Raw genomic sequence first — 111,717 nt, forward strand, 5'->3', positions numbered from 1 at the left:
AAGGGAGTGATGACCGCCGGGCGGTTGGCGCTGGTCGGCCTGCTCTATCTCGGCTTCTGCGGCTGGCTGTTGGTGAGCTGAAACGGGAAGCGCGGATATGAAAAAGCCCCCTTGGGTCAGGGGGCTTTGTTGTAGCGGTTGGTCGCGGCGCTTACAGGGCGGCGATCTCGGCCTGCTGGGCTTCCAGCTTGGTCAGTTGGAGACGGTAATCTTCCAGTTTCTCGCGCTCTTTGGCGATGACCGCTTCCGGCGCCTTGGCAACGAAAGCTTCGTTGCCGAGTTTGCCTTCGATGCGACCGCATTCACCGACCAGACGGGCAACCTCTTTGGCCAGACGGGCCAGTTCGGCGTCCTTGTCGATGAGACCGGCCATCGGGATCATCAGCTCGGTGGCACCGATCAGCTTCTTCACTGACAGCGGGGCGGTTTCACCGTCCGCCAGAACGCGGATGGACTCCAGACGGGCCAGGGACTTGAGGAAGGCCTCGTTGTCAGCGGCGCGCTTGGCATCCTTGGCATCGCACTGGAGCAGCACGTTGAGGGGCACGCTCGGTGCCACGTTCATCTCGGCGCGGATGTTGCGGATGCTGACGATGAACTCCTTCACCCACTCCTGATCCGCCATCGCTGCTTCGTCCACCTTGGCGGCGTCGAACTCCGGGAAAGCCTGAATCATGATGGTGTCGGCGTGTACGCCAGCCAGCGGGGCGACCGATTTCCAGATGGTCTCGGTGATGAACGGGATGATCGGGTGCGCCAGACGCAGCAGGGTTTCCAGCACGGTCACCAGGGTGTGGCGGGCAGCGCGCTGCTCGGCCTCGGAGCCCTTGGTCAGCACCGGCTTGGTCAGCTCCAGATACCAGTCACAGAACTGGTTCCAGATAAATTCGTACAGCACGCCAGCCGCGATATCGAAGCGGTAGGTATCGAGGGCGGTACGGAAGTCACGGATGGCCACCTGCAGCTGGGACTGGATCCAGCGATCCGCCAGACTGAACTGCATCTCGCCGCCGTTGAAGCCACAATCCTGATCTTCGGTGTTCATCAGCACATAGCGGGAGGCGTTCCACAACTTGTTGCAGAAGTTGTTGTAGCCATCCAGGCGCTTCATGTCCCAGTTGATGTCACGACCGGTAGAGGCCAGCGCTGCCAGAGTGAAGCGCAGGGCGTCGGTACCGTGGGCATCGATCCCTTCCGGGAACTGCTTGGCGGTACGCTTGGCGATCTTCTCGGCCATCTGCGGCTGCATCATGTTGCCGGTGCGCTTCTCCAGCAGATCTTCCAGCGAGATACCGTCGATCATGTCGAGCGGGTCCAGTACGTTGCCCTTGGACTTGGACATCTTCTGGCCCTCTTCGTCACGGATGAGGCCGGTGATGTAGACGGTCTTGAACGGGACTTGCGGCTGGCCGTTTTCGTCCTTGATGAAGTGCATGGTCATCATGATCATCCGGGCAATCCAGAAGAAGATGATGTCGAAGCCGCTCATCAGCACGTCGGTCGGGTGGAAGGTCTTGAGTGCCTCGGTGTTGTTCGGCCAGCCCAAGGTGGAGAAGGTCCACAGGGCGGAGCTGAACCAGGTGTCGAGCACGTCTTCGTCCTGACGCAGGGTGGTCACGGACGGAATGCTGTGCTTGGCGCGCACTTCCGCCTCGTCACGGCCCACGTAGACATTGCCGGCATCGTCATACCATGCCGGGATGCGGTGACCCCACCACAGCTGACGGGAGACGCACCAGTCTTGAATGTCGCGCATCCAGGAGAAGTACATGTTTTCGTACTGTTTCGGCACGAACTGGATACGGCCATCTTCCACCGCCTCAATGGCGGTCTTGGCCATCGGCGCCACGCGCACGTACCACTGGTCGGTCAGCATCGGCTCGATGGGCACGCCACCGCGATCACCGTACGGCTGTTGCAGTACGTGATCCTTGATCTCGTCCAGCAGACCCAGCTCTTCCAGCTTGGCCAGAATCGCTTTACGGGCAGCGAAGCGCTCCAGACCGGCGAACTCGGCCGGCAGGGCTGCGTCATAGGCGGTGCTCGGGTTGCCGTTGGTATCGACCACTTCGGCCTCGGCACGCACGTGGGCGTCCAGGGTGAAGATGTTGATCATCGGCAGGCTGTGGCGCTTGCCCACTTCGTTATCGTTGAAGTCGTGGGCCGGGGTGATCTTCACGCAACCGGTGCCCTTCTCCATGTCGGCGTGTTCGTCGGCAACGATGGGGATCAGACGGTTCACCAGCGGCAGCAGGATGTGCTGGCCGATCAGCGCCTTGTAGCGCGGATCTTCCGGGTTCACGGCCACGGCGGTATCGCCCAGCATGGTCTCCGGACGGGTGGTGGCGACGATCAGGTAATCCTTGCCTTCGGCAGTCTTGGCGCCGTTGGCCAGCGGATAGCGCAGGTGCCACATGTGGCCCTTGATCTCGCGGTTTTCCACTTCCAGATCGGAGATGGCGGTGTTGAGTTTCGGATCCCAGTTCACCAGACGCTTGCCGCGGTACATCAGGCCATCTTCGTAGAGACGGACAAACACTTCCTGCACGGCGGCGGAGAGACCCTCATCCATGGTGAAGCGCTCGCGCTCCCAATCCACGGAGTCGCCCAGACGGCGCATCTGGCGGGTGATGGTGCCACCGGACTCTTCCTTCCACTGCCAAATCTTGTCGATGAAGGCATCACGGCCGTAATCGTGGCGAGTTTTGCCCTCTTCTGCGGCGATCTTGCGCTCAACCACCATCTGGGTGGCGATACCGGCGTGGTCGGTACCTGCCTGCCACAGGGTGTTTTTGCCCTGCATGCGGTTGTAGCGGATCAGGGTATCCATCAGGGTTTGCTGGAAGGCGTGACCCATGTGCAGGCTGCCAGTGACGTTCGGCGGCGGGATCATGATGCAGAAGGAGTCTTTGCTGGTGTCGCCGTGGGGCTTGAAGTAACCCTGGGCTTCCCAGTGCTGATAGAGCGCCTGTTCGATGGCGTTGTGATTAAAAGTCTTTTCCATGGTCTCGCCGTAATCTGGATGGATGGAGTCTGGTGTTGATTCTTTATGGATCAATTGGTTGCAGTCAGGGCTGCGCCGGATCCGGTGCGGCAAGGACGGGCTGATCCCTCATTTCGAGGGTATGGCCTGCCTGGCGATAGTGCTTGTAGCGCTCGCGGGCTTGCTGCTTTTGTGTTTCGTCAGTGGGGACAAAATCTACCACTTGAGCGAAGTGTCCTGCAAACAAAGGTGTCGCAGTGGCCAGATTGATGAGGCGGGCGTAGCGCCGTTTCGGTGGCTGATAGCCGATCTCCACCGGGGCCATGCCGCTTTCGCCTTGCAGCTGGTGCGGCACGAAGCGCTCCGGCGGCAGTTGCCACAACAGCTCGTCCAGACGCAGGGCCTGGGCCTCATCGTTGCAGAACAGGTAGATATGGCCCGCCCCCCACGACTCGGCCGCGATAGTGCAGGCCAGTCGCTCGACCGCAGCGGCCTGCGCGTCATCCTGTTCGCTCATCAGGTAAAAGGTCACTTGGCTCATCAGGTTGATCCCGTTTTGCGGTGACGGACTGTTGACCGCCTCATGAGGCTGACGGGGTGTTTCCCGTCCGCAGCTCACTGATTCAAGAATGAAACAAGGAAGAGGCGGGCCTCTTCCTTGTGGTTCAGGGTAACGCCAACCCTTCCGATGCAGCCATCGGCAGGGGCCGGAGAGTTACTCTTTCTCTTCGATATCCACGCCAGCCCGGTTCAGCAGGAACTGGGTCAGCAGGGGCACCGGACGACCGGTGGAGCCTTTATCCTTGCCACTCTTCCAGGCGGTCCCGGCGATATCCAGGTGAGCCCAGTTGTACTTCTTGGTGAAGCGTGACAGGAAGGCGGCTGCGGTGATGGTGCCAGCCGGACGACCGCCGATGTTGGCCATGTCGGCGAACGGGCTGTCGATCTGCTCCTGATACTCGTCGAACAACGGCAGACGCCAGGCGCGATCACCCGCCTGCTCGGAGGCGTTGAGCAGCTCGTGGGCTAGCGGGTTGTGGTTGGCCAGCAGACCCGAGGTGTGGTGACCCAGCGCGATAACGCAGGCACCGGTCAGGGTCGCCACGTCGATCACGGTTTCCGGATCGAAGCGGTCCACATAGGTCAGCGCATCACACAGCACCAGACGACCTTCCGCATCGGTGTTGAGCACTTCGATGGTCTGGCCGGACATGGAGGTGAGGATGTCACCCGGACGATAGGCGTTGCCACCCGGCATGTTCTCGCAGCCTGCCAGCACGCCGATGACGTTGATCGGCAGTTGCAGCTGGGCCAGCGCATGCATGGTACCGAGCACGGAGGCGGCGCCACCCATGTCGTACTTCATCTCGTCCATGCCGTCGGCCGGCTTGATGGAGATGCCGCCGGAGTCGAAGGTCAGACCCTTGCCGACCAGCACGATGGGCTTGGCATCCGGATGACCCTTGTATTCGATGATGGCCATCATGGCTTCGTTGTCGGAGCCGCGCGCCACTGCCAGATAGGAGTTCATGCCGAGTTCGGCCATCTCCTGCTCGCCCACCACCTTGGTGGTGATGTTGTCGTAGGCATCGGCCAGACGACGGGCCTGGGAGGCCAGATAGGCCGGGTTGCAGACGTTGGGCGGCATGTTCGCTACGTCGCGGCAGACCCGTACACCCTTGGCCACGGCCAGACCGTGAGCGATGGCTTTTTCACCAATGGTCAGTTCCCGACGCGTCGGCACGTTGAATACCAGCTTGCGCAGCGGGCGACGTGGCTCGGCCTTGTTGGTCTTGAACTGATCGAAGCTGTAGAGGCCCGCCTTGGTGGTTTCTACCGCCTGGCGCACCTTCCAATAGGTATCCCGACCCTTGACGTGCAGCTCGGTGAGGAAGCAGACCGCTTCCATGGAGCCGGTTTCGTTCAGGGTGGTGATGGTCTTGTTGATGATCTGCTTGTACTGGCGTTCGTCGAGTTCCCGCTCCTTGCCGCATCCGACCAGCAGTACGCGCTCGCTGAGCACGCCCGGTACTTGATGCAGCAGCAGCATCTGGCCTGGTTTCCCTTCCAGGTCGCCACGGCGCAGCAGCGAACTGATATAGCCATCGCTGATCTTGTCCAGTTGTTCGGCAACCGGAGAGAGGCGACGAGGCTCAAATACGCCGACTACGACGCAGGCGCTCCGTTGCTTCTCTGGACTGCCACTCTTTACACTGAACTCCATGGAATCTCCTACATCCTAAAGACAAAAGGCACCTTTTATTGAATAATGCGGTGCTTGTTGGGGTATCAGAGGCGGAGCGAACAGCCACAGGCTCCGCAGTTCAAACTGGTAAAAATCCAATATACGGCCCTATTTTTCAGGCATTCGACTAAAAACACAAGTTTACTTGGGAATGACTGTGATCGTTTTCCGATATTTGTTCAGGGAAACCCTGAAAACCCAGCTGGCAGTGTTATTCGTATTGCTGCTTATCTTTGTCAGCCAACAATTTATCAAGATCATCGGTGACGCCGCCGATGGCGAGGTGCCGACACGTCTAGTCTCCACCCTGCTGCTGCTCAACTTGCCCAATATGGCGCTGTTGATGCTGCCTATCAGTCTCTTTTTAGCCATTTTGTTTGCCCATGGTCGCCTCTACGCCGAAAGCGAGATGACGGTGATGCATGCGGTCGGCTTCAGCCACCGTTTCGTGATGCGCAGCGCCATGTTGCTGGCCTTGCTGACGGCGGTGGTTGCGGCGTTCAACACCGGCTGGATCGCCCCACAGGCCAAGGAGCGCGAGTATCAGGTGATCGACGAGTTCAAGGCGGATCCGGGTATCTCCTTCCTGCAGGCGGGCCGCTTTATGGAGCTCGACAAGGGGCGTCTGGTTGCCTATATCCAGGATTTGAACGACAACGGCTCAAAACTGCAAAAGATCTTCGTGCTGCAGCGGGCGGAGGGGAACAATCCTCCCTCGGTGGTGGTGGCGAGCGAAGGGGTGGTGACGGTCGATGAGAACGGCCTGCAGTGGCTGACCCTGATGGATGGCTCCCGCTACGAGGGGAACTTCTCCGGCAAGCAGTTCCAGATCTCCGATTTTCGCGAATATGGTCTGGTGATCCGCCAGCAGGAGATGGAGCGTTCCAACCGCAAGGCGGTGGCCAAGCCGACCATGGAACTGTTCGGTACCCAGGACAATGCCATGATGGCGGAATTGCAGTGGCGTATCTCGCTGCCCCTCTCCATTCCGGTGCTCACCCTGCTGGTGGTACCGCTGGCGCGGGTCAACCCCCGTCAGGGTCGCTACGCCAAGCTGTTGCCGGCCATCATGCTCTATCTCTCCTACTTCCTGCTGCTCAGTGCCGCCCGTTCGGCCATCGACAGCGGTCGGCTGCCCTACTGGCCGGGGATGTTCCTGGTGCCGCTCGGTTACCTGCTGTTTATCGGCCTGCCCCTCAATCTGCAGGGCACCAGCTGGTGGAACGGGGTGAAAGGGCGCTATTTCAACAGAAAATCAGCATGATGCTGCAACATAGGAACTTCTGCTGATGTTTGGCATTCTCGATAGATATATCGGTAGGGTCATCTTTATGTCGATCCTGCTGTGTGAAATCACGCTCGTTGGTCTGGCGGGGCTCATCAAGTATGTGGAGCAGCTCAAGTCGGTCGGTGACGGCAACTACGACATGATCAACGCCCTCTACTATGTGCTGCTCTCCATGCCCAAGGAGGCGGTGCTCTTCTTCCCGCTAGCCGCGCTGCTGGGTGGCCTGATTGGTCTGGGTCAACTGGCGACCAGCTCCGAGCTGGTGGTGATGCAGGCGGCGGGTCGCTCCAAGATCAGTATCGTGATGGCGGCGCTCAAGACGGCGATCCCGCTGATGATCATGGTGGGGCTGATGGGGGAGTATGTGGCCCCCATCGCCAAGCGGATGGCAGATGACATCAAGGCGGGCGCGCTGTCCGAAGGTCGTTTGACGGTCTCCGCCTACGGGGTGTGGGCTCGCGATGGCAATAACTTCGTCAATATCAACGGGGTGCGTAACGATGGCGCCCTCACCGGCATCACCCTCTATCGCTTCACCCCCGAGCGCAAGCTGATCGACGTGGTGCAGGCGCAGGAGGGTGTGTTCGAGCGCCACCACTGGCTGCTCAAGCAGACTCAGGTTACCCGCTTCGACGACCCGGCGCAGATCCGTAGCGAACAGCATGACAAGATGGAGTGGAGCTCGGAGCTGACGCCCAAGCAGCTGGGGGTGGTGAGTATCGACCCCGAGAACCTCTCGGTCTCCGGTCTGCTCGACTATATCGGCTATCTCGATGCCAACAAGCAGGATGCCGGTCGCTACAAGCTGGAGATGTGGCGCAAGCTGCTGTCACCGCTCTCGGTGGTGGCGATGATCCTGCTGGCCTCCTCCTTCATCTTCGGCCCACTGCGCTCGGTGAGCATGGGGGCGCGGATGCTGATGGGGATCATGACCGGCTTCGCCGTCTATGTGAGTGATCGGGTGTTTGGCCCCATCAGTCTGGTCTATGCGGTACCGCCCATTCTGGCGGCTGTCGCACCCAGCCTGCTGTTTGGCGGTATCTCCTTCTACATCCTCAGTCGCAAGCAGTAATCCGCACGAGGTTATGAGGCAATGCAAAGAGGGCACCTGTTGGTGCCCTCTTTCGTTGCTGCATTAAACCGGTATTACTTGTTCAGCAGCTCCAGATTTTCCTGCTTGCTCAGCACAATCACTTCGCATTCGGCCCAGATATCCTGAAACGCCCGCGGACGCTGGCGGTTGAACAGGCACATCAGGTTGCCCAGACCAAAGGCGGCGGTGGCGAGACGGATCAGCGCCTGGGTAACGCGGATGTGGCTGCCATCCTCGTTCTGAATGCGCAGCCGCCAGGCGCGCATGCCGACGGTCTGGCCAGCGCGGGTCCAGAACCAAGTGTAGAAACCACAGATGACGAAGGCGAGCCACAGGGTGTAGATCAGACTCAGGTGGTGGCGGGTCAGCAACCAGACGGTATCTTCACCCGCCGGTACGCTGGCCATGCCGGTGACCAGCAACAGCTTGGCGACACCCATGCCGATGAAGCCAGCGATGATCAGCAGCGAAGTCACCACCAGCGCATCATAGATCAGGGCGCCGAGGCGACGCAGCAGACCCGCTGACGGGTATGGCTGAGTGGCGGTAGAGGGGGATTTTTGTTGGACTTTTTTAGGCTTGGCCATCGTTTTTATTCCATTAAGATGATGGCGGCATTCTATGTAACTGGCCCCGCATCGGCAAGGCGTTGAATAAATGAACAAACGGGAGTGTTCAATCGAAAAACACCTTGCATGGCATCGCGCCATTCGTATAATCCCTCGCAGTTGCCCGGGTGGCGAAATCGGTAGACGCAGCGGATTCAAAATCCGCCGGTGAATAACCGTGTCGGTTCGAGTCCGACCCCGGGCACCATTATTAAACCCTGTTTGGTCAACAGGTTAACGTAGCTGATGCGGCGTTATGTCTCCTGAGTACTGCGGTTGAAAACCAAAACTTCGTGCAATTTCGTGCAAAGGGTTTCAACCATGGCAAACATTCAAAAAATCACCGGTAAGCGTGGCACTAGCTATCGCGTCCAGTTCATGAAAAATGGCCGCCGTATCGGCCAAACCTTCAAAACCAAAAAAGCAGCCGAAGCCTTTATGGCACAGCTCATTGTTTACGATGACATGGCCGATGCTTTGACGCACTCCAGCCTTTCCACAATCCTAATTGATTCCGCAATAACGGCATTTCTCGATCAGTACAAAGGTCGTGATCGTTCGCTCATCCAACGTCTTGGCTGGTGGGCTGAACGCCTCAAGGGGAAGCCCGTCGGTAAGGTTTCTCGGCAGCACATCAAATTCGCTCTCGAGGCTCTCCAAAAAGATGAGAAAAGCCCCAGCACGCTCAATCGCTACAAAGCGGCCATTTCTTCTTTATTCGAATGGTTCAACGACAAGCACGACGTTAAGCACAACCCCGCCCGTGAAGTTCGCCAGAAGACTGAGGACAATCAATACACCCGCTTCTTATCTGATGATGAGCTGTCCCGCCTGCTGAAAGCCGCAAGTACCAGTAAGTGGGAACGCTTGCATCTGCTTATCCACATGGCTATCGCCACTGGTGCTCGTAGGAGCGAGCTGATCAATCTGAAATGGTCAGACCTCGATTTTCAGCGTAAGACGGCGAACCTAGAACACACGAAGAATAGTTCGAAGCGTGTTTTGACGCTGACAACAGCTGTTATCCAAGAGCTAATGCCGTTTCGCCAGGTGGGAGATGCCTATCTGTTCCCCCACACTTCGGAGCTGCATGGTCCGTTTGAACATTTCGATCATCACTGGAAAGCATGCCTTATCGAGGCCGCAATCACCGACTTCCGATTCCACGATTTGCGCCATACCTGCGCCTCTTTACTTGCCATGAATGGTGCCACCCTGTTGGAGATTGCCAACCACTTGGGACACAAGACGTTGGCGATGGTTATGCGGTATGCCCACTTGTGTGTGGCCCATAAATCAGCCCTGACAGAACGTGTTTTTGGTGACATAACGAGCATTCAAAAATGAAAAAATACGAATACAACGATGAAAATGAGGACGAATTTCTACCGACCAAAAGATTCTTGGAGGACTGGCATAAGCAGGACCCGCGGCAACAAAATCCTTTTTTGTATGAGCCCCATAGAGCGGACATACGCAGGATTAAAGGCGTGCTTACAAACTTCCGCAGCTTGTGGGCGGAAAAGATTGTACCACCCGATTGGATGATGGATTTCATGGCCGATGGTGCTGGCAAATTTTGTGCTAATGGTGTGCCATGGCCGACAAATGCAAAGCGATCTCTGTGCCCGCGAGTGGTCGGCATGGTGCAGGTCATCTATGAACGCTTCGGAATGAGCGATGGGGTCAGCGACCAAAAACTCCGAAGCGAAATAGCAGCCGAACTGGATTGCCATCCTCGTACGGTAGGTAACTATCTAACCATCACTGGGAATGATGTCGAGTATCACGTCGACTTCTTTCGGTGGGTGTATCCAGCACAAGATACGCCGGATATGCGCAAAGCTGAACGGTATGAAATGCTCAGCACCCTCACGGAGTTGGCCAAGTATCACTATGATCACGATGAACTTGACCTGATGAAGCTTTGGGTCCCCTTTACGCAGCTTCCGAATGACTTAGTGGAGCGAATTCCTCGGTTTCGCGATGCGAGGCGGCTCATGCGTCGTAAAGAAGAGGATCGCAACACGATACAATTGCTGAACCAAGTTAATGGCCTTCAGGAACAATTACTCGAGCACATGCGTGAAATCCTACGGGAAGAAACGCAGGAACTCTTGGACTTTGATTCTGGTTCTACGAAATTGCAGGATCTTTTGAACCGATGGGATTACCTTGAGAACCGATGGTTGGGCCTTCAGCGGCTATGGCATGACCTTTTGCACCAATGGCAGAACCTTGAGAACCAATGGCAGGAACCTGAGAACCGATTGTTGTATCTTTTGAACAGATGGCAGCTCATTGTGAAGCAATGGAATGGCCTTCAAGGCCAAATGCGGGGAGTGACTAAAAGCGGTCAGTCTGAGCCTGTAAATAATATTGTGTAACTGCCTACGCCATTACAGGTGACCGTTCAAGCGGTCACCGAATTCGACAATAAAGGGATTCTGGGTAAGCTTCTCAGGGTGTACAGATCTAAATAACTGTTCCGAATAGTAGATCACAGGAGGAAGGGAACTCAGTCCAGTTTGTGCGATCTGATTAGTCGCCAAACAAAACCAATCACACCTAAAGGACTGAGTTGATGGCTATCTTACCACCCATACCGCGGCCACAACGTCGCGCATTCATAAAATTATCCACTCCACCCGTGACCACTTTAGTAACACAGCCTAGGCCAAATTTTTGCTTAGCGGCTGAAACGGCCTTTTCAAACTCACGGCCTGACATACCGCAGTAAATAAGAGAATCTCCTTCCCATACCGCATATACCCCGGCAGCAACTGGCGGCAGGTCCGGATTGGACCATGCCGAAAACTTTTGCCTCGAAGAGAAATTTGCCATAAGCCTGCTAACGTTTGAATTCAGACCGCGGCCCGTCAGGGGCGTCGGCCTGCAGCGAATGGTTGGGCGCCGACGCCAGCGCCCCTCGCTATTCCTTCAAACCGTCGCTTTCAACCGCGCTGGCGTCGACGCAAGTGCATTCAACTTAGCCTTCACACCCTGAAGCTTGGCCTGATTGGCTTTGATAAAAGCCGAACGCTCCTCCACCGTTTCCACGATCTTCTCGAACGCCTTGAGCTGTGGTGCAAAGAAATCCAGCAGCTTTTCGTCGTCGCCGATGATGTTGTAGATATCCTTGAAAGCACTTTTGATCACCTCGGCAATCGACTCCTTGGCGCTCTTCAACTCTTGTTCCAGTTCATGCGCTTTGTATGCGCTGAGCAGGTCCGAGGTAAGAGTGATGGCTGCACCTGCAGGGCCTGCCCATTTCGAAATGGCTCCGGCGATTTTGGTCGCCTGCCAGGGCTTGAACTTGATCGCGACACCGGTCACCGCGCTGAGCGCATCGCGGGCCGCGAAGACCGCGCCCTTGATTATGTCTGGGCTCAGATTCGCAATGCCTTTGGCAGCACCACCCATCGACTTCAATGCACAGTCGCCCATGGCATTGAGAAAACTTTCGCTGGAGTTGAGCTGGCGGCCAATATCCTGAGAGATGCGACAGGTCACTTTGGACGATTGATCGAATGAGCGGTCGATCGCACCCTTGATCTTCAGGTTCAGCTTGAAGCCTATGCCTTCCTCGGTGTAACCGAGTTCGTCCTCGAGGAATTCACGAATGTTTTCCAGGCCAAGAGGACGGAGCTTGCCCAGCAAACCTTTTTCAAGGTTCTGAAGTTCCTCGAAGAGCTCGCCAGCTAATCGCTTGACCTCGCTGCGGCCCGTGGCAATGTCCTGACTGATGCGTGCCGATTCTTCGGCATTCTGTTCGGCAAAGACCTTGAGTTGCTCCAATTGCTCTTCGGCGCGTAGTACATGCTGGCCGACAACATCCCGCACCACATCCAAACCTGTCTTAGCGATCAGCATCGCCGGCACATTGTTCCGCAGCACTTCTGTGGTCATGGCTTTGAGGTCGTTGATGCGCGAGCGGCTTTCATAGTGCTCCGGTTTGCCGAACCAGAACGGTAGGCCACGCCCATTGGGGTTGGATGCCAGGCAGACAATGTTCAGCCTGGCCATTTCGTCCGAGCTGAGATTGGCCGCACGCTGCAGTTTGCCCTTGAGGTTGTCCTTCTTTATCGTGGCCTGGGCATCGAACAGCACTTGTTCAGTGAGGTCGGTCACTTCGTCCATCTTGTTAATCACGAAAATGGTCGAGGACAGTTTGTTCAAGTCCCGCAGCACCCACTTGACGATGTCGTAGTGGCTTTCCTTGAGCGGGTTAGTGGCGTCCACCACATACAGAATCAGGTGCGCCTCCGAGATGTAGCGCTTGGTCAGGTCTTCGTACATCACCTGCTCGCCGTCGACACTCTTATCCTTGTCGCCGAACAGGCCGGGGGTGTCGACGATTTCGCACTTTTCCGGCAGCCCCTCTGGGGAGTAGATGGCCAGGCGGTCGGAGGACTCGTCCATGTCGATGTTCATGTCAGCCATGACCTTGCCCAACCAAGCGGCAATCACGCTGGTCTTGCCATCGGAAAAAGCACCGAGCAAGGCGATACGCAGAACGTCGGACTCGACCGCCTGTACCGCCGAGTCTATTTTCTGCAGCTCGCTGCTGACATCCGCGCCCATCTCGCCCAACTCGTCGAGCACTGCTCGCAGTTGCTCCAACCCTTTGAGTGCGGTTTGCTTCTCAGCATTGAACTGATTGAATTGTTCCATAAGGCATGCTCTCCAGTTGTTCTTTGGTACGGGTCATCAGCGCTATCTGCTGTTCGATGATCTTCAGAGGGCGCCTGAGCGACTCGTCAAGTTGCTGCACACGAGACAACACGGTCTCATCAATTTGCTTGCGCACGGGGGTAAACAGCGTTTTGTGCTCTTCCTTCAAGGCTTTATGTGCTTCAAAACAGGCTTCATCGATCTTCTCCTGCACTTGCCCCTGCGCCTTGCGAATACGCTTTTCCTTGCCAGTGAAGACACTCAGCAAACTGACCAGGATGCCCACTAGAGCACCGGCAGCAGCGCCTATCAGGTTACCTATCACAGGAAAGGCTGTGCCGATACCAGCCCCTGCCAATGCGTAGGAGCCTATGTTGAAGGCCATCCAGCCATAGTCACCCAGTTCAAGGCCAAGGTCCAAGTCAGGTGTCTTGTAATTGATGCTCAGGGTTTCGGTGTCATAGAGAAGCTGCTCGAACTCCACCCGTGCAACGTCCTCCAATAGGCGCTGAATGGCCTGCTGCAGGTCTTTGCCCAAGTCGTCGAGGTACTGCTCGAACTGCTCCTGCAGTTTTTCCTTGAGCGAATTCTGCCGGGTCTTGAAGGCACGATTGATCTGGCTGGAAATAGCGTCGTTGTCGCCGAAATGGCGTTCGACGATATCGTCGGCGTCTTCCTTCAGGCTATTGAACAGATTGTCCCAAAGGTTTCGCCTTCCGGTCATGACCAGCCGTTCGAATCGCTCCACGGAACCCTTGATCGCTTCGCGGCACTTATCAAACTCTGGCTTGGATCTAGCCACAAATGCTTCATGGGCGGAGTGCAATGATTGCAAGGTCGAGATGTTTTCAACCAGCAGTTCGTACACCTTGGTCTTGTTGCTCTCGACCATGTCTTCGCGGAACGTCGCAAGTTTGGAATGCAGCACTTTGGCGACCGACTTGATCTGGCTGAATTCGTACATCGCTTTCGACGAGGCGAAGTGCTTCTGATAATTGCGCTGCTGAATGACCAAGTCTCGGCCACGGGCAGGGGCGATTGTCGTGCGCCCAGTTTGCGCATCGCTCGCCAGCGACGAAAACGCTAGCAGGCCCTGCACGCAGTAGCCGGGCTGCAAGACCTTGCTGCCCAATACCGAACGCAGCACGTCCTCGGTCTGTTGCAAGGCCGCGGTAGCTCCGCCGTGCGCTGTTAGCGACTCGCGGTCTTCCTCGAACTCGTAGGCATCAGCATTACCACGCACGTTGACCAAGGGACAGACCTGAGTTCCTAGCCGCAGATAGGAACGAATTTTCTCTGCGGTGGCCTTTTCAGGCTTTTTATTGGTGCCGTTCACATAGAGGACAAGATGAGCCTTGGCCACCGCTTCGCGAACCATGTGCGCGTACTTGCTTTCGTCACCCTCGATACCGGGCACGTCGATCAGCTGAAAGCGTTTGCCCTTGTAGTTCAGGGGGTAGAGCGTGTTGCCCTTGGTGAAATCAGCTTCACCAGTGCCGATGATCAGCCCGTCTACCCGGCGTGTTTGAGCCTTTTTACGCTCGTACGCCAATAACTTGTCATGCAGTGCTGTGAGTTGCTGATTGACCAGAGCATCCAGTGCCGGGGAGCGAGCCTTGATGTATTGGAGGGCAGGCGCATCATCCGAGGAAACAGGCAAGGGCGTTGAGGTAGCCTCATCGAACAGTTCATCGAGTTCATGTCGGGACATTTCAGGCTCCTGCGAACGTCAGGACTGCCGCCATAGCTGAGGCGCCGATCAAAATCCCACCGATGCCGAACAAGGCCAAGCGGACCTTGAAACGCGATATCGCATGCGCTTGCGCAATTTCCAGACGCTGTGAGGTTTCCTGCTGCTCCAGTGCTAGGCGTGCGTTGGACTCCTGCTCGGCGAGATCGCGCTTGGCCCTTGCGTCAGCCTCGGCTATCTGCTGGCGATGCGCTGCTACCTGTTGTTGCACCGCAATGCGTGCCTCAGCTTCTTGCTGGGCAATCTTGTTTCGCTCTTGGGCTTCGCTCTGAACAATTTGCGTCAGTCGGGCTGTGCTTTGGCTGATGCTGGCCACTTCACCTGTGTACTCACTGTACAAGGCCCGCAAGCCTTCGCGGACGTGTTCGAGCTGAGCGGTAAGGGCCTGGGAGAACTGTTCCAGGTCGTCGTCATGTTGTTGCAGCAGTGCCTGGCGGGATTCTTCCTTGAACAGGATGCGCAGAGATTCGATGATCGTGCTCTTGCCCGCGTTGGTCTCACCGAAAAACGCTAGGGTGAACGTGTCCCACTCGGCATGGGTTTTCAACTGCTGCAATTCGCTGTCGAATCGGCCCCGTATGTCACGCAGCTTGTCGGTGATATTACCGATTTCTCGCTTACCATCCTTGTGCTCGACATTGAGCGCGAGAATGTCTGCCATTGCGCTGCCAATGCTGTCCGACACATCGGTATAGAGGCGGTTTAGGTCTTCAGGGGAGTTCATTTCGCGTCCTTGTGATGAGGTTATGCCAAGCAGGGTTCCGTTCGGCAATATACTCAACGAGCTGGACGTCCTGACTGTGGATAGGTGGATGTTCAGAAGCAGAGCCAAAGAGGGTAGGCTCTGGAAGCCTTCACCGCCACCCTGCGCTATGGTAACAAGCACCCACTTCAATGGGAATTCGTGACGCCCAAAGATAGAAGGCAATACTAATCCAATAGCAGAGCCTTCCGTATAACTCCGCTCAGCCCTGATAGTTGCCACGAAAAAAATCAAATTTGAATCGCCACCAGTGTTCTAGACACTTCCCAACCGTTCTCGGTAACGGGTCTCGAACTCTACCTGGCTCAGCAGATCATTGGAACCATGTTTACGTTTGCTGTTGTAAATCAACAGTGCCCCACCGCACGGGATGCTTCACCTGCAAGGCCGTTGCGCGCCCCTCCTCACCGTTGTGCATTTCACAATCGATATCGACTATCCGGATAGGTTGGAAAAAAATCATTTTTCATTTTTTTCCAAATGGCGATCGGATTTGTTGCATCCTGCGTTTGACCAAAACCGCAGTGACTCAAGACAACAAATTTAGGGGGTTAGATGACTAATCGCGAACTTATTGGCATGACGCAGAACCTAGATAACTGGGTTCCGATGAGCCAGCTACCGAACATCTATAAGCAATTTGGCTATTCGACACTGAAGACGCTTTTCTGGAAACGCGCCGAACGCCCCGGCTTGGAAAGGTGCAGCCGTCTGGTGGGGAAGCGTCTGTATGTCAATGTGCCGTTATTCGGCCTGTGGCTGGCGGGTCAATTACCTGAACAGCAGTAGGTGATGGATGACCAAACCCACTGAAACTCAAGCACAGCGCGGCCCCCGTGCCAATGGCGTGCAGAATGTCGTGCAAATGGCGCCCTTCACCAAGTTTTCGGACCTCAAGAGTTTGGGCACCATCGTTATCCATACTGGGCACCAAGCAGACCCGAACGCCGAGAACCGCGAAATCTGGCAGCGTACCAATAATGTCTCCATCCAATCCGCCGACCCCATCACCGGAGAGCAGGAGCCAGTCCAGAGCCTCTACGTGAGCAATAAGCAATTGGAGGAAGGCGGCAAGTTGTATCAGATGGCTGATGGTGACATGACGACCAAGTTAATCATTCATGTTCGCGGTTCCCTCCCAGTCCAGAAGCTGCAACGGCTGGCCTCCGAGCTGCGCAAGCAGGCACCCAATGCCGCCATCTATCGCGGGCGCAATGGTGACACAGCCGAACCTTGGGACAATTTGGTGAATGCCGTGCTGGCTGCTAATGATGAGGCCCATCAACCCGAGTCATTCCCGTTGGTTGCTGGTTATGCCGGGTTTGATCGGCAATCGGCGTATTTGATCAAGGGGCTGCTGCCCGCTGAGAGCATGTGTTCCATCTACGGCCCGTCCGGCTCGTACAAGTCGTTTGCTGCCGTGTCGCTGGCGTGCCATGTTGCGACCGGCAAGGACTGGGATGGCCGCCGTGTGGAGGAGGGCGCTGTGCTCTATATCGCTGGTGAGGGTGGCCCAGGTGTGTCACGGCGCATCCGCGCTTGGTGCGACCAGTACAACCGTGGTCAGGATGTGTTCAACTTCTACCGCATTGATATGCCGGTATTCATGGCTGATGGTGCCCAGATCGCCCGCCTGAATGCTGCCGTTAATCAGGTGAAGGAGGCTACCGGTCAGCCCGTGCGGCTCATTGTGGTTGATACAGTTGCTCGCTGCTTTGGTGGTGCCGACGAGAACAGGGCTGCGGATATGGGGGCCTTCATCAACGGTTGCGACACAATCAAGGCGCTGACCAAGGCCGTTATTCTTCTGGTTCACCACACCGGTAAGAACGAGGACAACGGCGCTCGCGGCTCCAGCGCGTTTCGTGCTGCCCTGGATGCTGAATTTCTTCTCAAGCGTGAAGTGACAGACGCCCAAGCGTTCACCTTGCTGTGCACCAAGATGAAGGACGGCGACGAGCCCGGCCGCCGTGCATACGACCTGCGTACCCGTGTCGTTTGCTATGACGACGACAACGACGAGGTAACGAGCTTGGTGGTTATCGCTGATAGTCGCGACCCGGCAGACCCTGATGAACTGGAGGGCGCTGGCAACGTGACCATGAACCACAAGGCGCTGTTTCAAGTCATCCGTACGGCGTGCGAAAAGCAGGAAGGGCCAGTCAAGCGGGCAACCATCGTCAAGCAGATGAGGGCTGCGGGCACTTGGCACGAAGCCAACGGCTGGCGCTGGTTCAAGAAGCTGAACGATGAGGGAGTTATCGGTGTCAACGTCAAAGAAAAGACAGTCTGGGTGATGAGGGGCGCCGAGGACTAAAAGTGATGGAGAGGTGATGGTCATCACTGAAAACAACCAGACACCATCACTTTTCTGGCTTATACGAAAAAAGTGATGGTGAAGGGGGTAGATTGACCTGAAACCCGCGCGGTTACTGGGATAAGGCAGCTATCACTTGGTCTGCTTTTTCATGGGGTAGTGATGGTGAGTAAAAGTGATGACCTAGTGATGGCGAAGTGCAGCTATTGCGCGACAAGGCGCTGTCCTAGGAAAAATTCGAGAAGGAGATCCGGAAGCAGGCAAAGCCCGCTCAAAGTATCATGGTCAAAGGTCCCCCGGGGCCTTTTTCGTTTTTGCACACGTTTTTCCCCGCTGCTGGCCGCAATGCCTTGCTCTGAGTAGCCTCGCGCCAGATGCGTAACCCACTGTTCCAGCAAAGGAGGGCTGGCTGATTTATTTCCGCACATCCTAGCAATAATGAGCGTCTTCCCCCTGTAGGGCTGGAACCGGTCTCCCCCCATCGTAAATACTGGTCGCCTATGACCTATTCCTCTATGCATACAACAGATTCCCCAAACTGGCACAGTATCGAACTCGCGTACAGTGCTGGCCGCCAAAGTGTGCGCCAAATAGCGATAGAGCACGGCATTTCACATACCGCCATTAACAAGCGGGCCAAGACGCACAAATGGTCAAGAGTCATAACACACGTTAATGCTACCTTATCTTCAGGTATGCCTACGGCCCCTATCAGGGGCTCTGAACGCGTGGATTCTACAACTCAAGTTATGATCCCAGTTTTTACTCCTCAGGTTTCCACTGTGGAAACCAATACGTCGAATCCCAAGACGGTAACAAGAGGTCGTCGGAGTGCATTCACAAACGAGTTGGGTGAGGCTATATGCAGCGCCATTGCTGATGGAGTGAGTCTACGCGCAGTGCTTGCGCGTCCAGGCATGCCGTCCAAATCCATGGTGATGCGCTGGTTGGCTGATGAACGCTATATAGAATTTAGGGACCAGTACGCGTGTGCGCGCGAGGATCTGGCCGACAAACTGGCCGACGAGATCCTCCAGATTGCTGATGACGGCAGTAAGGACACCTTCCTCGACGCCAACGGGAACGTAAAAGTTAACCATGATGTGATTGCTCGTGCCCGCCTGCAGATCGATGCTCGTAAATGGCTGGCCTCGAAGCTGGCTCCCAAGAAGTACGGCGATAGGGGTCAGCGAGAAAATTCGGGCGTTAGCCGCGGGAGCATGCAGGTGAAATCGACAGTCACGTTTGTGCATCCACCCAACTGGGACGAAGATAGCGAGGTTGATTAGGATGACTGATTTTGCAAGATCGTATGAAAGCCCCAAAGCCATCGTGACAATCTCGTTCGGGACGAAGGGGTCGGAGGTTCGAATCCTCTCACACCGACCAAATTTAACAAGGGCTTAGCTTCGGCTAGGCCCTTGTGCTTTTCCGGTCCCCCAGTTCTGTGGGGCATTTGTGGGGCATTTTGATTTGCCGCCCTGCTTACCACATCTGTAATTGCCAGTTCTTGGCTCCTCATCAGCAGTTTCCCCTTTCAGGGAAACGTGCTAACTATTTCCTTCCATACAGATTGCCCGACTCGTTGCGGGCCTCAAATGAGCGGCTGATTTCAATCTCTTTGATTATCAAGGTTCGACGGCAGGAAAAGGATCACCAGATATGCAAGGCCAGGAACGGCAATGCCAGGAGTTTTACCAGACTCGTTTTGCTGGATATGTACAGCAGCTTGCCCCATTCGCCGCACTTGATGAGTGCCTTCACGACTTTCTGGATCAACGTCCGAGCGGCAAATACACAACTCGCAATCGTGCTGCCGGACTGGCTGCCGCATCCTTTTGGTGGGAGCCAGTCAATCTTGAAGGTGCTCAACTGGCAAGCTTGGCACTGGGACGTATTTTGCATTTTGAGGATGCTATTAGCACTGCGCTGCTGGATCATCTGGCCGTTCGTCATCCAGATGTATTGCGTTGGGCGATTCGTTACTCGAAGCTGTTTACACGCAGCGATTCACCGCTCTGGCAGCATCTTCGGGACAATCTCGTCAGCAAGGATTGGTGCGAATTTTTCGGCGTCTGTGATCGCTTGCTTGAGCAACTCGAACCATTCGATAAAGCCATCGCACTGGCTGAGTCCCACCTGAAGTCGCTTACGCTATTAGAGCTACTTTCCTATTTGAGCGTGACAGCTTATGGGCAACTTGGTGCCGCTAAGGATAGAGACAGCAGTGCGGAAGATTGGGATGTCTATGATCGGATTATCGCGCGCAAACTGTTGAATTGTTCCGAGCGTGATTTTCAACTGACAGAGGAGGTTCTCGGCCGATCTCTCAAGCGTCATTTGTCGCCACTCCTTTTTCCACAGTCAGGTGTGGGGCGAGAGTGTGTTGCCAACCTCGAATCGGTTGCCCTGCTTATTGCCGCTATGCGCGAGCGAATCGATTACGAGAATTCCATCAATTGGTTCTGTTTTGACTGCGATTGCGGTTACCAGCTCAAGCCGGGACAACCGGTCATCTTCAATAAAACTGATTTGGGCTCACAGCGCTGGCAGCGTACTGAGAGAAAAAGCAGGTTGCTTTGGCACTACTGGATGTACCGCGCGATTGAGCAATTCGCAGCGTCCGATATGGCTGGCGCAATCATAGGGAGGCCGGAAAACCACGAAGCGAATCAGCTTGCTTACATAAAAGCCATTCGCAGTCAGCTCTACCTGCAGACCATTTTCGGGTTGGGTGAGCGGGTCAGACTGAACGATGGAGCTGAGGTAGCCCTGCACCACGTGATATTAGCCAGTGAGCTGACAACCGTGTTCTTCGAGCAGGCATTTCTCCAGCCTTTTCTGCGCTATATGGATGACTCAGGTGTAGCAGTGAAGGCTCTGGGTCAATTGGCTTTTGAAGGACTTGTGCATGGTGAGAACCGCTTTCCCATCACCTGGTCGGAACCGAAAGATAAGATCCGTCGTATTTGTGGTTGGACCGTCAGCCCTGAGCATCCCAAGGGCGACCCCGAGGCGGCCGAAGCCATCCTGAAGTTCTGGACCAGTGATCTGCAGGCTCTATCCGCGCAGATAAGGCAAGCGCCAAGCATACCGTCACCACGACTGTACGAGCGGCCGTTCTACAAGATTGGCCGCTACAGTTTTCAGTTCCCCTGGGTTGCCGGTCAACAGAACAATCTGACCGCTGCGGTGAATAACCTGCGTCGTGTTGAACAACGCAGGCCAGCTTTGCGCAGCGAAACGGAGCGTATTGAACATACCCTTGCCGAAGCGCTAAGGCAGAGGGGATTCCACGTCGTGGTGGGCTACCAACCGCCACTGAGTGATGAGCGCGATGCTGGCGAAGTGGACCTGATCTGTCACTTGGATGGGGTTGTGTTGCTGCTGGAGGTCAAGTCTGGCTTCATTCGTTCAACTCGCCATGAAGTCTGGCTGCATCGAACCAATACCCTGCGCAAGGCGGCGAGGCAGTTAAAGCGCAAGCAACCGGTTGTGCTTCAAGCACTGCAAAATGACCAAGGGTTGCGTTCAGCTCTATTGCTGAGTGATGTTAATCCTCTGCCAGCCCTGCATGCCTGGGTTGTGGATACGTCGATTGAATTTGATGGTGAGGTTGTCGATGGGTTCCACGTCGTCTCCCGCGAGATCATGGAGATCGCTTTGCGCGATGAACCGCATTATCTGCGGGAGTTTGAAGAGATGGATGAGGCTGAGGCTGGGAATGAGGTAGAGACTCTGTATGCCGACGGATTCAGTGCGCAAGCTCTTGTTAGGTTGATCGAGTCCGATGGGGTCTGGAGTGACTTGCTTTAGATATCAAGATCACTCAAATATGCTTGCCAGTCATTGGCGACGTCACCATATGTTGATCGGAACTAGTATGGGTTCCAGCGTTCATTCATAAAGCCGCCACCATGTTCGCGGCGATATTCTTCTCTGCGCTGCTCCTCTTCTGGGTCTGGGCGGTCGTACTCACTGTCGAGACTATCGTGGTTTTCCCAATACTCCCGCTCGGCCTCTTCCTCAAGAGTTTCTTCTATCTCGTCCTCGTCGCCGAAATCGTCGATAAGGTCATCATTGTCATTGCCCATTGTGTTCTCTCCCAGTAGGTACAATGCAGAGTGCATTCATAATACTACAGCTAACATTGAATATTTTAGTGTGTTGAGGAGGCACGGGACTCAGACTAACTATCTTTATGGTGGCTCATAGTGTGTACCTTTTGAGCTATATAGTCAGCCCTTCAAAAACATGGCTCAAATCTGTTGTTTTTATTGTGAGCCATGACTACATTTAGAGCCATAGATAATGAGCCAGCAATAGGGGCATATCGTGGCAGTCATCGGGTATCTCAGGGTTAGTACGGGCGAGCAGAGCGTTGGTGCTCAACGGCACAGCATTGAACAAACGCACACAATGTTGAAACCTGGTTTATGGACGAGGGAGTATCGGGAGGAGTGAAGGCACTACAGCGCCCTGGCTTTGCCGAGTTGTTCAAGTTTATACGCAAGGGAGACACGCTGATCGTTCCTGCGGTAGACCGTCTTGGGCGCAATACCATCGACGTGTTAAATACGGTTGAGGCACTTCAAGGCAAGGGTGTTTCAATCATCAGTTTGCGGGAAGGGTTTGATCTGTCAACGCCGATTGGCAAAGCCATGCTGACCATGTTGGCCGCTGTTGCAGAATTGGAACGTTCAAACATCAAGCTCCGTCAGATGGCTGGGATTGCCAAGGCGAAGGCAGAAGGTAAGGCGCTGGGGCGAGAGAAGACAATTGACGATGCTGCCGTTGCCATTTGGCGCAAAGAGAATTCAGCGAGCATTAAATTAACCGCCGAACATTTCGGGATCTCGTCTGCCAGCGTGAAACGTGCCTGCCAGTCTCAAAGATTCATTTCATGATGAGGTGTCGCTCAACCCATGGAAAGACCCTGAATGGCCCCAATCGAGGTCATTTGTAAACCTTGGTTTGCTTTGGCTGAATATCATGGGTAATCACGAAAATTTATCCATTTATAACCAAATGAGGTAATTATCAAGCTTGTAATGATCAGTAGTTCCCAGCCCATTCCAACTTCCTTGTTCAGCTACCGTTGTGTTCATTCCGGCTGATTTCCCACTCAAGAAACGCATCCAGCCGGAGGCAACGAGCATTTTCTTCGAGATTTAGGTTTAGTGTATCCAGCCAAGGCTTTAGACGCTTAGCCAGTGTGTCCTGATCTCCCCGTTCAAGGGTCCAGCTACCAGCCAAGGATTCTCTGGTAAGGATCTGGATGTTGCCTGTGTCGAGTGCTGGCGTTCGCTTCCAGATGTTTTCAACCCTGACAGAGCCTTTGGTGCCGCTGTAGACACAGATGATCTGTCCGTCCTTTGGTAGACTATTGTTTCCTTCATCGGGCCAGTCTTCGAAGAAATCCAGCGCTCCTTGGGTGCGTCCGCCTGCTTGCTGCACCTTTTCCTTTACGGACTCAAAGTCCTGCAATGCTTTTTCACTGGCTGAGCATCTGTAGATTGCTAGGTAAATCGGTCGCCCCTTGATGGCGGAGAGGGATTGTTCCAGCAGGCGGGCTCCCACATTGGCTTCTGGGATTGCAGTGCGCTTTTTATTCCAGTTCACTTGGGCGTTGAGCAAATCTTGGTCGCTGATTGTATTACCCCTATTCACTTCCCACATCCGGTCAAACCAGGTGCGGATAGAGGCAAGCTGGGAGGGCGCGTCGATTCGCACACCGGCCTCCTGCCAGCCACTGCACTCACTGCCTTCGTAACCAAGGCCGTTAGCCGAGAAGTTTGCCGAGCCGATCAGAGCTGCCGACTCGCCCAACATGACCTTGGCATGCAGGTCATTGGCCTGTCGCACTTCAGCTCCCGGCAACGCCATGAGCAGTCTAACCGTATGGGGATTGGTCCCCCCATTGCTCAGATTGCAGAGAATCTTCAGGTTTCCGCCCTGCCAATCGTCGAACAATTTTTCGGCACCATTGCCCCAGAAGGCAACTGCCAGGGACAGATTTTGGCTGCTACCGGTCAGTAGTTTCACTTGATCAAGGTAATTTTCGGAGGAAAGGAACATAACATCTTCCCTGTCTGTTATTGGTTATTGCCTATTTGGTATGGATGTATTGAGCTCAGAGGTTGAGCACATTGGAGCAATACATATTCATTCTTTAACAGGTCAAGATTCAGCACAAACAGCTTATTAATCAACGGAAATGTATTACCATGGAGCCTCCCTGAAAGGATGGAAATGGCAAGGCGGCTTAATGACCCTCAACCAGAATCCAGAACAACTCGCCCGCGACAATATCGATGCACAGCTCACGGCAGCTGGCTGGGTTGTGCAACCCAAGAAGAAAATCGATTTCAGCGCCGGCCTGGGTGTTGCCGTACGCGAATGGCAGACCAGTGTTGGCCCTGCCGACTACATCTTGTTCATCGAGGGTAAGCCTGTTGGCGTGATCGAAGCGAAACCCGAAGATGCCGGCCATCACATCACTGCCGTTGAGAGCCAGACCGAGGGCTACGCGAACGCACAGCTGAAATGGGTTAAGGCCAGTGAGCCGCTGCGGTTCCTTTACGAGGCCACAGGCGTAATCACCCGCTTCACCGATGCCCGCGATCCCAAGCCGCGCTCCCGTGAGGTGTTCAGCTTCCACCGTCCGGAAACCTTGCGCGAATGGCTCGGTCAAAGCGCCACGCTGCGCGCCCGTTTGCAGGCGATGCCGTTGCTCAATCCGAGCAAGTTGCCGGCCAGCACCTTGCGCCTGCGCGACTGCCAGGAAGTGGCGATCAGCAATCTCGAAGATTCTTTCAAGGCCAACAAGCCGCGCGCCCTGATCCAGATGGCCACCGGGGCCGGCAAAACCTACACCGCCATTACCGCCATCTATCGGCTGCTCAAGTACGCAGGCGCCAAGCGCGTGCTGTTCCTGGTTGACACCAAGAACCTCGGCGAACAGGCCGAGCAAGAGATGATGAGCTACCTGCCAATCGACGACACCCGCAAGTTCACCGAGCTGTACCCGGTCCAGCGACTCAAATCCGGCTACATCGCCAAGGACAGCCTAGTCTGTGTCAGCACCATCCAGCGCATGTACTCAATTCTCAAGGGGGAGGAGCTGGACGAAGCGGCAGAAGAGCGCAGCCCGGCGGAGCAATTAACCCAGCCGAAGAAACCGATGCCGGTGGCCTACAACCCGACCATCCCACCGGAATTCTTCGACTTCATCTTCATCGACGAATGTCATCGCTCTATCTACAACCTGTGGCAGCAGGTGCTCGACTATTTTGATGCCAGTCTTATTGGCCTCACTGCCACCCCGGATAACCGTACCTACGGCTTCTTCAAGAAAAACGTGGTCAGCGATTATAGCCACGAGAAGGCGGTGGCCGATGGCGTCAACGTAGGCAACGAGGTCTACCTGATCGAAACCGTTGTCACTAAACAGGGTAGCCAGCTCAAAGCTGAACAGCAGGTGGAGTTGCGCGAACGCCTGACACGCCGCAAGCGATGGGAGCAGCAGGATGAGGATGAGTCCTACAGTGGCAAGCAGCTCGACCGTGACATCGTCAGCCCCGATCAGATTCGCACCATCATCCGAACCTTCCGCGACAAGCTGCCGGAGATATTCTCCGACCGCCATGAGTTAGATGGCACTTTCCAAGTGCCCAAGACGCTGATCTTTGCCAAGACCGACAGCCATGCCGATGACATCATCCAGTGTGTGCGCGAGGAGTTCGGCGAGGGCAATGCCTTCTGCAAGAAGGTTACCTACCGGGTTGTAGACGGACGCAAGGATGTCGAAGGCAATGTCATTGAAGAGGGCGAAGACCCCCGTTCGGTCCTCGCCCAGTTCCGTAACGAGTACAACCCGCGCATCGCCGTCACTGTGGACATGATTGCCACGGGAACAGACGTTAAGCCGTTGGAGTGTCTGCTGTTCATGCGCGATGTGAAGAGCCGTAACTACTTCGAGCAGATGAAAGGGCGCGGCACCCGCACCCTCGACAAGGACGATCTGCAAAAGGTCTCCTCTGCAGCGAAGACCGCCAAGACCCACTACGTCATCGTCGATGCAATTGGCGTTACCAAATCGCTGAAGACTGCCAGTCAGCCACTGATCACCAAGCCCAGCGTTCCGTTCAAGGACCTTGCCATGGGCGTTATGCTCGGCGCCAGCGACAGTGATACCGTCAGCTCCCTAGCTGGTCGACTGGCGCGGCTAGCGAAGCAACTTGAGCCAACCGAGCACAAAAAGGTGGAAGCTCATACCGGCGGAAAACCACTCAGCCACATTGTTGCCCGGTTATTCAACGCCATTGATGCCGACCTGGTCGAAGCGCGCGCCCTTGAGCTGGCCGGCCAGCCCGAGGGCTGTGACCCCGGCGATGCTCTGCGCGATCAGGCACAAGCCGAGTTGGTCAAAGAAGCCGCCAAGGTGTTCAACGGAGAGCTGATCGAGCTGCTTGACAGTATCCGCCGCGAGCGCGAACAGCTTATCGACCACGACACCCTAGATGAGGTACTGCATGCCGGCTGGCAGGCCGACAGCGCAGAGGTCGCACGTCAGCAGACCGAGGAGTTCGCAAGCTGGCTGGAAGCGCACCGCGATGAACTGGATGCGCTGACCATTTACTTCGGCGAGCCGCAGCGCCGCCGCGAAGTCACCTTCGAGCAGTTGCGTGCGGTGCTCGACTTGCTCAAGGCCGACCGTCCCAAGCTCGCGCCACTGCCTGTCTGGCATGCCTATGCCAGGCTGGAGGAGTACCAGGGCAAACACCCAGTTAGTGATCTCACTGCGCTGGTTGCGTTGATCCGCCGCGTCTGCGGGCTGGATAAGAAGCTGACGACCTTCGAAGATACTGTGGCGCGCAATTTCAAAAACTGGATTTTCAAGCGCCACGCAGGCAAGGGCGAGAAGTTTAGCGAGCAGCAGATGAAATGGCTGCAGATGATCCGTGACCACATAGCATGCTCTGTACATATCGACACGCAGGCCCTAGACTTTGCACCCTTCGACCGCGCGGGCGGGCTGGGCGAGTTCTATGAGCAGTTCGGCGACGATTACGAGGCGGTGCTGGATGAGATCAATGAGGCGTTGGTGGCGTGATGCAGAAAGTAGATTTGCCTGAAAGCTGGATATGGACAATCGTCTCGGAACTCGGCAGCGTGGTTTCTGGAGGTACACCCTCGACCAAAGAGCCACGCTATTGGGGAAGCGATACTGCTTGGATCTCCCCATCCGATCTGACGGGCTACTCATCGAAATTTATTTCCAAAGGCGCCAAGTCGCTCAGTCTCGAGGGGCTAAAGAATAGCCCTGCTGTGATTATGCCTGCAGGCAGTGTCCACTTCTCATCTCGCGCACCAATTGGCTATGTCGTTATCAGCGCGAATGCAATCAGCACTAACCAAGGCTTTAAGAGTCTGATTCCTGCTCTAGGGATATTTAGTGAATACATCTACTACTACTTTAAAAGTGCGAGACAGTTAGCCGAATCATTGGCTACCGGGACGACCTTCAAGGAGATCTCTGGAGCGGCATTCAGCCGAATGCCTGTGCCACTTCCACCGGAATTAGAGCAAAGGCGTATTGTCGCCAAACTTGAAGAGCTGTTCTCCGAACTCGACAAGGGCGTGGAAAACCTGCGCACTGCCCAGCAGCAGCTCAAGGTCTACCGCCAGGCCCTGCTCAAGCACGCCTTCGAGGGCAAGCTGACCGCCAAATGGCGAGCACAGAATCCCGACAAGCTGGAAAGCTCCGAGGCGTTGCTGGCACGCATCCAGCAAGAGCGCGAGGCACGCTATCAGCGACAGTTGGCGGAATGGAAGGAAGCGCAGAAGGCCTGGGAAGCCAACGGCAAGACCGGCCGCAAGCCGACAAAGCCGAAGGAGCCGAAGGCGCTGCCGACGCTAACAGCTGAAGAGCTGACAGAGTTGTCAGAGCTTCCAGATGGATGGATTTATGTCAAGGCTGAGGCTATCAGCGACTTCATAACCAAGGGAACAACCCCTGGAAAGGAATTACTTTTCGACGGGGCTGGGGAGATCCCATTCATCAAAGTCTACAACCTCACCAAAACCGGGGTTTTAGACTTCACGATATCGCCCACTTTTGTCAGCCGAGACACCCACAATGGATTTCTTGCGAGATCCAAGGTTTATCCCGGCGACGTTCTCATGAACATTGTTGGCCCTCCCCTTGGAAAAGTTTCAATTGTTCCTGCAACCTATCCGGAGTGGAACATTAACCAGGCGATTGCAATCTACCGGAGCGAGCTGATTCAGAGCAAGCTGCTGGCCGCATTCCTATCGAGCGAGATCAATGTCCGCCGTATGATGAGCAAGTCAAAAGCCACGGCAGGCCAGTTCAACCTGACGCTCGAAATATGCCGAGACGCCATCATTCCGCTTTGTGGTGCCAAAGAGCAGGAGCAACTTTCTAGGGCGCTGGATGAAAAGCTCTCCAACCTCGACCAGCTCGAAAAGACTATCGCCGAATCCCTGCAACAGACCGAAGCCCTACGTCAGTCCATCCTGAAAAAGGCCTTCTCCGGCCAACTGGTTCCGCAGAACCCCGACGACGAGCCGGCTAGCGTGCTGCTGGAGCGCATCAGCTCAGAGCGCACAGCTCAGCAGCCCGCCAGAAAGCGGGGGCGCAAGGTCGCCACATCGGTATGAGCGGCCAGCAACTTCTGCCCTGCTACTCAGGTCGGACAACCTGCCGACTGCATTCATTCCACCTGGCCACTGAAGGCCATGCCTATCCGTATTCAAGGAGTTCCATTCGATGAGCACCTTCGACAGCACCAAGGTTGCCCTACCGGACATGATCCGGGACATCATCACCGGCAAGGTCCAGTTGCCCGACTTCCAGCGCGGCTGGGTGTGGGACGACAGCCATGTGCGCTCCCTGCTGGTCAGCGTGGCACGCTCCTTTCCGGTCGGCGCGGTGATGCTGTTGGATACCGGCGGTGAGGTGCGCTTCCAGGTGCGACCCATCGAGAACGTCGATTTCCCCAAAGGGATTCCCGAGCCGGAAAAGCTGATCCTCGACGGCCAGCAGCGTCTGACCTCTCTGACCCAGGTACTGGCACTGAACAAGCCGGTAAAGACATTCGATGAGAAGGGTAAGCGCATCGACCGCTATTACTACATCGACATTCAAAAAGCACTGGAAGTCGAGCAACTGGAAGACGCGATTATTGCCGTTGAACAGAGCCGTCAACTGAAGACCAATTTTGGCCGTGATGTGGCGCTGGACCTTTCCAACATCAAGCTTGAATGTGAGCAGTTGTTCTTCCCTTGTAATCAGATTCTCAACTCTGATGCTTGGGAGGAAAGTTTGCAGGAATTCGCTCCTCAGCACTTCGGTACCTACATGCTGTTTCGCAGGCATGTATTAAACGCCTTCCGTAGCTACCAACTGCCGGTTATTGCCCTCGGTAAGACCACCAGTAAGGAAGCGGTGTGTCTGGTGTTTGAAAAAGTAAATACCGGTGGTGTGCCGCTCTCGGTGTTTGAGTTGATCACTGCCACCTTTGCCGCCGACAACTTCAATCTGCGTGATGACTGGTATGGCAGCGAACTTCGCAAGGTGCCTGGCCGCCGCAGCCGGCTGCTCAAAGAGCATTTGCTAATGTCAATCGAGCCAACAGACTTCCTTCAGGCCGTGTCGTTGCTTAATTCTTATGAGCGACGCCAGGCAGATATTGCGGCTGGCAAGGCCGGAAAGTTCGCGGCGGCAGTCAGCGCCAAGCGCTCTGCTCTGTTGTCGCTCAAACTGGTCGAGTATGAGCGCTGGGCCGATACCGTCGAGCAGGGCTTCAAACGAGCCGCTCAGTTCCTGCGCAAGGAATGCTTCTTCACTGTCCGCGACCTTCCTTATCGTACGCAGATCGTGCCGCTAGCCGCCGTGTTGGCCATGCTTGAAGAGCGCTGGTTGGAACCGCGTATCCACGACAAGCTAAGCCAGTGGTTCTGGTGTGGCGTGTTCGGCGAGCTGTACGGCGGCGCGGTGGAGACCCGAATCGCCAACGATTTGGAGGACCTGTTGGCCTGGATCGGCGGCAAGGGCGAAACTCCCCGTACTGTCTATGAGGCAGCCTTCCAGTCCAATCGTCTGCTGACCCTGCGCTCGCGCCTTAGTGCCGCTTACAAGGGTCTTAATGTGCTGGTGCAGCGGGAAGGTGCCCGTGACTTCTTCTGGAAGGCCCGCATCCAGGAGCTGGATCTCGAAGAGATCGCATTGGACATACATCATATCTTCCCGAAGGCCTGGTGTGATGCGAATGGTATCAAACCGGCGACCTATAACTCAGTCATCAACAAGACGGCCATTTCCTACAAGGCCAACCGCATGATTGGCGGCAAGGCACCTTCCAGCTACCTGAAGAGCGTGCAGGAGCACGCCCAGGTGCAGATGGGCGACGACGCCATGAATGACATCCTAGAGTCCCACTTCATCTCCCCGCAGAGCTTGCGCGAGGACGATTTCGAGCAGTTTTTCGCCTTGCGCCAGCAAAGCCTGCTGGCCATCGTCGCCCAGGCCATGGGCAAACAGGCCGATATGACTATTGCCATGTCGGATGGTAATGAAGAGGATACAGATAACGAAGATTTCGAGGTTGCTGAATGAGTACTAATGCCATTGTTTCCAAAGTCTGGAGTTTCTGTACCACTCTTCGCGACGACGGGGTGGGCTACGGCGACTATCTTGAGCAGTTGACATACCTGATCTTCCTGAAGATGGCTGATGAATATGCCAAGCCGCCGCACAAGCGCGACATAGGTATTCCCGCAGGCTACGACTGGTCAAGCCTAACCAGCCGGCGCGGCGTGGAGCTGGAGATCCATTACGTCACTCTGCTGCGCGTACTGGGTAGCAAGCCTGGCTTGCTCGGGCAGATATTTACCAAGGCGCAGAACAAGATTCAGGACCCCGCCAAGCTGACTCGCCTTATCTCAATGATCGATGAAACCCGCTGGGTGAAGCTAGGCGCCGACGTGAAGGGCGACATCTACGAGGGGCTGCTGGAAAAAAACGCTGAGGACACCAAGTCCGGTGCCGGTCAGTACTTCACTCCTCGCGCCTTGATTCGAGCCATGGTTGCGTGCATGCGCCCCGAACCGGGTAAGACCATCGCTGACCCTGCCTGCGGTACAGGCGGTTTCTTCCTTGCGGCTTATGACTATCTGGCTGCTAATCCTGCGCTGGATAAGGAACAGAAAGCTTTCCTCAAGACCTCCACCTTCCATGGCAACGAGATCGTCGCCAGTACGCGTCGCCTCTGTCTGATGAACATGCTGCTGCACAACATTGGCGAGATCGACGGCCAGAGCCGTATTTCCCCCAACGATGCGCTGATCGCCGATGACGGGCGGCGCTTCGACTATGTGCTGGCTAATCCGCCGTTCGGCAAGAAAAGCTCGATGAGTTTTACCAACGCTGAGGGGGAGGACGAAACCAACGAGCTGACCTATAACCGCCAGGACTTCTGGGCGACTACCTCGAACAAACAGCTTAATTTCCTTCAGCACATTCGCAGCATGCTCAAGACCACTGGCCAAGCAGCGGTGGTGCTACCGGACAACGTGCTCTTTGAGGGTGGGGCTGGTGAGACGGTACGAAAGAAGCTGCTGGAAACCACTGATCTGCACACGATTCTACGCCTACCCACTGGCATTTTTTACGCGCAGGGCGTGAAGGCCAATGTACTGTTCTTCGACAACAAAACGGCCCGCAAGGAACCGTGGACGCGAGATGTCTGGATCTACGACTACCGCACCAACATCCACCATACGTTGAAGAGGAAGCCGCTGCGTTTCGAGGATCTGCAAGATTTCATCGCCTGCTATCACCCGGAGAACCGCCACGATCGTCAAGAATCTTGGCACGAGACTGACAACCCTGAAGGTCGCTGGCGCAAGTACAGTCTTGAACAAATCCTCTCCCGCGACAAAACCAGCCTCGATATCTTTTGGCTCAAGGACAACTCGCTGACTGATTTGGAGAATCTGCCGGAACCGGACGAGCTGGCTGAGGCGATTATCGATAATATTGAAGCAGGGCTAAACAGCTTCCGTGAGATTCTCAAAGGGTTGAACTAAGACAGGGGTTGATTGGTACACAAACTTCGGGGTGGCGAAAATTGGACGCTGAAACCTCGGAAACTTGGTCGCTTTTTGCGCGCATTCAATATTCGTACTATGTGGTTCACTGGCCGAGTGAACCACAGAAAGGGATGCCGATGCCACGTGTGCGCCGGGGTTGATGCTAGCCCGCTTCAAAAGTAAATAAGGCTCGCATCGCTGCGAGCCTTGCTGTACCTAGTGCTGGCTATCAAACTCATAGTGAATCGCCCCCGGGTTGGGTTGCCAAGCCATCAATCCATGGCTGTGAGTCGCGAATTTAACTTAGAAATGCGACACCCGCCTATGCAGTTGGAAGATACGCCTCGAATACCTTGTCAGGTTGCCTGAACCTGAGACATTTCCGATGCCGCCAGTTGAGCAATTGCTCCGCTCGTCTAACCTCTTCGTTCGTGATCTCTCGCAGCTCTTTTCCCTTTGGGATGAACACGTCTTTGGTCTTTGATTTGATATGCAGGGACCCCGATTCGAGTCTCTATTTTGCTTCCCGTTTTCGTGCAATTTCGTGTAATTCAGTGCAAACCACCAGAAACTGTACGCACCCAAAAATAACCAGATCGACTTGAATCAATGGCTTATAACTGCCACAGTTATATCTCAACCGTTGTTTCGGGATTCAAAATCCGCCGGTGAATAACCGTGTCGGTTCGAGTCCGACCCCGGCACCATCAAATTCATGACAAAAGGCCATCAGCAATGATGGCCTTTTGTTTTTTGGCGTTCCTGCGCTTTTGGGGCGTCACTGTTGAGCTGTCAGTACTTCCCGTTACCTCTTGGTATCCCTTCTCTTTTTCCGCTCTCCGTTATTTCCTTTTCTTGATGTGGCTGCTGACGGCATCACCGCCAGCGGCCTGTTTCTATTGTGGTTTTTTTCCAAACCTTGCTGCATCAGAACATGGTTGCCGCACTATCCCAGCAGGGCAAACAGCAGGGTGCCGAGGCTGCCAGCGAGTGTCAGCGCGATGATGGCTCTGGGTGTGCCGTGCAGCTTGGTCCACATAAACAGGCTGGTGAGGGCGAGCAGCAGCAGGGCCAGGGCGGCGATATCGCCAAACAGCTGCCAGCCGAGGCCGGTACCCATGCCGCGGTGCAGCCGGTTGAGGCTGGCGGCAACGTTGGCCAGTTGCAGATCGGTGCGCACCAGCAGGGTGCCCTCGACATAGCTGGCGGCCACGCTCTGGCTGAGGGTGACGCCGCGCATCTCCCACTTGGCGGGCAGGGTGAGCGGGCCGTTCGGGGTGGGCAGGGTCTGGGCCGGGGTGATCATGGTTCGCCCGTCGGCAAAGGTATCGGGATAGCGCTGTTGCAGTAGGCTTTTCAGCTGCTCCGGGCTGGTGAGCGGCGCCTCGAGCACTATCTCTTCACTCGATTTGTCGGTGTGCGGGCCGGGGAGCGGCAACACGGCACGGTGTTGCAGCCAGAGGCCGGTGATGCCGTACATCAGCATCAGGGCGAGGGTAAAAAAACCGGCCCAGGCATGGAGGCGGCGTACCCATTTGTTGTTGTGAAGGGGAACTCTTCTGCGTTTCATCGTGGTTGCTTCATAAAAAAACTGGCCAGCAAGGGCTGGCCAGTCGGGGTGGTTGTCACAGAGATCAGAAACGGTAGGTACCGGTCAGGCTCAGCTGACGGGGCGTGCCCGGCATGATCTGGTTGGCACTGGTGGCGCTGACGAAGTACTCGTGGTCAGTCAGGTTCTCGGCGCTCAGCTCGGCTTCCCACTGCTGCCAGCGATAACCGGCGCGCGCATCGAAGCGGGCGTAACCGGGCAGTGTGGTGGTGTTGGCGTTGTCGGCGAAGCGATCGCCCACCGCCGTCACGCCGGTTTCACCGAACCAGCCCTGCTCGCCACTCTGGTAGCCGAGGTAGAACTGGCCATTCTGGCGGGAGACGTTCATCGGGCGCTTGCCCTGCAGATCCGCATCCGCCTTGACCTGTTCCGCATCCTGAATGGCGAAGCCGCCACGCAGGTAGAGCTCGTCGGTCAGCTCGGCGCGGGCGCTCAGCTCGACCCCCTCGGTGCGCTGCAGGCCGGTGAGGATCACCTTGGTGGGATCCAGCGGATCCTTGGTGCGCTTGTTGTACATCTCCAGTCGATAGAGGGAGAGGGTGGTCGCCAGCTTGCCGTTCAGCCAGTCACTCTTCACACCACCCTCGTAGAGACGGGTGTGCTGGGGTTCCAGCCCGTTGTTCTTGTCACCCGGGGTGATGCCGATCAGCTCGCCACCCACTGGAGTGAAGGTCTTGCTGTAGGAGGTGTAGAAGGCGTGATCCTCGAGGGGATTCCACACCAGACCGAGGCGCGGGCTCAGGCTGTTGACCGAGACGCTCTCCTCCTTGTTGAGGTCGTAGCGGCGACTGGTGACGGTGAAGTCGTCACGGCGCAGCCCGCCCACCAGATGCCAGTCACCCAGGCTGAGCTGATCCTGCAGATAGAGGCCATTGCCGCGCACTTTGTGTTTGGCGTCGCTGGAGAGCTTCATGGCACCATTGTAGGTAGGCAGCGAGCCAGGATCGTAGAGGTTGCCGGACGGGATGGCGGTGGCGTTCTGGTAGAGCTTGGGTGTGCGCTCCTGCCAGTTTTGCTCGAAGCCGACCAGCAGGCGATGTTCCACCGGGCCGGTCTGGAACAGCCCCTCGGCCTCGGTGTTGCTGATCAGGTTCTTCGCTTTCAGATCCTGCTGCCAGCGAGAGCGGGTCACCTTATCCCCTTTGACGCTGGTGACATAGGTGTTGTCAAACTGGCTGTCGAGGGTGGAGTAACCGAGCTGCTGGCGCAGCTGCCACTGATCGTTGATATCCCAGGAGAGGCGTGAGCGGGTGGATTGTGCCACGTCATCGATGAAGTCGCGGCTGGTGTCGCTGTAGACATACTCTCGCGGCACATCGGCCGGACGACCATTGACCCCGGGAATGCCGCGATCCGGGGTGCGGTCATGTTCGTTGCGCTCGTACTGCACCAGCCAGTTGAGGTTGTCGCTGATCTCCCAGTTGGCGGAAGGTGCCAGCAGGGTGCGCTTGCTCTTCACGCCGTTGCGGAAGCTATCTTTGTCCTCTTGCGCCATGTTGAGGCGCAACTGCACCTGCTCACTCGCCTCGCCATTGAGGTCGGCTGCCAGCCGCTGGCTGTCAAAGCTGCCGACCCGGGCGGTGATGCTGGACTCCTGTCCTTTCTGCGGCTTCTTGCTGACCCGGTTGACGATGCCCCCCGTGCTGCCGCGGCCGTAGAGCACGGCAGCCGGGCCCTTGAGTACTTCCACCCGCTCGATGTTGCCGAGATCCCGGGTGTACTGCATGTCGTCGCGGAACCCGTCGAGATAGAAGTCGTTGCTGGCGCTGAAGCCGCGGATATTGACCCCGTCGAAGCGGGTATCACCGCTGGCGTTGACCCCGGGAATGCCGCTCAGGGCTTCACTCAGCGTCGGTTGGCCGAAAGCGGTCAGCTCGCTGACCTTGACGCTGTCGATGGTCTGGGGAACCAGCTTGGCTGGCGTATTGGTACGGGTTGCGGTGGCAACTTCCTGCTGCTGGGAGCGTTTGCCAACCACTGTCATGGTTTCATCGGCGGCCTGGGCAGTGAAGCCGGTGCCCAGCAGTGCCAGCGAGACCAGCGTTCTGCGAAAGTGAGGGTGCTGCATATTCAATATTGACTCTTTGGATGTCGACCTGACGGCTCGAACATATTGATTTAATTATAATTAGCCTGACCCGCTCAAGCGGGATGCCAATGATATTGATTTTCATTTGTCTAGCAAGGTGAAAATGGAGAGGGGTATTGGAGGCGGGTTGTGCGGTCGGGGGAGCTCGGCTGAAAAGCAGAGCCATTGCAGCAAACCGCGAGAACGAAGCGAGGGAAAAAGGGCGTAGCGGAAGAGAAAGGAGCTAAACGTGAAGAGGTATCCGGCCCGATAGGACGGGCCGGATATCGGACTCAGCGAGTACGCAGCAGCCGGCGGGTGAGGGGCTGGGCCGCCAGCAGGCGATAGGCCAGCAGAGACGATCCCAGCAGCAGCGGCACCTTGGCGATCTCCCACAGGATGGATGCGCCCTGCGGGCCAAACACGAAGAGCCAGACCACCAGCATCATGTGTAGGCAGTAGATCCCGAGCACTTTGGGAGCCTGGCGCTCAAGCCAGCTGCCTTTGCCCCACTCGGGGTTGGCCAGCAGCAGGCCAAACAGACCGAGAGCCCAGGGGAGGGAGCCGAGCAGGAAGTCGTGGCGGGTGAGCGGCACCGCGGCGAAGTGCAGCAGCGCCCAGGCTTCACATCCATAGAGCGCCACGCCCCCCAGCAGCAGTTGCCAGCCGGTGCGGGCATCGGGTTGCCACTGACGCTGGCGCAGCAGGGCCCCGAGCGCCACAAACAGCAGGGAGAAGAAGGGGCCGTTACGGGTGAGCAGTGGCCACTCGGCGCCCAGCAGTGGCTTGGCATAGGAGCCCCCCAGCAGCGCCAGCAGGTAAAGGCCAAGACCCAGCCAGAGGGCGAGCGTTGGCCTACCCAGCCGGTAGCAGAGTGCCAGCAGGCTCACCGCCATGATCAGGGCAGGCAGGAACCAGAGATGGATCATGCCGCCCACCAACCAGCCGTTGAAGGGGTCGGCGAGCTGGAATTGCCACTGTCCGCGCAGGGAGGCCAGATAGCCCTGCTGCACGGCATCCAGTGGATTGAACGGCACCAGCAGGTAGACCAGACTCCACACCAGCCAGAGCAACAGCAAGGGGCGGCAGTAGTGCCAGGCCACGGTCAACGGCGCCTCGCGACTCAGTCTCGGCTGCAGAAAGTAACCGGCGCAGAGGAAAAACAGCGGCACGGCAAAGCGGCATAACTGGTTGATGGTGCCGCTCAGCCAGAGCCAGGATCCACTTCCCCACAGGGCGGGATTGAACGGATTGGCGAAGGGGGAGACGTGAATGGTCATCACGGCCAGAATGGCCAGTACCCGCCCGCACTCGATACTGGAAATACGCATGGTGGCTCGTCGTTACAGGGGTTGTGATGGCATGCTAAAATTCTTGCTGCCAGGTTACAACCAATTGATTCTATTAGTGTGAATCACGCTGTTGAGTAGTTACGTTTTGTAACGGGATGGCGGAAGGTGTTACCTGTAACGGGAGCAAGCTCCCGTTTTTTGGGCGCACTCATGCAGATAAAAAAAGCGAGGCAGGTGCCTCGCTTGGTTGGGGATGTCGAGCTTACTGGTGAGTCAGCATGCTGCTCTGGTTGGCTGCCAGGGTGGTTCTGCCCGAGCTCTCCAGCCAGGTTTTGATCCGCTTGGCGTCGGCGACCCGATCGTTGGTGGTTTCGGCATTGAGCAGCACCATGATCACCGGCTCACGATTGACCTTGGTACCCAGCACCAGACAGCGGCCCGCTTCGCGGATATAGCCGGTCTTGGAGAGGGTGAACTCCCATTGCCCTTCGCGGATCAGCCGGTTGGAGTTGAGGTAGTGCAGCTGACGCTTGTTGGTACGCACATAGCTCTGCTCGTCGGTGGAATATTGGCGGATCAGCGGATAGGAGGCAGCTGCGGCGGCGAGCTTGGCGAGATCCTGCGCGGTGGAGACATTGCGCGGGTTGAGCCCGGTGCTGTCGGCGTAGCGGGTATTCCACATCCCCAGCATGCGGGCCTTGGCATTCATCGCCTCGACAAAGGCACGCTGGCCGCCGGGATAGTGGCGGGCCAGCGCCGAGGCGGCGCGGTTTTCAGAGGACATCAGGGCGATATGGAGCATTTCGGCGCGGCTGAGCCTGGAGCCGATGGCCAGGCGCGAGCCGGTTCCCTTGATGCGGTCGATGTCGGCATTGGTCACGGTGAGCATTTCGTTGAGGCGCAGGTTGGCATCCAGCACCACCAGCGCCGTCATCAGCTTGGTGAGTGAGGCGATGGGCATCACCCGGTTGCCGTTGCGCTCGGAGATCACCTCGCCGGTTCTGTGGTTGGCCACCACGAAGGCAGCCGAGCTGAGGTTAGGCACATCCCGTCGCTCGAGAAAGCCGCTGCTGCTCTTGCTGCTGGCGGAAAAGGGGTTGGCATGGGCACTGTCCATAGCGGCCGGCAGCATTACTGCGCCAAGCAACAGGGGAAGGAGGGAACGCATCATCATGATCAGCTCTACCGGACGAAATACAGGGATATCTCGCTAAGTTATATGTCGTGAACTGGCGCTTCACAATCATTCTCACCTTGATATTGATAATTTACGGCGTTGAGCGCGCTCTGACGGCGAGGAGAGCGTAAAAGAGGTCTCCATGGAGTCTTTTTTTTGCATTGAAACTATGGACTGGCCGTGATGGCGAGCGGAAGCCGGCGCTAAAAAAATCGGGACCAGAACGGTCCCGATTGGCATGGAGCATTGCTTACCGTTTAGTGGGCATCTTCCTGCTTTATCTTGAAGCGCATGGCGATCACCACGAACAGCAGCGGGCCAATGATGGTCCAGACGCCAGTGGAGATATCGCCGGAGATAAAGGGGGCCACCACGGTAAAGACGTTGCCGAAGGCGACCAGGAGCAGGCTGATGATGGTGGCCAGCAGTACCGAGCCTGCGCTCTTGAAGAAGATCAGATCCTTGCTCAGCGCCGGGTTGTTGCGATAGCGATACCAGGCGTAGATGAGGAACATGTAGGGCAGGGTCATGCCGACGTTGGTCATGGTGATGATCAGCTCGTAGAGGGCGGCTGCCCCTTCCGGGTTGATCAGGGTAAAGATGGACTTGGCGGCAATGAACAGACAGACCACCCAGGCTTGCACCTTGAGGGCTTCAATCCGCACGCCATTCTCGTTCTCGCGCTGGAAACGCTCCGGCCAGAAGTAGCTCGGGGTGCCGGTGATGAACTGGCGCAGCGGTGCGTAGGAGAGGGCGATAAAGGCACCCAGATAGCTCAGGAACATGCCCAATCCGGCAAAGCGCATGAACACCTGTCCCAGCCACTCGCCACCGAGATGGCGCCCCAGCTCCAGCATGATGATGAAAAGGGCAGAGAGGGAGGTGATCCCCTCGGCCGGGAAGTCGCTCCAGCGCATGATTGAGCCGACCGCCATAAAGCCGATGATGTAGCAGAGTACGATGAAGGCGCCGGAGAGGAAGATGCCGCGCTTGAGGTCACGCTCCGGATCTTCCAGCTCGTCAGCCACCCCGGCCATCGCCTCGACCCCGCCGTAGGCGAAGATGGCGAACACCATAAAGCCGAGGAAGGGGATGATGTCGTTGAAAGCGGCATTGGGAGACGCCGTCAGCGATGCCTGGGTGAAGGGCTCCTGCAGAGTCATGCCGCTCACCGCGAAGGTGAAGACGCCCCCGACCAGCAGCAACACGTTGAGCGCCACTACGGAGAGGCCGCCGATGGCCGCCACTTTGGCGAAGCGGGCGCTGCCCAGAGTGATGAGCTTGGTGACGGTGGCAACCAGCGCGATGGCGACCACACCCAGAATAAAGGGGCCGAAGTCGATGCCGGTGCCCAGGGTGACCGGGATGACGGTGATGTCGCGGCCAAACAGCATGAAGGAGAGGGGCACCCACATAGAGAGCGCCTTGCCAAACATCCAGATGACGTAGGAGGCGAACCACATGGTCAGCCCGATAAAGGCGTAACGGGTCGAGACCGAGTGGCGCATCCAGGTAAAGATGCCGCCCGCCTCTTTGCGAAAGCCGGTACCAAACTCAATCATCATCAAAATGAACGGGATGAAGAAAAACAGACCGCCGATCACGAACATCGGAATGGCGGCATATCCCATTCGGTAAAAACCGATCCCGATATTAGTGACGCCAAATACCGATGTTAATATCATCAATATAAAGGCGCCCAACTTCAGCTTTTTTGCCGACATATTAAAAACTCCCTGATGGTGCTGGATTTAAAATAATCAAAAATTAAACAGACGAAACCGGACCCATTAATAACGCGGTAGCGCCATGCCATCCTGCTGTGGCGGGCGCGATCGGGTCATCTCTGACCGGGCTGGCTTACCCGTCAGGCGGTCAATGAATGTATGGGCGGAGCGTCATGGTCTGTGCCATGCGCGGTATTGGTCAGCGTTGCCGAAAATTAACTGTGAACGATTTTATCATTAATGCTGCTGGGCAGGTAAGTTTCCCGAATGAAGCTGTGGCTGAAATAAACAGACCTGCCAGTTAATTGATACGTTGCGGATGTAAACATTTACGCCCGGGCTGACACTTATTTCCATTATTCGTATTCGGCATATTTGGCGGAGTGAATTACGCCATCCTGTCAGATAAATCTGCACCAATGGCGACAGCGCTTATCCTCCCAGCCGGGTCAGCAGCACGCCGCCGGTGATAATGGCCGCCGCCGTCAGCCGCATGCGCCCGAGCGGCTCTTTCAGCAGCCAGACCGAGAGCAGCATGGCAAACAGCACACTGCTTTCGCGCAGAGCCGCGACCACGCCAATGGGGGCTTGGGTCATGGCCCAGATAACAATCCCGTAGGCGAGCAGTGACATGGCACCTCCTGCAATTCCCGCCATCGCATGGCGACGGATCTGGCGCCATGCGTTGCGTTTCTGGTGGACGAGCAACACCAGCAGCATCGCCAGCCCGGTACAGGCAAAGAGCCAGAGGGTGTAGCGTACCGGTTCACCCCCTGCGCGGGCGCCGGCACCATCCGAGAGGGTATAGGTCGCCGTGAACATGGCCGTGATCAGTGCTGCCCGAACCGCTTTGCTGGCAAGGCGCTGCTGCCCGCCTCGCCAGGCCATCAGCAAGACCCCCATGATCAGCACGCAGGCGCCGATGATGCCGCCGTAACCGGGGTAGTCCCCCAGCAGCAGGGCACTTAACGCCATGGCGAGCAGCGGGGCACTGCCACGGGCCAGCGGATAGATCTGGCCAAAATCGCCCTGATTGTAGGCATGGCTGAGAAACAGGCAGTAACCGATATGGAGCAGGACTGAGAGGCCGAGCCAGGGCAGCTCGGCAGCAGAGGGAAGCCCCATTGGCAGCAGCGCCACGGCGGCGATAAGCCCTGAGAAGATCGCCACCAGTGATACCCCCACCAGCCGCTCTTCGCCAATTTTGACCAGCGCATTCCAGCTGGCGTGAAGCAGGGCTGCCAGCAGAACGGCAAAAAAGACGGTGGTGCTCATGGGAAAGGGCTCTCGGGCGATGGGGGTCAACAGCATACCCGCCCGGAGCCTGACTGGCCGAGATCTTTATCAAGGCTTCGGCTTTTCGGGGCTCCCCTCCTGCGTGGTGGCGTTACCCAGCTGCCCCAGCACCAGTTTGGGATGGGGGTCAGTCTGCAGCGGAATATCCTGCAACTCTGTTCCCTGCTGATGGCGATGGATGATCCCGGCGGCCATCTTGCCCAGCGCCTCGTAGCTGCTGATGGTGCCAACGCTGCAGCCGTGTTCAACGAACAGCTCGGCACTGCAGATGGTGGGGATGGCTGCCTCGTTCAGTGCATTCAGCAGACGGGGGGCGATGGAGAGCAGATAGCTGTCTGCGGCCAGAAAGACGATGTCGTTTTTGGCATCCTGTTGCAGCCGCTTCAGTTCGTTGTCCAGCCGCCGTGGGTCAGGGGCCATCCGCCAGGTGACCATCTGCCATTGATAGCGTTTCGCCTCGTTGAGCAACATATCGGCCACCAGCAGGGTGTTCTGCTCCCGCGGGTTGAAGGGCAGCAACAGCCGTTTGCCGGTGGCCAGATGCTCGCTGGCATTGGCCAGTTGCAGCGCCATCGGCACCATGTTGCTCACTCCGGCCACCATGCTGTTCTGGGCTTTGTCTTCCGAGAGGATGTCTGCCCCGACCGGATCGGATACCACGTTGAAGATCAGTGGCTTGCGGTTAGCCACCAGACTCTTGGTCATGGTGGTGGCGGTGGTGCCAAAGGTGTAGATGTAGTCGTATTCGGCCAGTTTCGGCAGCATCTGCTGGCGCAGCATGGTCGCCAGCGCCGTGCGATCCTGATTGGCATTGTAGACGGTGATAGTGGTCTGATAGCCAAGTCGGGTCAGCTCTGCCCGAAAGCCCGCTTCGGCTGCGGTTTCACCGCGCCACAGTACCATGGCGATAGAGAGGGCGTGAGCCGGCAGGGACAGCAACAACAGCAGTGTAACAAGCAGTTGACCCCTCATTTTTTCACCTCCCGTGCAGCCCCTTGTCTGATGAGCCTAGGCCACTTTTTCCGGTCGTGAGCGACGCCCAGCAAAAAGCGCGATGGCAAGCCATCGCGCTTTGGGTATCCGCAAAACTTCGATTAGAAGTCGTAACGGGCAGCCAGCTGGAAGTCATCCTGGTTGGCTGTCGCTTTGCCGGCAACGCTGTCCAGATTGTTGATGCGGTACTCGCCAATCACCCGCAGGTTCTTGTTGAATTTGTACTGGGCACCCAGAGTGTAGTAGTCCACGTTGTCTTTCTTGGTACCGGCTTTGTCCTGCTCCTGTTTGTTCCACAGGGCCATCAGACCGAAGCCGTTCTCGAAGTTGTAGCCCAGTGCGGCTTCCCAACCGGTGTGATCGGTGCCGGTCGCCAGGAAGTCGCTGCCATCGGCATAGCTCAGGGCGGCATAGGCAGCCTTGTTGTCGAACTTGGCGGAGATCAGCCACAGCTTGGCATCTTCTTCACCGCTCTTGTCGCGGATACCGACGTTGTATGCGGTACCCAGAGACAGGTTGAACGGGAAGGTGTAGGCCACGGCAGCACCGTAGGCCGCGTCGCTATCCTTGCTGGTGGTCTCTTCGGTGTCACCACCGTCGAACTTGTAGCTGGTGTCGAGCTGGAAGCCATTGAACAGGCCGGAGTATTTCAGCACGGAACCGGCACGGTTGGTGGCGAAGGTGTCGGTCTTGGCCCCCAGCGCTTCGTTGCCGTAGCCGTCGGAAAGGGAGACATCAGTCCAGTCGGCCAGGAAACCCGGGGCCCCTTTCTGGCGACCGAAGGTCACGGTACCCCAGTCAGCGCCCACACCGGCGAACGCCAGACGGGTACGCAGGTTGTCGGAGCTCTCGCTGATGGTCTTCTCGCTGTCGTTGATGTACATCTGCACTTCGTACTGGGCCAATGCTTTCAGACCGCTCTGGATCTGGGTCTCGGCCTTGGCGCCGAAACGGACAAACTGGTTGGCCCCTTGCTTGGCGCTGTAATCCTTGGTGCCATTCGGGTTGGCAGTATCGACGTTTTCTTTCTTGTCGCCAAAGAATTGACCGGCGTAGATGCGGCCATAGAGGTCCAGCATGGAGGTGTCATTTTTATACACTTCAACGGCTTGAGCCTGGAAGGCTGCGGTGAGAGCCAGTGCCACTACAGTCAGCTTTTTCATCTTAATCCCTTGTGGTGTTGCAAGCTTTTGTTTTGAAAACGGGGTCATGCTAGGCAGCGGGGATGACAGCGGGGTGACAGTTGGATGAAGAGTCGATGGCAATTGGGTTGCAATTGGATGAATTGGCTACATTCTTGCTCGCAGCGGCTACTTTTGTGCGCAAAGGTTTGCCCTTGTGGTAGAATGCCGCCCGTTTTCGAGCTCCATAGGTTGGATATGCGATGAGACGTGAACTGGCAATCGAGTTTTCCCGAGTGACGGAAGCGGCTGCACTGGCTGGCTACAAGTGGCTCGGACGTGGTGACAAGAATATCGCTGATGGGGCGGCCGTAGCGGCCATGCGCCACATTCTCAACCAGATCGAGATCGATGGTGAGATTGTGATCGGCGAAGGTGAAATTGATGAAGCGCCGATGCTCTATATCGGCGAGAAGGTCGGTACCGGACACGGCGACGCGGTGGATATCGCGGTCGATCCCATCGAGGGTACCCGCATGACTGCCATGGGTCAGGCCAACGCGCTGGCGGTGCTGGCTGTGGGCGACAAGGGTTCTTTCCTGAAAGCGCCTGACATGTACATGGAAAAGCTGATCGTCGGGCCCAAGGCCAAAGGCGCCATCGACCTGGATCAGGCTCTCGAGCTGAACCTGAAGTCCGTGGCCAAGGCGCTGGGCAAGCCGCTCTCCCGTCTGACCGTCATTACCCTGGCCAAGCCGCGTCATGACAAGGCAATCAAGGAAATGCAGGGGCTGGGCGTGCGTGTGTTCGCCATTCCTGATGGTGACGTTGCCGCCTCCATCCTCACCTGTCTGCCGGACAGCGAAGTCGACATGCTGTATGGCATCGGCGGCGCACCGGAAGGGGTGATCTCCGCTGCGGTGATCCGCGCGCTGGATGGCGACATGCAGGCCCGTCTGGTGCCGCGTCACCGCGTCAAGGGCGACAGTCCGGAAGTGCGTGCGCTAGGCGAGCAGGAAATTGCCCGCTGCGAAGCGCTCGGTATCGACGTCAACAAGGTACTCAAGCTGGAAGACATGGCGAAGAATGACAACGTCATCTTCTCCGCCACCGGCATCACCAAGGGTGATCTTCTGGATGGCATCACCAGCGATGGCGTGATGGCGACCACCGAGACTCTGTTGATCCGTGGTAAATCCCGTACCATCCGTCGTATCAAGTCGATCCATTATCTTGAGCGCAAAGACAGCGTAGTACGCGACATTATTCTGTGATGTGGTGAATACTGGTCGGCGGCAAGTCCCGTACTAGTGCCGCCGTATCAAGTCGAACCATTATCTGGAACGCAAAGACAGCGTAGTGCGCGATATCATCCTGTGATGATGGCTCGCTGAACTTCCCGTGTTGTCTGAAGCCCGATCGCCCGTGCGGTCGGGCTTTTTGTTGTGCGCCAGCTACGTTTGTGCCGCCGCTTCGGCTATGGTGGCTCAGACCGTCCCAAAGGAGTGGAGTCTATGGAGTGTCGTAGCGGCTGCGCTGCCTGTTGCATCGCCCCCAGTATCAGCAGTGCCATTCCCGGTATGCCAGATGGCAAACCGGCTGGTGTCCCCTGTATCCAGCTCGATAGCGCCCTTGGCTGCAAGATCTTCGGTCAACCGGAGCGGCCGGCGGTGTGCGGCGGTTTTCGCCCCATGATGGATGTGTGCGGCAGCCACCGTGCCGAGGCCATCTGGCTGATAGGCGAGCTGGAGCGGCTCACCACCTGACGAGGGCAGGGCGAAGAGATAAAAAAAGAGGCCGCATCATGCGGCCTCTCGCGTTTCTGTTTGTCGGGGATCAGATCCCCGCCAGTTCCAGTGCCTGACGATAGTACTCGTTGGCCTTGTTGGTGAGGCGGCGTTTGTCCATCAGCTGGCCGAGGGCGTGGTAGGCGGCGGCGCTCGGCGCCCGCTCCACCTCCTGTTCCAGCAGCTTCTGGGCATCGTCCAGTTGACCTGCCAGCAGATAGAGCTGGGCCAGTGCGGTGTCTACCTCCGGTTGCCCCTGCTGTTTTTGCAGCAGTGCCAGCAGCGGCTGGTAACTCTCGAGTTTCAGCTTGGGCAGGCGAGCCAGCAGCTGCGGCATCGGCTGTTTGCGCAGCGCCTCCTGCCACAGGGTGGCGGCCTCGCCATCGGCACCCAGCTGGCGCAGCAGATCGCCGTAGCAGGCCAGCAGTTCTGGCTCCAGGCGCAGTTTGCGCGGCAGATCCTGCCATACCGCCTTGAGGGTCTCGAGGCTGCCGGCAGCCTGTTGCAGACGACCACACCAGGCCTGTTGCAGTAGATCTTCTTCCTGTTTCGGGGTCAGCTTGCCTACCTTGTGCAGTGCCGGGATCAGGTCGCACAGAGCGCTCCAGTCCTGACGGGCCAGATGCACCTGGCGCAGCTGATCCAGCACCATGGGGTGGCGCGGGTTGAGGGCGTAGACCGACTCCAGCATCGCCAGCGCGGTATCGTACTGGCCCTGCTCGATCTGCAGTTGGGTCTGGGTCAGGGTGAGCGCCAGCTCGGCTTTGGGATTCTCCTCCTGCGCTTTTTGCAGGTATTGATCCCGGCGCGCGTCGTCACCACGGGCCTGCGCCGCCTTGGCGGCGCTCAGGTAGTTGAGCAGCGGGGTGTCGCTGTTGCTGGCCCCCTTGATCATCAGCTTTTCAGCCTGACTGTAGTGCCCTTCGGCCATCGCCAAGGTGGCGGCAACGGTCTGTTGATTGGCCTTGCGGCGGCGGCGCGAGCCGTACCAGCCGAGGGTCTTGCGGCGCAGGCCGAATACCCGGCCCAGCAGCCACTCGACGATCAGCAGGGCGCCGTAGAACAGCACGGCCAGGATCACCGCGCTGGTGACGGAGGATTCGATGGTGTAATTGCCAAGGGCAATCAGCACATAGCCCTTGTTACCGGAGGCTTGCGGGCCAAAGATCAGCCCTGCGACCATCACGGCAACCAGAATGATTATACGGATCATGGTGCCCTCCTCAGCTGCTGGCCAGAATGCGTTGCAGGCGTTCGGTCAGCACCTGCTCCAGCATGGCCTGGGTCTTGAACTGGGCCGGATAGTCGATCTGGATCTGCTCACCCTTGAGCTTGTCGATCTCGCCCTGCATGTAGCGGGTGGCGCTGTTGTCGGTGTCGAAATACTGGGTCAGCCAGCGTTGGGCCTTGTCCAAGCTGTCTTCGTAGAGTGCCTGCTGCTCGCGATAGACGGAGAGCTGGGCCTGCAACAGCTTGGTCTTGAGGTTTTCACGCAGGAAGATCTCCTGCTGCGGCGAGAGCAGCGCCTCGACCGCGCCATCGCGGCGACGGATGGTGACGAAGTTCTCGGTGAACTTGACCCAGTTCTTCTTCAGGTTGCTCTCCCACTCGTCGGGATTGGTGCTGACCGCCTGATCCGGCTCGGCCTTGGCTTCCGGCATGCTGACGGTGGAGAGGGGCAGCAGCTCGATCTGGTCAGAGAGCGCAGCCAGCTTGAGGGTCAGCCCCTCGCGGTCGATGCGCGGCATCCCCTTGAGCTTGGCGATATCCTCGGCCAGCGCCTTGCGGATCGGCATCAGGCTGGGATCGTTGAGGGCGGCGATGCGCTCGTCGGCGTTGCCTAGCAGGGTGATGGCGGAGACGAGGTCATGCTCCAGCCACAGCTTGCGGCCCGCCATTCGTACCAGATACTCGGATTCGGCCAGCATCCAGTCGTTGGGGCGCTTGTCATTCAGATCCAGTACCCGGTTCTGCAGACCCTGCATCTCCCCTTGCAGCCGCTGCTGGGTTTGATCCAATGCGGCCAGCTGCTCGGCATCCTTGCTGCTGGTCTGGTCGATCTTGCTCAGGGCGCTCGCCAGTTGCTGCTTGAGCTGGGCCAGTTCGGCCTGCTGGGCTACCGCATTCTTGTGACCGTGCAGATAGAGACCGCCGGTCAGGCCAAGGGCCAGCAGGATGGCGACCCCTCCCAGTACGGCACCGGAGCGGCTCTTGCTGCCATTGACCACAGCGGTCGGCTGGGGTTTGACCTGGGATTCTTGTTGTTCTGTCATTCCATCTTCCTCAGTTCCAGTGCGGCCGTCAGGGCCTGGTTGGATGCACCTTGGGCAATCGTGATATGGATAAAGCCCGCTGTACTGGCCATCTCGGCCACGCGCGGGCTGGGGACCACCAGCAGGCGGTCAAAAAGCCAGGGCCGCTGGTGGTCGGGAACCAGCTCCAGCAGCCGTTGCAACAGTTCACCACTGGTAATGAGCAGGCTGTCCAGCCCCGCTGCCTGCCAGTGGTGTGTCAATGTGTCCCCGTCCAGCTCGGGGTAGTGGCGCTCATAGGCTGCACAATAGTGCACCAGAGCACCGCGTGAGGCCAGCGTGCTGGCGATGAGATCCCGCCCGCCATTGCCACGCAGGATCAGCACCCGTTTGCCAGCTACCTGCTGCAGGGCGAGCAGGGCCAGCAGCCCTTCGCTGCGCGAGTCATCCGGGCAGATCGCCGCGATGCCGATGGCGGCAAAGGCATCGGCGCTGGCCTGACCCACCGCAAAGTACTCAATATGTGGCCAGGTCTGACCAGTTTGCAACAGAAAATCGTGTGCAAAATGAACGGCATGGATGCTGACGGCGATAACCACGTCGGCACTGCGCAACAGGTCGGGCAGGAGAGGGAGTTCGCTGCCCGCCACGGTTTCCAGCAGCGGGCAGTAGAGTGGTGCATGGCCGTGCTGGCGCAGCAACTGCATCAGCTCGGCGGCCTGAGTGGCCGGACGCACCACCAGCGGCGTCATGCGCGGTAGACCTCGGCCAGGATTTCGTCGGCACCGGCGGCTAGCAGGCGCTGGGCCAGCTGCTCGCCGAGGGCCTCACCATCGGCCAGCGGACCGCGGATCTCGTCGCGGATTACTTGGGTGCCGTCCGGGCTACCCACCAGACCGCGCAGCCAGATCTGCTCGCCGTCGACCAGTGCGTAGGCACCGATAGGCACCTGACATCCCCCTTGCAGGGCGCGATTCATAGCGCGCTCGGTCAGCACCCGGGCGCGGGTCTCGGCGTGCTCCAGCGGCGCCAGCAGGGCGTGCAGTTCTATATCGTCAAGGCGGCATTCGATGCCGACAGCCCCCTGACCGTTGGCGGGCAGGCTCTGCTCCGGCTCGATAAAGGCAGTGATGCGGTGCGCCATCTCCAGTCGTTTCAGACCGGCTGCGGCGAGGATGATGGCGTCGTACTCACCGGCATCCAGCTTGGCGAGGCGAGTGTTGACGTTGCCACGCAGGTCGCGGATCACCAGATCCGGGCGGGCGGCGCGCAGCTGGCACTGGCGGCGCAGGCTGGAGGTGCCGACCACGGCCCCTTGCGGCAGTTCGGCAATAGCCTTGAAGCGGTTGGAAACGAAGGCATCGCGGGGATCTTCCCGCTCGCAGATGGTGTGCAGGCCGAGCCCCTCGGGGAACTCCACCGGCACATCTTTCATGGAGTGAACGGCGATATCGGCCCGCCCTTCCAGCATGGCGGTCTCCAGCTCCTTGACGAATAACCCTTTGCCACCGACCTTGGCCAGCGGGGTATCGAGGATTTTGTCACCCTGAGTGCTCATGGGCACCAGTTCGACCTGCAACTGCGGGTGCAGGGCTTCGAGCCGGTCTTTGACAAAGTTGGCCTGCCACAGGGCCAGCGGGCTCTTGCGAGTGGCAATTTTCAGGGTTCGGGCTGCCATATCAATCAGTTGTTTCATTTTTAGAAGGAAATCGATATTACCACCCTTTGCCCGGGCTTTCATGGCGGAGCCGGCAAAAGCGGGGCCAAGCTCAAAAATGCATGCTGAAAATGATTTTCATTAAGCAAGTGGTGTTGATTAATTCGTTGAATGTATTGGAATTTAATGATTTCTCCTGATACTTGATGTGGTCATACCAGAAATAATCTGGTGTTTAGCCGAAGGCTTGTTTACCACCGCTGTTTGCATTGTTAACATGATCACACTTTTTTGACGTATCCCCCTTTTGGTGCGTCATTTTCACTTAGGTGATAGGCAGGGCATTGCAGGAACACATCGATACGCTGGTTGCGCGTTATGACGACATTACCCGTCTCAAGACGCAACGGGCGTTAGGCCTCATGAGTCGCTACGGGCAGCAGGTATTCCAACTGCTGCCTGTCATGCTGCACTTCAATCATCCCCTGCTGCCCGGTTATGTCTCCGGTGATGTCCCTCATGGCATCTGGAGCTTCAGCGCCACCGCCGAGCAGCAAGCCTTTATCGATGACCTCTGCCGCAACGCCAACTGTCAGAGCGGCCTTGCCACCCATGATCGGGCCATTCAGGGGCTCTACTCCATGGGTAGCACCTCCTCCATCGGTCAATGCTGTCACTCCGATCTCGATATCTGGGTCTGCCACGTGGCCGGTTTGTCGCAGGAGCGGCTCGATCTGCTGGAGCTGAAGTGCCAGCAACTCTCCAAGTGGGCCGAACAGCGCGGGGTCGATCTCAACTTCTTCCTGATCCCGGAAGACAAGTTCCGCCAGACCAACGATGCCCAGATGCAGGGGGAGAGCTGCGGCAGTGCCCAGCACCTGCTGCTGCTCGACGAGTTCTACCGCAGTGCCATGCGTATCGCGGGCAAACGCTTGATCTGGTATCTGGTGCCCACCGAGTGTGATGATCACTACGATGCGTATGTGAACGAGCTGTTCGAGAGCGGCAAGCTCAAGCAGGACGACTGGCTCGATCTCGGCAGTTTTGACCGTATTCCGGCCGAAGAGTATTTCGGCTCCGCCCTGTGGCAGCTCTACAAGGGGATCGACTCCCCCTACAAGGCGGTGCTCAAGTCGGTGCTGATGGAAGCCTACTCCCACGAGTATCCCAACACCCGCCTGCTGTCGATGATTGGTCGCGACTGGTTCCAGCACAACGAGGGGATGCACTACCGGCTTGACAACTACTGTCTGATGCTGGACAAGGTGACCAACTACCTCAAGTCCATCGGCGACATGGCGCGGCTCGATCTGGTGCGCCGCTGCTTCTACCTCAAGGTGTGCGACGGTCTCAGCCATCCCAAGGACGATCACTCCCCCGAGTGGCGCCGCGAGCAGATGAGCCAGCTGGTCTCCTACTGGGGCTGGAGTCAGGACAAACTCTATCAGCTCGATCATCGCCACGAGTGGAAGATCGAAGAGGTGAAGGTCGCTCACGCCGAGCTGCTGGAAGCCCTGATGCAGAGTTACCGCAACCTGATCCAGTTCGCCCGCCGCAACAACATCAGCGAGTCGATCAACCCGGAAGATATCGGCATTCTGTCGCGCAAACTCTACGCCGCGTTCGAGAGCCTGCCGGGCAAGGTGCAGCGTATCAACCTCAAGATCGCGCCGGATCTCAGCGAGCCGGATCTCAGCTTCGTGCAGGTGCCGCATGGTCGCCTCAACCGCGCCGGCTGGTATCTCTACAAACATTCGCTGGAGCCGGTGGACATCATTGGCCGCGCGCCGCTGGAGTTCAACGGTTACATCAGCAAGCTGGTCTCCTGGGCCTACTTCAACGATCTGTTGACGCCCCAGTCGCGGGTGCACCTGTTCAATCAGGGTTCGGATCTGCACATCGACAATCTGCACCAGTTCTGCCGCGATCTCTCCGGCTGCTTCCCCGAGAAGTACCCGCTGGCCACCAACCTGGCCCTCAGCCGGCCGTGCGAGATCCGTCAGCTCTCCATCTTCCTCAATCTGGAGATGGACCCGACCAGTCACTGGGTCGGTCAGGTGATCGAATTTGACGCCAATACCGTGGATGTCTTCTCGTTCGGTCGCAATCAGGAGTGTCTGGTGGGATCTGTTGATCTGGTCTATCGCAACTCCTGGAGCGAGATCCGTACCCTGCACTTCCAGGGGGATGAAGCCGTGGTCGATGCCCTCACCACCATCCTCGGCAAGATGCATCAGGATGCCGCCGCCCCCGAGATGATCGAGGTGTTCTGCTACAGCCAGCACTTCCGTTCTCTGGTGCGCTCCCGCTTCCAGACCCTGGTGGCGGAGTGTATCGACCTGCGCCTAGCCCGCGACAAACAGCAGCTGGTCAAGACCATGGCCCTTGGCCGCGAGAAGTACGGCATCTTCTTCGAACGGCGCGGGGTGTCGGTGAAGAAGCTGGAAAACGCCATCGATTTTTACCGTCACATCTCCCACAACAAGCTGGATCACCTGCCGCTGCGGCTCGACAAGACCCACAGCCAGCATCTGCCGAGCATCGTCGATGCCTACGCCAGCGAAGGGTTGGTGCAGTTCTTCTTCGATACCCGTGATGCGGGCACCAACATCTATATCCTCGATGAGGCGAACCGGGTGGAGATCTACCAGCACTTTGCCGGCAACAAGGATGAGCTGGTGGCGGGGGTCAACCGCTTCTACACCTCCAATCACGAGCGGTTCAGCGATGATGGGCAGTTCATCAACTTCAACCTGCCCCAGTACTACGAGATAGTACAAGTGAATGGCGAGCTGGATGTGATCCCCTATCGCAGTCAGGGCACTCTACGCGAACAGGTGCCGCCCGCTCGAGAAGTGGGCTGACCCGTCAGTTGGAATCGCAATAAAAAACGGCCTGCAGATGCAGGCCGTTTGCTTTGCCGGAAGGGCTCACGCGCCGAGGCGGGCCAGTAGCCAGCTGCGAATGTCGCCCAGCTGCGGGCGGCAGATCTCGTGACGCATCGGGTACTCGTGCCACTCGGGGGCGAGTCCGGCGCTTTCCAGCCGGTTCTTGGCATCCCAACCCAGCGACAGGCTCACCACATCGTCGTAGATGCCGTGCATGTAGCAGATGGGCAGGGTGCGAGCAGCCTGGCTCATCTCGCCGAGCAATTTGTCGGGGGCTGCCAGATAGGTGGACATGCAGAGCAGGCCAGCCAGCACTGCCTGGTAGCGCAACGCGGTGAAGGAGGCAATCACCCCGCCCTGAGAGAAACCTGCCAGCACGATATGCTCGGGGGCAAACCCGTCGGCCACCAGCTGATCGAGCAATGCGACAATCTGGTCGGCTGATTCACGGACATGGGACTCCACGGCCCGCTCGGCGGGATCCTCGAAGCTCTTGATGTCGTACCAGCCGCGCATCTTGTAGCCCATATTGATGGTGATGGGGCGCTCGGGGGCATCCGGCAGCAGGTGACGCACCGGTAGCTCGGCGGGCAGATCCAGCGCATCAACCAGCGGGGCGAGACCGGCGCCGGAATCACCCAGCCCGTGTAGCCAGATCACCGCATGACGGGCGCCCTGCGGGTGCAGGTCAATCATGGGAACATCACCTCTTCGCCCGCCTGGGCGGAGCAGGATTGGCTCAGCAGCGCCTTGAGCTCGTGGCCGAAGCGGTTGTCGATCCAGGTGTCACCCTGCAGTTCGAAGTGGAAGCCGTTCTCGCGGGTGGCGACCCAAATCTGGTGCAGTGGCTCCTGCTTGTTGATGATGACCTTGGTCTTGTTCTCGAAAGAGAGGGTCAATACGCCGCCGCTGCGTTCGCAGTCGATATCCGGATACCCCTCGTCGAGCGTGTCTTCCACATATTGGAAAAAGGCGTCGGTCAGGGCGTGATACTCGTGATCCTTCATCGGTTTATCCTGTTGCTTTTAACAATGTGAGTGCGATTATAGAGGGCCAAAAATTTTTTCGCAGCGAACCATTATGATCACCCAGTTCACCAAGTGTCTGCTTGCCACTCTTCTGTCCCTCGGGTTGGCCGCGTGCGGTCTGAAGGGGCCGCTCTATATGCCGCCCCCCGAGCAGCCACAGAGCCAGAGTACACCGCAAGCAGCACCGCCTGCGACCACTGAGGCTGCCACCGAGGCCGCGCCGCACTAATGCCGCACCCATTCTAGGAAGGAACCGCCCCCTTGGATCACTTTAACTACGACGCCGACGGCCAGCTTCAGGCCGAGCAAACCTCGCTGCAACAGCTTGCCGAGCAGTACGGTACCCCGCTTTACGTCTACTCCCGTGCGACCCTCGAGCGCCACTGGCACGCCTTCGACAAGGCTGCTGGCGATATTCCCCATCTGATCTGCTATGCGGTGAAGGCCAACTCGAACCTGGCGCTGCTCAACCTGCTGGCCCGACTGGGCTCGGGGTTTGACATCGTCTCCGGTGGCGAGCTGTCGCGGGTACTGGCGGCGGGCGGTGATCCGGCCAAGGTGGTCTTCTCCGGGGTCGCCAAGAGCGAGGCCGAGATGCGCCTAGCGCTGGATAAAGAGATCCTCTGCTTCAATCTGGAGTCGGAAGCCGAGCTGGAGCGCCTCAATCGGGTGGCGGGCAGCATGGGCAAGAAGGCTCGCGTCTCGGTGCGGGTCAATCCGGATATCGATGCCGGTACTCACCCCTATATCTCCACCGGCCTCAAGCAGAACAAGTTCGGCATTCCCATCGAGCTGGCGCCAGCCATCTATCGCAAGGCGGCCGCGATGGCGAACATCGAGATCGTCGGGGTGGATTGCCATATCGGCTCGCAACTCACTGAACTGAATCCCTTTATGGAAGCGGCTGACAAGTTGCTTCGGTTGATCGACGGTCTGGCGGCGGAAGGGATTCATATCCACCATCTGGATGTGGGCGGCGGTCTGGGGGTCAACTACGGTTCCGAGCAGCCACCTCATCCGACCGAGTACGCCGAAGCGCTCAAGCAGAAGCTGGCGGGCCGGGATCTGACCCTGCTGTTCGAGCCGGGCCGCGCCATCGTCGCCAATGCCGGCGTGCTGCTGACCCGAGTCGAGTACCTCAAGCCGGGCGAGACCCGCAACTTCGCGCTGATCGATGCCGGCATGAACGACATGCTGCGCCCTTCGCTCTACGGCGCCTGGATGAACATCATCGAGGTAGATAGCCGTGCCGGCCATGCTCCCGCGATCTATGACGTGGTGGGCCCAGTGTGCGAGACCGGCGACTTCCTCGGCAAGGAGCGCACCCTGGCCATTGCCGAGGGCTCCCTGCTGGCAGTGCGCTCGGCCGGTGCCTACGGCTTTACCATGTCATCCAACTACAATACTCGTCCGCGTGCCGCCGAAGTGCTGGTGGATGGTGCCGAGGCGCACCTGATCCGCGAGCGGGAGCAGTTGGCCGATCTCTGGCGCGGTGAGCACCTGCTGCCCTGATGCAGTAGATAGAGACGACAGAATTTTACAGCCCTGACAGCACAGGAGTGCACTATGCTGATAGGTTTTTCCAGGATGCATGGGGCTTTGGACAACGACTTCATGGCGCTTGACGACCCTTGGGTCGGTGAATTTTTACAGCCCTAACAGCACAGGAATGCACGATGTTGATAGATTTTTCCAAGATGCATGGCTTGGGCAACGACTTCATGGTGGTGGATGGCGTCACCCAGAAGGTATTTTTCAGCAATGACGTCATCAAGAAGCTGGCAGATCGCCACTTCGGGATCGGCTTTGACCAGCTGCTGCTGGTGGAGCCGCCCTATGACCCTGAACTCGACTTTCACTATCGCATTTTCAATGCCGATGGCAGCGAGGTGGAGCAGTGTGGCAACGGTGCCCGCTGTTTTGCCCGTTTCGTGCGTCTCAAGGGGCTGATCAACCGGGATCGCATCGCGGTCAGTACCGCCCGGGGTCGCATCGTGTTGCAGCTGGAGGGGGAGAATCAGGTCACGGTCAACATGGGTGTTCCCCAGTTTGAGCCGGGCAAGATCCCGTTCCGGGCCCAGAAGGCAGAGAAAACCTATCTGTTGCGGGCGCAGGAGCATACCGTGATGTGTGGCGTGGTCTCCATGGGCAATCCCCACTGCGTCATCGAGGTGCCTTCGGTCGCCGATGCACCGGTCGAGACGCTCGGTGCCATCATGGAGCGCCACGAGCGTTTTCCCGAGCGGGTCAACGTTGGATTCATGGAGATGGTCAATGCCACCGAGATCAAGCTGCGGGTGTTCGAGCGGGGCTGTGGCGAGACCCTGGCCTGCGGTACCGGTGCCTGTGCGGCGGTGGTGATTGGCATCAGTCAGGGCAAGCTCAAGGAGCGGGTCACCGTCAGTCTGCCGGGCGGCAAGCTGACCATCGCCTGGAAGGGGCCGGGCCAGCCGGTCTATATGACAGGTCCCGCCGAGCATGTGTTTGACGGCCAGATAGAGGTTTAGCCGATAAAGGTTCAGGTACGGGGGGCGTTGGCCCCCTTTGCCCATGATGTCGGGGCAGCGAGCCCCATTTCTCTGATGGATCAACCAATTTATGAGCGAACTCAAACGGCAGGAGCAATCGGTGGATGAAGCCACTGTGCTGGAGTACCTGGCCCGTTATCCCGAGTTTTTCCAACGCCATGCCGCCGTGCTGGACAGGATCCGCATTCCCCATGAACGCAAAGGGTCGGTCTCGCTGGTCGAGCGCCAGCTGGAGCGTCAGCGCGAGCGGATCGAACAGCTGGAGCAGGAGATCACCGAATTGATGGGGATCGCCAGCGAGAACGAGCGGATCTTCCGGGTCTATGCCGATCTCTACGGCGAGCTGTACGGTTGCCAGACTTTGTTCGAGGTGAGTGCCGTGATGGGCAAGGCCTTTGTCCAGCGGCTGCGGCTGACCGGATTGCGGCTCTGGCTCAATCCCAAGAAGTTTGCCCTGAGCGGGCCCGAGCAGCGTTTTCTGGCGCAGGGCAAGCAGCTCGAATCCCTGCTGGGTCAGCGTCTGCCGGGGCAGGATTACTACTTTGGTCGCCTGAGCCAGAGCGAGAAGCAGGCGCTGTTTGGCCACGATGTGCTGGTCAACTCGGTGGCCCTGATGCGGCTCGGCGATCTCGGTGTGCTGGCCTTCGCCAGCTCGGATCCCGGCCACTTTACTCCCCACAATGACACCCTGCTGCTGGGCCAACTGGGGCGCCTGCTGCAACTGCGTCTGCCCGAGTTGACTCATGGCTAGAACACCGGCCAGGGCACCCGCCAAAGCTCCCGTCGTCGCACCGCCACTGCCTGCGGCACTGGCGGACGAGCTGGCGGCCTTTATCGAATACCTGAGGGTCGAGCGTCAGCTCAGCCCTCATACCCGCAATAACTATCAAGCCCATTTGGAGGCGATGACCGCCGAGCTGGTGACGCTGGGTCTCACTGACTGGGGGCGGCTCGAGGCGAGTCAGGTGCGCACTCTGGTGACCCGGATGCACAAGGGGGGCCTTGCTCCTCGTTCCCTTTCCACCAAGGTTTCTGCCCTGCGCAGCTTTTGCGACTGGCAGGTGCGGCAGGGGCGGCTGACCGCCAATCCGGCCCGTGGCATCGTCACCCCCAAACAGGGGCGGCCGCTGCCGAAAAACCTCGATGTGGACGAGATGCACCAGCTGCTCAACATCACCGACGAGCAGGATCCGCTTGCGGTGCGGGATCGCGCCATCATGGAGCTGATGTACTCCTCAGGGCTGCGTCTGGCCGAACTGGTGGGGATCAATCTGGTGGATCTGAAGCTCGACGACCGCCAGCTTAAGGTGACCGGCAAGGGCTCACGGGAGCGGGTGCTGCCCATCGGCCGGATGGCGGTCGAGTGGCTGCAGAAGTGGCTCAAGGTGCGCCCGCTGCTGGCCGGGGACGAGAGCGAGGCGCTGTTTGTCTCCAGCCGCAAGCAGCGGCTGTCGGCCCGCTCGGTGCAGGCCCGCCTTGATGGCTGGGGCAACAAGCAGGCGCTCAACGCCCACGTCCATCCCCACAAGCTGCGCCACAGCTTCGCCACCCATATGCTGGAGTCCTCCGGCGATCTGCGGGCGGTGCAGGAGCTGCTGGGACATGCCGACCTCTCCACCACCCAGATCTATACCCACCTCGACTTCCAGCATCTGGCCAAGGTTTACGACAGCGCCCACCCCAGGGCCAAGCGTGACCCGGATGCGCAGGACGATGAATAACGGGCCCTGAGCCCCGTTGCAGAGGAGAGTCCATGCACTTCTATCGCCACTGGCAGCCGGTTGCTGCCATCTCGTTTGATCTCGATGACACCCTCTATGACAACGGCCCCGCCATCGTGCGGGCCGAGCAGTGGATGCTGAGCCATCTGCGCAGCGAATATCTGGCCACCGCCATGCTCGACAAGCCGCGCTGGCTGGAGCTAAAACGCGCTGTGCTGATGGCCAAGCCCGAACTGCGCCACGATGTCAGCCTGGCGCGCCAGCAGACCATCCGCGCCGCCATGGTCGAGGGGGGGATGGCCGACCAGCAGGCCAGCCGTGAGGCGGAGCAGGTCTTTGCTGCGTTTCTGGCAGAGCGCTCGAAGATCGAGGTGAGCGAGTCCACTCATCAGCTGCTGGCCAGACTGGCCGAACGCTACCCGCTGGTGGTGATCACCAACGGTAATCTGGATCTGGTTCAGGCTAGGCTGGATTGCTACTTCACGCTGGTCTGCAAGGCGGGGGCGGGCGCCAGAATGAAACCGGCGCCGGATATGTTTGAGCAGACCCGCAGTGCCCTCAAGCTGCCAGCAGAGCGGATCCTCCATGTGGGGGATCATCCCGAGACCGATGTGCTGGGGGCCCGTTTGCACGGCTTTCGCGCCGCCTGGCTCAACGAACGGCAGCAACCGTGGCAACAGCTGCAACTGTTGCCGGACGTGGAGCTGACGGCTCTGGAGGATCTGGCCGAGCTGCTGCTCTGATGGCGCTGGCGGGTGGCCCGGCTCAGGCGGTAATGGCTGTCATCGAATAGCGATATATGGCAAGGGGTTACGCCCGCTATTTGCGACAAACCAGCCCGAGCAGGGTGTAGCGGTCGCGCTGGTTGACGCGGCAGTAACTGATGCCGACGGGCAGCGCCTGCTGCAGGGTGATGGCGCTGTTCTGATAGCGGCAGACCAGATAGAGCGGGCGCAGGCTGCTATCGAGCTGGCTCCAGTAGTGGATCTCGTCGCTGTCGCCATTATCCGGTTTGAGTTGGGCCAGCTCGGCAGGCTCTCCGTCGAACAGGGCCAGATTATCGAGCCGGTGACTGAGGGTTTCGTCCGGTTTGCCATCGTCATTGCGGGTGAACGCCTGCCAGCCCTGCTGCGGGGTCAGCAGCTGCTGGCGAGTCTCGATGGTGGCGGGACAATCAAATTGCAGGCTGGCGGCAAGGGCCAGGGTGGTCAGTAACATGGCTGCTGTTCTCTCTTCACGTCCTCAATACGATGCCATGCTACGTTATCTGCCACCGAACAGCTTCATCAGTTTATCAAGCAGATCAAGCTGTTGTGGTGGTTGCTTCATGGCTTCCGCCTCCCGCTCCAGCAGCGCCCGCTGCTCCTGCTGGCGGTCGCTCAGCACCCGGTAGAGGGGCTCGACCAGCGACTCGCGCTGCATCACCAACTCCTGAAACATTGCCTGATTGATGCGATAGGTTTCGACGGTGGCCACCGCCCGTACCGTGAAGGAGCTGGGCTCGCCGGTGAGCAGGCTCAGTTCGCCAAAAAAGTCTCCCGCGTTGAGCGTACCAAGCTTCAGCTCCCGCCCCTCGACATTGACCACCATCTCGGCTTCCCCTTTGACCAGCACGAACAGCCAGCTGGAGACATCCCCCTGCTCCAGCATGATGTCGCCGCTGACGAAGGGGGCGAACTTCACCTGATCGGCCAGCTGGAGCAGCTCGTTCTCCTGCAACATGGCAAACAGCGGCAGCTTGCGCAGGGTATCGGTTCGTTCGGCGGTGTGGCGCTTGTGGCGGGCATCCAGATGCTGCTTCTCCTTGGCCATAAAGACGTTGAAGATCGGCGGGGTGAGGCGGCGATCGTTGCGACGCAGGGCGGCATCGATAAGGCTGCGCACCATGGAGTCGGTCGGATCGTCGCGAGCCAGATCGGTCAGCCAGTAGCGCACCGCATAGCGGGCAATCCCTCCTTCGACGTTCATCAGCAGGCAGTCCGGTTGCGGATGCTTGGCGACGCAGGGGAGCTTGGTCTCCCGCAGGGATTTCTCGATCAGCGCGATGATCTGGGTCGGCAGGGTATCCAGGGTCAGATCGAACCAGACCCAGCGCCGCCACTGCAAGGGTTCGCCACGGCGGCGCCCGAGCACGGTGAAGCGCTGTTTGAGCAGGTGGCTGTTGGGGATGACGACTGTCTCCCAGTTGCGGGTCTCGATGGTGGTGGCACGCCAGTTGATCTCCACCACCCGGCCCTGGGTGGTGTCGACTTGCAGCCAGTCACCGATGGCGATGGAGTTGTCGAGCTGAATGGAGACCCCAGCCAGCAGGTTGCCAAGGGTGTCCTGCATGGCGAAGGCGATAACCGCGGTGATGACCGCCGAGGTGGTGACTATCTCCCCGAGCGCCATGCCGGAGGCGTAGAGGCGAAACAGACCCCAGCCGATATAGCCGATGGTGATGACTATATCGGCGATGATCCGCGGGATCCGCACATGGCAGAGGGGGAGCAGAAACTCGAACAGCAGGATCCCCCATATCTTGACCAGTATCAGGCCGGCCAAGAGGGTGGAGATCTCGAGCAGCAATTGATGGGGCAGCGGCAGTTTGAACCAGCCCCCTTCCAGCTGGATCAGCAGGATCACCACCGCGCTAATCATCACGAAACTGAGCTCGGAGAGCAGCTCCCGTCGCTGTCCCGGACGGCGCCAGAAGTGGATCAGCATCAGGGAGAGGGTGAGCAGGGTCCAGAACGGGTGTTCGCCAATCCAGATCAGCGTCGGTAGCGCGGTGAGGTTTTCGCCAGCCATAGCAGCACCTTATTGTGGTTTTATTTCCAGCATAGCTGCTGCGGCGCGGGGAAATGGTGCGTTGGGGCGGCAATTTATTTATCCTGTGCAGAACCGGGCAAAGGAGTGCGATTGAGTGAAATTTTCAAAGAAAATCATCTGTTTGATGGCCCTGCTGCCATTGGCTGGCTGCGACCTGCTGGCCGAGAAGTATCGGGTCGAATTCCGGGATGGCTCCTGGCGTGAAATAGCCATTACCCCCTTCTCCAGCGAGGCGCGCTGGCGTGAGGGGTGTGCCACCGGCGAGGTGCTGAGTGATATGAAGGTGCCCATCAAGCGGGGTGACACGGTCAATGGCCGCGAGCAGTTGCTGATTGGCGGCGAGAAGTTCGAGCTGGATGACAACAACCTCTACCGCAGCAACGGCATGGTGTTTGGCCATTCGCCTGACCATATCCAGCGCGGGCTCAAGGGGATGGATATTTGCCGCACCTTGCGCCCCGAGCGGGGCGGACTGCCCAAGCTCAAGGCGCGCGGGTTTGGCGACTGAATCGATGAGGGATTAACTCGTTGCCATCAATGCACAGCGCTGGCGGCAGGCATCGCCAAAGGCTTGAAAGATCTTGATGGAGTGGGGGTTTTCATTGGCTTTCCACTCCGGATGCCACTGCACTGCCAGCAAAAAGGGTGACAGTGCGGGAGCATGAAGTGCCTCTATCAGCCCATCTTCGGCGTGGGCCAACGGCTCCAGACCCTTCCCCAACCGGTTAATGCCCTGTCCATGCAGGGAGTTGACCGGAATCTGTTCTTCCCCCATCAGTTCGGCAAACCAGCTGCCCGGCAGCAGTTTGATCTGATGGCTCGGCCCATACTGCTCGTCGACCGGATCGTCGGCATCCTCCCGGTGATCGTCATAACCCGGCTCGTTATAGACCTTCTGATGAATGTCTCCCCCCAGCGCCACGTTGATCTCCTGCATGCCGCGGCAGATCCCGAGGATCGGCAAGCCACGGGCGAGCGCCCCCTTGATGAGGGGCAGATCGAACAGGTCGCGATCCCTGTCTTGCTGTTTTTCTGGCGTGAGGTTCTTCTGGCCGTAAAGGGCCGGATCGATGTTGGAACCGGCACCGCTCAGATAGATCCCATCGGCGAGATCCAGATACTGCTCCAGATCGGCGGTGCCGCAGCAGGTGGGTACCAGCAGCGGGACGCAGCCGCTTATCTCCACCAGCGGCATGATGTATTTGTGGGTCATCACCTGATAGGCGTGGCCGTTGCGGGGCTGGGCGCCCATGGTCATCAATACGACGGGTTTACGGTTGGGAGGGAGTGAAGGCGTCGGCATAGGGCACCTGAGTTATCCTTGGCGTTGAATTCGCATCCTGCGCCTTGGGCAGACCCTTGCACATAAACCGGACAAGGGCATGCCTCAAAGCATGGTCAAGGGATCCCGTGTCGGCCCGGGGGCAGAATCGTCGGTCAGCCTCGGCAACGACAGCCTGGATCCTGCTTCCAGTCTGCCAAGGCTGTTCAATATGTCAAACAAAATGATGCAAAAATGTTAATAGTTGTGGCTTGCATCTTCGCCAAACAGCCTGTTTGTGGCCATTTCAAGCCATCGCTTTGCATAAAACGGCTGCTTTGTGGTGGATATATTAAACGAGGTGGGTGTTGTGATGCGGGCGGGAGTGGCGGGGCGTGCATAAAAAAACGCCTCCGCAAGGGGAGGCGTGTTTCGGGGATCACAGCAGGTCTTCGATCTCGCCGCGCAGATACTGGTACATCTCGCGGTAGGCGACCGGCGGCTTGTTCAGCTCCCGCTCCTTGTTGGCGGAGCGGATCAGCTGGCGCAGCTTCTGGCGATCCAGCTCGTGGAACTGGGACATCAGCTCGTTGAGGGCGCTGTCACCTTCGGTGATCAGGCGCTCGCGCCACTGCTCCAGCCGATGCAGACGGGCATTCACGGTGGAGTGACGGTTCTTGATGATGGAGAGCGCTTCGGCAATCGGCTCGATATCGCGGCTGCGCATCAGGCGGCCGATGAACTGCAGATGGCGACGGAAGGACTCATCCTTCTTCGGCTTGAGTTTGCGACCCAGCTCGACAGCTTCTGCAAGTTCTTCATCCAACGGGATTTTTTCCAGCTCGCTGTGGCTGAGGGAGACGATCTCCTCCCCCATTTTCTGCAATGCTTCGGCATCGCGCTTGAGCTGGCTCTTGCTGGGGCCCCAGTCTTCGAACTCGTTGTCGTCTTGATATTGACTCATCGGTCTCTTGATTCCTGTCATTCACGTTTGGCGGATATGTTACCAGCTTCTCCCGCTGGGCGCAGGGGTCTGATATGCTTACCCCCCTTTCCTTCTTTCATACAGATGTGAGTTATGGATCAGCAAGACCAAATCCGCCAGGATCAAGCCCATCTCGAGGCCGTGGTTGCCGAAGCCCTGGAGATAGCCAAAGGACTGGGCGCCTCGCTGGCCGAAGTCTCCATCAGCAAGCAGACCGGGTTGTCGGTGAACACCCGGGGTTGTGAACTGGAAAGCATTGAATTCAATAAGGATGGCGCCCTCGGCATCGCCGTCTATCGCGATGGTTGCAAGGGATCTTCCTCGACCACCGATCTGAGCAAACCCGCCATTCGTGCCGCCGTTGAAGCGGCTATCGAGATTGCTCGCCACACCTCGGCCGATGATTGCGCCGGTCTGGCGGACGCCGAGCTGCTGGCCTGGGATGCCCCCGACCTGCAACTGTGTCACCAAATCGAGCTGGATCCCCAGCGCGGCATCGAGCTGGCCATCGAGTGCGAGCGACTCGCTCTGGGCCGCGATGCCCGCATCAAGCACTCCGACGGCGCCGGTTTCTCCAGCCATCTTGGCATCAAGGTCTATGGCAACAGCCACGGCTTCGTCAAAGGTTATGCGGCGTCGCGCAACTCCCTGAGCTGCGTGCTGATAGGCGAGCAGGATGGCGACATGCAGCGGGATTACGGCTACTCCTCCAGCCGTACCCTCGACGGGCTCTGGAGCCCGCAGCGCATTGCCGACGAAGCCGTTGAGCGTACTGTCTCCCGCCTCGGCGCCCGCAAGATCTCTACCCGTCACGCGCCTGTGCTGTTCCACCCAGACACTGTCTCTGGCCTGTGGGGCCACCTGGTGATGGCCATCAGCGGCGGCAACCTCTATCGCAAGTCGAGCTTCCTGCTCGACAAGTTGGGCAAGCAGATCCTGCCCGAGTGGCTCACCATTCAGGAGTTCCCCCACCTGCTGGGCGGGCTCGCCAGTACCCCATTCGATGGGGAAGGGGTGCGTACCCGCGACATGGATATCATCCGTAACGGCGAGCTGATGAGCTGGCTGCTTACCTCCTACTCTGCCCGCAAGCTCGGGCTGACTACTACGGGTCATGCTGGTGGCATCCACAACTGGCAGGTTTCCAATACCGGCCAGGATTTTCAGGGCATGCTGAAAGAGATGGGCACCGGTCTGCTGGTGACCGAGCTGATGGGGCAGGGGGTCAATATCGTCAATGGCGACTACTCCCGCGGCGCTGCCGGTTTCTGGGTCGAGAATGGCGAAATAGCCTATCCGGTCGAGGAGATCACCATCGCCGGCAATCTGGCCGATATGTTCAGCCATATCGTGGCGGTAGGTCGTGACGAGGATGAGCGCTCCAGTCTCAAGACCGGCTCGGTGCTGGTAGAGAATATGAAGCTGGCGGGCCACTGATCCCGATTTCAACAGAACCGAAACCATGAAAAAGGCCCCCTCGCCAACGCGAGGGGGCCTTTTTATCGGCTAGAGATCAGTGGGCTATCAGCCCTTGATGCGCTCGATGCGGCCACCCAGACCCTGCAGCTTCTGCTCGATATCTTCGTAGCCACGGTCGATGTGATAGATACGGTCGACGATGGTGGAGCCTTCGGCCACGAAGCCGGCCAGCACCAGACTGGCGGAGGCGCGCAGATCGGTCGCCATCACCTGGGCACCCTTGAGTTGCTCGGTGTCACGGCAGATAGCCACATTGCCCTGCAGTTCGATGTCTGCACCCATACGTACCAGTTCGGGAACGTGCATGAAGCGGTTCTCGAAGATGGTCTCGGTGACCATGCCGGTGCCTTTGGCGACGGCGTTCAGCACAGTGAACTGTGCCTGCATGTCGGTCGGGAAGGCCGGGTAGGGGGCAGTCTTGATGGTGACCGGCTTGAGGGTGCGGCCAGTCATGTCGAGGGTGATCCAGTCTTCACCCTTCTCAATCAGGGCGCCAGCCTCTTCCAGCTTGACCAGTACCGCTTCCAGCAGGGTCGGGTCGGTCTTGCGGCAGGTGATCTTGCCGCCGGTGACCGCTGCGCCCACCAGGAAGGTACCGGTTTCGATGCGGTCAGGCTGCACGCTGTAGTTGCCGCCGTGCAGACGCTCGACACCGTCGATGGTCAGGGTGTCGGTGCCCGCGCCCTGGATCTTGGCACCTAGGGTATTGAGGAAGTTGGCCAGATCGACCACTTCCGGCTCGCGCGCGGCGTTTTCGATCACGGTGCGGCCATCAGCCAGGGTGGCGGCCATCATCAGGTTTTCGGTACCGGTCACTGAGACCATATCCATCAGGATGTGGGCGCCTTTCAGGCGGCCATCGACACGAGCCTTGATGTAGCCATCTTCGATGGTGATCTTGGCGCCCATCAGCTCCAGGCCGTGGACGTGCAGGTTGACCGGACGGGCACCGATGGCGCAGCCGCCGGGCAGGGAGACGTCAGCCGCGCCGAAACGGGCAGCCAGCGGGCCCAACGCCAGAATGGAGGCGCGCATGGTTTTCACCAGCTCGTAGGGAGCGACATGGTTGTTCACCGCACCGGTCAGCACGGTGACGTTGCCGTTGACCTTGGTGGTGGCGCCCAGCATCTCCAGCAGCTTGATGGTGGTACCCACATCTTTCAGGCGCGGCACGTTGGAGAGGTGTACCTCTTCATCACAGAGCAGGGTCGCGAACAGGATCGGCAGCGCGGCGTTTTTGGCGCCGGAGATGGTCACTTCGCCGTTGAGAGTACAACGACCATCGATTTTGAATTTGTCCATTTTTACTTCGTTACCAAATCAGGAGGGCAATAGGAATTTACGTTCGCGTTTCCACTCGGCGTCGGTGAACGCCTTGATGGAGAGGGCGTGAATGGCGTTGCTGGCGATCTTGTCCATCAGCGGGGCATAGATGGCCTGCTGCTTCTTGACCCGGCTCATGCCGTCAAACATGTCACCGACGGCGATCACTTGGTAGTGACTACCGTCCCCTTTGACATGGACTTCGGACAATGGCAGAGCCTCAAGGAGTATCGCTTCAATTTCAGAGACTTGCATTATGCGTCCTCAGTTGTGAGCGGGGTTGACTGAAACAGCCCGGCCACCCCGTAGAGGTTGGCCAGGGTATAGAAATCACTGGAGGCGCCCACCAGTTGCGGTGTGGCGCCTCGCGCTAATACGGCTTTGGCCCATTTGACCAGCAGGGCCAGTCCGGCGGAGTCGAGGGTGGTGACGCCGCCGAGCTCGAGCTGGTCGTCCTGCCACCATTCGGCGCGGCGTTGCCACAGGTCATTGACCTGTGGCGCCTGCAGCTCACCGCTGAGGGTCATGGTTTGAGTACCAGCGGCTTGGCGTTGTGTTCGCGCAACTGGGCGATCACTGCATCGATGCCATTCTGGCGAATGAGGCCGCCCAGCTCGCTCTGCTTGGCGGAAAGCAGGCTGATCCCCTCTGCCACCATGTCGAAGGCTTTCCATTCGCCGGTCTTGTTGTTTTTGCGCAGCTTGAACTCGAGGAAGATGTCCGGCTTGCCGGCCTCTTTCACGCTGACGTTGACGGCGGTGATGTTGCCGCTGGGGGCTTTGCCCGGCTCGACCTTGACGGTCTGCTTGTCAAAATGGGCCAGCGCATCTGCGTAGGAGCTCACCATGTACTCGGTGAACACCTCGACGAAGGCATTGCGCTGCGCTTCGGTGGTCTCTTTAATCTGGTTGCCAAGCACCTTGTAGGCGGCGAAGCGGTTGTCCACATAGGGCAACAGCTCTTCGCGGATGATCACCCGCAGGTGATCCGGATTGCTTTTCACCTGGGCCTGATCGGCTTTCAGGCGGGCAAAGGTCTGCTTGGCAGCCTGATCCACCAGCGCGTTGGGGTCGGTGGCATCGACTGCGGCCTGGGCAGACAGGGAAAAGAGCATGCTGGTCATCAGACCCAGCAGCAGGGCGATTTTCTTGAACATGGTTACTCCTTCTTGCTGTCTGATTTGCTGTCGGAGGATTGGCTGTAGAGGAACTTGCCAATCAGATCTTCCAGCACGATGGCGGATTTGGTGTCTTCTATAAGGTCGCCATCCTTGAGCATCTCGGTGCCCATCTCCTCATCGCTGAAGCCGGGGGCCAGACCGATGTATTGCTCGCCGAGCAGACCGGAGGTGAGGATGGAGAGGGAACTGGTATCGGCGAACTCGCCAGCGCTCTTTTGCATCATCAGGGTCACTTCGGGCACCTGTGTTTTCGGGTCGAGCACGATGTCGCTGACCCGACCAACCACCACGCCGCCAACCTTGACCGGCGAACGGACTTTCAGGCCGCCGATATTATCGAAATGCGCGCGCAGGGTATAGGTTTCTCCTTCCGGTTTGAAGCTCAAACCGGCCACTTGCAGGGCCAGTGCCAGAATGGCACCGATGCCAGCCAGCATGAAGGTGCCGACCAGGAATTCTACTTTGCTGAACTTCATCTTTACCTTATCCAAACATGACTGCAGTGAGTATAAAATCCAGGCCGAGCACGGCGAGGGATGAGTGGACCACAGTTCGGGTCGTGGCCTGACTGATCCCGGCCGAGGTCGGCTTGGCATCATAGCCGTTAAAGAGCGCAATCCAGGTGACCACCAGGGCGAAAATCAGGCTCTTGATGGCGCCCTGCATGATGTCTTCATGCCAGTCGACGGAGGCCTGCATGGCAGACCAGAAGCCCCCTTCGTCCACGCCGAGCCAGTCCACGCCGACCAGCTTGCCGCCGAAGATGCCGATCAGGCTGAACATAAAGGCCAGCAGCGGCATGCTGATGACGCCAGCCCAGAAGCGGGGGGCAACCACCCGGCGCAGCGGGTCGACCGCCATCATCTCTAGGCTTGAAAGTTGCTCGGTGGCCTTCATCAGGCCGATTTCAGCGGTCAGGGCCGAACCGGCACGGCCGGCAAACAGCAGCGCCGTGACCACAGGACCCAGCTCCCGCAGCAGGGAGAGGGAGACCAGCGGTCCCAGGCTCTGCTCGGCGCCGAAATCCTTCAATACGTTGTAACCCTGCAGCGAGAGCACCATGCCGATGAACAGGCCGGAGACCAGAATGATGGCCACCGACTGCACACCCACCACATAGAGCTGCTGGACAAGCAGCGGGAAGTGCTTGCGCGGCTCGGGTTTGCCCGCCAGCGCATGGAACAACATGATGGTGGCGCGACCGACGGAGCTGATAAACCGCACCCCGACCCGCCCCAGCTTGCTTATTTGACTTATCAACATCAGAGATCCTGTAGCAGATCGCCTGCCGGAAAATGAAACGGAACAGGACCATCGGGCAATCCTTTGAGGAACTGCTCGACTTCGGGATTGTGCTCCTCGCGCAGCTGATCCGGCGTGCCGTGCGCCACCACCTTGCGATTGGCAATGATGTAGGCGTAATCGGCGATGCTCAGCACCTCTTTCACGTCGTGGGTGACGATGACGGAGGTGATACCAAGGGCATCGTTCAGCTCCTTGATCAGCTTGACCAGCACCGCCATGGTGATGGGATCCTGCCCGACAAACGGCTCGTCATACATGATGAGGTCGGGGTCAAGGGCGATGGCACGTGCCAGCGCCGCCCGGCGCGCCATGCCGCCCGAGAGCTCGGAGGGCATCAGTTTTGCAGCGCCGCGCAAGCCCACCGCCTGCAGTTTCATCATGACGATGGTGTGGATCAGCTCCTCCGGCAGGCCGGAGTGCTCTCGCAGCGGGAAGGCCACGTTGTCGTAGACCGTCATGCCGGTAAACAGGGCGCCGCTCTGGAACAGCATGCTCATCCGCTTGCGCACTTCATAGAGGCGTGAACGGGAGAGGGTGGGGATATCTTCCCCGTCAAACAGAATGTGACCGGACTCCGGCTTGAGCTGGCCACCGATCAGCCGCAGCAGGGTGGTTTTACCGATGCCGCTCGGGCCCATGACGGCGGTCACCTTGCCACGAGGAATGGTCAGGTTGATCCCGTCATACAACAGCCGATCTCCGTGACTGAAGGTCAGATCGGAGATGGTGATCAGGTCATTGTTCAAACAATTGTCCATCCGGTGTAAATGAGGTGCGAATTTTATGGGGTAGTCTAGGTCTAAGCAACAGCAAGGAACAACTATTGAACAGGCTGCAAGCCCATTTGCACGACAGTTTTCTGTAACAAAGTGCGTCATTGAGAGCGGGATTTGCCATCCGATTCGCTTATCCGGGCAGACTTTTTTATAATCCCGCAGCTAATTTCGGCCCGGAGCTGTGTCTTTATGTCTGTAAAGCCTGAGAAAGTGTCTGAACTGTTCGATTTTCGTCGCAGTGCCCGCGCGGTGCTGGACACAGAAAAGCAAGCCATTGATGGACTCTATCAGTATCTGAATGACGCCTTCGACAAGGCGTGCGAAATGGTGCTGCGCTGCGGTGGCAAGATAGTGGTCACCGGCATGGGCAAATCGGGCCATATCGGCAGCAAGATCGCCGCCACCCTCGCCAGCACCGGCACACCGGCCTTCTTCCTTCACCCGGGAGAAGCGAGTCACGGCGATCTGGGGATGATATCCAGTGGCGACCTTATCATCGCTATCTCCAACTCCGGCGAGAGCGACGAAATCCTGGCTCTGCTGCCGGTACTCAAGCGCCGCGGCATTCCGCTCATCTGCATGACCGGTAATCCGTCCTCCACCATGGCCAAAGAGGCCAACGTGCATCTGTGCATCAAGGTGGAGAAAGAGGCCTGCCCGCTGGGTCTGGCACCCACTTCCAGTACCACGGCAACCCTGGTGATGGGCGATGCCCTGGCGGTCGCCCTGCTGGAAGCGCGCGGTTTTACCGCCGATGACTTCGCCCTCTCTCACCCGGGCGGTTCCCTTGGCAAGCGTCTGTTGCTGCGGGTTGGCGACCTGATGCACAGTGGCGAGCTGTTGCCCCGGGTGGGGATCGATGCCACCATCAGCCAGGCGCTGCTGGAAGTGAGCCGCAAGGGGCTCGGTATGACGGCAGTGGTCGATGGCAATGGCCTGCTGGCCGGGCTATTTACCGATGGCGACCTGCGCCGCATTCTCGACCAGCAGATCGATATCCATCACACCCCCATCAGCCGCGTAATGACGGCCAACTGTGTTACCGTAGGTCCAGAGATGATGGCTGCGGAAGCCGTCAAGCTGATGGAAACGAGAAAAATCAACGGATTACTGGTCGTGGATGGTGACAAGCGCCCGCTCGGTGCCTTCAACATGCACGACCTGCTGAAAGCCGGAGTAATTTGATGCAAAACGTACCGACCCTCTATGGTCCGGTGACGCGCAGCCAGTTCGACAAGGCGGCGCAAATCCGCCTGCTGGTGTGCGATGTGGACGGGGTGCTCTCCAACGGCCTCATCTACATGGGAAACAACGGCGAAGAGCTGAAAACCTTCTGCACCCGTGATGGTGCGGGCATGCGAGCACTGCTCAATGCCGGGATCGAGATCGCCATCATCACAGGGCGCAACTCCCGAATCGTCAGTGATCGGATGAAAAGCCTGGGGGTGGCTCATGTGGTGCAGGGGGCTGATAAAAAGCTGCCTCACTTCGAAGCGCTGCTGGCCAAGCTGGGGCTGAGCCCGGAACAGGCTGCCTATATGGGCGATGACACCATCGATCTGCCGGTGATGGCCGCCTGCGGCCTGGGTATCGCGGTGGCCGATGCCCATCCGCTGGTGCTGAGTCGTGCCGATATGGTGACCCGGCTTGGCGGTGGCATGGGCGCGGTGCGCGAGGTGTGTGACCTCATTTTGCAGGCGCAGGGCCACGACGATTATCAGCCCGAGGCCTCGGTATGAGCAGACAGACCCTGTTGTTTGCCCTGCTGTTTCTGGTCGCGCTGGTTGCCTGGCAGTTGGGCAAGGTTGAGCTGGTGCCGGAGAGCGCCGTCAAAATCGAAAACTATCAGCCGGATTTTGTCGCCAAAGATCTGGTGACCACCCGTTTTGATATCAACGGCAAGCGCACCGAGCGGCTGGAGTCGACCTACGCCGAGTATTATCAAATCCTCGAGCAGGCCACCTTCGACAAGCCGGTGGTCTACATATATGACGATCAGGGTGCCGCCGAGTGGAAGGTGACCGCCGAAACCGGCGTGCTCAACACCGGCGACAACGTCATCCTGCGGGACAAGGTGCATCTGGATGGTCTGCTGCCCACCTCTTTCATCTCCACACTGGATACCCCCTATCTGGAGCTGGATCTGGTGACACAGGATGTGCGCAGCAACCGAGAAGTGAACATTCTGGGTCGGGATTTCCAGACCCAAGGGGTTGGCCTCAAGGGCCATCTGGACCGCAAATATTTTGAGTTACTGGATCAAGGCCATGCCATCTATTTCAATGAAAAACGCTAATCTGGCCCTCGCAGCCCTGTTGTTGTGTAGTGCGGTGACCGCCAAAGAGTCCGACTTTGCCGAGAAGGTCTACGTCGATGCAGTCAAACAGGTGGCCGAGATGCAGGACAACCGCATCACCTTCGAAGAGGATGTGACCATCAATCAGGGCACCATCCGGATCAAGGCTGACAAGGTGGTAGTGACCCGCTCCGGCGAGAAAGGGGCCGAGGTGATGACTGCCTACGGCAAACCCGCCACCTTCTTCCAGATCCTGGATAACGGTAAGCCGGTCAATGCCCACGGCAACACTATCCGCTACGAGCTGAAGAACCGGCTGGTGACCATCACCGGCAACGGTCAGCTCAAGCAGGAAGATAGCCAGGTCAATGGCGATCTGATCCGCTACGACATCGTCAAACAGAAGATGATCGCCGAGAGCAAGAGCCCGAGCCAGCGGGTCAAAACCGTATTCCTGCCTGATCAGGTAGAGAATTTCGACAAGCCCGCCGACCAGAAGAAGCAGGGAAAATAAGCCATGGCAGTGTTAAAAGCAGTGGGCCTGCAGAAGAGCTACAAGCGCCGCATGGTGGTGAGTGACGTCAGCCTTGAAGTGGGCACCGGCCAGATTGTCGGCCTGCTCGGCCCCAACGGGGCGGGCAAGACCACCTCCTTCTACATGATCGTGGGGCTGGTGCAGCGCGATGCCGGTCTCATCACCATCGACGATCAGGACATCAGCCTGCAGCCCATGCATGTGCGGGCGCGTAACGGCATCGGTTACCTGCCGCAGGAGGCCTCCATCTTCCGTCGCCTGTCGGTGTTCGACAACCTGATGGGAGTGATGCAGACCCGCAAGGGGTTGAGTCGCGAGGAGCGTGAGGACAAGGTTCAGCAACTGCTGGAAGAGTTCAACATCACCCACATTCGCGACAACCTGGGTCAGAGCCTCTCCGGCGGTGAGCGTCGTCGGGTCGAGATCGCCCGTGCACTGGCGGCCGAGCCGCGTTTTATTCTGCTGGATGAACCCTTTGCAGGGGTTGACCCGATTTCTGTGATAGACATCAAGAAGATCATTCAGCATCTGAAAGATAGAGGCCTTGGCGTCTTGATTACCGACCACAACGTCAGAGAGACTCTGGACGTATGTGAGAAGGCCTATATCGTCAGCCACGGCAAGATGATTGCCGAAGGTGCACCGGCTGACATCCTTGCCGATGAGCAGGTCAAGCGCGTCTATTTGGGCGATCAATTCAGTCTATAGTAAGGGGGCATGCCTTCATTTCCTTTGACGAGTGCCTCGCTGAACATAAGGATATCCCGACGTAGATGAAGCCGACATTACAGTTGCGTCTCGGTCAGTCCCTGACCATGACGCCGCAATTACAACAAGCGATTCGTCTGCTCCAGCTCTCCACTCTGGAACTTCAGCAGGAAATTCAGCAAGCGCTCGAAAACAACCCTCTGCTGGAGCAGGAAGAGAGCGAGGCGCAAGAGACCAGTCCGGAAGCGCCGGTCGATGCCAGCCAGCTGGATTCCAGCGATGCCATGGCCCAGGAGCAGATGCCGGACGAGTTGCCGGTGGATACCACCTGGGACGAGGTTTACTCTGCCGGCACCGCCCAGAGCGCGGGCCCCATCCACGATGGGGAAGATAGCGTCTATCAGGGTGAAACCACCGAAAACCTGCAGGATTATCTGCTGTGGCAGATGCGGCTCACACCGTTTAGCGATGTGGATGCCGCCATCGCGCTCGCCATCATCGATGCCATCGACGAATCCGGTTATCTGACCGTTGCGCTGGAGGATATCCAGGCTGCCGTCACCAGCGATGACGTAGAGGTAGAACTCGATGAGGTCGAGGCGGTACTCAAGCGGGTTCAGCACTTCGATCCGGTCGGCATTGCTGCCCGTTCTGTGCAGGAGTGTTTGCTGATCCAGCTGGACCAGTATGACCCTCAGACCCCCTGGCTCAACGAGGCCAAAGAGGTGATCCTCGAGCACATGGAGCTGCTCGGCAACCGGGATTACCGCACCCTCGCCCGCAAGACAAAACTCAAGGAGAGCGACCTCAAGGAGGTGCTGGATCTGATCCAGCTGCTGGAGCCGCGTCCCGGCAACGGCATCATCCAGAGCGACTCCCAGTACGTGATCCCCGACGTCTCCGTGGTCAAGAAGGGCAGCAAGTGGGTGGTCGAGCTCAATCCCGACTCCGCCCCCCGCATCCGGGTCAACGAGACCTATGCCGCCATGGCCCGCAACGCCCGCAGCAGTACCGACACCCAGTTTATCCGCTCCCATTTACAGGAAGCCAAGTGGTTCATCAAGAGCCTGGAAAGTCGCAATGACACCCTGCTGAAAGTGGCCAGTTGCATTGTCGAGCAGCAACAGGGCTTTTTCGAGTATGGTGAAGAGGCGATGAAGCCCATGGTGCTCAATGACATCGCCGAAGCGGTGGAGATGCATGAGTCGACCATCTCCCGGGTGACGACCCAGAAGTACATGCATACCCCCCGTGGTATCTTCGAATTGAAGTTTTTTTTCTCCAGCCATGTGAACACCGAAGGAGGAGGAGAGTGCTCATCGACCGCAATTCGCGCGCTCATCAAGAAGCTGGTCACGGCAGAGAATCCTGCCAAGCCGTTAAGTGATAGCAAGATCGCGGATTTGCTGGCCGAACAGGGTATTATGGTGGCGAGACGCACGATCGCTAAGTATCGCGAATCCTTGTTTATCCCACCTTCCAATCAGCGCAAACGCCTGGTTTAGGCAAACAAAAGGATGATGTTATGCAAATTAACCTGACCGGACACCATGTCGAGATCACCGAAGCTCTGCGTGATTATGTGAATAACAAATTTGCCAAACTCGAGCGTCACTTCGACCACATCAACAATGTTCATGTGGTGCTTAGCGTGGAAAAACTGAACCAGATAGCGGAAGCCAAATTGCACGTCAGCGGTGGCGAAGTGTTTGCCAACTCTGAACATGCCGATATGTATGCTGCGATAGACACCTTGCTCGACAAGCTGGACAGGCAGATCATCAAGCACAAAGATAAGTTAAATAAAAAATAACCATGCAACTTGAACACATACTGAGTCGGGACTGCACCAAGAGTGCAGTCCCTTGTACCAGCAAGAAACGCGCCCTCGAAATCATCAGCGAGCTGGCCGCCGAACGCCTTGGCACCTCCCGTCAGGCGCTGTTTGAATGCTTGCTGGCCCGCGAAAAAATGGGTAGTACCGGGATCGGTGCCGGTATTGCGATCCCCCACGGTCGCATTGACGATGAGTTCCCGCCAACCGCGATCCTGATGACCTTTGCCGACCCTATTCCTTTCGACTCCATCGACAATCAACCGGTTGACCTGCTGTTTGCCTTGCTGGTGCCGGAAAGCGAGTGCAAGCAGCATCTCAAGACCCTTTCTCTGATGGCTTCCAAGCTGGGTGACAAGGCGGTTTGCCGCCAGTTGCGTCAGGCAACCAGCGACGAAGAGCTCTATCAGATCATGACCTCGGCCTGACAGCAGGCCAAGGATGAGACACCCGTTTTGGCGTGAGGGAACAAGATGCAGTTAATCGTGGTAAGTGGACGTTCGGGCTCCGGTAAAACGGTAGCCCTGCGCGTGCTGGAAGATCTGGGTTACTACTGTGTGGACAACCTGCCGGTCAATCTGTTGCCCCAGCTGATTGTCTCGGTGGAGAGCCAGTATGACAAGCTGGCGGTCAGCATCGACGTGCGCAACCTGCCGAGCGATCCGGAGAAACTGGAAAATCTGCTGGCACAGGTGCGCAATGAGGGGCGGGTAGAGTTCTCCAGCTTCTTCTTCGACGCCGACAACGGCACCCTGCTCAAGCGCTATGGCGAGAGCCGCCGTTTGCACCCCCTCTCACGCAACAAGCTGTCGCTGGATGAGGCGATTCGGGAGGAGACCCACCTGCTGGCGCCTATCTCCTCGACCGCTGACCTGCGTATCGACACCACCACCCTCAGCATTCACGACCTGAGCGAGCTCATCAAAACCCGGGTACTCGGCAAGAAAGAGAACGAGCTGGTGCTGGTGTTCGAGTCGTTCGGCTTCAAGTACGGCATTCCCAAGGATGCCGACTTCGTGTTCGATGCCCGCTTCCTGCCTAACCCGCACTGGATCCCCGAGCTCAAGCCCTTCACCGGCAAGGATGAGCCGGTCGCCAACTACCTCTCGGCGCAGGCTGACGTGATGCTGTTTACCCAGCAGATCGAAAACATGCTGGCGACCTGGTTGCCCCATCTTGAGCGCAACAATCGCAGCTACCTCACGGTCGGCATCGGTTGCACCGGCGGTCAGCACCGCTCGGTGTTTATTGCAGAACGACTGGCCAGTGCATTCCGTTTGCTCGGCAAGAACGTGCAGATCCGCCACCGCACTCTCGACAAGAGTGCGCCCCAATCTTGACGGACCACAATAGGACGACCCGATGACTGTTTCCGCCTCGGTTGAAGTGAAAAACAAGCTGGGTATTCATGCCAGACCGGCCATGATGCTGTTTGAGCTGGTGCAGGGGTTCGATGCCCACGTGCTGCTGCGCAATGAAGATGGCGTGGAGGCCGACGCTGATAGCATCATCGGCCTGCTGATGCTGGATTCCGCGCAAGGGCGGCAGGTGGAAGTACAGGTTGAGGGCCCCGAAGAGGTCGAGGCCCTGGCCGCCGTGGTGGAGCTGTTCACTTCCGGCTTCAACGAGGAGTAGTCACTCCTCGTTTTATGTTATGAACCGGTACGCGCCAGCGTTTTGAAGCTGGCAAAATCGCGACAAGCCAGCAGATTCCTGCTGGCTTTTTCGTTCATTAGTGCCAGAAACAGGTCGTATAGACCCATCGCCTCCTCGTAGTCGGCCTTGCTGATGGCCAGCACGAAGATGAGCGTCGCGATTTCTCCGTTGCCCCAGTCGATCCCCTGCGGGGCCAGTACGGTGTACACCAGAGTGCGGCGCGCCAGCAGACCGAGAGAGTGGGGCAGGGCGATCCCTTCTCCCAGCATGGTGGAGACGATCCGCTCCCGCTCCTGCAGTGAGGCTCTGAAGCCGCTCTCCACCAGATCTTCCGCCTCCAGCTGATCACAGATACGGGCAAACAGTTCGGCCTGGGTGAGGGGCTCTTTGACCATCATGAAGTGGTCGGCATCGAAATATTTGTCGAGCATGTAGGGGCGGGTGCGGTCGATCAGCACCAGCTTGCCAAGCTGCTCCAGCTGGTATTGGGTCGGGAAGGGGGCAACGAGTACCACGGGGGCGTTTTTTTCGTTCACCTTGACGGTACTGATGACAAAGTCCTGCGCGATCTGCGCCAGCCCTTCGTAATCCCGCACCGACTCCAGCGTGGTCAGCTGCAACTGGGGATACTCCCGTTTGATGCGTGCTTCCAGTACCCGGAAGGTGGCGTTGCCCGCATCGCAAAGCAATAGCGCCTGCGGGCGGCGGGTATAGCCGATATCGTAATGGCGCTCCAGCCCGACCCCGATATGGATCACCAGATAGCCGATCTCGTGGTGGGTCAGTCGGTAGGGGGTCTGCTTGATCCACTCCGAAATGGCCGCCAGCGTGATGTCATAGGCGAGGGGGTAGTACTGCTTGATGTGATCGGCCAGCGGGTTGTGGTTGCCAATCTGGTATTTGACCCGTAGCAGCATGGCGCTGATATGGGTTTGCAGGTCGGCCCGCAGCTGTTGGTCGTCTCGCAGGTCGTAAGGGTAGTGTTTATGAATGTAGGTCAGCAGATGTTCCACCAGCTGTTCGCTCTCGGCGGCCATTGCCGGGCTGAGCTGGGGAGTATCGGCAATCAGGCGCGCCTGGATCTGGATGGCGAGACCGGCGATCTCGTCCTCTACGGGGGGCGTCAGGGTTGGCAATACCGCATAAATATCGCGAGATACTGCCAGCAGCGGCAGAGTCAGATCCTCGCTGGCGAAGTGGCGCAACTCGTGACCGGATGCCTGACGCAGCAGGGCAACGGCGCAGTAGATGGTGAGCTGCTGCAGGCTCTCGTCAGCGAGACGCAGCTGATGTCGGGCAAGCTGGGCATGGATGTGATTGCCCACTACCTCCATCGTCTTGCTGGGGCAAAGGTTGGGCAACAGGGTTTGCAACTGGTTGTTGTGCAGCAACTCCTGATAGAGCAGTTGGGTCAAACAGGCCCGGATCGCCGTCTCCTCCCCCTGAATGCGCATCCCCAGGCGGGGTTTGCTCTCGACGCTGAGCCTGAAGTGGCTGAGTTGCTCACGGACTTCCGCCATATCCCCCTGCAGTGCCGCCCGGCTCAGATACCAGGTATCAGCCAGCTCATCGAGCTTGATCCCCTGCTCTGCCGTCAATAGCAGGATCTGCAGGTGCAGCACACGCTCGCGGCTGGTGCGTGGCAGGCCGCTATCCTGACCCTGGGCCGCCAGCAGAGCGTCGAACAGTCCCTGATTGTAGATCTTGAGCTGGTAGCCGCTGCCACGCTGGTGGATCAGGTGAGCGCCGTGCGTGGCAATCAGTTCGTTGAGGGTCGCCACATCGGTGCGCACCGTGCGGGTGGAGACATTGAGGCGGCGAGCCAGCTCCTCCTGTGGCAGCGGTTCGGCGTGGAGCTGGATCAGCAGTTGATGGAGCCTGGGGTGTGGCAGCTTGATCATAGGGGGTATGCAAGACTCCTGTTGCGAGATAAAGGATCGATGTTAACAAGTGGGTCATCAACAAGCCAGGCACCGGTCAGTGATTGAACCGGTGCCGTGACTGCCATCAGGCCAACAGTCGTTTCACTATGGCCAGCAGAGTCCGCACATCCTCGGGGCGAGTGTGCCCGCTCGCGCTGTCGATGATGGAGCTGTAGACGTGCGGGATCACCTTCTCGACTCCGGCATCCAGCGCAATCCGAACTATCTCCTCGAAGTTCTCCAGATCGATGCCGCCGGTGGGCTCCAGCCAGAAGTTGTTGCGGGCACAAGCCTCGGCTACTGCCTGATACTCGTCGCGGCAGGCCAGCCCGCCCATGGGGAAGAACTTGACCGAGCTGCCGCCCATGTCCTTGAGCAAGGCAATGGCGGTATCGATGGGCACTATGCCATCCGGCTGCCCGGCGCTGAGCGGGCCGGTGGAGATCTTCACCATGCCCGGCATGCCGGTAGGGGAGATCAGCCCATTTACCAGCGTTTGTGATTGGCCGAGCAGCGCCCGGCTGGCGCCGACACCGGTGAATACCTGGTTGACGTGCTGGGGCTGCAGCTGGCAGGCCAGCTCGGCCACCATGGCGGATTGGCGCGGATCCCCGGCCCCCAAACCGATGGAGAGGGCGTTATCGATCAGCTTGGCGTACTCCTTCATATCGGCAACTGCGGAGGGAATATCCGGGTAGTTTTTGGAGAGCACACCGACCAGCACGTGGCCTTCGGCTGCGTCGTACACCTCGACGGCATTCTCTTTGGAACCTGCCAGCACGTTGAGACAGACCCGATCACGGTAGTAGTTGGGGGTAAGGGACATCAGCGATTCTCCTGAACGAGGTTGGCAATGGCGGAGTGGATTTGGTCGAGCTGAGGCACGGTGACGCTGCGCACATCGATCTCGATGTGCCCCTCGTTGGCCTTGTAGCCGCGGCAGTAGATGGCAGGTGTGCCCTGTTGCAGACGGGTGACGACCTGCACTGTGGTCATGCCGAGCTGCTGGTGGTCGAAGGCGATATCGGTGCGGGCAATGTCGCGTCCCGCGCTGTCCCATACCACCTTGGCGGTGACGCCGGGCAGCTGGTTGAGGCGCTCGATAAAGGGGCTCATCTTGGCGACCATGGCGGCGCCGCTCTCTTTCTCTTTGGCCAGATAGCGCTCGATGGCGTGGGTCAGGCCGAGGATCCCCTCCTTGCCCACCTTCATGGCGCGACCGATGCCATTGGCTTGCTGCTTGACCCACTCCACGTACTGGCGCTTGCCGAGTACCAGCCCGCTGGTGGGCCCTTCAATGGCCTTGGCGCCGCTGTAGATGACCAGATCCGCTCCCTGGTTGTAGTAGAGGCGCAGATCCTCTTCAGCAGCCGCATCGACGATGAGCGGGAGCCCGTGGGCCTTGGCGACCTCGGCGGCCTCTGCCACCGACAGAATGCTCTTCTGTACGCAGTGGTGGGATTTGATGTAGAGGATGGCTGCTGTGTTGGCATTGATGGCAGCGGCCAGCTGGGAAGGGGTGCACTCGTTGGCGTAACCGGCTTCCACTACTTTGCCGCCACCCAGATTGACCATGGTACCGACCGGGGCGCCGAAGTTGACGTTATGCCCCTTGGGCAGCACGATTTCACTCGGCACCTCATGGGGATGGGCATGCAGGTGCTCGAGGCGGTAGGGATCGCCGCGCACTATCATGGCGGCGACTGACTGGGCGATGCCGGCGCTGGCACAGGAGACCACCACCGCATCTTCCACATCCAGCAAACCAGCCAGATAGGCGCCGGTCTTGTTGACCAGATCCTTGACCTCGAAGTAGTGGCCCAGGCCAAAATTGACCGCATCGACCACCTCCTGCTCGGGGGTGGAAACGCCGAGAATGGTCATGCGCCCGGAGGCGTTGATCACCGGTTTGAGCTGATATTTCTCATAAACAGAAGGCATGGTGTGATTTCCCATAGTGAGTCAGAACCAGTTCGCCACCGACCAGGGCGGCGAGAGGCTGCAGTTGTTGGTCACCGCTGCGGGACTGGGCTTCGGTATCCATAAACAGGGTCGGGCCGCTGGTGACCTCGAACAGGGTCAGATCGGCATCGGCGCCTACCTCGAGCCGCCCCTTGCCGGACAGGCGCAGGGCATCGGCGGCCTGATGGGTGACGCAGGCGATCACCTGCTCCAGCGTCATGCCGATGGCGAGAAACTTCGACATCACATGGGCCAGACTGTAGACCGGCCCCTTGATGCGGTTCTTGCAGTAGATGTCGGAGCTGATGGTGCGGGGCAGGATCCCCTGCCGGATAGCCAGCTCCGCCACCTCGAAGCTGAAGCTGGCGCCGCCGTGGCCGATGTCGAGCAAAAGGCCCCGTGTCATCGCCTCGCGCACCGCGACCCGCAGCTCGCCAGCCGGGGTCAGGATGCGGTTGGGCTTGCCGTTGAAGCAGTGGGTCAGCAGATCGCCATCCCCCAGCAAGGCAACTATCTCGTCCAGATCCGGCGGCGTGTTGCCCACGTGCACCATCAGCGGCAGCTGGCCGTGGGCCTGTTGCAGCACCTTGGCCATGCGCAGCGGTTGCAGGCCGTTTTCACCGACCACGCTGCCGCTCATCCGCGCCTTGATGCCGACGATAAAGTCGGGGTGGCGACGAATGGCCGCCGAGGCGAGATCCATATCGAGGTCCCGGCTATCCGCCAGCTCGTTCTGGCACAGCAGGCCGATACGGGAGATGTTGAGCAGGGCATGCACCCGGGTCTTGCAGTTCGCAGCGATCTGCTGGAAGTCATCCACATCGTTGGCCCCGGTGCTGCCGGCGTCGATGACGGTAGTGACGCCTGATTCGACCCCGACCTTGTCCGGCTCATCGTGATAGATGGGGGAGGCGGGGTAGCAGTGGGTATGGCCGTCGATCCAGCCGGCGCTCACATGCACCCGGCCGCCGAGCTCCAGGGTCTGCCGCGCCGTTGCTGTCCCCGGCAGGGAGCCGATGGCGGCGATTTTGCCCTCCCTGATGGCGATATCGACGAGCTGGCCATCTCCCTGGCGCCCCGCTTTGATGATAATGTCGTACATGCAGATGACCTCTGGCGAGCCGCCCCGCAGGGCGGCTGGTACTTACACAAGGGCGACCGGGAAGAAGGTGCCCAGCAGCATGGCTCCCAGGATGGCACCGCCGGTGATGGGCTTGCCCCACACGTAGAACAGCAGGGCCCCCAGCAGGGAACCGATACCGATGGGGATGGAGGCACCCATGGCGGAGAGAATGATGAGGGGGCCGAGGAAGCGGCCAGAGCTGTTGCCAGCTCCCATCATGACGTCTGCGCCGTAAGTGGAGTTGCTCTGGTTGATGGTGAACTTGCGCGCCAGAATGATGACGTAGCCGATGGCCAGACCAATCCCCATGCCGGTTGCCAGCGAGGCTCCGAAGTTTTCCACCGGATAGACGATGCCGGCTCCCAGCAGCAGGGCTGGCACTCCGAGGCCGACTCCGGTCTGGATGGCGCCGCCGATATCCAGGATCCCCACCAGGGAGCCTTCGATGATGCGGGCGAACAGGAAGCTGGCACCGAACGCGGCTACCGCGCCGTAGGCGCCCGTGTCCATTCCCGCTTTCAGCATGGCGACGAAGGCTACCTCGTTGAAGGCACCGACCCCGTACAGATAGAACATGTGGGTACCAGCAAAGACCCCGGCCGAGAGCAGGCCGACGAAGATGGGGAATGACCAGTCGGCATACCAGAAGTTGTTTTTCAGTTTCTCATCCATGGTGTGACCCCTTATTTGCCGCTCAGCAGGTTATGGACGTTTTCCAGCCACAGGGGGACGCCCATATGGAAGGATTCAATCAGTTTCATGTCGAAGCCGCGGAAGAAGCCGCTCAGCACGAACAGCAGGACGATGGCTGCCATCATCACCTTGGTGACATGGTTCCAGCCGCTCTCTTCCACACCCTTGCCGATCAGGATGCCGAGCACCAGACCCGGTACCGCGTTGCCCATGATGAGCTGTGCCAGACCGCCGAAGATGGTGGCCCAGAAACCGGATTTCTTGCCCGCCTCGATGGCAGCGAGCCAGAAGATCACCGGCATGACGGTGTTGACCAGCAGGTTGGCTGCCGGTACCAGCACCTTGACCGCAGTGACCTGCAATGCAGCAGGGACGGCTGCGGCCGTGCTGTTGAGGAAGGCAACCACGATGGCACCTATGATGCCGCCGGCGATGGCCATCTTTTTCGGGTCGTGCAGAGTGGTGGCGAGATCCCGATTTTTGAACAGCAGTGCCGCCGTGGCCCAGTGCGGGATGATGCGGTGATCCACATCCTGGGTGAAGGCGCCTGCCGCCACGGTCGAGGCCCAGGCGTTGAAGAAGAAGCCCAGACCAAACGAGAAGTGGGAAGCGGGATCCCCCTCGCAGGAGTTAAGTTCGCCCAGGGTGCGGAAGGCACCCATGCCCTGTACGGTCGGGGCGTGGAACATCCGCGCCGCGCCGGCCCCCACCCCGACGCCAACCAGGCCGCCAATGATGAGTGACTTGATAAAAATGATTAGAAACATCCAACGTATCCTTCTTGTGGGGTTGTGCCTGCGCAGGCATCACATCTGGGTGAACGTCACCTTGGCGACATCCAGACTGGTGACCTGAACCTTGATCTCCAGCTGGACGCGGTATTCGCGGCGCTGGCGCGGCAGGAAGAAGAACAGGAACTTCTCCACCCGGACCAACTCCTCGGCTTTGAGCACCTGTACATCGACCGGCTCAATGCGCAGCAGTACCTGCTGGTTGTCCTTGAGCAGTGTGGGTTGCACCTGGCTGAGGGCGGAGGCAAACGCCTGCTGGCGGGTCGTCCCCTTGCCGTTGACGATGACCTGGGTGGTGAAGTTCTCTTTCATCAGGCGCGTCCGTGCTTCTTGGCGAAGGCTTCGACCAGCTTCTGGCCCAGCTCTTCCTTGTCCATGAAACCGAAGCCCAGCACCACGCACCCTTCGTTGATGGCGGTGACGCCCTCTTCAACAGAGCGCATGCCGTAACGGCACTTGTAGCCGTATTTGGTCTGGGCGGTGATCGCCCCGGCGCCGCCGCTGCCGCAGAAGGAGATGCCGAGATCCGCCTGCTCCTTGTTCATCACGTCGCCGAGCTTCATGTCAGCGGCCATGCCGGGGATGATGGTCACGTTGGCCCCGGCTGCTTCCGCGCCTGCGCCCACTTTCTGACCCTTGCCGAGACGGTCTCCGATCACGAGTTTGATGGCTGTCATATCGATTTCTCCTTGAGTTACGGGTTCTGCACCGAGCTGAGTTCGTTTTCTTTGGCGACTTCAAAATGGACGGACAAGAGGTGTGCCTCCTCATAAGCAAGCTGATCCAGCCAGCTGACGACCTGTTCGGCGAGACGCAGTGAGAGGGGGAGATCTCTTCAAACAGGCTGAGGTCAACTTCTGGCAGGGGCTCGCCACTGTGGGAGCGCCACACCATGGCTTTGACATGGGAGGCCAGCATCTGCCGTTGCACCTCGTTGGGGATGATGCCCTGTTCGGCCAGCAGGGGATAAATGCGCGCGAGGATATGATCGGTCTGGCGCAGCAACTCCGGGCTGTTCGGGGTCAGGGTCTGGTCGTGAGTCTCTGTTTGCAATGTCTGCTCTCCAAGGCTGGCAGAAGGTATGGCGTTACCCTAAGCCTGCGCGTCGATGTGGAGGAGGCAGCGTTTTTCCGATTCGAAGCGGAAATTCCTGAGGAAATGGCCCCAAAGTGATCGTTTGGATACTGAAAAGGTAAAAAGAGTGCTTATTGAAGCTGGTTTTGTGTGATCGGTAGCGCACAAATCGGGGGGCGGGGGCAGGGCAAGCGTTGCGGGAAACTGTGAGTCATCTCACGGTAAGAGACGTTGCCGAGAGGGCAGATATGGAAAAGGGCGGTTTCCCGCCCTTCTCATAACAAGGAGTGACGCTAGCTGGCCGATGCGGCGCTCGAGCTGGCTGTTCTCTGCTGATAGCGCAGGTCTTCTTCTATGGTGACCACCACTTCCAGCGGCTTGCCGGAGCGGAATACAGAGATGGTCAGCTTGGTGCCGGGGCGGCTTTCGACAATCTTGTCCATGGCGCTGCGTACGCCACTGATGGCCTCTCCGTTGATCTTGAGCAGCACATCCCCTCGCTGCAGGCCGCCTTTGGCCGCCGGTCCGTTGGGATCCAGACTTTCCACCACCAGACCACGCAGGTCGCCGAGGTTCATCATCCGCGCGACTATGGGGTTGATCTCGACGCTGGAGATCCCGAGGTAGCCGCGGATCACCCGGCCGTTGGCGATCAGCTCATCCATGATCCGTTTGGCCAGCCGGTAGGGGATGGCGAAGCTGATGCCGTAGCTCTCCTGATTGCCGTTGAGGTGATAGGTGGCGGTGTTGATCCCCACCAGATCGCCACGGCCGTTGACCAGCGCGCCGCCCGAGTTGCCCTCGTTGATGGCGGCATCGGTCTGCAGCAGATCCTGACGGCCATTGCTGTCGGGCCCCATGCTGGAGAGGCCGGTACGGCCGGTCGCGCTGATGATGCCCTGGGTGATGGTCTGGCCGACGTTGTAGGGGTTGCCGATGGCGAGCACCACATCCCCCACTTCTGGCAGCCGCTCCGGATCCTGCGGGATCACCGGCAGGTTGTCTGACTCGATATAGAGCACGGCGAGGTCGGTGAGCTGATCGGTACCGACCAGCTCGGCACTGAAGACCCGACCATCCTGCAACGCGACGATGATCTGGTCGGCATCGGCGATGACGTGGTAGTTGGTCAGTACATAGCCGCGCTGGTTCATGATGACGCCAGAACCCAGCCCTTGCGGGCGCAGTTCCCCCTGATTGCCCTGATTGGGGGCAAAGCTGCGGGTATAGATGTTGACGACAGCAGGGCCTGCCCGATGGGCGGCATAGGAGAAACTCAGTTCACGGGCATTGGTGATGATGCCGGGCAGTTGGGCACCACCGCGAAAATGGGGAAACAGCAGCAACAGCAGCGCCGCGACGGTCAATCCAAAACCGACAGACTTGCCCAAGTAACTGACTAAAGGGGGGATTTTCATGTCATTCTCATCCGTACAGGCTGCGCGCAGAGAATAACACTATCGATGGATAAAAATCACCCGCGGTGAAGGCCGCGGGTGATAGAGGGGTTGGCGAACAACTTGAGCGTTAGCGGATCACCAGATAGAGCGAGGAGTCGCCGCGCTGGATGTTGAGTGCCAGCACGTCAGGCTTGTTCTTGAGCGCTTTGGTCAGCTCGCCCAGGGTGTTGATGCGCAGGCGGTTGACCCCGATGATGATGTCACCCTTCTGCAGGCCGGAAGCAGCTGCCGGAGAGCGAGGATCAATGTCGGCCACCGCAACACCGGAGACCGGATCGGTAGTGGTGCTCAGCTTGGCCCCTTCCAGTGCTGGATGCAGCGCGCTGGCGCGTACTTCGCTGTCATCGGCCTGCTTCAGGGTCACTTTGGCAGTTTGTGACTTGCCATCGCGGATCAGCCCCAGTTCGACCTGCTTGCCAGCGCCCATGGTGGCGATCTTGGCACGCAGCTCGCCGAAGGAGCGAACCGGTTTGCCATCGATGCTGACGATGATATCGCCGGCCTTGATGCCCGCCTTGTCGGCCGCCGAATCAGGCATGACCTGATTGACGAAGGCACCATCCTTCTTGTTGTAACCGAAGGTTTTGGCGATGTCGGAGGTGAGCTCGGTGCCGGTAATACCCAGCTGGCCGCGACGCACTTCACCGTACTTGACGATCTGCTCGGTCAGATCCCGCACCATGTTGGAAGGGATGGCAAAGCCGATGCCAATGTTGCCGCCGTTCGGGCCCAGAATCGCGGTGTTGATACCGATCAGCTCGCCACGCAGGTTGAGCAGGGCTCCGCCGGAGTTACCGGAGTTGATGGCCGCATCGGTCTGGATGAAGTTCTCCAGATTCTCGATGTTGAGGCCGCTGCGACCCAGCGCACTGACAATACCGGAGGTGACGGTCTGGCCCAGACCAAATGGGTTGCCGATGGCCAGCGCATAGTCACCTACCCGCAGCTCATCGGAGTCGGCAAACTTGATCTGCACCAGATCCTCGGCCTTGATTTGCAGCAGGGCGATGTCGGACTGCTTGTCTTCACCGATCTTCTTGGCCGCATACTCACGACCATCCTTCAGGTTGACCTTGATCTCGTCCGCCTCGTGAACCACGTGGGCGTTGGTGATCACGTAACCCTTCTTGGCATCGACGATGACACCGGAACCGAGCGCCTGGAATGGCTGCTCGCTCACCTGTTCGTCGGGCATGTTGGGGCCGAAGAAGAACTTGAACTGCTCCGGCAGACGCTGACGGGTAATTTTTTTGCCAGAAACCGAGATATTGACCACAGCCGGGGTGACCTGTTCGAGAACAGGCGCCAGGCTTGGCATCTCCTGATTTGAACCTAACAGGGAAGGCAGTGCAGCCTGAGCAGGGGCCGCAGACATGGCGATACCGACACTGAGGGCTAGCACACTGAGCATGGAAAGAGGTTTACGCATATGAAAAACAGCTCCCAGAAAAAGTTGCATTGCAATCGTCAAGGTCAGACCACGGGACTGGCCAATTAGTTCCGCGAGGAACTAGTTTGGTTGCTTGAGCAGTCCGGAAGAGGCGCCAGCATAGTCGCGAGGCGGAACGCCCGGCTCTTCTGCCACATTGGCAGGGGCTTCTTCTACCAATGACTCGCGGAACAGCGGTTCCTGCGCCTTGGCCAGGAATTTGCTCTGCTCGGCCATGTGGCGATAGAGGGTCTGATACTGCTCGGCCAGTTGCTCCATCAGGGCGGCGCTGTCGGCGAAGTGGGTGTTGATCTGGCCCTGATAACTCTCGAGCTCCTTGTGGGCCTTCTTCAGTTCCTGTTCGAGACGGCCAGCATCGCGGCTACGTACCGAAAAACGGCCGAGAACGATACCGATAATCAAGGCCGCGACAGCCAGCAGGATCCCAGTTAACAGACTCATAGATGCTCCTTGTTACAGCTAAAACAGAGTGGGTTTATGCGGTCGTCATAACCGCCATGCCTTGATGGCACTATACCGTGCGTCCTGAGGCCGTGATACCATTTTGTCCTCGATTCAGGGACTTGGAGAGGCGCTCAAGGATGACACCGCAGCAAAAATACCAGCAGGATCTGCTGCGCCCCGGCTTTGTGGCCGACCCCGCGCAGGGGATGGCCATTAGCAGGCTGGAGCGACTGTATCAGGATTTGCTACGGCGCCCGACTCCGACCAGATCTCGAGGGTTGCTGGGTTGGCTGCAAAAGCCCAAGCCGCCGGAGCCCGTCCTCGGTATCTATATGTGGGGCGGAGTGGGCCGAGGCAAGACCTGGCTGATGGATACTTTTTTCGACAGCCTGCCTGGGACGCGCAAGATGCGCAGCCATTTCCACCGCTTCATGCACCGCATTCACGATGAACTGCAGGGGCTGAGCGGGCAATCCGATCCCCTCAAGCTGGTGGCCAGCAAGCTTGCCAGCGAGACAGACATCATCTGTTTCGACGAATTTTTTGTCTCCGACATCACCGACGCCATGTTGCTGGGTACGCTGTTCCAGGAGCTGTTTGGTCACGGTGTCGTGCTGGTTGCCACTTCAAATATTCCGCCACAGGATCTTTATCGCAACGGGCTGCAGCGAGCCCGTTTTCTGCCAGCTATCGAGCTTATCGAGCGCCATTGCGAGGTACTTAACGTGGATGGCGGTATCGACTATCGCCTGCGTACGCTGGAACAAGCCGAGATTTATCACTGCCCGCTGGACTTGCAGGCAAAAGCCAATCTTGACCACTATTTTCAGCAATTAACCGGTGGGCACACGGCTTGCGAGGGGACGTTCGAGGTCAATCATCGTCAGCTGGCGTCGCTCGGGATGGGGGAAGGGGTGCTCTACATGGAATTTGAGCAACTTTGCTGTACTCCCCGCTCCCAGAACGACTATATCGAGCTGGCCAGGCTGTTCCATACCGTTCTGCTGGCCAATGTTCAGCCAATGGGCACAGGCACGGATGACGCGGCTCGCCGCTTCATTGCCATGGTCGATGAGTTCTACGAACGGCACGTCAAACTCATCATGTCGGCAGCGGTTCCCATGGCAGAACTCTACGGCGAAGGGCTGCTAAATTTCGAATTCAAACGCTGTCTTTCACGGCTTCAGGAAATGCAATCGCACGAATACCTTGCCAGAGTGCACCTTCCTTAGTCACAATACCGCGCCTGCCAGTCGGATGGGCATCTGCGGCAGGTAGGGCCGGGCGACATTTGCTGGTTTCATGGCAGTGAAATTAGCAGGTGATATTTAAGGCAACTTCACTTATAATCGCCCGGCCCACGTTACAGCTGTCGATAAGACAGCAACACTTTAAGCTTTACTTGTATTCGAAGGGGTACAGGTAGGCCATCGTTTGTTGTTTGTGGGAGAGCCCCCATAAACAATTGGGTCTGTAACAGGTAATTGGGTTTAACTTAATGAAAACTTTCGTTGCCAAGCCAGAAACCGTAAAACGTGACTGGTACATTGTGGACGCAGAAGGTAAAACTCTGGGTCGTATCGCAACCGAGATCGCTGCTCGTCTGCGTGGTAAGCACAAAGCTGAATACACTCCGCACGTTGACACCGGTGATTACATCATCGTTGTAAACGCTGAGAAGGTACGTGTTACCGGTAAGAAAACTACCGACAAAATGTACCACGCTCACTCCGGTTTCCCGGGTGGTATCAAGTCCATCAGCTTCGACAAGCTGATTCAGCGTAAACCGGAAATGGTAATCGAAGCTGCTGTTAAAGGCATGCTGCCGAAAGGTCCTCTGGGCCGTGCCATGTTCCGTAAACTGAAAGTTTACGCAGGCGCCGAGCACGCTCACGCTGCTCAGCAACCTCAAGTACTGGATATCTAATCGGGAACTGGCAACATGGCAGAAAATCAATACTACGGTACCGGCCGTCGCAAAAGCTCCACTGCTCGCGTATTTATCAAAGCGGGTAGCGGTAAGATCGTAATCAACCAGCGCTCCCTGGAGCAGTACTTCGGCCGTCCGACTGCCCGCATGGTAGTTCGTCAGCCGCTGGAACTGGTTGAGATGACCGAGAAACTGGATCTGTACATCACCGTTAACGGTGGTGGCATCTCCGGTCAAGCTGGTGCGATCCGCCACGGTATCACTCGTGCTCTGATGCAGTACGACGAAACCCTGCGTTCCGAACTGCGTAAAGCTGGCTTTGTTACTCGCGATGCCCGTAAGGTTGAGCGTAAGAAAGTTGGTCTGCACAAAGCTCGTAAGCGTCCGCAGTACTCCAAGCGTTAATTCGCTTTTGGTACTCACTCTTTCGAGTGTCAAAAAAGCCTGGCGGTTGCCAGGCTTTTTTTATTGGTAATATTACCGACATCAATGCTAACCACGCGTCACAAAAGACAAAAAATTGTTTCTTTATTGTTTTCATTGCTCACCGCTCTTTCTTGTCAAGTTGTTATCTTTTCTTTAAAATTTCCCCTGTTTTCTGTGGCAATTGTAAATCCAGCTTCCGCCGCTGTTGTCACGGGAAAAATGGGGAACAGGGACACTATAAGAATGTGCGGAGTCCACATGGGAGAGTTTTTGGATGAGCAATGCGCCAGTTGATACCGGTCGCCGCAGATTTCTTACCTGGTCAACGGTTGCCGTTGGTGGGGTAGGAGCTGCGTTTACCGCAGTGCCGTTTATAAAGTCATGGAATCCGAGCGCCAAGGCCAAAGCAGCCGGTGCGCCGGTTGAAGTCGATATCAGCAAGTTGGAACCGGGTCAGCTCATCCGTGTCGAGTGGCGAGGCAAGCCTGTCTGGGTGGTGAAACGCACCAAACAGACGCTGGATGCCTTGGCCGCGCATGATGACAAGCTGCGGGATCCCTCATCTGAAGAACCGCAGCAGCCTGACTATGCCCATAACGGGTACAGATCGATCAAGCCCGAAATTTTTGTCGCGGTCGGTATTTGCACCCACTTGGGGTGTTCACCTTCCTATCTGCCTGACAGCTTTGGCGAGCAGGTGCAGGGCGTTACGTCCGGCTTCTTCTGCCCGTGCCATGGCTCCAAGTTCGACATGGCCGGCCGTGTGTTCCAGGGGGTGCCTGCACCGCTGAACCTGGTCATTCCGCCCTATCAATTCATTAATGACACCACCATCCAGGTCGGTGCCGATGGCAAGGAGGCCTGACCATGTTGAGTAAACTGATGGGCTGGATCGATTATCGATTCCCGCTCACGGCCATGTACAACGACCACATGGCCAAGTATCCAGCACCGAAGAACCTGAACTTCTGGTACTTCTTCGGCTCGCTGGCCATGCTGGTGTTGGTCAACCAGATCATCACCGGTATCTGGCTGACCATGAACTACAACCCCTCCGCGGAAGGTGCGTTTGCCTCCGTGGAGTACATCATGCGCGATGTGGAGTACGGCTGGCTGCTGCGTTACATGCACTCAACCGGTGCGTCTGCATTCTTCATCGTGGTCTACATGCACATGTTCCGCGGCATGATCTATGGCTCTTATCAGAAGCCTCGTGAACTGCTGTGGATCTTCGGCATGCTGATCTTCCTGGTGCTGATGGCGGAAGCCTTTATGGGTTACTTGTTGCCCTGGGGTCAGATGTCATTCTGGGGTGCCCAGGTCATCATCTCGCTGTTTGGCGCCATTCCGGTCATCGGTGACGATCTGACCCTGTGGATCCGCGGTGACTACGTTATCTCCGGCGCCACCCTGAACCGCTTCTTCGCGCTGCACGTCATCGCGTTGCCGCTGGTGCTGGTGATGCTGGTTGCCATGCACATTCTGGCGTTGCACGAAGTGGGCTCCAACAACCCGGATGGTATCGACATCAAGAAGCACAAGGACGAAAACGGCTGGCCGCTGGATGCGGTGGCGTTCCACCCTTATTTCACCGTCAAGGACATGATCGGTGTGGCGGGCTTCCTGTTCTTCTTCTGCGCCATCATCTTCTTCAAGCCGGATATGTGGGGTTACTTCCTCGAGAAGCCGAACTTTGAAGTGGCCAACGGCCTGAAGACTCCTGCTCACATCGCGCCAGTGTGGTACTTCACCCCCTTCTACGCGATTCTGCGTGCGGTACCTGACAAGCTGCTTGGCGTCATTATGATGGGCCTCTCTATTGTGGTGTTGTTCCTGCTGCCTTGGCTGGATCGCTGCAAGGTGCGTTCGGTGCGCTATCGCAGCAAGCTGCACAAGCTTAACATCGCCCAGTTTGTGGTCTGCTTTATCATCCTGGGGGTGCTGGGTGTACTGCCGTCGACGCCGACCCTGACGCTGGTTGCCCAGATTTGTACCTTGGGTTATTTCGGTTTCTTTGTCCTGCTGTTCTTCTATAGCAAGAACGAAAGCACCAAGCCGCTGCCGGAGAGGGTTACATTTAAATGAAAAAAATAATATTTGCAGTGCTGACCCTGCTGCCATCACTGGTGTTTGCCAATGCTGGGGCCGTGCATCTGGACAAAGCCAATTATGATCTGAGCGACAAGGCATCCCTGCAACGTGGAGCTGCCACCTTCATGAACTATTGTGCAGGCTGCCACTCTACCCAGTATCAACGCTACAACCGGGTTGCTGCCGATCTGGAGATCCCCGAGGAGCTGATGAAGGAGAACCTCATCTTCACCGGCGCCAAAGTGGGTGATCTGATGAAGAGCGCCATGTCCGAGAAGGATGCCGCCAAGTGGTTTGGTGCTCCCCCTCCGGATCTGACTCTGGTTGCCCGGGTACGTGGTGCGGACTGGATTTACACCTATCTGCGTTCTTTTTACGTGGATCCGACTCGTCCGTTTGGGGTGAATAATGTGGTGTTCCCGTCTGTGGGCATGCCTCATGTGTTGGAACCGTTGCAGGGAACCCCCCGTGCCGAGTTCGTCACTCACACGGTCGATGGAGTGGAAACCCAACAGGTTGTCAGCATCAAATCTGACGGTAATGGTGAAATGGATGACGAAGAGTATGATCAGACGGTACTGGATCTGGTAAACTTCTTGGTCTACTCGGCTGAACCGGTACAACAGGAGCGTGAACGCATGGGCTTCTGGGTGCTTGGTTTCATCGTGATCTTCTTCATCTTCACTGTGCTGTTGAAGAAGGAATTCTGGCGCGACGTTCACTAAGCGACCAGATACGGGTAATATAATGCACGGCAATGAAGACCAAGATGCTTCATTGCCGTTTCTGCTTTTTAATGACGGGAGGGTTCAATGGCTGTAGCTGCCAATAAGCGTTCGGTAATGACGCTGTTTTCCGGTGCCAACGATATGTTCAGCCATCAGGTGCGTATTGTCCTGGCGGAGAAGGGTGTTAGCGTGGATATCTGCCAGGTTGATCCAGCCAATCTGCCGGATGAGCTGGCCGAGCTGAACCCGTACAACTCTGTACCGACCCTGGTTGATCGTGAGCTGGCACTCTACACCTCGCGCATCATCATGGAGTATCTGGATGAGCGCTTCCCGCATCCGCCCTTGATGCCTGTTTACCCGGTTGCCCGCGGTAACAGCCGTCTGATGATGCACCGCATCGAGCTGGACTGGTACTCCCTGGCCGACAAGATCATGGCCGGTACCGATGCTGAAGCGGCACGCAACGAACTGCGTGACAACCTGCTGGCCATCGCGCCGATCTTCGGTGAAATGCCCTATTTCATGAGCGAAGAGTTCGGTCTGGTGGATTGCTACATGGCACCGCTGCTGTGGCGTCTGCCGAGCCTTGGCATCGATCTGACCGGTCGTGGCGCCAAAGAGCTGAAGGCCTACATGGTTCGTCTGTTCGAGCGTGAGTCCTTCCAGGCTTCCCTGACCGAAGCCGAACGCGAGATCCGTGCTGGCGTATGAGCATGGAACCGACAATGACACCGAGCCGCCCGTACTTGTTACGGGCGTTCTTTGACTGGTTGCTGGACAACGATCTGACCCCTCATCTGGTGGTCAACGTCAACATTCCCCATGTGATGGTGCCGATGCAGTTTGCTCAGGACGGGCAAATTGTGCTGAATATCGCGCCCCGAGCCGTGATGCAATTTCACATGGATAACGAGGCTATCAGCTTCAGTGCACGCTTTGGCGGGGTTTCCCAGCAGGTTTATATCCCGATGGCAGCCGTACTGGCTATTCATGCCCGGGAGAACGGCGTGGGCACCATGTTCCCGCCTGAGCCGGGTTACGATATCTGGCTGGAGCAGGCTGAAGCGCCTGTGGAGCCTGAGCCGGAACCGCCGCGTCCAAGCGGTCGTCCGACCCTGAAGGTGATTAAATAAAAAAACGCAGCCGATTGGCTGCGTTTTTTTATGTGCGGTCGAGCTTAGTTCTGGGCGAACTCGAAGGCCTTGATCACGCGCTTCACGCCGGTGACATGGCGGGCGATGTTGACTGCCTGCTCTCCCTCTTGGCGAGTCACCAGACCAATCAGGAACACCTCGCCGTTCTCGGTGACCACCTTGACCTTGGTGCTGTCGAAATTCTTGGTGCCGAACATGTCGGCTTTCACCTTGGAGGTGATCCAGGAGTCATTGCTGCGAGTGGTGAAACTGGCAGGTTGGCCGATGCGCAATTCGTTGTAGACGTGGCGAACCCCTTCGATGCGACTGACAATTTTGCCCGCCTCAATCTTGTAAACGTCAGAAGGTGTCTGGCCGACCAACAGAACGCGGCCATTGTTGCTGTAGACGCTGATCTTGCTGGCTGCACTGAGGGGTTTGTTGTCGGCCAGCAGATTGGCCGCTTTCAGCTCGATGGTCTGGTCATCCCACTGCGCGCCCAGGGTTCGGCGATCGCCAGAGGCCTTGGCAGTCCCTGCGGCGCCGCCAACAACCAGGGCTGCGCAGCCTTGCAGCAGCAGGGTGCTAACCAGCAGACCGAGCAGGATAGTGTGCTTTTTCATGGTTTCAATCTTCCTGTTGCGGGAAAAGTGTCTGGTCGATGAGATCACACAGGCAGTGCAGGGTCAACAGGTTCACTTCCAGAATGCGAGGGCGACGGGCGGAGGGAACCCGGATCTCCACATCGTTCGGGCCGAGCAGACCGGCCATTTCGCCACCGTCACCCCCGCTCAGCACGACTATGGTCATGTCACGGGAGAGGGCAGCCTCGGCGGCCTTGATCAGGCTGCGGCTGTGGCCGGAGGTGGTGATGACCACCAGAATGTCGCCAGGCTGGCCCAGCGCGCGGATCTGCTTGGCGTAGACCTCTTCAAAACCGTGGTCGGTGGCGATCGCGCTGATGGTCGCCATGTCCGGGGTCAGGGCCATACCGGGCAGGGAGGGGCGCTGGGTCTCGTAGCAGTTGACCAGCTCGGAGATGAACAGTTGCGCCAGTGCGGCAGAAGGACCGTTACCGCATGCCAGCACCTTGTGGCCATTGAGCAGGCAGATGGTGATCATCTGGGCTGCAGTATGGATGGCATCCGGCAGCGCCTCGGCGGCGGCTATCTTGGTCTGGATGCTTTCGGTGTAGTTCTCTTTGATGCGGTCAGTCATAGGGTCCTCTTAAAATGCGTTCTGGATCCAGGCTGGCTGGTCGCCCTCGAACGCAATCACATCGAATCGGCAGGCCTGATTGGCCTCGTTGATGGCATGTTGCTTCAAATAGTGGCGCGCTGCCAGCATGATCTTGTGCTGTTTACTGCGGGTGACCGAGCTGGCGGCCCCGCCATGGCTGCCGGTGGCCCGGTAGCGCACCTCAACAAACACCAGGGTCTGGCCCTGGTGCATGATGAGATCTATTTCACCGCCACGACAGCGGTAGTTGCGAGCTACCGGTTGCAGGCCCCGGACCTGCAACCAGCGTTCAGCGACTTGTTCAAAGTGCTGTCCCTTGCTCGTTGGTGAGGGGAACAGGCTCGGCAACTGCTGGCGCATCCGTTTCCATAGTTCCTTCATTGGAGGGCTCCTCCAGTTGCTGAACGGCGTTCTCGTCGACCAGTTTGCCGTTCTGGTAAGTACCCCAGCTCAGCATCCGCACGATATTGCCCTGGGCATCCACGCTCAACTGGCCGCTCATGCCAGCCTGCTGCATGCCACCCACCTTGCGCATCTGCTGCAGGTTCTCAGCCAGGCTGACGGCATCGTAGCCCATGGCAAATAGACGCAGCAGGTCACCCTGGGTCTGCGGCCAGAGTAGGGCGATCTGCTCGCGCTGTTTCTCGTAGCCGCCAAGCAGCAGCGGCATATCGGCGATATGCATGCCGTTGAGCTCGGAGGCGACCTCGGTGGCTGCGCTGTCGTAGCCGCGGGAGCCGGTGAAGATCGGCAGGCTGCCCATCGGATTGACCGAGACATCCACGTAGGGCTTGATCATCCGGGTTTCCAGGCTGTTGGCCACCACATAAACGGCATCGATGCTGCGCGGTGCGGCATCAGAGAGTTGCACTACCTCGCCAGCACGGGCGGTAGAGCGGCCGCTCAGGGCATTTTTGACCATCCCCTGTACTTCGTTGCGGGCACCGAAGGTGGCAACGACTGGCTTATCCTGGCTCAGGGTAGCCCAGCTTTGCTCGAACGCCTTGATACTGCTGTAACCGATCCGCCCCTGGGCGGCGATCAGCAGCGGTTTGCGGTAGCCCTGGGTGTAAAGGTACTGGGCTGCCTGCGCGGCATCTGCGGCGGCAGAGAGGGAGAAGTAGTAGGTGGTGTCGTTGACGATCGGCTTGTCCAGCTCGTTGAGTGCCAGCACCGGCACGGTCGGATTGGCCTTGAGCAGCTCCTCGACCCGGTCTTTCAGCAGCGGGCCGATGATCATGTCCGCCCCTTCCTGAATCGCCTGCTGGTAAAGCTCGCCGGTCGACTTGCTCTGGGTGTCGTAGAAGTTCAGGGTGAATTGCCCCTGATTTTCCTTATAAGACATCAGCATACCGTTACGGATGGCGGCGCCCTGCGGCTCCAGATTGCCGGAGAGGGGCAGCAGCACAGCGATCTGTTGCACCGAGGTGCTGGCAGTGGCCGCCAGATCGCCCAATCCTGCCGGCATATCTTTCTGGGCCGGATGGTTGGGGAAGTCACGCTTCCAGCCTGCCAGCTGGCGAGCCAGCAGGTTCGGCTGGGCGCCAAACTCGTTGACCAGTGCCGCCAGTCGCAGCCAACCTGTGGTCACGTCAGGGGCCGGTGCCTCTTCCAGTGCCTGCAGGGTGGAGGGGGTCATGCTTTTCAGCAACGACCAGATTTGCTGATGGTTGGTGGCCTGCTCGCTCTGATTGAGGTAGGGCTCCAGTGCAATCAACGACTTGGCAGCGCCAAACTTGTTGTTGATGTCGAGCTGCAGCACCACACGCTGGCGATACCAATCCTTCTGGGTATCGGCATCCAGCACCACCTCAGGTTTGCCTTCCAGCAGGATCAGCGCCTGATTGGCGTGGCCTTGCGCCAGCAACAGATGGGCTTGCAGCAGTTGCAACTGCGCCTTCTGAACGGGATCCTTGGCCTGCTTCTGCAATTGCTGGAACAGTGCCGAGGCCGGTTTGGCCTGGCCCAGCGCCAGATAGCTGCGTGCCGCCAGCATCTGCCAGGTAAAGGCCTCGGCCGGCTTGGCCGGGTCCACCTGCTCAAGATACCACTGGGCATTCTTGGTCAGATTGGAGAACGCAGAGGGCATGCCTGATGGCCCTGACGGTTGATTGGGCTCCGACGCACAGGCGGCGAGCAGTACTGCCGCGAGTATGATGCCGAAGAGTCGTGATACACTTAGCTGCTTTGTAACCCGGTTCAAGTTCATTCCCCGACCAGTGTTGAAGTTCCCCATAGTGTAAACGGGCCAATATGGCGACACAATTGTCGGGGCACTCGGAGATCCCATGAGTGACATCCCAACCCTGTATATAGTCCCCACTCCGATCGGCAATCTGGCGGACATCACCCAGCGTGCATTGGACATTTTACGCAGTGTCGATCTGGTGGCAGCCGAAGATACCCGACATACCGGTATCCTGCTCAGCCACTACCAAATCTCGGTGCCGACCTTCGCCCTGCATGATCACAACGAGCAGCAGAAAGCCGATGTGCTGATTGGCCGGATCAAAGAGGGCAAGAGTGTTGCGCTGGTCTCCGATGCCGGCACCCCGCTCATCAGCGACCCCGGTTATCACTTGGTCACCCGCTGTCGTGAGGCCGGGGTCAAGGTGGTGCCGCTGCCCGGTCCCTGTGCCGCCGTTACCGCCCTGAGCGCGGCCGGTCTGCCGACCGATCGCTTTGCCTTTGAGGGCTTCCTGCCCGCCAAGAGCAAGGGACGTGACGATCGCCTGCAAGCCGTTATTGAAGACACCCGCTCGCTGGTGTTCTACGAATCCCCGCGCCGTGTGCAGGATACAGTGGAAGCGATTGCTCGTATTCTCGGCGAGCGTCAGGTGGTGGTGTGCCGTGAGCTGACCAAGACCTTCGAGTCGATTCACGGTCTGCCAGCGTCCGAAATGCTGACCTGGCTTGGCGAGGATGACAACCGCTGCCGCGGCGAGATCGTGCTGGTCGTGGCTGGCGCCTCCAAAGATGAAGAGGATCTGCCCGCCGAGGCGATCCGCACTTTGGGGCTGCTGGTAGCCGAACTGCCACTGAAGAAAGCGGCTGCCCTGACCGCCGAGATCCACGGCGTGAAGAAAAATGCCCTCTACAAATACGGTCTCGAGCACTATTGAGCCGGTTAAGAGGTCGTAAGGCTGTTTTCTGACCTGTGCAATCCCCCGAACCGGCGAGCATTCAGGCTGTCAACGGGGGCCAAAGCGCGATAAATGGCTGTAAACGGGAATTGCCGGTTTACCCCGTGCGTATCGCAAGGCTATAATCCGCGCCTCGGAGTTGGCTGGGCAATCGCTGCTTCGTCGTTGTGTCCCTCGGGACAGACGGGCGGAGGGGAGGAAAGTCCGGGCTTCACAGGGCAGGGTGCCAGGTAACGCCTGGGGGGCGTGAGCCTACGACCAGTGCAACAGAGAGCAGACCGCCGATGGCCCGCAAGGGATCAGGTAAGGGTGAAAGGGTGCGGTAAGAGCGCACCGCGCGACTGGCAACAGTTCGTGGCACGGTAAACTCCACCCGAAGCAAGACCAAATAGGCCCCTATTGGCGCGGCCCGCGTTGGGGGCGGGTAGGTTGCTTGAGCCAGCGAGCGATTGCTGGCCTAGAGGAATGATTGCTACCCGGGGCAACCCGGTACAGAACCCGGCTTACAGGCCGACTCCGACCTCATTCCGAAGAGCCCCGCGATTTATCGCGGGGCTCTTTTTTATGTATGAGAAAATATGGCTTCGTTGGTCGGATATTTTTTGTCTCGCCATGTTGAATGAAATTATATGTTTTAAATCAGTCGAATAGTCTCGTATTTAGCGCAATGGCAGCGATAGAGGGTGATAGGACTCCGGATGGCTGTTCGCACCCGCATATTGTGTCTGTTCTCAGTTCATTCACTTATTTCAATTAATCGCCAGAGTTTAACGCCAAATAACTTGTGGAAAATCAACCCACTCAATCCGCGGTATGCAAATGCTGCGTCAATATGTTCCCTCTGTCCCATCTCCTTGCTTGAAAAGCCCCCTGCACGTCCTTAAACTTCAGGGTGGGGAAAAGTGGATCAAAGTGGTTTTTAGAGGGGCAATCTGCCTGCTCACTCACCTTCAGGGACTGCAATTTGTTGCGTGGCGCTCACGCCATCAGCCTGGACAGTAAAGGGCGGCTGGCAATTCCGACCAAATTCCGTGATTGGCTGCGCGATGAAAGCGACGGCCAGCTGGTCTGCACCATCGATATTGCCCATCCCTGTCTGCTGCTTTATCCCCTGAATGAATGGGAAGAGGTCGAGCGCAAGCTCAAGACCCTCTCCAGCATGAATCCGCAAGAGCGCCGTTTGCAGCGACTGCTGCTGGGACATGCAACCGAATGCGAGCTGGATGGCAATGGCCGTCTGCTGCTCAGTCAGCCACTGCGCAACCATGCGGGGCTGGACAAGAAAATCATGCTGGTGGGCCAGCTCAACAAGTTTGAGTTGTGGGATGAAGCCCGCTGGCAACAACAGGTCAATGACGACATCTTGGGTCTGCCCGGGGACGATTGGGCAAGCTCACCACGACTACAGGATTTCTCTTTATAAATGACCCAAGCCGCTGAACACATCACAGTGCTGCTGCACGAAGCCGTTGAAGGTCTGGCCATCAAGCCGGACGGTGTCTACGTCGACGGTACTTTTGGCCGTGGTGGTCATTCTCGTCTAATCCTGCAGCACCTTGGCCCCAATGGCCGCCTGATCGCCATCGACCGCGATCCCCAGGCGATCGCCGAAGCGGCCAAGATCCAGGATCCCCGTTTCGACATCGTGCACGGCCCCTTCTCCGGCATCGCCTCCTATCTGGATGAGCGCGGTTTGCTGGGCAAGGTGGATGGCTTCCTGCTGGATCTGGGGGTCTCTTCACCCCAGCTGGATGATGCCGAGCGCGGCTTCAGCTTTATGAAAGATGGTCCGCTCGATATGCGGATGGACCCCACTTCCGGCCAGAGCGCCGCCGAGTGGTTGGCCAAGGCCGATGTAGATGACATCGCCTGGGTGCTGAAGACTTTCGGTGAGGAGCGTTTTGCCAAGAAGATTGCCCGTGCCATCGTGCACGACCGGGTGACCGAGCCTTATGTGCGTACCCGCCAACTGGCTGAGATGATTGCCCGGGTCAATCCGAGCAAGGAGAAGGGCAAGCATGCGGCAACCCGCAGTTTCCAGGCCATTCGCATCTATATCAACAGCGAGCTGGACGAGATCGAAACCGCGCTCAACGGTGCACTGGACGTGCTGGCACCTCACGGCCGTCTGTCGGTGATCAGCTTCCATTCGCTGGAAGACCGGTTGGTAAAGCATTTCATCCGCAAGCACGAGAAGGGGCCGGAAGTGCCTTACGGCATTCCGTTGACCGAGGCCCAGCTGGCAGGCGGTCGCAAATTGAAGTCGGTCGGCAAGGCTCTCAAGCCTTCTGATCATGAAGTATCTGAAAACAGCCGGTCACGCAGCTCGGTGCTGCGGGTTGCCGAACGGCTGGCGGAGTAAGCGATGAGCGAAGTGCGTGTTCATCTGGCCAAGGAGATCGTTGCGGATCTCTGGCGGCACAAGCTGCAGATTTTTCTGTCGGTCGCCGTGCTGGTGACCGCCTTTGCCGTGATCCTGGTGACCAACATGACTCGCGGCCTGACCGCCAAGCAGAACGATCTGATGGCGGAAGAGGATCGCCTCAACATCGAGTGGCGCCACCTGCTGCTGGAGCAGGGCACTCTGGCGGAACACTCCCGGGTGGCGAGTCTGGCCATGGACAAGTTGCAGATGGCTCGCCCGCTGGTGACCACCGAGAAGGTAATAACCCAACCATGAAACGCAAGGCATCCGCCAAGGCCCAACCCAAGGTCAAAGCCCCGTCACTCTATCCGTGGCGATTTCGCACGCTTGCGGTGTTTATCGGCATCGCGTTTGTGGGTCTGATCCTGCGTCTGGCCTGGATCCAGGTGATCAATCCGGATCGCCTGCGTCAGGAGGGTGACATGCGTTCCCTGCGTACCACCTCTACCCAGGCGGTGCGCGGCATGATCACCGATCGCAACGGCGAGCAGCTGGCGGTTTCTGTGCCGGTCGAAGCTGTCTGGGCCGATCCCAAGACAGTGCATGAATCCGGTGCCATCAATAACGAGCGGGCCTGGCTGGCGCTCTCCGCCGTGCTCAAGCTCGACATCAATACTCTCAAACACCGCATCGCCAACCCCAGCAAGCGCTTCGTCTATCTGCAGCGTCAGGTTACTCCTGCGGTGGCGGAATATATCAAGGGGCTCAAGCTGGGTGGCGTCTACCTGCGCCCCGAAGCGCGCCGCTTCTATCCGACCGGCGAGATCAGCGCCCATCTGGTGGGGGTGACCAACATCGATGGCAGCGGTATTGAAGGGATTGAGCGCAGCTACAACGAGTGGCTGACGGCGACACCCGGCGAAATGCGGGTGCGCAAGGATCGTCAAGGTCGCGTCATCGAGCGGCTTGGCATCGTCAAAGAGGGCAAGAACGCCAACGATCTGCAGCTCAGTATCGATCAGCGGGTGCAGGCACTGGCCTACCGAGCCCTCAAGCGGGCAACCGACGAGAACAAGGCGACCTCCGGCTCCATGGTGATGCTGGATATCAAGACCGGTGAAGTGCTCGCCATGGTCAACACCCCCTCCTATAACCCGAACAACCGCGGCCAGTATCAGAGCTTCCGGGTACGCAATCGGGTGGTGACCGATACCTACGAACCGGGCTCTACCGTCAAGCCATTGATTTTGCTCAGTGCCTTGCAGGCAGGTGTCACCAGCTGGAAAGATTTCATTCCCGGTGGTCCACTCTTTATCGGTGCCAAGCAGATCAAGGACGTCAGTATCCACAAGGCGACCAACCTCTACGATATCCTGCGTTACTCCTCCAACATCGGTATGTCGCGCATCGCGCTGCGGATGCCGGCGCAGGAGATGATCAATACCCTCAGCATGTTCGGTTTCGGCATGGATACCGGCAGCGGGCTGATGGGCGAGAGCAGCGGCATGTTGCCCCAGCGTCGTCGCTGGTCCGATATCGAGCGGGCAACCCTCTCGTTCGGTTATGGTCTGCGAGTCACCCCGCTGCAGCTGGCTTCCGCCTACGCCACCCTGGCCAACAAGGGCAAACGGGTGCCGCTCTCCATCGTCAAGGTGACTACGCCGCCCAAGGGTGAGCAAGTTATTGATCACAACAACGCCGCTGCCATGTTGCAGGCGCTGGAGTATGTGGTCGACAACGCCATTCCAAAAGCCAAGATCCCGGGCTATCGGGTCGGCGGCAAGAGTGGTACCGCCAAGGTCGCCGTCGCCGGTGGCTATGGCAAGGATTACATGGCCTGGTTTGCCGGTTTCGCACCCGCCAGTGATCCCCGTTTCGTCATGGTGGTGGTGATCAACGAGCCAAAAGGCAGCGCCTACTATGGCGGCGCTGTGGCGACCCCACCGTTTGCAGAGGCCATGGGCGGGGTGCTGCAGCTCTTCAATATTCGTCCCGATGCGGTGCCGCCAGCGGTGCCCACCAAACTTGCCCGTACGGAGGCCTCTCTTGTCCCGCGCACTTGATGCATTACTGCGCCCCTTCGGTATCCAGGCGCCGGCGCTCACCCTGACCGATATCCAGCTGGATAGTCGGCGGGTTGGCCCCGGCTCGCTCTTCGTGGCCATTCGCGGCCATCAGATGGATGGCAGACGGTTTATCGAACAGGCGGTGGCTCAAGGAGCGACCGCTGTTGTGTTTGAGGAGGATGGTGAATTTATCCCACCATCGACTCCGGTTCCCTGTATCGGAATGCGGGATCTGCCCGCTCACCTCTCTGCTCTTGCGGGCTATTTCTACGATCAGCCAGCCAAAAAACTGGATCTGGTCGGGATCACCGGCACCAACGGCAAGAGCACTACGGCACTGCTGGTCGCCAACTGGCACACCCTGCTGGGTGGCAAGGCGGGTGTGATGGGCACCATCGGCAACGGCCTGTTTGGCCATCTGATCGAAGCGGAAAATACCACCGGTAGCGCCGTGCAGGTGCAAGCTAATCTGGCTGAGCTGCAAGCGCAGGGGGCGGATCTGGTGGCGATGGAGGTCTCCAGCCACGGTCTAGTGCAGCACCGCGTCGCCGCGCTGCCCTTTGCCGCCGCGGTTTTCACCAACCTGAGCCGGGATCACCTCGACTACCACGGCACCATGGAAGCCTATGGCGCCGCAAAGGAGCAGCTGTTGCAGCTGGTCGATGAGTCGAATGCGGTGATCAACCGTGATGACGAGTTGGGTGCCAAGTGGCTCGAAAAATACCCGACAGCGGTGGCCTTCAGTGTGGATGGCCCGATTGAACACCATTCTGGCCGTCAATTAACGGCGCAGCAGCTCGATTTTCACCAGCAAGGTTTTCGCGCGCAGATTAACTCCAGCTGGGGGAATGGTGTATTATCCGCCCCCTTGCTCGGGCGCTTCAACGTCAGCAATGTGCTGGCCGCGATGGGCGTGATGCTGGTGCTCGGTTACGACTTCCACGAGCTGCTGGTGACTGCGCCTCAATTGCAGCCGGTGACCGGTCGCATGGAGTGTTTCGGCGGTGGTGATACGCCGCTGGCTGTGGTCGATTACGCCCACACCCCGGATGCGCTGGAGAAGGCATTGCAGGCCCTGCGGGTGCACTGCACTGGCCAGCTCTGGTGCCTGATTGGCTGTGGTGGCGACCGCGATCGCGGCAAGCGCCCCATGATGGCAGCGATGGCCGAGCAGTATGCGGATCGCGTGATCCTGACCGACGACAATCCCCGTACCGAGGAGCCGGCCCGGATCATGGCCGACATGGTGGCGGGTCTTTGCGATCCTGCTGCGGTGCAAGTGGAGCACGACCGGGTCAAGGCAATTGCGCTGGCCATCGGTCAGGCGAGCAAACAGGACATCATCCTGGTGGCCGGTAAGGGTCACGAGGATTATCAGATCATTGGAACCGACAAGCGGCACTACAGCGACCGGGAAACCGTCGTGGCCGCCTTGCACACATTATTGGAGTCATTCAAATGATGACCCTCAGGCTTGCCGAGCTGGCGCAGGTACTCGATGCCCGTCTGATTGGTGACGACGGCGAGATCACCGTCGTCAGTACCGACACCCGCACTCTGGGCGCGGGTGCCCTGTTCGTTGCTCTGCGCGGCGAGCGCTTCGATGCCCACGATTTTTGCGATCAGGCCGTTCAGGCAGGGGCCTCTGCCCTGCTGGTCGAGCGTGAACTGCCGCTGGCCATCCCCCAGCTGGTGGTGACCGACAGTCTGAAAGGGCTGGGCCGACTTGGCAAACTGGTGCGCGAGCGCATCAACCCGAAAGTGCTGGCCATTACCGGCAGCTGCGGCAAGACCACGGTGAAGGAGATGGCAACCGCCATCCTGCGCAACGAAGGTGAAGTGCTGGCCACCGCGGGCAACTTCAACAACGAGGTGGGCGTGCCGCTAACCCTGCTGCGCCTCGAGCCGCAGCACAAGTTTGCGGTGATGGAGCTGGGTGCCAACCATCCGGGCGAGATCGCCTGGACTACCTCGCTGGCCAAACCCGATGCCGCCATCATCAACAACGTGGCGGCGGCCCATCTGGAGGGTTTTGGTTCGCTGGAAGGGGTGTTCCACGCCAAGAGCGAAATTTTTGAGGGGCTGAGCGAGGGTGGCACCGCCATCGTCAACGCCGACAACGAATTCTGGCCGAAGTGGCGTGAGCGTGGCATTCAGTGCGCCTTCTCTATCGAAGATCAGAGCCAGCCGTTCCACGCGCGCAACCTTGTACTCAACGAACAAGGTTGTGCCGAGTTCGTGATGGTGACCCCGCAGGGTGAGCTGAGCCTGACTCTGGCGATCCCGGGTCGCCACAACGTGGCCAATGCGTTGGCTGCAGCCGCGGGCTGTCTGGCACTCGGCGCATCCCTCGCCTGTGTCAAGGCGGGGCTGGAGCAGATGGCACCGGTCAAGGGGCGCTTCTGCGTGCAGCGCTGGGGCGGTCTGACCCTGGTGGATGATACCTACAATGCCAGCGTGGAATCCGTGCTGGCGGGCATCGATGCCCTGACCGCCATGAGCGGCTTCAAGGTGCTGGTGTTCGGTGATATGCGGGAACTGGGTGAGGAGTCTGCCGAGCAACACGCCCGGGTTGGCCGTCATGCCCGCGAGCGCGGTCTGGATGCCGTGCTGACAGTGGGGGAAGAGAGTCGCCACACCGCAGATGCCGCGGCTGGCCGACATTTCGATAACAAGGCGTCGTTGTTTGAAGTGCTTGCGCAAATGATAAATACACATCAGGAAATTTCGATTCTGGTCAAGGGTGCCCGTGGTTCCCGCATGGAAGATATCGTCGAGATGGTCAAAGGCCATCAGGAGTCAGCCACATGCTAGTCTGGCTGGCCGAACTGCTCACCCCGCACTTCACCTTCTTCAACGTCTTCTCCTACCTGACGTTTCGCGCCATCCTGTCGATCATTACCGGACTGGGGGTTGCCCTCTGGATGGGACCACGCCTGATCCGTCGCCTGCAGATCCTGAAATTCGGTCAAGTGATCCGCAACGACGGTCCCGAGTCCCACCTCAGCAAGCGGGGTACCCCGACCATGGGTGGCCTGATGACATTGCTGCGATTTTCACGTCTGTGCTGCTCTGGTGCCGCCTCGACAACCCCTATGTCTGGCTGGTGCTGTTTGTGCTGGGTGCCTATGGCGCCATCGGCTTTGCCGACGACTACCTCAAGGTGGTGCGCAAGAATACCGACGGCCTGATCGCGCGCTGGAAGTATTTCTGGCAATCCGCGGTAGCGCTGGCGGTGGCGGTGTTCCTCTATGCGACCGCAACCCATGAGGGGCAGACCCAGCTGGTGGTGCCTTTCCTCAAGGATGTGATGCCGCAGCTTGGCCTGATGTTTATCGTGCTGACCTACTTTGTCATCGTTGGCACCTCCAACGCGGTCAACCTGACCGACGGTCTCGATGGCCTGGCCATCATGCCGACCGTGATGGTGGCGGGGGGCTTTGCCCTGATCGCCTGGGCTACCGGTAACGTCAACTTTGCCAACTATTTGCACATTCCCTACGTGCCCTATACCTCCGAGCTGGTGATCGTCTGTACCGCCATTGTCGGCGCAGGTCTGGGTTTTCTCTGGTTCAACACCTATCCGGCGCAGGTCTTCATGGGGGATGTCGGTTCCCTGGCGCTGGGCGGCGCGCTCGGCACCATCGCAGTGCTGGTCCGTCAGGAGTTTCTGCTGGTGATCATGGGCGGCGTCTTCGTGATGGAGACCGTCTCGGTGATCCTGCAGGTGGGTTCATACAAACTGCGCGGCGTGCGGATCTTCCGCATGGCGCCGATCCATCACCACTACGAGAAGAAGGGCTGGCCGGAGCCGCGCGTCATCGTGCGCTTCTGGATCATTACCCTCGTGCTGGTGCTGCTGGGTCTTGCCACCCTGAAGGTGAGGTAAGGCCATGGTCATCATCATCGGATTGGGCAAAACCGGACTCTCCTGTGTCGATTACTTCCTCGGCCGTGGCGTGACGCCACTGGTGATGGATACCCGTGCCAACCCGCCCGGCAAGGATCAACTGCCGCCGGAGGTTGAGTTGATCCACGGTCTCGACGAGGCGCTGCTCAAGCGGGCGCACATGATCGTCGCGAGCCCGGGTATCGCGCTGGCGACCCCAGAGCTGAAAGCGGCTGCCGAGTGTGGTGTGCAGATCGTCGGTGACATCGAACTGTTTGTTCGCGAGACCCAGACCCCGGTCATCGCCATCACCGGCTCGAACGGCAAGAGCACCGTCACTACCCTGGTGGGCGAGATGATTGCCGAAGCCGGCCTCAATGTCGGTGTGGGCGGCAATATCGGCACGCCAGCGCTGGAGCTGCTCAAGCAGCCAATGGATCTCTGCGTGCTGGAGCTTTCCAGCTTCCAGCTGGAAACTACTCACAGTTTGCGTGCTGCCGCCTCCGTGGTGCTGAACCTCTCCGAAGATCACATGGATCGTTATCAGGGCATGGCCGACTATCGCGCCGCCAAGATGGAGATCCATCAGCACTCCAAACACATTCTGGTCAATCGCGACGATGCCCAGACCCTGCCCGATGTGGGTCTGGTGTGGCAGAGCTTTGGTCTCGACTGCAATGGCTATGGTCGTTGCCTGCTGGATGGCCGCTACTGGTTGACGCTGCACGGCGAACCGCTGCTGGCGGTGGACGAGATGAAGATCGTCGGTGCCCACAATCAGGCCAACGCCCTTGCGGCCATGGCGCTGTGCGATGCGGTCGGTATTCCCCGCGCTGCGCAACTCACCGTGCTGCGTCGTTTCGAGGGCTTGCCCCATCGTGCCCGTTTCGTGCGCGAGGTGAACGGGGTGCGCTGGATCAACGACTCCAAAGCCACCAACGTGGGGGCCACACTGGCTGCCGTTGCCGGTGTTCGCGAGTCGGTCAAGGGACGCCTGCTGCTGCTGGCCGGTGGTCAGGGCAAGGGGCAGGATTTTGGCCCGATCCAGGCGCTGCTGGGCAACCAGATCGATCACATGTACTGCTTCGGTCAGGATGCCGAGGTGTTGTTGGCACTGGGCGAGCAGACCGAACGGGTGGGCGACCTGGCCGCTGCGGTTGCCAAAGCGGCGGCCGATGCCAAGCCCGGTGACTGGGTGCTGCTGGCGCCGGCCTGTGCCAGCCTCGATCAGTTCAAGTCGTTCGAGGTGCGCGGCGATCGCTTCACCGAGATGGTGCTGGCGCTATGAACGCCCTTCGCGCAGCAGCAGGTCTGTTCCAGCGCTGGTTATTACCGGCGCGTCCTGCCGGTCTCTACGATCGGCAGCTGGTACTGCTGGCGCTCTCCCTGATGGCGGTCGGGGTGGTCATCGTGGCCTCGGCGTCGATCCCCGAAGGGATTGCGCTGGGGGATGACCCCTTCATGTTTGTGAAGCGTCACGCCCTGTTTCTGGTGATGGCGCTCGGTATCTCCTGGTTTGTGTTGCAGGTGCCGATGGCTCGCTGGCAACAGCACAACGGCCCCATGCTGCTGCTGGCGATCTTGATGCTGGTGCTGGTGCTGCTGGTGGGCCGCAACGTCAACGGTGCGGTGCGCTGGTTGCCGCTTGGCCCCTTCAACCTGCAGCCTGCCGAGTTTGGCAAGCTGGCGCTGTTTGTCTATCTGGCCGGTTATCTGGTGCGGCGCCAGAGCGAAGTGCGCGAAGCCTGGATCGGCTTCCTGAAACCGCTGGCGGTGTTCGGGGTGCTTGCGGTCTTGCTGCTGTTGCAGCCTGACCTGGGTTCTACCGTGGTGATGTTCGTTACCTCGTTCGGCATGCTGTTTCTGGCCGGTGCCCGACTGGGGCAGTTTTTGACCCTGATCGGCGCGGGCCTCGGCTCGGTGGTGATGCTGATCATCGTCGAGCCCTACCGGATGCGGCGGGTGACCTCGTTTATGGATCCCTGGGCCGATCCGTTTGGCAGTGGCTACCAGTTGACCCAGTCGCTGATGGCGTTTGGTCGTGGCAGCTGGTTTGGCGAAGGGCTTGGCAACTCTATCCAGAAGATGGAGTACCTGCCGGAAGCGCATACCGACTTCGTGTTTGCGATCCTCGGTGAAGAGCTGGGTTACGTCGGGGTACTGGGCGCCCTGTTCCTGATTTTTGCGCTGGCGGTCAAGGCGCTCAAGCTGGGGCATCGTGCGCTGGTGGCAGAGCGGCTCTATGACGGCTATCTGGCCATCGGCATTGGCATCTGGTTCAGCTTCCAGACCTTCGTTAACGTCGGCGCAGCCAGCGGCATGATGCCAACCAAGGGCTTGACCCTGCCGCTGGTGAGTTACGGTGGTTCCAGTCTCATCATCATGTCGGTGGCGGTGAGCATGTTGATTCGAATCGATTTTGAGTTGCGTCAGGCGACAGCCCAGGCGCGCGTGCGGGAGGTTTAGTGAGCAAGACTCTGTTGGTGATGGCAGGTGGTACCGGTGGGCATGTGTTCCCCGGTCTGGCCGTGGCCGATCGCCTGAAGGCCCAGGGCTGGACTGTCCACTGGCTCGGCACTGCCGACCGGATGGAGGCGGAGCTGGTGCCCGCCCACGGTTATCCCATCTCCTTCATCGATATTCAGGGAGTACGTGGCAACGGCATCAAACGACTGCTGGTTGCGCCCTATCGCATCGTCAAATCGATCCTGCAGGCACGTCAGGTGCTCAAGACCGTTCGTCCTGATGTGGTGCTCGGCATGGGCGGTTTTGCCTCCGGCCCGGGTGGCGTGGCGGCCTGGTTCTCCGGTATCCCGTTGTTGCTCCATGAGCAGAATGCCGCTGCCGGCATGACCAACAAGCTGCTGGCCCGTATCGCCAGGCGGGTGCTGATGGCATTTCCGGGTGCCTTCGCGCCGAGCCGTCGTACCGCCGTGGTGGGCAATCCGGTGCGTCCCGAAGTGGTCGCCCTGCCGGATCCGCAACTGCGCAGCGGGGATGAGCCACTGCATCTGCTGATCGTGGGTGGCAGTCTGGGGGCGCGGGTGCTCAACGAGCAGGTACCTGCTGCGGTGGCGGCGTCCGGCGTGCCCATTGAAGTACGTCACCAGTGTGGCAAGGGCAATGCCGAGGCCGTCTCTGCTGCCTATGCCCAGCACGGCATCAATGCCGAGGTGAACGAATTTATCAAGGATATGGCCAGCGCCTACGCCTGGGCCGATCTGGTGGTCTGCCGTGCCGGTGCGCTGACCGTTTCCGAAGTGGCTGCCGCCGGTGTGGCTGCCATTTTCGTGCCGCTGCCCCATGCGGTGGATGATCACCAGACCCGTAACGCCCTGACTCTGGTCGACGGCGGTGCGGCCGAGTTTCTGCCCCAGTCCGAGCTGAACACAGCCTCACTGGCGGCACGCTTGACCTGGCTGGCAGGTCGCCGAGAGACCCTGTTTAACATGGCGAAAGCGGCTCGTCGCGTCGCCATCACCGATGCGGCCGAGCGGGTTGCGGATGAGTGCAAACAGCTCGCAACCGGGCAGCGTGGTAAAGATTGATGAGCAAGGTTGCAGCGGTGACACCGTGCAGTCTTGTACCTGTATGTATTGATGCCGCCGTGCAACTGAGCTTTGACGGCACATGGCCTGCGGCAGACTAAAGAGACGATTATGACCAAGGTTGAACTGGCAAAACTGCGTACTGTGATCCCCGAAATGCGCCGCGTGCGTCGCATCCACTTTATCGGCATCGGTGGTGCCGGTATGGGCGGGATCGCCGAAGTGCTTGCCAACGAAGGGTATCAGGTAACGGGTTCTGATCTGGCTCGCAACGCCGTGACCGAGCGGTTGGCCGGACTGGGTGCTCACATCTTCGTCGGCCACAGTGCCGAACACGTTGAGGGTGCCAGCGTGGTGGTGGTCTCTACCGCCATCAAGCAGGACAACCCGGAGCTGCTGGCTGCCCGTGAACTGCGGATCCCGGTGGTGCGCCGCGCCGAGATGCTGGCCGAGCTGATGCGTTTCCGTCACGGTATCGCCATTGCCGGTACCCACGGCAAGACCACCACCACCAGTCTGGTGGCGAGTATCTATGCCGAAGCCGACCGCGACCCGACCTTCGTCATCGGTGGCCTGCTCAACAGTGCCGGTACCAATGCCCGCCTGGGCAGCAGCCGCTACCTGATTGCCGAAGCGGACGAGAGCGATGCATCTTTCCTGCATCTGCAGCCGATGGTCTCTATCGTGACCAACATCGAAGCGGATCACATGGATACCTACGGTGGTGATTTCTCCAAGCTGAAGGCCACCTTCATCGAGTTTCTGCACAATCTGCCCTTCTACGGACTGGCGGTGGTCTGCATCGATGATCCGGTGATCCGTGGCATGTTGCCCGAGATTGCCCGTCCGACCCTGACCTACGGTCTCTCTGACGATGCCGATGTGCAGGTGCTGGATTTTGTCCAGACCACCAACCACAGCTGCTTCCGTGTTCGCCGCAAAGAGGCCGGTGAGCTGCAGGTGACCCTCAATTTGCCGGGTATTCACAACGCATTGAACGCCGCAGCGGCGATAGCTGTCGCGACAGAGGACGGTGTTAGCGATGAGGCCATCATCTCTGCTCTGGCCAAATTTGAAGGGGTTGGTCGTCGCTTCCAGCAGTATGGCGAGTTTGAAACCGGTCGCGGCAAGGCGATGCTGGTGGACGATTACGGTCACCACCCGAGCGAAGTGAAGGTCACCATCAATGCCGCCCGTGCCGGTTGGCCCGAGAAGCGTCTGGTGATGGTGTTCCAGCCGCACCGTTATACCCGCACGCGCGACCTCTACGAGGACTTCGCCGATGTGCTCTCCAAGGTAGACGTGCTGGTGATGCTGGAGGTTTATGCTGCCGGTGAGGAGCCGATCCCGGGCGCTGATGGACGGGCACTGTGCCGCTCCATTCGCTCGCGTGGCAACCTGGAACCCATCTTCGTCGCCACGCCAGATGACGTGCCAGCCGTGCTGGCCGACCTGATCGGTGAGGGGGATTTGGTGCTGACTCAAGGCGCCGGGAACGTCGGGGCGCTGGCCCGTCGTCTCGGAGAGATGAAATTGAGCATAGATAGCATGAAATCTGGTGCCTGAGGGCCCAATGAGTATTTTGACCGCCAAGCCGGGGCCTATATAATGGCGAACCGGTCTGTCACAGGCCGGTTTAGCGCGTTACACGGGGATCGATCGGGTGGAGGCAAGGGCACAGGGGCGCACCAAGGGTGGCTTCATCGCAGGAGTAGCATTTTTCCTGCTGGTGATATGGGGCTGCTACCGGACGGCGCTGGATGTTAAAGGTTGGCTGACAGATGCCAACCGGTTGCCCATGAGCGAGCTGTTGCTGCAGGGGCAACACCAGTATTTGCAAACCGAAGAGCTGCGGATGGCCGTGCTGGATGGCGCCGAGCTGCGCAACTTCTTCGAATTGGACGTCAACGAATTGCAGGCACGGCTCAATGCCTTGCCATGGGTGGCCTCGGTCTCGGTACGAAAGAAGTGGCCGAACAAGATCAAGATCTACCTCACAGAACAAGATGTGGCGGCGCGCTGGAATGGCAACCGCTTCGTCAACACCAAGGGCAAGGTATTCAGTGCCCCGGATCGGGTCAAGACGCCGCTATTGCAGCTGTCAGGGCCGGATGACCAGGCCGCCCGGGTGTTGAAAGAGAGTCGGCAGTACGAGTCGCAACTGGCTGCCAAGGGATACAAGTTGCTGGGGGTGAATCTGACCCCCCGCCATGCCTGGGAACTGACCCTGGATGGCAATATCAAGCTGTTCCTGGGACGCAATGACATTGCGCTCCGGCTGCAGCGGTTTATCGATGCCTTCCCGGTTATCGAACCCCGTGCGCAAGTTGCCTACGTGGATCTTCGATACGACACCGGAATGGCAGTTGGCTGGAAGAAGAGCGAAGAGAAAGTGCATGACCAACACCGCAGATAGGAATTTGATTGTCGGACTGGATATCGGCACAACCAAGGTGGCGGTTCTGGTCGGGGAAGTATTGCCGGACGGTGAACTGAACGTCATCGGTATGGGCAGTCACGCTTCTCGCGGAATGGAGAAGGGCGGGGTCAATGACCTCGACTCCGTGGTCAAGTCACTGCGCCGCGCGGTGGAAGAGGCCGAGATGATGGCAGACTGCCAGATCAGCTCGGTCTATCTGGGGTTGTCCGGCAAGCATATCGACTGCCGCAACGAGACCGGTATGGTGCCCATCTCCGATGAAGAGGTGACTCAGGAGGATGTGGACAACGTGATCCACACTGCCAAGTCAGTTCGCCTCTCCGACGAGCTGCGGGTGCTGCATGTGCTGCCTCAGGAGTTTGCCATCGATTATCAGGAAGGGATCAAGAATCCGGTCGGCCTCTCCGGTGTGCGGATGGCAGCCAAGGTTCACCTGATCACCTGCCACAACGATATGGCTCGCAACATTGAGAAGTGTGTGGAGAAGGTCGGTTTGCGCGTGGATCAACTGATCTTCTCCGCGCTGGCCTCCAGCTATGCGGTGTTGACCGAAGACGAGAAAGAGCTGGGTGTCTGCGTGGTGGACATTGGTGGCGGCACCATGGACATGTCGCTGTTTACCGGCGGTGCCCTGCGCCACACCAAGGTGATCCCGTATGCTGGCA

At 58.5% G+C, this 111,717-nt stretch carries 106 protein-coding genes, 1 tRNA gene, 1 other RNA gene and 3 pseudogenes (2 of these 111 cut by a window edge); 60 read left to right on the top strand and 51 right to left on the bottom strand.

Going from position 1 to position 111,717, the window contains the following annotated elements:
• Positions 1-81, top strand: partial view of a sodium:calcium antiporter gene (locus ACTG1P_RS14770; protein ID WP_440001589.1) — the 3' end only. The gene continues 906 nt to the left of window position 1, outside the view; the window shows 81 of its 987 coding nt (coding positions 907-987); its start codon lies beyond the left edge, outside the window; the stop codon is at positions 79-81.
• A gap of 70 nt (positions 82-151) precedes the next feature.
• On the opposite strand, the gene ACTG1P_RS14775 is transcribed toward ACTG1P_RS14770, so the two are convergent.
• From ACTG1P_RS14775 to pepA, 3 genes are all read right to left on the bottom strand, one after another.
• Positions 152-3,004, bottom strand: coding sequence for a valine--tRNA ligase (locus ACTG1P_RS14775; RefSeq protein WP_440001590.1), 2,853 nt, complete (start codon positions 3,002-3,004; stop codon positions 152-154).
• Positions 3,005-3,068: 64 nt separating this feature from the next.
• Positions 3,069-3,524: a DNA polymerase III subunit chi gene (locus tag ACTG1P_RS14780; RefSeq protein WP_274161590.1), complete on the bottom strand. Its 456-nt coding sequence runs from the start codon at positions 3,522-3,524 to the stop codon at positions 3,069-3,071.
• A 174-nt stretch (positions 3,525-3,698) separates the two neighbouring features.
• Positions 3,699-5,207 (bottom strand): leucyl aminopeptidase, encoded by a 1,509-nt coding sequence (gene pepA, locus ACTG1P_RS14785; protein ID WP_005336423.1) that lies wholly within the window; start codon positions 5,205-5,207, stop codon positions 3,699-3,701.
• Between the two features lie 172 nt (positions 5,208-5,379).
• Here pepA and lptF point away from each other — a divergent pair, with 172 nt between their 5' ends.
• Positions 5,380-6,492 (top strand): LPS export ABC transporter permease LptF, encoded by a 1,113-nt coding sequence (gene lptF, locus ACTG1P_RS14790; protein WP_440001591.1) that lies wholly within the window; start codon positions 5,380-5,382, stop codon positions 6,490-6,492.
• 25 nt (positions 6,493-6,517) lie between these two features.
• Positions 6,518-7,588, top strand: coding sequence for an LPS export ABC transporter permease LptG (gene lptG, locus ACTG1P_RS14795; protein ID WP_411615208.1), 1,071 nt, complete (start codon positions 6,518-6,520; stop codon positions 7,586-7,588).
• Positions 7,589-7,662: 74 nt separating this feature from the next.
• On the opposite strand, the gene ACTG1P_RS14800 is transcribed toward lptG, so the two are convergent.
• On the bottom strand, positions 7,663-8,196 hold the full coding sequence (locus ACTG1P_RS14800; protein ID WP_421235923.1) for an RDD family protein: 534 nt from the start codon (positions 8,194-8,196) through the stop codon (positions 7,663-7,665).
• Positions 8,197-8,339: 143 nt separating this feature from the next.
• Here ACTG1P_RS14800 and ACTG1P_RS14805 point away from each other — a divergent pair.
• From ACTG1P_RS14805 to ACTG1P_RS14815, 3 genes are all read left to right on the top strand, one after another.
• A tRNA-Leu gene (locus ACTG1P_RS14805) sits at positions 8,340-8,425 on the top strand.
• Between the two features lie 113 nt (positions 8,426-8,538).
• Entirely contained in the window at positions 8,539-9,564 is a 1,026-nt protein-coding gene (locus ACTG1P_RS14810) for a tyrosine-type recombinase/integrase (protein ID WP_421273887.1), read from the top strand.
• Complete coding sequence (locus ACTG1P_RS14815) at positions 9,561-10,604, top strand: hypothetical protein (RefSeq protein ID WP_440001592.1); 1,044 nt, start codon at positions 9,561-9,563, stop codon at positions 10,602-10,604. The genes ACTG1P_RS14810 and ACTG1P_RS14815 overlap by 4 nt, the downstream gene beginning before the upstream one ends.
• A 553-nt stretch (positions 10,605-11,157) precedes the next feature.
• Here ACTG1P_RS14815 and ACTG1P_RS14820 read toward each other — a convergent pair.
• The 3 genes from ACTG1P_RS14820 to ACTG1P_RS14830 are packed head-to-tail and all read right to left on the bottom strand — an operon-like array spanning position 11,158 to position 15,365.
• Positions 11,158-12,891: a LeoA/HP0731 family dynamin-like GTPase gene (locus tag ACTG1P_RS14820; protein WP_429147216.1), complete on the bottom strand. Its 1,734-nt coding sequence runs from the start codon at positions 12,889-12,891 to the stop codon at positions 11,158-11,160.
• Entirely contained in the window at positions 12,863-14,602 is a 1,740-nt protein-coding gene (locus tag ACTG1P_RS14825) for a hypothetical protein (protein WP_440001593.1), read from the bottom strand. The genes ACTG1P_RS14820 and ACTG1P_RS14825 overlap by 29 nt, the downstream gene beginning before the upstream one ends.
• Before the next feature lies 1 nt (position 14,603).
• Positions 14,604-15,365: a hypothetical protein gene (locus ACTG1P_RS14830; protein ID WP_219271459.1), complete on the bottom strand. Its 762-nt coding sequence runs from the start codon at positions 15,363-15,365 to the stop codon at positions 14,604-14,606.
• Between the two features lie 594 nt (positions 15,366-15,959).
• Between ACTG1P_RS14830 and ACTG1P_RS14835 the strand changes: the two genes are divergently transcribed.
• From ACTG1P_RS14835 to ACTG1P_RS14850, 4 genes are all read left to right on the top strand, one after another.
• A complete protein-coding gene (locus ACTG1P_RS14835) occupies positions 15,960-16,193 on the top strand; it encodes a hypothetical protein (RefSeq protein WP_136501644.1) in 234 nt (77 codons plus the stop codon).
• Positions 16,194-16,200: 7 nt separating this feature from the next.
• Positions 16,201-17,721, top strand: a complete 1,521-nt coding sequence (locus ACTG1P_RS14840; protein ID WP_440001594.1) for a helicase RepA family protein — start codon at positions 16,201-16,203, stop codon at positions 17,719-17,721.
• 782 nt (positions 17,722-18,503) lie between these two features.
• A complete protein-coding gene (locus ACTG1P_RS14845; RefSeq protein WP_440001595.1) occupies positions 18,504-19,010 on the top strand; it encodes a terminase in 507 nt (168 codons plus the stop codon).
• Positions 19,011-19,383: 373 nt separating this feature from the next.
• Positions 19,384-21,537: a nuclease-related domain-containing protein gene (locus ACTG1P_RS14850; RefSeq protein WP_440001596.1), complete on the top strand. Its 2,154-nt coding sequence runs from the start codon at positions 19,384-19,386 to the stop codon at positions 21,535-21,537.
• A gap of 62 nt (positions 21,538-21,599) precedes the next feature.
• On the opposite strand, the gene ACTG1P_RS14855 is transcribed toward ACTG1P_RS14850, so the two are convergent.
• Positions 21,600-21,815: a hypothetical protein gene (locus ACTG1P_RS14855; RefSeq protein WP_130632757.1), complete on the bottom strand. Its 216-nt coding sequence runs from the start codon at positions 21,813-21,815 to the stop codon at positions 21,600-21,602.
• A 366-nt stretch (positions 21,816-22,181) separates the two neighbouring features.
• On the opposite strand from ACTG1P_RS14855, the gene ACTG1P_RS14860 reads away from it, so the two are divergent.
• Positions 22,182-22,628 (top strand): recombinase family protein, encoded by a 447-nt coding sequence (locus ACTG1P_RS14860; protein WP_440001597.1) that lies wholly within the window; start codon positions 22,182-22,184, stop codon positions 22,626-22,628.
• 181 nt (positions 22,629-22,809) lie between these two features.
• Here the strand turns inward: ACTG1P_RS14860 and ACTG1P_RS14865 are convergent, their stop codons facing one another.
• Positions 22,810-23,799, bottom strand: coding sequence for a phospholipase D family protein (locus ACTG1P_RS14865; protein ID WP_440001598.1), 990 nt, complete (start codon positions 23,797-23,799; stop codon positions 22,810-22,812).
• A gap of 190 nt (positions 23,800-23,989) precedes the next feature.
• Here ACTG1P_RS14865 and ACTG1P_RS14870 point away from each other — a divergent pair, with 190 nt between their 5' ends.
• The 4 genes from ACTG1P_RS14870 (at position 23,990) to ACTG1P_RS14885 (ending at position 31,836) form a co-directional block, all read left to right on the top strand.
• Entirely contained in the window at positions 23,990-26,836 is a 2,847-nt protein-coding gene (locus ACTG1P_RS14870) for a type I restriction endonuclease subunit R (RefSeq protein ID WP_440001599.1), read from the top strand.
• Positions 26,836-28,407 (top strand): restriction endonuclease subunit S, encoded by a 1,572-nt coding sequence (locus tag ACTG1P_RS14875; RefSeq protein ID WP_171275388.1) that lies wholly within the window; start codon positions 26,836-26,838, stop codon positions 28,405-28,407. Before ACTG1P_RS14870 ends, ACTG1P_RS14875 begins: the two co-directional genes overlap by 1 nt.
• A 109-nt stretch (positions 28,408-28,516) precedes the next feature.
• Positions 28,517-30,364 carry a GmrSD restriction endonuclease domain-containing protein gene (locus ACTG1P_RS14880; RefSeq protein WP_440001600.1) on the top strand — a complete coding sequence of 616 codons (1,848 nt, stop codon included), beginning with the start codon at positions 28,517-28,519 and terminating at the stop codon, positions 30,362-30,364.
• A complete protein-coding gene (locus ACTG1P_RS14885; RefSeq protein ID WP_171275390.1) occupies positions 30,361-31,836 on the top strand; it encodes a class I SAM-dependent DNA methyltransferase in 1,476 nt (491 codons plus the stop codon). The genes ACTG1P_RS14880 and ACTG1P_RS14885 overlap by 4 nt, the downstream gene beginning before the upstream one ends.
• Before the next feature lie 325 nt (positions 31,837-32,161).
• On the opposite strand, the pseudogene ACTG1P_RS14890 reads toward ACTG1P_RS14885, so the two are convergent.
• The 9 genes and pseudogenes from ACTG1P_RS14890 to ACTG1P_RS14930 all read right to left on the bottom strand — a co-directional run.
• A pseudogene (locus ACTG1P_RS14890) lies at positions 32,162-32,305 on the bottom strand (IS30 family transposase); the annotation flags it as partial.
• Between the two features lie 480 nt (positions 32,306-32,785).
• Entirely contained in the window at positions 32,786-33,409 is a 624-nt protein-coding gene (locus ACTG1P_RS14895; protein ID WP_440001601.1) for a PepSY-associated TM helix domain-containing protein, read from the bottom strand.
• A gap of 64 nt (positions 33,410-33,473) precedes the next feature.
• Positions 33,474-35,516 (bottom strand): TonB-dependent receptor, encoded by a 2,043-nt coding sequence (locus ACTG1P_RS14900; protein WP_440001602.1) that lies wholly within the window; start codon positions 35,514-35,516, stop codon positions 33,474-33,476.
• 293 nt (positions 35,517-35,809) lie between these two features.
• Complete coding sequence (locus ACTG1P_RS14905; protein ID WP_440001603.1) at positions 35,810-36,847, bottom strand: acyltransferase; 1,038 nt, start codon at positions 36,845-36,847, stop codon at positions 35,810-35,812.
• Positions 36,848-37,070: 223 nt separating this feature from the next.
• The gene (gene pbpG / locus ACTG1P_RS14910) at positions 37,071-37,982 is read right to left on the bottom strand and encodes a D-alanyl-D-alanine endopeptidase (protein WP_201995729.1); all 912 of its coding nucleotides are present in this window, start codon (positions 37,980-37,982) and stop codon (positions 37,071-37,073) included.
• 260 nt (positions 37,983-38,242) lie between these two features.
• Positions 38,243-39,709 carry a glutamate/gamma-aminobutyrate family transporter YjeM gene (yjeM, locus tag ACTG1P_RS14915; RefSeq protein WP_440001604.1) on the bottom strand — a complete coding sequence of 489 codons (1,467 nt, stop codon included), beginning with the start codon at positions 39,707-39,709 and terminating at the stop codon, positions 38,243-38,245.
• Positions 39,710-40,144: 435 nt separating this feature from the next.
• Positions 40,145-41,023, bottom strand: a complete 879-nt coding sequence (locus ACTG1P_RS14920; RefSeq protein ID WP_440001605.1) for an EamA family transporter — start codon at positions 41,021-41,023, stop codon at positions 40,145-40,147.
• 33 nt (positions 41,024-41,056) lie between these two features.
• The gene (locus ACTG1P_RS14925) at positions 41,057-41,980 is read right to left on the bottom strand and encodes an ABC transporter substrate-binding protein (protein WP_206900671.1); all 924 of its coding nucleotides are present in this window, start codon (positions 41,978-41,980) and stop codon (positions 41,057-41,059) included.
• Between the two features lie 122 nt (positions 41,981-42,102).
• The gene (locus ACTG1P_RS14930; protein ID WP_440001606.1) at positions 42,103-43,164 is read right to left on the bottom strand and encodes a porin; all 1,062 of its coding nucleotides are present in this window, start codon (positions 43,162-43,164) and stop codon (positions 42,103-42,105) included.
• A gap of 221 nt (positions 43,165-43,385) precedes the next feature.
• Between ACTG1P_RS14930 and glpX the strand changes: the two genes are divergently transcribed.
• Both glpX and ACTG1P_RS14940 read left to right on the top strand, forming a co-directional pair.
• The gene (gene glpX, locus ACTG1P_RS14935; protein WP_005336386.1) at positions 43,386-44,396 is read left to right on the top strand and encodes a class II fructose-bisphosphatase; all 1,011 of its coding nucleotides are present in this window, start codon (positions 43,386-43,388) and stop codon (positions 44,394-44,396) included.
• Between the two features lie 240 nt (positions 44,397-44,636).
• Positions 44,637-44,888: a YkgJ family cysteine cluster protein gene (locus ACTG1P_RS14940; protein ID WP_005336384.1), complete on the top strand. Its 252-nt coding sequence runs from the start codon at positions 44,637-44,639 to the stop codon at positions 44,886-44,888.
• Between the two features lie 70 nt (positions 44,889-44,958).
• Here ACTG1P_RS14940 and ACTG1P_RS14945 read toward each other — a convergent pair whose 3' ends face one another.
• The 4 genes from ACTG1P_RS14945 to hemC are packed head-to-tail and all read right to left on the bottom strand — an operon-like array spanning position 44,959 to position 48,839.
• Positions 44,959-46,122, bottom strand: coding sequence for a heme biosynthesis HemY N-terminal domain-containing protein (locus tag ACTG1P_RS14945; protein ID WP_421330353.1), 1,164 nt, complete (start codon positions 46,120-46,122; stop codon positions 44,959-44,961).
• A gap of 10 nt (positions 46,123-46,132) precedes the next feature.
• Positions 46,133-47,182 (bottom strand): uroporphyrinogen-III C-methyltransferase, encoded by a 1,050-nt coding sequence (locus ACTG1P_RS14950; RefSeq protein ID WP_076495577.1) that lies wholly within the window; start codon positions 47,180-47,182, stop codon positions 46,133-46,135.
• Complete coding sequence (locus ACTG1P_RS14955) at positions 47,179-47,913, bottom strand: uroporphyrinogen-III synthase (protein ID WP_440001607.1); 735 nt, start codon at positions 47,911-47,913, stop codon at positions 47,179-47,181. Before ACTG1P_RS14955 ends, ACTG1P_RS14950 begins: the two co-directional genes overlap by 4 nt.
• Positions 47,910-48,839: a hydroxymethylbilane synthase gene (gene hemC, locus ACTG1P_RS14960; RefSeq protein WP_440002311.1), complete on the bottom strand. Its 930-nt coding sequence runs from the start codon at positions 48,837-48,839 to the stop codon at positions 47,910-47,912. Before hemC ends, ACTG1P_RS14955 begins: the two co-directional genes overlap by 4 nt.
• 323 nt (positions 48,840-49,162) lie before the next feature.
• Between hemC and ACTG1P_RS14965 the strand changes: the two genes are divergently transcribed.
• The gene (locus ACTG1P_RS14965) at positions 49,163-51,682 is read left to right on the top strand and encodes a class I adenylate cyclase (RefSeq protein ID WP_440001608.1); all 2,520 of its coding nucleotides are present in this window, start codon (positions 49,163-49,165) and stop codon (positions 51,680-51,682) included.
• A 66-nt stretch (positions 51,683-51,748) separates the two neighbouring features.
• On the opposite strand, the gene ACTG1P_RS14970 is transcribed toward ACTG1P_RS14965, so the two are convergent.
• Positions 51,749-52,402 carry an alpha/beta hydrolase gene (locus ACTG1P_RS14970; protein ID WP_440001609.1) on the bottom strand — a complete coding sequence of 218 codons (654 nt, stop codon included), beginning with the start codon at positions 52,400-52,402 and terminating at the stop codon, positions 51,749-51,751.
• Positions 52,399-52,713 carry an iron donor protein CyaY gene (gene cyaY / locus ACTG1P_RS14975; RefSeq protein WP_440001610.1) on the bottom strand — a complete coding sequence of 105 codons (315 nt, stop codon included), beginning with the start codon at positions 52,711-52,713 and terminating at the stop codon, positions 52,399-52,401. The genes ACTG1P_RS14970 and cyaY overlap by 4 nt, the downstream gene beginning before the upstream one ends.
• A 73-nt stretch (positions 52,714-52,786) precedes the next feature.
• On the opposite strand from cyaY, the gene lptM reads away from it, so the two are divergent.
• The 6 genes from lptM to ACTG1P_RS15005 all read left to right on the top strand — a co-directional run bounded on the left by lptM (position 52,787) and on the right by ACTG1P_RS15005 (position 57,726).
• The gene (gene lptM / locus ACTG1P_RS14980; RefSeq protein ID WP_019444858.1) at positions 52,787-52,963 is read left to right on the top strand and encodes an LPS translocon maturation chaperone LptM; all 177 of its coding nucleotides are present in this window, start codon (positions 52,787-52,789) and stop codon (positions 52,961-52,963) included.
• Between the two features lie 32 nt (positions 52,964-52,995).
• Positions 52,996-54,246, top strand: a complete 1,251-nt coding sequence (gene lysA / locus ACTG1P_RS14985) for a diaminopimelate decarboxylase (RefSeq protein WP_088868282.1) — start codon at positions 52,996-52,998, stop codon at positions 54,244-54,246.
• Positions 54,247-54,410: 164 nt separating this feature from the next.
• On the top strand, positions 54,411-55,241 hold the full coding sequence (gene dapF / locus ACTG1P_RS14990; protein WP_440001611.1) for a diaminopimelate epimerase: 831 nt from the start codon (positions 54,411-54,413) through the stop codon (positions 55,239-55,241).
• 91 nt (positions 55,242-55,332) lie between these two features.
• Positions 55,333-56,013 carry a DUF484 family protein gene (locus ACTG1P_RS14995; RefSeq protein ID WP_005336370.1) on the top strand — a complete coding sequence of 227 codons (681 nt, stop codon included), beginning with the start codon at positions 55,333-55,335 and terminating at the stop codon, positions 56,011-56,013.
• On the top strand, positions 56,006-56,983 hold the full coding sequence (xerC, locus tag ACTG1P_RS15000) for a tyrosine recombinase XerC (protein ID WP_100646917.1): 978 nt from the start codon (positions 56,006-56,008) through the stop codon (positions 56,981-56,983). The genes ACTG1P_RS14995 and xerC overlap by 8 nt, the downstream gene beginning before the upstream one ends.
• A gap of 32 nt (positions 56,984-57,015) precedes the next feature.
• A complete protein-coding gene (locus ACTG1P_RS15005; protein ID WP_440001612.1) occupies positions 57,016-57,726 on the top strand; it encodes an HAD-IA family hydrolase in 711 nt (236 codons plus the stop codon).
• Positions 57,727-57,802: 76 nt separating this feature from the next.
• Here ACTG1P_RS15005 and ACTG1P_RS15010 read toward each other — a convergent pair whose 3' ends face one another.
• A complete protein-coding gene (locus tag ACTG1P_RS15010) occupies positions 57,803-58,201 on the bottom strand; it encodes an STY0301 family protein (protein ID WP_440001613.1) in 399 nt (132 codons plus the stop codon).
• 45 nt (positions 58,202-58,246) lie between these two features.
• On the bottom strand, positions 58,247-59,773 hold the full coding sequence (locus ACTG1P_RS15015) for a cyclic nucleotide-binding domain-containing protein (RefSeq protein WP_440001614.1): 1,527 nt from the start codon (positions 59,771-59,773) through the stop codon (positions 58,247-58,249).
• A gap of 145 nt (positions 59,774-59,918) precedes the next feature.
• Here ACTG1P_RS15015 and ACTG1P_RS15020 point away from each other — a divergent pair, with 145 nt between their 5' ends.
• Positions 59,919-60,302 carry a hypothetical protein gene (locus ACTG1P_RS15020; protein WP_040069030.1) on the top strand — a complete coding sequence of 128 codons (384 nt, stop codon included), beginning with the start codon at positions 59,919-59,921 and terminating at the stop codon, positions 60,300-60,302.
• A gap of 12 nt (positions 60,303-60,314) precedes the next feature.
• On the opposite strand, the gene ACTG1P_RS15025 is transcribed toward ACTG1P_RS15020, so the two are convergent.
• Positions 60,315-61,097 (bottom strand): gamma-glutamyl-gamma-aminobutyrate hydrolase family protein, encoded by a 783-nt coding sequence (locus ACTG1P_RS15025; protein WP_440001615.1) that lies wholly within the window; start codon positions 61,095-61,097, stop codon positions 60,315-60,317.
• A 397-nt stretch (positions 61,098-61,494) separates the two neighbouring features.
• Complete coding sequence (gene yjgA / locus ACTG1P_RS15030) at positions 61,495-62,019, bottom strand: ribosome biogenesis factor YjgA (RefSeq protein WP_005336359.1); 525 nt, start codon at positions 62,017-62,019, stop codon at positions 61,495-61,497.
• Between the two features lie 114 nt (positions 62,020-62,133).
• Here yjgA and pmbA point away from each other — a divergent pair, with 114 nt between their 5' ends.
• Entirely contained in the window at positions 62,134-63,477 is a 1,344-nt protein-coding gene (gene pmbA, locus ACTG1P_RS15035; protein ID WP_440001616.1) for a metalloprotease PmbA, read from the top strand.
• A gap of 87 nt (positions 63,478-63,564) precedes the next feature.
• On the opposite strand, the gene murA is transcribed toward pmbA, so the two are convergent.
• The 7 genes from murA to mlaF are packed head-to-tail and all read right to left on the bottom strand — an operon-like array spanning position 63,565 to position 68,085.
• Positions 63,565-64,821 carry a UDP-N-acetylglucosamine 1-carboxyvinyltransferase gene (murA, locus tag ACTG1P_RS15040; RefSeq protein WP_005336355.1) on the bottom strand — a complete coding sequence of 419 codons (1,257 nt, stop codon included), beginning with the start codon at positions 64,819-64,821 and terminating at the stop codon, positions 63,565-63,567.
• Positions 64,822-64,839: 18 nt separating this feature from the next.
• Entirely contained in the window at positions 64,840-65,097 is a 258-nt protein-coding gene (ibaG, locus tag ACTG1P_RS15045) for a BolA family iron metabolism protein IbaG (protein WP_005306001.1), read from the bottom strand.
• Positions 65,097-65,369 (bottom strand): STAS domain-containing protein, encoded by a 273-nt coding sequence (locus ACTG1P_RS15050; protein ID WP_005336352.1) that lies wholly within the window; start codon positions 65,367-65,369, stop codon positions 65,097-65,099. The genes ibaG and ACTG1P_RS15050 overlap by 1 nt, the downstream gene beginning before the upstream one ends.
• On the bottom strand, positions 65,366-65,998 hold the full coding sequence (locus tag ACTG1P_RS15055; RefSeq protein WP_005336350.1) for an MlaC/ttg2D family ABC transporter substrate-binding protein: 633 nt from the start codon (positions 65,996-65,998) through the stop codon (positions 65,366-65,368). Before ACTG1P_RS15055 ends, ACTG1P_RS15050 begins: the two co-directional genes overlap by 4 nt.
• Before the next feature lie 2 nt (positions 65,999-66,000).
• Complete coding sequence (gene mlaD, locus ACTG1P_RS15060; protein ID WP_005336348.1) at positions 66,001-66,498, bottom strand: outer membrane lipid asymmetry maintenance protein MlaD; 498 nt, start codon at positions 66,496-66,498, stop codon at positions 66,001-66,003.
• Between the two features lie 7 nt (positions 66,499-66,505).
• Entirely contained in the window at positions 66,506-67,285 is a 780-nt protein-coding gene (gene mlaE / locus ACTG1P_RS15065) for a lipid asymmetry maintenance ABC transporter permease subunit MlaE (RefSeq protein WP_005336345.1), read from the bottom strand.
• Positions 67,285-68,085 (bottom strand): phospholipid ABC transporter ATP-binding protein MlaF, encoded by an 801-nt coding sequence (gene mlaF / locus ACTG1P_RS15070; RefSeq protein ID WP_005336343.1) that lies wholly within the window; start codon positions 68,083-68,085, stop codon positions 67,285-67,287. Before mlaF ends, mlaE begins: the two co-directional genes overlap by 1 nt.
• Before the next feature lie 207 nt (positions 68,086-68,292).
• On the opposite strand from mlaF, the gene ACTG1P_RS15075 reads away from it, so the two are divergent.
• From ACTG1P_RS15075 to npr, 10 genes are all read left to right on the top strand, one after another.
• Positions 68,293-69,288 (top strand): KpsF/GutQ family sugar-phosphate isomerase, encoded by a 996-nt coding sequence (locus tag ACTG1P_RS15075; protein ID WP_440001617.1) that lies wholly within the window; start codon positions 68,293-68,295, stop codon positions 69,286-69,288.
• Complete coding sequence (gene kdsC, locus ACTG1P_RS15080) at positions 69,288-69,842, top strand: 3-deoxy-manno-octulosonate-8-phosphatase KdsC (protein ID WP_108542371.1); 555 nt, start codon at positions 69,288-69,290, stop codon at positions 69,840-69,842. The genes ACTG1P_RS15075 and kdsC overlap by 1 nt, the downstream gene beginning before the upstream one ends.
• Positions 69,839-70,399: an LPS export ABC transporter periplasmic protein LptC gene (lptC, locus tag ACTG1P_RS15085; protein WP_440001618.1), complete on the top strand. Its 561-nt coding sequence runs from the start codon at positions 69,839-69,841 to the stop codon at positions 70,397-70,399. Before kdsC ends, lptC begins: the two co-directional genes overlap by 4 nt.
• Entirely contained in the window at positions 70,386-70,913 is a 528-nt protein-coding gene (lptA, locus tag ACTG1P_RS15090) for a lipopolysaccharide transport periplasmic protein LptA (RefSeq protein WP_257696213.1), read from the top strand. The genes lptC and lptA overlap by 14 nt, the downstream gene beginning before the upstream one ends.
• Positions 70,914-70,916: 3 nt before the next feature.
• Positions 70,917-71,642, top strand: a complete 726-nt coding sequence (gene lptB / locus ACTG1P_RS15095; protein ID WP_005336333.1) for an LPS export ABC transporter ATP-binding protein — start codon at positions 70,917-70,919, stop codon at positions 71,640-71,642.
• 65 nt (positions 71,643-71,707) lie between these two features.
• A complete protein-coding gene (locus ACTG1P_RS15100) occupies positions 71,708-73,147 on the top strand; it encodes an RNA polymerase factor sigma-54 (RefSeq protein WP_005336331.1) in 1,440 nt (479 codons plus the stop codon).
• Positions 73,148-73,167: 20 nt separating this feature from the next.
• Positions 73,168-73,455 (top strand): ribosome hibernation promoting factor, encoded by a 288-nt coding sequence (hpf, locus tag ACTG1P_RS15105; protein WP_005336323.1) that lies wholly within the window; start codon positions 73,168-73,170, stop codon positions 73,453-73,455.
• Positions 73,456-73,457: 2 nt separating this feature from the next.
• Complete coding sequence (gene ptsN / locus ACTG1P_RS15110) at positions 73,458-73,904, top strand: PTS IIA-like nitrogen regulatory protein PtsN (RefSeq protein ID WP_005336322.1); 447 nt, start codon at positions 73,458-73,460, stop codon at positions 73,902-73,904.
• A gap of 45 nt (positions 73,905-73,949) precedes the next feature.
• Positions 73,950-74,816, top strand: coding sequence for an RNase adapter RapZ (rapZ, locus tag ACTG1P_RS15115; RefSeq protein ID WP_005336320.1), 867 nt, complete (start codon positions 73,950-73,952; stop codon positions 74,814-74,816).
• 22 nt (positions 74,817-74,838) lie between these two features.
• The gene (npr, locus tag ACTG1P_RS15120) at positions 74,839-75,111 is read left to right on the top strand and encodes a PTS phosphocarrier protein NPr (protein WP_005336318.1); all 273 of its coding nucleotides are present in this window, start codon (positions 74,839-74,841) and stop codon (positions 75,109-75,111) included.
• Between the two features lie 17 nt (positions 75,112-75,128).
• On the opposite strand, the gene ACTG1P_RS15125 is transcribed toward npr, so the two are convergent.
• The 9 genes and pseudogenes from ACTG1P_RS15125 to ACTG1P_RS15165 all read right to left on the bottom strand — a co-directional run bounded on the left by ACTG1P_RS15125 (position 75,129) and on the right by ACTG1P_RS15165 (position 82,628).
• Positions 75,129-77,033 (bottom strand): BglG family transcription antiterminator, encoded by a 1,905-nt coding sequence (locus tag ACTG1P_RS15125; RefSeq protein WP_440001619.1) that lies wholly within the window; start codon positions 77,031-77,033, stop codon positions 75,129-75,131.
• 106 nt (positions 77,034-77,139) lie between these two features.
• A complete protein-coding gene (gene dagF, locus ACTG1P_RS15130) occupies positions 77,140-77,880 on the bottom strand; it encodes a 2-dehydro-3-deoxy-phosphogluconate aldolase (protein WP_042079669.1) in 741 nt (246 codons plus the stop codon).
• Entirely contained in the window at positions 77,880-78,995 is a 1,116-nt protein-coding gene (locus ACTG1P_RS15135) for a DgaE family pyridoxal phosphate-dependent ammonia lyase (RefSeq protein WP_440001620.1), read from the bottom strand. Before ACTG1P_RS15135 ends, dagF begins: the two co-directional genes overlap by 1 nt.
• Positions 78,979-80,118 carry an amidohydrolase/deacetylase family metallohydrolase gene (locus ACTG1P_RS15140; protein ID WP_440001621.1) on the bottom strand — a complete coding sequence of 380 codons (1,140 nt, stop codon included), beginning with the start codon at positions 80,116-80,118 and terminating at the stop codon, positions 78,979-78,981. The genes ACTG1P_RS15135 and ACTG1P_RS15140 overlap by 17 nt, the downstream gene beginning before the upstream one ends.
• A gap of 42 nt (positions 80,119-80,160) precedes the next feature.
• Positions 80,161-80,811 (bottom strand): DUF4310 family protein, encoded by a 651-nt coding sequence (locus tag ACTG1P_RS15145; protein WP_005355144.1) that lies wholly within the window; start codon positions 80,809-80,811, stop codon positions 80,161-80,163.
• A gap of 11 nt (positions 80,812-80,822) precedes the next feature.
• Positions 80,823-81,599: a DUF4311 domain-containing protein gene (locus ACTG1P_RS15150; RefSeq protein WP_005341754.1), complete on the bottom strand. Its 777-nt coding sequence runs from the start codon at positions 81,597-81,599 to the stop codon at positions 80,823-80,825.
• Positions 81,600-81,638: 39 nt separating this feature from the next.
• Positions 81,639-81,935 carry a DUF4312 family protein gene (locus ACTG1P_RS15155; protein ID WP_202004334.1) on the bottom strand — a complete coding sequence of 99 codons (297 nt, stop codon included), beginning with the start codon at positions 81,933-81,935 and terminating at the stop codon, positions 81,639-81,641.
• Positions 81,935-82,300 carry an SFCGS family glycine-rich protein gene (locus ACTG1P_RS15160; protein ID WP_005355141.1) on the bottom strand — a complete coding sequence of 122 codons (366 nt, stop codon included), beginning with the start codon at positions 82,298-82,300 and terminating at the stop codon, positions 81,935-81,937. Before ACTG1P_RS15160 ends, ACTG1P_RS15155 begins: the two co-directional genes overlap by 1 nt.
• Before the next feature lie 17 nt (positions 82,301-82,317).
• Positions 82,318-82,628 (bottom strand): annotated as a pseudogene (locus ACTG1P_RS15165) (transcriptional regulator).
• Between ACTG1P_RS15165 and ACTG1P_RS15170 the strand changes: the two are divergent.
• The gene (locus ACTG1P_RS15170) at positions 82,527-82,796 is read left to right on the top strand and encodes a hypothetical protein (RefSeq protein WP_439987910.1); all 270 of its coding nucleotides are present in this window, start codon (positions 82,527-82,529) and stop codon (positions 82,794-82,796) included. The pseudogene ACTG1P_RS15165 and the gene ACTG1P_RS15170 sit on opposite strands and share 102 nt — an antisense overlap.
• 194 nt (positions 82,797-82,990) lie before the next feature.
• On the opposite strand, the gene degS is transcribed toward ACTG1P_RS15170, so the two are convergent.
• From degS to ACTG1P_RS15185, 3 genes are all read right to left on the bottom strand, one after another.
• Positions 82,991-84,115: an outer membrane-stress sensor serine endopeptidase DegS gene (gene degS, locus ACTG1P_RS15175; protein ID WP_005336297.1), complete on the bottom strand. Its 1,125-nt coding sequence runs from the start codon at positions 84,113-84,115 to the stop codon at positions 82,991-82,993.
• Between the two features lie 109 nt (positions 84,116-84,224).
• The gene (locus tag ACTG1P_RS15180; protein WP_005336295.1) at positions 84,225-85,586 is read right to left on the bottom strand and encodes a Do family serine endopeptidase; all 1,362 of its coding nucleotides are present in this window, start codon (positions 85,584-85,586) and stop codon (positions 84,225-84,227) included.
• 81 nt (positions 85,587-85,667) lie between these two features.
• The gene (locus tag ACTG1P_RS15185; protein WP_005356646.1) at positions 85,668-86,048 is read right to left on the bottom strand and encodes a YhcB family protein; all 381 of its coding nucleotides are present in this window, start codon (positions 86,046-86,048) and stop codon (positions 85,668-85,670) included.
• A 140-nt stretch (positions 86,049-86,188) separates the two neighbouring features.
• On the opposite strand from ACTG1P_RS15185, the gene zapE reads away from it, so the two are divergent.
• From zapE to ACTG1P_RS15225, 8 genes are all read left to right on the top strand, one after another.
• A complete protein-coding gene (gene zapE / locus ACTG1P_RS15190) occupies positions 86,189-87,283 on the top strand; it encodes a cell division protein ZapE (protein WP_440001622.1) in 1,095 nt (364 codons plus the stop codon).
• A 266-nt stretch (positions 87,284-87,549) separates the two neighbouring features.
• Complete coding sequence (gene rplM, locus ACTG1P_RS15195) at positions 87,550-87,978, top strand: 50S ribosomal protein L13 (protein WP_005341737.1); 429 nt, start codon at positions 87,550-87,552, stop codon at positions 87,976-87,978.
• 15 nt (positions 87,979-87,993) lie between these two features.
• The gene (gene rpsI, locus ACTG1P_RS15200) at positions 87,994-88,386 is read left to right on the top strand and encodes a 30S ribosomal protein S9 (protein WP_005336286.1); all 393 of its coding nucleotides are present in this window, start codon (positions 87,994-87,996) and stop codon (positions 88,384-88,386) included.
• A 295-nt stretch (positions 88,387-88,681) separates the two neighbouring features.
• Positions 88,682-89,272: a ubiquinol-cytochrome c reductase iron-sulfur subunit gene (petA, locus tag ACTG1P_RS15205; RefSeq protein WP_005336284.1), complete on the top strand. Its 591-nt coding sequence runs from the start codon at positions 88,682-88,684 to the stop codon at positions 89,270-89,272.
• A gap of 2 nt (positions 89,273-89,274) precedes the next feature.
• The gene (locus tag ACTG1P_RS15210) at positions 89,275-90,492 is read left to right on the top strand and encodes a cytochrome b (protein WP_421346814.1); all 1,218 of its coding nucleotides are present in this window, start codon (positions 89,275-89,277) and stop codon (positions 90,490-90,492) included.
• Positions 90,489-91,223: a cytochrome c1 gene (locus ACTG1P_RS15215; protein ID WP_040068844.1), complete on the top strand. Its 735-nt coding sequence runs from the start codon at positions 90,489-90,491 to the stop codon at positions 91,221-91,223. Before ACTG1P_RS15210 ends, ACTG1P_RS15215 begins: the two co-directional genes overlap by 4 nt.
• Positions 91,224-91,310: 87 nt before the next feature.
• Positions 91,311-91,940 (top strand): stringent starvation protein SspA, encoded by a 630-nt coding sequence (gene sspA, locus ACTG1P_RS15220; RefSeq protein WP_005336279.1) that lies wholly within the window; start codon positions 91,311-91,313, stop codon positions 91,938-91,940.
• On the top strand, positions 91,937-92,362 hold the full coding sequence (locus ACTG1P_RS15225; RefSeq protein ID WP_005336278.1) for a ClpXP protease specificity-enhancing factor: 426 nt from the start codon (positions 91,937-91,939) through the stop codon (positions 92,360-92,362). Before sspA ends, ACTG1P_RS15225 begins: the two co-directional genes overlap by 4 nt.
• A gap of 44 nt (positions 92,363-92,406) precedes the next feature.
• On the opposite strand, the gene dolP is transcribed toward ACTG1P_RS15225, so the two are convergent.
• The 4 genes from dolP to ACTG1P_RS15245 are packed head-to-tail and all read right to left on the bottom strand — an operon-like array spanning position 92,407 to position 95,690.
• Positions 92,407-92,985: a division/outer membrane stress-associated lipid-binding lipoprotein gene (gene dolP / locus ACTG1P_RS15230; RefSeq protein ID WP_005336277.1), complete on the bottom strand. Its 579-nt coding sequence runs from the start codon at positions 92,983-92,985 to the stop codon at positions 92,407-92,409.
• A 4-nt stretch (positions 92,986-92,989) separates the two neighbouring features.
• A complete protein-coding gene (locus ACTG1P_RS15235; RefSeq protein WP_005336275.1) occupies positions 92,990-93,580 on the bottom strand; it encodes a D-sedoheptulose-7-phosphate isomerase in 591 nt (196 codons plus the stop codon).
• Positions 93,581-93,589: 9 nt separating this feature from the next.
• Complete coding sequence (locus tag ACTG1P_RS15240) at positions 93,590-93,961, bottom strand: YraN family protein (RefSeq protein ID WP_429031335.1); 372 nt, start codon at positions 93,959-93,961, stop codon at positions 93,590-93,592.
• Entirely contained in the window at positions 93,903-95,690 is a 1,788-nt protein-coding gene (locus tag ACTG1P_RS15245; RefSeq protein WP_440001623.1) for a penicillin-binding protein activator, read from the bottom strand. The genes ACTG1P_RS15240 and ACTG1P_RS15245 overlap by 59 nt, the downstream gene beginning before the upstream one ends.
• Before the next feature lie 199 nt (positions 95,691-95,889).
• Here ACTG1P_RS15245 and rsmI point away from each other — a divergent pair, with 199 nt between their 5' ends.
• The 15 genes and pseudogenes from rsmI to ftsA form a co-directional block, all read left to right on the top strand.
• Positions 95,890-96,723: a 16S rRNA (cytidine(1402)-2'-O)-methyltransferase gene (gene rsmI / locus ACTG1P_RS15250; protein WP_440001624.1), complete on the top strand. Its 834-nt coding sequence runs from the start codon at positions 95,890-95,892 to the stop codon at positions 96,721-96,723.
• A 156-nt stretch (positions 96,724-96,879) separates the two neighbouring features.
• An RNA gene (rnpB, locus tag ACTG1P_RS15255) (RNase P RNA component class A) lies at positions 96,880-97,266 on the top strand.
• Positions 97,267-97,708: 442 nt separating this feature from the next.
• A complete protein-coding gene (mraZ, locus tag ACTG1P_RS15260; protein WP_013723406.1) occupies positions 97,709-98,167 on the top strand; it encodes a division/cell wall cluster transcriptional repressor MraZ in 459 nt (152 codons plus the stop codon).
• The gene (rsmH, locus tag ACTG1P_RS15265) at positions 98,168-99,106 is read left to right on the top strand and encodes a 16S rRNA (cytosine(1402)-N(4))-methyltransferase RsmH (protein ID WP_440001625.1); all 939 of its coding nucleotides are present in this window, start codon (positions 98,168-98,170) and stop codon (positions 99,104-99,106) included. It begins immediately after the preceding gene.
• A 3-nt stretch (positions 99,107-99,109) separates the two neighbouring features.
• On the top strand, positions 99,110-99,424 hold the full coding sequence (gene ftsL, locus ACTG1P_RS15270) for a cell division protein FtsL (protein ID WP_440001626.1): 315 nt from the start codon (positions 99,110-99,112) through the stop codon (positions 99,422-99,424).
• Positions 99,421-101,172: a penicillin-binding transpeptidase domain-containing protein gene (locus tag ACTG1P_RS15275; RefSeq protein ID WP_440001627.1), complete on the top strand. Its 1,752-nt coding sequence runs from the start codon at positions 99,421-99,423 to the stop codon at positions 101,170-101,172. The genes ftsL and ACTG1P_RS15275 overlap by 4 nt, the downstream gene beginning before the upstream one ends.
• A complete protein-coding gene (gene murE, locus ACTG1P_RS15280) occupies positions 101,105-102,637 on the top strand; it encodes a UDP-N-acetylmuramoyl-L-alanyl-D-glutamate--2,6-diaminopimelate ligase (protein WP_440001628.1) in 1,533 nt (510 codons plus the stop codon). The genes ACTG1P_RS15275 and murE overlap by 68 nt, the downstream gene beginning before the upstream one ends.
• The gene (locus ACTG1P_RS15285) at positions 102,634-103,989 is read left to right on the top strand and encodes a UDP-N-acetylmuramoyl-tripeptide--D-alanyl-D-alanine ligase (RefSeq protein WP_440001629.1); all 1,356 of its coding nucleotides are present in this window, start codon (positions 102,634-102,636) and stop codon (positions 103,987-103,989) included. Before murE ends, ACTG1P_RS15285 begins: the two co-directional genes overlap by 4 nt.
• A pseudogene (mraY, locus tag ACTG1P_RS15290) lies at positions 103,983-105,064 on the top strand (phospho-N-acetylmuramoyl-pentapeptide-transferase). The gene ACTG1P_RS15285 and the pseudogene mraY overlap by 7 nt, the downstream one beginning before the upstream one ends.
• A 4-nt stretch (positions 105,065-105,068) precedes the next feature.
• Positions 105,069-106,352, top strand: coding sequence for a UDP-N-acetylmuramoyl-L-alanine--D-glutamate ligase (gene murD, locus ACTG1P_RS15295; RefSeq protein ID WP_440001630.1), 1,284 nt, complete (start codon positions 105,069-105,071; stop codon positions 106,350-106,352).
• Positions 106,349-107,530: a cell division protein FtsW gene (ftsW, locus tag ACTG1P_RS15300; RefSeq protein ID WP_005336154.1), complete on the top strand. Its 1,182-nt coding sequence runs from the start codon at positions 106,349-106,351 to the stop codon at positions 107,528-107,530. Before murD ends, ftsW begins: the two co-directional genes overlap by 4 nt.
• Complete coding sequence (gene murG, locus ACTG1P_RS15305) at positions 107,530-108,612, top strand: undecaprenyldiphospho-muramoylpentapeptide beta-N-acetylglucosaminyltransferase (RefSeq protein ID WP_440001631.1); 1,083 nt, start codon at positions 107,530-107,532, stop codon at positions 108,610-108,612. The genes ftsW and murG overlap by 1 nt, the downstream gene beginning before the upstream one ends.
• Before the next feature lie 111 nt (positions 108,613-108,723).
• Positions 108,724-110,178 carry a UDP-N-acetylmuramate--L-alanine ligase gene (gene murC, locus ACTG1P_RS15310; protein ID WP_005336150.1) on the top strand — a complete coding sequence of 485 codons (1,455 nt, stop codon included), beginning with the start codon at positions 108,724-108,726 and terminating at the stop codon, positions 110,176-110,178.
• 97 nt (positions 110,179-110,275) lie between these two features.
• Positions 110,276-111,028: a cell division protein FtsQ/DivIB gene (locus ACTG1P_RS15315; RefSeq protein WP_005336149.1), complete on the top strand. Its 753-nt coding sequence runs from the start codon at positions 110,276-110,278 to the stop codon at positions 111,026-111,028.
• A protein-coding gene (gene ftsA / locus ACTG1P_RS15320; protein WP_005336148.1) for a cell division protein FtsA crosses the window boundary here: on the top strand, positions 111,009-111,717 show its 5' portion. It continues 551 nt past the right edge of the window; only the first 709 of its 1,260 coding nucleotides appear in the window; its start codon is at positions 111,009-111,011; its stop codon lies off the right edge, out of view. The genes ACTG1P_RS15315 and ftsA overlap by 20 nt, the downstream gene beginning before the upstream one ends.

The organism is Aeromonas sp. 11P (assembly GCF_051920165.1).
In the GTDB taxonomy this organism is placed as follows: domain Bacteria; phylum Pseudomonadota; class Gammaproteobacteria; order Enterobacterales; family Aeromonadaceae; genus Aeromonas; species Aeromonas veronii.

Excerpts from the sequence above, each read along its gene's own strand:
- ACTG1P_RS14775 (WP_440001590.1), bottom strand. The coding sequence starts at position 3,004 with ATGGAAAAGACTTTTAATCACAACGCCATCGAACAGGCGCTCTATCAG.
- ACTG1P_RS14780 (WP_274161590.1), bottom strand. The coding sequence starts at position 3,524 with ATGAGCCAAGTGACCTTTTACCTGATGAGCGAACAGGATGACGCGCAG.
- pepA (WP_005336423.1), bottom strand. The coding sequence starts at position 5,207 with ATGGAGTTCAGTGTAAAGAGTGGCAGTCCAGAGAAGCAACGGAGCGCC.
- lptF (WP_440001591.1), top strand. The coding sequence starts at position 5,380 with ATGACTGTGATCGTTTTCCGATATTTGTTCAGGGAAACCCTGAAAACC.
- lptG (WP_411615208.1), top strand. The coding sequence starts at position 6,518 with ATGTTTGGCATTCTCGATAGATATATCGGTAGGGTCATCTTTATGTCG.
- ACTG1P_RS14800 (WP_421235923.1), bottom strand. The coding sequence starts at position 8,196 with ATGGCCAAGCCTAAAAAAGTCCAACAAAAATCCCCCTCTACCGCCACT.
- ACTG1P_RS14810 (WP_421273887.1), top strand. The coding sequence starts at position 8,539 with ATGGCAAACATTCAAAAAATCACCGGTAAGCGTGGCACTAGCTATCGC.
- ACTG1P_RS14815 (WP_440001592.1), top strand. The coding sequence starts at position 9,561 with ATGAAAAAATACGAATACAACGATGAAAATGAGGACGAATTTCTACCG.
- ACTG1P_RS14820 (WP_429147216.1), bottom strand. The coding sequence starts at position 12,891 with ATGGAACAATTCAATCAGTTCAATGCTGAGAAGCAAACCGCACTCAAA.
- ACTG1P_RS14825 (WP_440001593.1), bottom strand. The coding sequence starts at position 14,602 with ATGTCCCGACATGAACTCGATGAACTGTTCGATGAGGCTACCTCAACG.
- ACTG1P_RS14830 (WP_219271459.1), bottom strand. The coding sequence starts at position 15,365 with ATGAACTCCCCTGAAGACCTAAACCGCCTCTATACCGATGTGTCGGAC.
- ACTG1P_RS14835 (WP_136501644.1), top strand. The coding sequence starts at position 15,960 with ATGACTAATCGCGAACTTATTGGCATGACGCAGAACCTAGATAACTGG.
- ACTG1P_RS14840 (WP_440001594.1), top strand. The coding sequence starts at position 16,201 with ATGACCAAACCCACTGAAACTCAAGCACAGCGCGGCCCCCGTGCCAAT.
- ACTG1P_RS14850 (WP_440001596.1), top strand. The coding sequence starts at position 19,384 with ATGCAAGGCCAGGAACGGCAATGCCAGGAGTTTTACCAGACTCGTTTT.
- ACTG1P_RS14855 (WP_130632757.1), bottom strand. The coding sequence starts at position 21,815 with ATGGGCAATGACAATGATGACCTTATCGACGATTTCGGCGACGAGGAC.
- ACTG1P_RS14865 (WP_440001598.1), bottom strand. The coding sequence starts at position 23,799 with ATGTTCCTTTCCTCCGAAAATTACCTTGATCAAGTGAAACTACTGACC.
- ACTG1P_RS14870 (WP_440001599.1), top strand. The coding sequence starts at position 23,990 with ATGACCCTCAACCAGAATCCAGAACAACTCGCCCGCGACAATATCGAT.
- ACTG1P_RS14875 (WP_171275388.1), top strand. The coding sequence starts at position 26,836 with ATGCAGAAAGTAGATTTGCCTGAAAGCTGGATATGGACAATCGTCTCG.
- ACTG1P_RS14880 (WP_440001600.1), top strand. The coding sequence starts at position 28,517 with ATGAGCACCTTCGACAGCACCAAGGTTGCCCTACCGGACATGATCCGG.
- ACTG1P_RS14885 (WP_171275390.1), top strand. The coding sequence starts at position 30,361 with ATGAGTACTAATGCCATTGTTTCCAAAGTCTGGAGTTTCTGTACCACT.
- ACTG1P_RS14895 (WP_440001601.1), bottom strand. The coding sequence starts at position 33,409 with ATGAAACGCAGAAGAGTTCCCCTTCACAACAACAAATGGGTACGCCGC.
- ACTG1P_RS14900 (WP_440001602.1), bottom strand. The coding sequence starts at position 35,516 with ATGCAGCACCCTCACTTTCGCAGAACGCTGGTCTCGCTGGCACTGCTG.
- ACTG1P_RS14905 (WP_440001603.1), bottom strand. The coding sequence starts at position 36,847 with ATGCGTATTTCCAGTATCGAGTGCGGGCGGGTACTGGCCATTCTGGCC.
- pbpG (WP_201995729.1), bottom strand. The coding sequence starts at position 37,982 with ATGATGATGCGTTCCCTCCTTCCCCTGTTGCTTGGCGCAGTAATGCTG.
- yjeM (WP_440001604.1), bottom strand. The coding sequence starts at position 39,709 with ATGTCGGCAAAAAAGCTGAAGTTGGGCGCCTTTATATTGATGATATTA.
- ACTG1P_RS14920 (WP_440001605.1), bottom strand. The coding sequence starts at position 41,023 with ATGCTGTTGACCCCCATCGCCCGAGAGCCCTTTCCCATGAGCACCACC.
- ACTG1P_RS14925 (WP_206900671.1), bottom strand. The coding sequence starts at position 41,980 with ATGAGGGGTCAACTGCTTGTTACACTGCTGTTGTTGCTGTCCCTGCCG.
- ACTG1P_RS14930 (WP_440001606.1), bottom strand. The coding sequence starts at position 43,164 with ATGAAAAAGCTGACTGTAGTGGCACTGGCTCTCACCGCAGCCTTCCAG.
- glpX (WP_005336386.1), top strand. The coding sequence starts at position 43,386 with ATGAGACGTGAACTGGCAATCGAGTTTTCCCGAGTGACGGAAGCGGCT.
- ACTG1P_RS14940 (WP_005336384.1), top strand. The coding sequence starts at position 44,637 with ATGGAGTGTCGTAGCGGCTGCGCTGCCTGTTGCATCGCCCCCAGTATC.
- ACTG1P_RS14945 (WP_421330353.1), bottom strand. The coding sequence starts at position 46,122 with ATGATCCGTATAATCATTCTGGTTGCCGTGATGGTCGCAGGGCTGATC.
- ACTG1P_RS14950 (WP_076495577.1), bottom strand. The coding sequence starts at position 47,182 with ATGACAGAACAACAAGAATCCCAGGTCAAACCCCAGCCGACCGCTGTG.
- ACTG1P_RS14955 (WP_440001607.1), bottom strand. The coding sequence starts at position 47,913 with ATGACGCCGCTGGTGGTGCGTCCGGCCACTCAGGCCGCCGAGCTGATG.
- hemC (WP_440002311.1), bottom strand. The coding sequence starts at position 48,839 with ATGGCAGCCCGAACCCTGAAAATTGCCACTCGCAAGAGCCCGCTGGCC.
- ACTG1P_RS14970 (WP_440001609.1), bottom strand. The coding sequence starts at position 52,402 with ATGATTGACCTGCACCCGCAGGGCGCCCGTCATGCGGTGATCTGGCTA.
- cyaY (WP_440001610.1), bottom strand. The coding sequence starts at position 52,713 with ATGAAGGATCACGAGTATCACGCCCTGACCGACGCCTTTTTCCAATAT.
- lptM (WP_019444858.1), top strand. The coding sequence starts at position 52,787 with ATGATCACCCAGTTCACCAAGTGTCTGCTTGCCACTCTTCTGTCCCTC.
- dapF (WP_440001611.1), top strand. The coding sequence starts at position 54,411 with ATGTTGATAGATTTTTCCAAGATGCATGGCTTGGGCAACGACTTCATG.
- ACTG1P_RS14995 (WP_005336370.1), top strand. The coding sequence starts at position 55,333 with ATGAGCGAACTCAAACGGCAGGAGCAATCGGTGGATGAAGCCACTGTG.
- xerC (WP_100646917.1), top strand. The coding sequence starts at position 56,006 with ATGGCTAGAACACCGGCCAGGGCACCCGCCAAAGCTCCCGTCGTCGCA.
- ACTG1P_RS15005 (WP_440001612.1), top strand. The coding sequence starts at position 57,016 with ATGCACTTCTATCGCCACTGGCAGCCGGTTGCTGCCATCTCGTTTGAT.
- ACTG1P_RS15010 (WP_440001613.1), bottom strand. The coding sequence starts at position 58,201 with ATGTTACTGACCACCCTGGCCCTTGCCGCCAGCCTGCAATTTGATTGT.
- ACTG1P_RS15015 (WP_440001614.1), bottom strand. The coding sequence starts at position 59,773 with ATGGCTGGCGAAAACCTCACCGCGCTACCGACGCTGATCTGGATTGGC.
- ACTG1P_RS15020 (WP_040069030.1), top strand. The coding sequence starts at position 59,919 with ATGGCCCTGCTGCCATTGGCTGGCTGCGACCTGCTGGCCGAGAAGTAT.
- ACTG1P_RS15025 (WP_440001615.1), bottom strand. The coding sequence starts at position 61,097 with ATGCCGACGCCTTCACTCCCTCCCAACCGTAAACCCGTCGTATTGATG.
- yjgA (WP_005336359.1), bottom strand. The coding sequence starts at position 62,019 with ATGAGTCAATATCAAGACGACAACGAGTTCGAAGACTGGGGCCCCAGC.
- pmbA (WP_440001616.1), top strand. The coding sequence starts at position 62,134 with ATGGATCAGCAAGACCAAATCCGCCAGGATCAAGCCCATCTCGAGGCC.
- murA (WP_005336355.1), bottom strand. The coding sequence starts at position 64,821 with ATGGACAAATTCAAAATCGATGGTCGTTGTACTCTCAACGGCGAAGTG.
- ibaG (WP_005306001.1), bottom strand. The coding sequence starts at position 65,097 with ATGCAAGTCTCTGAAATTGAAGCGATACTCCTTGAGGCTCTGCCATTG.
- ACTG1P_RS15050 (WP_005336352.1), bottom strand. The coding sequence starts at position 65,369 with ATGACCCTCAGCGGTGAGCTGCAGGCGCCACAGGTCAATGACCTGTGG.
- ACTG1P_RS15055 (WP_005336350.1), bottom strand. The coding sequence starts at position 65,998 with ATGTTCAAGAAAATCGCCCTGCTGCTGGGTCTGATGACCAGCATGCTC.
- mlaD (WP_005336348.1), bottom strand. The coding sequence starts at position 66,498 with ATGAAGTTCAGCAAAGTAGAATTCCTGGTCGGCACCTTCATGCTGGCT.
- mlaE (WP_005336345.1), bottom strand. The coding sequence starts at position 67,285 with ATGTTGATAAGTCAAATAAGCAAGCTGGGGCGGGTCGGGGTGCGGTTT.
- mlaF (WP_005336343.1), bottom strand. The coding sequence starts at position 68,085 with ATGGACAATTGTTTGAACAATGACCTGATCACCATCTCCGATCTGACC.
- ACTG1P_RS15075 (WP_440001617.1), top strand. The coding sequence starts at position 68,293 with ATGTCTGTAAAGCCTGAGAAAGTGTCTGAACTGTTCGATTTTCGTCGC.
- kdsC (WP_108542371.1), top strand. The coding sequence starts at position 69,288 with ATGCAAAACGTACCGACCCTCTATGGTCCGGTGACGCGCAGCCAGTTC.
- lptC (WP_440001618.1), top strand. The coding sequence starts at position 69,839 with ATGAGCAGACAGACCCTGTTGTTTGCCCTGCTGTTTCTGGTCGCGCTG.
- lptA (WP_257696213.1), top strand. The coding sequence starts at position 70,386 with ATGAAAAACGCTAATCTGGCCCTCGCAGCCCTGTTGTTGTGTAGTGCG.
- lptB (WP_005336333.1), top strand. The coding sequence starts at position 70,917 with ATGGCAGTGTTAAAAGCAGTGGGCCTGCAGAAGAGCTACAAGCGCCGC.
- ACTG1P_RS15100 (WP_005336331.1), top strand. The coding sequence starts at position 71,708 with ATGAAGCCGACATTACAGTTGCGTCTCGGTCAGTCCCTGACCATGACG.
- hpf (WP_005336323.1), top strand. The coding sequence starts at position 73,168 with ATGCAAATTAACCTGACCGGACACCATGTCGAGATCACCGAAGCTCTG.
- ptsN (WP_005336322.1), top strand. The coding sequence starts at position 73,458 with ATGCAACTTGAACACATACTGAGTCGGGACTGCACCAAGAGTGCAGTC.
- rapZ (WP_005336320.1), top strand. The coding sequence starts at position 73,950 with ATGCAGTTAATCGTGGTAAGTGGACGTTCGGGCTCCGGTAAAACGGTA.
- npr (WP_005336318.1), top strand. The coding sequence starts at position 74,839 with ATGACTGTTTCCGCCTCGGTTGAAGTGAAAAACAAGCTGGGTATTCAT.
- ACTG1P_RS15125 (WP_440001619.1), bottom strand. The coding sequence starts at position 77,033 with ATGATCAAGCTGCCACACCCCAGGCTCCATCAACTGCTGATCCAGCTC.
- dagF (WP_042079669.1), bottom strand. The coding sequence starts at position 77,880 with ATGTCCCTTACCCCCAACTACTACCGTGATCGGGTCTGTCTCAACGTG.
- ACTG1P_RS15135 (WP_440001620.1), bottom strand. The coding sequence starts at position 78,995 with ATGCCTTCTGTTTATGAGAAATATCAGCTCAAACCGGTGATCAACGCC.
- ACTG1P_RS15140 (WP_440001621.1), bottom strand. The coding sequence starts at position 80,118 with ATGTACGACATTATCATCAAAGCGGGGCGCCAGGGAGATGGCCAGCTC.
- ACTG1P_RS15145 (WP_005355144.1), bottom strand. The coding sequence starts at position 80,811 with ATGGATGAGAAACTGAAAAACAACTTCTGGTATGCCGACTGGTCATTC.
- ACTG1P_RS15150 (WP_005341754.1), bottom strand. The coding sequence starts at position 81,599 with ATGTTTCTAATCATTTTTATCAAGTCACTCATCATTGGCGGCCTGGTT.
- ACTG1P_RS15155 (WP_202004334.1), bottom strand. The coding sequence starts at position 81,935 with ATGAAAGAGAACTTCACCACCCAGGTCATCGTCAACGGCAAGGGGACG.
- ACTG1P_RS15160 (WP_005355141.1), bottom strand. The coding sequence starts at position 82,300 with ATGACAGCCATCAAACTCGTGATCGGAGACCGTCTCGGCAAGGGTCAG.
- ACTG1P_RS15170 (WP_439987910.1), top strand. The coding sequence starts at position 82,527 with ATGGGAGGCCAGCATCTGCCGTTGCACCTCGTTGGGGATGATGCCCTG.
- degS (WP_005336297.1), bottom strand. The coding sequence starts at position 84,115 with ATGAAAATCCCCCCTTTAGTCAGTTACTTGGGCAAGTCTGTCGGTTTT.
- ACTG1P_RS15180 (WP_005336295.1), bottom strand. The coding sequence starts at position 85,586 with ATGCGTAAACCTCTTTCCATGCTCAGTGTGCTAGCCCTCAGTGTCGGT.
- ACTG1P_RS15185 (WP_005356646.1), bottom strand. The coding sequence starts at position 86,048 with ATGAGTCTGTTAACTGGGATCCTGCTGGCTGTCGCGGCCTTGATTATC.
- zapE (WP_440001622.1), top strand. The coding sequence starts at position 86,189 with ATGACACCGCAGCAAAAATACCAGCAGGATCTGCTGCGCCCCGGCTTT.
- rplM (WP_005341737.1), top strand. The coding sequence starts at position 87,550 with ATGAAAACTTTCGTTGCCAAGCCAGAAACCGTAAAACGTGACTGGTAC.
- rpsI (WP_005336286.1), top strand. The coding sequence starts at position 87,994 with ATGGCAGAAAATCAATACTACGGTACCGGCCGTCGCAAAAGCTCCACT.
- petA (WP_005336284.1), top strand. The coding sequence starts at position 88,682 with ATGAGCAATGCGCCAGTTGATACCGGTCGCCGCAGATTTCTTACCTGG.
- ACTG1P_RS15210 (WP_421346814.1), top strand. The coding sequence starts at position 89,275 with ATGTTGAGTAAACTGATGGGCTGGATCGATTATCGATTCCCGCTCACG.
- ACTG1P_RS15215 (WP_040068844.1), top strand. The coding sequence starts at position 90,489 with ATGAAAAAAATAATATTTGCAGTGCTGACCCTGCTGCCATCACTGGTG.
- sspA (WP_005336279.1), top strand. The coding sequence starts at position 91,311 with ATGGCTGTAGCTGCCAATAAGCGTTCGGTAATGACGCTGTTTTCCGGT.
- ACTG1P_RS15225 (WP_005336278.1), top strand. The coding sequence starts at position 91,937 with ATGAGCATGGAACCGACAATGACACCGAGCCGCCCGTACTTGTTACGG.
- dolP (WP_005336277.1), bottom strand. The coding sequence starts at position 92,985 with ATGAAAAAGCACACTATCCTGCTCGGTCTGCTGGTTAGCACCCTGCTG.
- ACTG1P_RS15235 (WP_005336275.1), bottom strand. The coding sequence starts at position 93,580 with ATGACTGACCGCATCAAAGAGAACTACACCGAAAGCATCCAGACCAAG.
- ACTG1P_RS15240 (WP_429031335.1), bottom strand. The coding sequence starts at position 93,961 with ATGCGCCAGCAGTTGCCGAGCCTGTTCCCCTCACCAACGAGCAAGGGA.
- ACTG1P_RS15245 (WP_440001623.1), bottom strand. The coding sequence starts at position 95,690 with ATGCCCTCTGCGTTCTCCAATCTGACCAAGAATGCCCAGTGGTATCTT.
- rsmI (WP_440001624.1), top strand. The coding sequence starts at position 95,890 with ATGAGTGACATCCCAACCCTGTATATAGTCCCCACTCCGATCGGCAAT.
- rsmH (WP_440001625.1), top strand. The coding sequence starts at position 98,168 with ATGACCCAAGCCGCTGAACACATCACAGTGCTGCTGCACGAAGCCGTT.
- ftsL (WP_440001626.1), top strand. The coding sequence starts at position 99,110 with ATGAGCGAAGTGCGTGTTCATCTGGCCAAGGAGATCGTTGCGGATCTC.
- ACTG1P_RS15275 (WP_440001627.1), top strand. The coding sequence starts at position 99,421 with ATGAAACGCAAGGCATCCGCCAAGGCCCAACCCAAGGTCAAAGCCCCG.
- murE (WP_440001628.1), top strand. The coding sequence starts at position 101,105 with ATGCGGTGCCGCCAGCGGTGCCCACCAAACTTGCCCGTACGGAGGCCT.
- ACTG1P_RS15285 (WP_440001629.1), top strand. The coding sequence starts at position 102,634 with ATGATGACCCTCAGGCTTGCCGAGCTGGCGCAGGTACTCGATGCCCGT.
- murD (WP_440001630.1), top strand. The coding sequence starts at position 105,069 with ATGGTCATCATCATCGGATTGGGCAAAACCGGACTCTCCTGTGTCGAT.
- ftsW (WP_005336154.1), top strand. The coding sequence starts at position 106,349 with ATGAACGCCCTTCGCGCAGCAGCAGGTCTGTTCCAGCGCTGGTTATTA.
- murC (WP_005336150.1), top strand. The coding sequence starts at position 108,724 with ATGACCAAGGTTGAACTGGCAAAACTGCGTACTGTGATCCCCGAAATG.